Origin of the sequence: Pseudomonas bohemica (assembly GCF_002934685.1) — a bacterium.
GTDB lineage: Bacteria > Pseudomonadota > Gammaproteobacteria > Pseudomonadales > Pseudomonadaceae > Aquipseudomonas > Aquipseudomonas bohemica.
Map to the genome: position 1 here is coordinate 171666 of NZ_NKHL01000119.1, position 115343 is coordinate 287008.

Sequence of the window (115343 nt, forward strand, 5' to 3'; positions counted from 1 at the left end):
TTTCACCACGAGCAAATGCCCGAAGCCCTTGAGCGGCGGGTATTGGGCAGTGTCGAAATGGTCACGGTCTGTGCGGTCGATCATCCGCTGGCGAGCGAGCCGCTGATCACTCGTCAGCAACTGGCGCGGCATCGGCAGTTGCTCATCGCGCCGCAGCAAAGCGGCTATCCGGGCGGCGAGCAGTTGAGCCCCCGCGTTTGGCGTGCAGACAGCTTTTACGTCATGGCCGAGCTGCTGATGCGCGGGCTGGGCTGGGCCTGGCTGCCGCGCCACGTGGTGCAGTATCCGACCTATCAGAATCAGATGATCGAGTTGAGCAGTGAATGGACACCGCCCGCGCTGGTGGTGGAAATGGTCTGGCGTCGGGACGAACCGCTGGGGCCTGCCGCCCGCTGGCTCGCCGAATGCTTCACCCATCATCTGAAGGCCATTGGCTGATAAACTCCGCGCCCATGAATAGAACTCTCTACACCCTGCTGTTCCATCTTGGCTTGCCACTGATCGTCCTGCGCCTGTGGCTGCGTGCGCGCAAAGCCCCGGCTTACTCACAGCGGATCAGCGAGCGTTTCGCTCGCGGGTTGCTGCCCATGCAAAAGGGCGGCATCTGGGTTCACGCGGTGTCGGTGGGCGAAAGCATCGCCGCCGCACCGATGATTCGCGCCTTGCTTGCACGTTATCCCCTGCTGCCGATCACCATTACGTGCATGACGCCGACCGGCTCCGAGCGCATCCAGTCGATGTTCGCCAATGAGCCGCGGATTCAGCATTGCTATTTGCCCTACGACTTTCCGTGGGCGGCAGGGCGTTTTCTCGATTACATCCAGCCGAAGATCAGCGTGATCATGGAAACCGAGCTTTGGCCCAATCACATTCATCAGTGTGCGAAACGTGGCATCCCGACGGTCCTGGCGAACGCACGCTTGTCGGAACGCTCAGCGCGTGGCTACGGAAAGTTCGCCAAGCTCACCCGCCCGATGCTGGCCGAAATGAGCCTGATTGCCGTGCAGACCGAAACTGAAGCCCAGCGCTTTCGTGATCTCGGCGCACGGCCTGAGCGCGTGACGGTGACTGGTTCGATCAAATTCGACCTGACCATCGACCCGCAACTGCTGCAGCGCGCGGCGCAACAGCGTGAAGCTTGGCAGATCACAGCGCGCCCGGTGTGGATCGCCGCCAGTACCCATGCCGGTGAGGATGAAGTGGTGCTGGCAGCCCATCGCGACGTGCTGAAACACCATCCTGATGCGCTGCTGATTCTGGTGCCGCGTCATCCCGAGCGCTTCACCAGCGTCTTCGAATTGAGCCAGCAGCAAGGTTTCAACAGTGTGCGTCGTTCGACAGCCGAGCCGGTGACAGGCGGGACTTCGGTGCTGGTCGGCGACACCATGGGCGAGCTGCTGTTTCTCTACGCGCTGGCTGATATCGCCTTCGTCGGAGGCAGTCTGGTGCCCAATGGCGGTCACAACCTGCTGGAGCCTGCGGCGCTTGATAAACCCGTCCTGAGCGGCCCGCACCTGTTCAACTTTCTCGAAATCGCCGCGATGCTGCGCAATGCCGGAGCGCTGGAAGAGGTTAGTGATTCATCGGGATTGAAAGCGGTGGTGCAGCGATTGATCGAACAGCCTGAGCAAGCGAAGGCCATGGCCGATGCCGGCCTGGCCGTGATGAAGGCGAATCAAGGGGCGTTGCAGAGGCTGTTGGATGGGATCGCAGGCTTATTGCGCTAAGCCTGTGTAGGAGCGCGCTTGCTCGCGCTTGCGTTCGACCCGATACCTAAATGTTGCCTGACACAACGCGATCGCGGGCAAGCACGCTCCTATAGGATCTGCATCGTTGATTATCGCTCCGAAGGCCGCTCAAAATTCTTCGCCGCCTCTTTTGCCAGATCCGGCGGCAGGAAGTCTTTATCGGGGTTGTAATCGGGCTTGAGATAGCGCGACAGGTCCTGCAAATCCCCTGGACTCAACGTGCCCGCGGCCTGTTTCAGACGCAGGTTGTCGAGGATGTAGTCGTAGCGGGTGTTGTTGTAGTCGCGCACCGAGGCATACAGCTGGCGTTGCGCGTCGAGCACGTCGACGATGTTGCGCGTGCCCACCTGGTAGCCGATTTGCGTGGCTTCCAGGGCGCTCTGGTTGGAGATGATCGATTGTTTGCGCGCCTGCACCTGTTCCACATCGGTGTTCACCGCGCGATGCAGGTTGCGGGTGTTTTCCACCACTTGGCGGCGCATGCCTTCACGCTGTTGCTCGGACTGCCCAAGGCGGGCGTAGGCTTCGCGCACCTGCGAACTGGTCAGGCCGCCGCTGTAGATCGGGATATTCACTTGCAGGCCGATGCTGCGTTGCTCGACGCTGCCATGAAAGTCCTGCCCGGTATAGTTCGGGTTGGTGAAACCCAGCTGGTCGTTGTCACCTTTCTCGTACTGAGCGACGGCATCGACGGTCGGTGCGTGACCAGCCTTGCGTTGGCGCAGGGTCTCCTCGGCCGCGCTGACAGCATAGTTGCTGGCCAGCAGATTGAGGTTCTGTTGCGAGGCCGTGTCGACCCAGGATTTGGCGTCGTTCGGTGACGGCGCAAGCACTGGCAGGGTGTGCACGATACCTTCGATGGAGTTGTATTCGCGATTGGTCAAGGTCACCAACGCCTGAAACGCATCGTCCACCTGGCGCTTGGCGACGATACGCGCCGCCCGAGCGGTGTCGTAACTGGCTTGGGCCTGGAGCACGTCGGTCTTGTCCGACAGCCCCACATCGAAGCGCTCGTTGGCCTGATCCAGCTGGCGTTTGAATGCGGCCTCTTCGGCTTTGGTCGAGGCCAGGTTGTCCTGGGCGCGCAGCACCGAGAAATAGTCCTCGGCGCTTTGCAGGATAAGGTTTTGCTCGGTGGCCGAAAGTTGCAGCAGGGCCTGCTCGTTGACGTCCTTGGCCGCCTTGAGCTGGAACCAGCGGTCGGCGCGGAAGATCGGCTGACTCAAGGTGGCTCGATAGACCGTGCCGCTGCGATTGATCACGGCAGATGGCTCATCGATCTTGGTGCGCGTGCTGTTCACGTCGGCCCCGCCGGAAATGTTCGGCAGCAGGCCCGCGCGCGCCTGAGGCACGATTTCCTTCTGCGCTGCGTAGTCGGCGCGGGCGGCGGCCAGATCGGCGTTGTTGTTGACGGCTTCCTGATAGACGCTGACCAGACCGGTCCTGGTCGGCAGAGGCAAGTCCGCTGCCCCGGCCATTGCATTCGAAGCATATGACACGGCAATGGCCAGTGAAAGTTTGCGCAGCATAGACATTCCCTAGTAGTTGAAGCTGTGTAAAAACGCACATGGCAGTCGGGTCCAGATCGCTTTGGCGCCGCGTAGCGAGTGTAGTTCCGCACGATCACGACAACAATCGGGTAAAAGAGCCATTTAACAAGCGTTTGAATTGCGCGCTTGGCGTTTTCGGCATGTCGCGTCTAGACTGACGCCGTTCTTGTCGGGGTGCCTTGATATGAGGCTGAGATCGGATAATCCGGATCCCGTTGAACCTGATCAGGTTAGCGCCTGCGTAGGGAACAAGATTTCTCGTCTCCCGGCGAGTCCTCTTGAGTGTCGTCCGGGGTCGTCTTTGTTCAAATTCTGAACAGTCCTCGTTTTTCGATTCTCAGCATCCGCTGTCATTTCTGGGTGCCTCCGTCCGTTCGAATCAGGCTCACGCTCCGACAATTCATTCCGCTGCTGGATGATGTCTGGAGAGCCCGTGATGAGTACAACACTAAAAAACGCCAATCTGAGTGAATCAGCCCAGGTCGATTCGGGGTCGGTTCAGCCGTTCACCCGTTCGCAGAAAATCTACGTTCAGGGCTCGCGCCCCGACATCCGCGTGCCAATGCGCGAAATCAGCCTGGACGTCACCCCTACAGACTTCGGCGGCGAGATCAACGCGCCGGTCTGCGTGTACGACACTTCGGGTCCCTACACCGACCCCAACGTCATCATCGACGTGCGCAAAGGTCTGGCCGATGTGCGTTCGGCATGGATCGAATCCCGTGGCGACACCGAGCGCCTTGCAGGTTTGAGTTCCGACTTCGGCCAACAGCGCCTGGCCGATGCCGAACTGACCAAACTGCGCTTCGCTCACGTGCGCAACCCCCGTCGCGCCAAGGCCGGTGCCAACGTCAGCCAGATGCACTATGCGCGTCAGGGCATCATCACGGCCGAGATGGAATACGTCGCCATCCGCGAAAATATGAAGCTGCAAGAGGCTCGCGCCGCGGGCCTGTTGAAGCAGCAACACGCGGGGCACAGCTTCGGCGCGAGCATTGCGAAGGAGATCACGCCCGAGTTCGTGCGCGAAGAAATCGCCCGTGGCCGCGCAATCATTCCGGCTAACATCAACCACGTCGAGCTTGAGCCGATGATCATCGGCCGCAACTTCCTGGTGAAGATCAACGGCAATATCGGCAACAGCGCGCTGGGTTCGTCCATCGAAGAAGAAGTGGCGAAACTGACCTGGGGCATTCGCTGGGGTTCGGACACGGTGATGGACCTGTCCACCGGCAAACACATTCACGAAACCCGCGAGTGGATCATCCGCAACTCGCCGGTGCCAATCGGCACAGTGCCAATCTATCAGGCGCTGGAGAAAGTCGGCGGCGCTGCCGAGGATCTGACCTGGGAGTTGTTCCGCGACACGCTGATCGAGCAGGCGGAGCAGGGCGTCGACTACTTCACCATTCACGCAGGCGTGTTGCTGCGCTATGTGCCGCTGACCGCCAAACGCGTCACCGGGATCGTGTCCCGAGGCGGCTCGATCATGGCCAAGTGGTGTCTGGCGCATCACAAGGAAAACTTCCTCTACACCCACTTCGATGAAATCTGCGAAATCATGAAGGCCTACGACGTCAGCTTCTCGCTGGGCGATGGGCTGCGTCCGGGCTCGATTGCCGACGCCAACGACGAAGCGCAATTCGGCGAGTTGGAAACCCTCGGCGAGCTGACCAAGATCGCCTGGAAACATGACGTGCAATGCATGATCGAAGGCCCTGGCCACGTGCCAATGCAATTGATCAAGGAAAACATGGACAAGCAGCTGGAGTGCTGTGACGAAGCGCCGTTCTACACCCTCGGCCCGCTGACCACCGACATCGCGCCGGGTTACGACCACATCACTTCAGGCATAGGCGCAGCGATGATTGGCTGGTTCGGTTGCGCGATGCTCTGCTACGTCACGCCGAAGGAGCACTTGGGCCTGCCGAACAAGGACGACGTGAAGACCGGGATCATTACCTACAAGATCGCAGCCCACGCAGCGGATCTTGCCAAGGGCCACCCCGGCGCGCAGATTCGCGATAACGCCTTGAGCAAGGCGCGTTTCGAGTTCCGTTGGGAAGACCAGTTCAACCTCGGCCTGGACCCGGACACCGCACGCTCTTACCACGACGAAACCCTGCCGAAAGACTCAGCCAAGGTCGCGCATTTTTGCTCCATGTGCGGGCCGAAATTCTGCTCGATGAAAATCACCCAGGAAGTCCGCGAATACGCTGCCAATCAGAAGATCGAGGCGGTGGACCTGTCCGTGGCCGAGGGAATGCGCGAGCAGGCCGAGCGGTTCAAGCAGGAAGGTAGCCAGCTTTACAAAAAGGTCTAGTGCCACGGTGACCTGGAGAAGCGCGTTTGCCTGCGATGGCGTCCGTTCTGTGAACGATATGTTCGCTCAGACCCCGCGGTCGCGGGCAAGCGCGCTCCTACAGGGAGGCGTCGCCCCCAAATTCTTGCTCCTGCGAGACAACAACGTGAACACACCCAGCACTTACTCACCAGACGTTCCCGTCCCCGCCGCCAAACGGGTCTTCGGCGCGCGCGATCTGTTTTCCCTCTGGTTCTCCCTCGGCATCGGGCTGATGGTCCTGCAAACCGGCGCATTGCTCGCGCCGGGTCTGGGCATGTCCGGCTCCATGCTGGCGATCTTCCTTGGCACGCTGGTCGGGGTTCTGCTGCTCGCCGCTGTCGGCGTGATCGGCAGCGACACCGGATTGTCTTCCATGGCCGCGCTCAAGCTCAGCCTCGGCACCAGGGGCGCGGGTGTGCCGGCGATTCTCAATCTGCTGCAACTGGTCGGTTGGGGCTCGTTCGAGATCATCGTCATGCGCGACGCCGCCAGTTTGCTGGGCGCCGGCGCGTTTTCCGACTCCAGCCTCTGGGCCAACCCGATGCTCTGGACCCTGGTGTTCGGCGCGCTCGCGACCCTGCTGGCGATCAGCGGTCCCCTGACCTTCGTGCGGCAGATCCTGCGCAAGTGGGGCATCTGGCTGCTGCTCGCTGCCTGCGCGTGGCTGACCTGGAATCTGTTCGCGAAAGCCGACCTCGCAGCGCTTTGGTCACGCGCCGGAGACGGATCGCTGCCATTTGCCGTGGGTTTCGACATCGCTATCGCCATGCCGCTGTCCTGGCTGCCGCTGATCGCCGACTACTCGCGTTTCGGCAAGCGCGCGACCGGCGTGTTCGGCGGCACAGTGCTGGGCTTCTTCATCGGCAACTTCTGGCTGATGACTCTGGGCGTCGCTTACACCCTGGCGTTCGCGCCGAGTGGTGAGGCCAACGCATTGCTGCTGGCGCTGGCCGGGGCGGGGATGGGGATTCCGTTGCTACTGATTCTGCTCGACGAATCCGAGAATGCCTTTGCCGACATTCACTCGGCGGCGGTTTCCAGCGGGATTTTGCTGAAGGCCAAGGTCGAACACCTGGCACTGGCCATCGGCATTATCTGCACGCTGATCGCCTGCTTCGCGCCGTTGGCTCAGTATCAGAATTTCCTGCTGCTGATCGGTTCGGTGTTTGCACCGCTGTTCGGCGTGGTGCTGGTGGATCACTTCATCCTGCGTCGCCGCACTCATGGCGCCGCGACAATGGGGTTACGCTGGATGACGTTGCTGGCGTGGCTGGGCGGGATTTGCACCTATCACCTGCTGGCCAACTTCTATCCGAACGTCGGTGCAACACTGCCAGCCTTGATTGTGGCTGGCGTGTTGCAGCTGATTCTGAGTAAGACGATCAGCTCCGGCCGGGGAACAGTTCCGGCTTGATGATGCCGTTGAGCTGGGGATAAGGAATCTTCAGCTCGATATGGCCCATGGCGTAGGGGGCGATGGTGGTGACCGGATATTTCAGGATCACTGCACCGTACGTCAGGGCGACGTTGGAAGTTCGCTTGAACGGCCACATCTTCTGGAACTCGGTGTCCTTGTCCAGGTGGGTGCTGATCTGCCAGGCCTGATGCGCCAGTTCGGCTTTTTCCCAGAACGCAGCTTCCTGGCCCGGCACCAGCATGTCGGCCAGCGTCAGGACCCGTTGCTGCTGCCGAGAGTAGTTGATGAACGCGCGGCCAGGGTCGCCATGAGCGCCGCCGGTGTCCAGGTAGCTCGACAGCTCGACGACGACTATCCCGTCGTGCTGCTCGCGTACTTTGGCCTGCAAATAACTGCTGTTGCGTGCTGGGGCACGGGCCAGGAACTGCTCCTGATAGGCTTTCAACGTCGGCGGCACAGGGCCGTCGGTGTCGCTGCGGGTCAGTTGCAGCAAGGTGCGCTGGACGATGGCGTCGAGCTTGGGTTCGTCCGCAAAGTGCACGGTATCGATGTTTACCAGCGGGCAATCGTCCGTGGTGCAGCCGGGCTTGATCAGCTCGGAGGCGTCGCGCTGAACGGTCAGCGGACTGCGCAGATTGGGTTGAAACAAGCTTTGGCAGGCGCCCAGTATCAGGGCCAGGCAGGCCATTGAAATGATCTTCAAAAACGACATGTTGATCCTTGGCGTTGGCAAAAAGGGCCATCACAGGGGGTAACGGCAACAGGCTTCGACTGCGTCTGGCGCAATCAGTTCGCCATTGGGCGGATTAGAGTGCCTTTCCTTCGCCGTCGTCTACCCTGAGTGCCGGATTTGCCTGTTTCAGGGGGCTGCATCCAGCGCGACAGCACGTTAGGATGGCGCGAAGTCACGAGTGCTTTGAGTGAGAAATTTATGACCGATACCACCAAATCGACACCCACGAAGCACGAGATTGTCCATCGCGAAACCTGCTTCAAGGGTTTCTACCAACTGGACCGTCTGCACCTGCGCCATGAGCTGTTCGACGGCGGCATGAGCCCGGAAATCAAACGCGAGCTGTTCGTGCGGCACGATGCCGTGTGCGTACTGCCATATGACGCCAAACGTGACGAAGTGGTCCTGCTCGAGCAGTTTCGGGTGGGCGTGATCGGCAAGCATCCCAACCCCTGGTTGATCGAAATGGTCGCTGGCCTGATCGATAAAAAAGAGGAACCCGAAGAGGTTGCTCACCGCGAAGGAGAGGAGGAAGCTGGGCTGGTCTTCAGCGCGTTGTGGCCTATCACCAAATACTTTCCGTCGCCCGGTGGCAGTAACGAATTCGTGCACCTGTACCTGGGCAAATGCGAGAGCGAGGGGGCAGGTGGGGTTCATGGGCTGGAGGAAGAGGCCGAAGACATCCGTGTGTCGGTCTGGTCGTTCGATGACGCGATGCAAGCCGTAAAAGACGGACGCATCGTCAACGCGGCAACTATCATCGCAATACAGTGGCTGGCGCTCAATCGCGCCGAAATCCGGGGGCTGTGGTCGTGAATCTTCTGCGCGAGCGCTACCGTGTCGACCTCGCCGGGCTGCAGGCAGCCTGTGAGGCGAACTACGCGCGCTTGATGCGTTTGTTACCTGACATGCGCAATGCACAACGTTCTCGCCGGGTGGCCGTCACCCAAGGCGATCAAATGCTGGGTGTGCTGGCGGTCGAGGTGATTCTCGACTGCCCTTACACCACCACTTTGCAGGTTCGCCAGGAACACAGCCTGCCGTGGCTGCCGGTGCCGGTCCTGGAAGTGCAGGTCTATCACGACGCGCGCATGGCTGAAGTCATCGGTGCCGAACACGCGCGGCGCTTTCAGGGGATCTACCCATACCCTAATGCGGACATGCACCAGCCTGACGAAAAGACCCAGTTGAATCTTTTCCTTGGTGAGTGGCTCAGTCATTGTCTGGCGTGCGGACATGAGTATGAGGCGGTTCGCTGATTTCGGTGGGACGCAATCACCCTGTGTGAGTGAACTTGCTCACGAAAAACGGATTTTCAGCCGATAGAGATGTCATGACTGCACAGGCCCTTTCGTGAGCCAACTCACTCCCGCAGTTCGTGGATTCCCCAGTCTCTGGCACAAATTAAGAACCGCCACCCTCTTTCCGGTTTGCCGTCGTAACGATCTGACACCATAATCCGGCCATATCTGCTCAAGGAGATGGCCATTGCCGAGCGCATCCTCAACCCCATCCTCCGTGTTGGTGGTTCAACTGTCCGACAGCCACCTGTTCGCTGAAGCGGATGGCACGCTGCTGGGCATGAAAACCCGTGACAGCCTTCATGCCGTGGTGAATTTGGTGCTGGCCGAACAAGGGCAGATCGATCTAGTGCTGGCCACCGGCGATCTGTCCCAGGACGGCACGGTCGAGTCCTATCAGGCGTTTCGCCAGGCGAGCGACCGGCTCAAGGCCCCGAAACGCTGGCTTGCGGGCAATCACGATGAGTTACATGAAATGGCCATTGCCGCGCGGCACAGCGATTTCCTCGACCCTGTCGTGGATATCGGTAACTGGCGCATCACGTTGCTCGATTCGGCGGTGCCGGGATCGGTCCCTGGCTATCTGGAAGACAAGCAACTGCAATTGCTCGCCCAGGCGTTAAGCGAAGCGCCGGAGCGTCATCACCTGGTTTGTCTTCATCATCACCCGGTGCCCATTGGTGCAGCGTGGATGGAGCCCATCGGTCTGCGTAATCCTGATGCCCTGTTTTCGTTGCTGGAGCGTTTTCCGCAGACGCGAGCGCTGCTCTGGGGCCATGTGCATCAAGAGTTCGACCAACTCCGTAACGGCTTGCGGCTGATCGCTTCGCCCTCCACCTGTATTCAGTTCGCGCCCGGTAGCCTGGATTTCGGCCTGGATTCGCTGGCGCCGGGCTATCGCTGGCTGCGCCTGCAGGACGATGGGCAGATTGAAACCGGTGTCTCGCGCGTCGCGCCGGACCTGTTCGAGGTCGATCTCAACGGCGCCGGCTATTGAAAGGAATTCGCGGCATACCATCAACTAACGAGTCTTCACGCGGTTGTCTCTGTAAACTGCGTGGCTTTGCCGCTTGCGGGGCGAATCGACTCGCAGCTTCTGGAGGCACGTTGTGAACCACGATCACTCGACTCTTCTTTATATACATGGGCTCAACAGCTCGGCGATGTCGAATAAGGCCACGCAGCTGGCCGGTTTGATGAAGCGTCTTGGGCTTGGAGAGCAACTGCGCGTGCCAGAGCTGCATCATCACCCGCGTCAGGCGCTGGTTCAGCTGGAAACGGCGATCGACGAGCTGGGTGGGCGGCCATTACTGGTCGGCAGCTCACTCGGCGGCTACTATGCGACTCACTTGGCTGAGCGTCATGGCCTGAAGGCTGTGCTGATCAACCCGGCGGTCAATCCGCACCAGCTGTTCGATGGTTTTCTGGGCACCCAAAAAAACCTCTATACCGGCGAAAGCTGGGAGCTGACGCACGACCATGTGGATGCGCTGGCAGAGCTGGAAGTCCCCGCTCCGCAGGACCCGCAGCGCATACAAGTGTGGTTGCAAACTGGCGACGAGACGCTGGATTATCGGCGCGCGCAGGCGTTTTATCGGGCCTGCGCGCTACGAATCGAAGCGGGCGGCGATCACGGCTTCCAGGGTTTTGCCGAAAAAATGCCGACCCTGTTGAGTTTTGCCGGATTCGCTCCCGAACTGCTGCAGGCGATCGATCTGTCGGCGCTGTGAAGCCAGCGCGCAAATCGAAGCATTTGCTGAAACAAACAGGTAGAACAGTGTCACTTCGAAATTTCATGAACGACTTGATGACGAGACCCCATGGCCAATCCCAGCGCTAGCTCTTATAACGCAGACGCCATCGAAGTCCTCTCGGGCCTCGACCCGGTCCGCAAGCGGCCGGGCATGTACACCGACACCACGCGGCCGAACCACCTCGCCCAGGAAGTCATCGACAACAGCGTCGACGAAGCCCTGGCCGGTCATGCCAGATCGGTGCAGGTCATCCTCCACGCCGACAACTCCCTGGAAGTGGCCGATGACGGTCGCGGCATGCCCGTGGACATTCACCCTGAAGAAGGCGTGTCGGGCGTCGAGCTGATCCTCACCAAGCTGCACGCGGGCGGCAAGTTCTCCAACAAGAATTACCAATTCTCCGGCGGTTTGCACGGCGTGGGCATTTCCGTGGTCAACGCGCTCTCCACCCAGGTGCGGGTGCGGGTCAAGCGTGACGGCAACGAATACGAAATGACCTTCGCCGACGGCTTCAAAGCCACCGAACTGGCCGTTATCGGCACCGTCGGCAAGCGCAATACTGGCACCAGCGTGTACTTCGCGCCGGACCCCAAATATTTCGACAGCCCGAAATTCTCGGTCAGCCGCCTCAAGCACGTGCTCAAGGCCAAGGCCGTTCTGTGCCCTGGGCTGCTGGTCAGCTTCGAAGACAAAAGCAGCGGCGAGAAGGTCGAGTGGCATTACGAGGATGGCCTGCGCTCCTATCTGCAGGATTCGGTCAATGACTTCCTGCGTCTGCCGGAAGAACCGTTCTGCGGCGCCTTTGCCGGTAACAAGGAAGCCGTCGACTGGGCGCTGTTGTGGTTGCCCGAAGGCGGCGACAGCGTTCAGGAAAGCTACGTCAACCTGATTCCCACCGCGCAGGGCGGCACCCACGTCAACGGTCTGCGTCAGGGCTTGCTGGATGCGATGCGCGAATTCTGTGAATTCCGCAATCTTCTGCCGCGCGGGGTGAAGCTGGCGCCGGAAGACGTCTGGGAGCGCATTGCCTTCGTCCTTTCGATGAAAATGCAGGAGCCGCAATTCTCCGGGCAGACCAAAGAGCGCCTGTCATCCCGCGAGGCCGCGGCGTTCGTGTCTGGCGTGGTCAAGGACGCCTTCAGCCTCTGGCTCAACGCGCACCCGGAAATGGGCATGCAGCTGGCCGAGCTGGCCATTAATAACGCCGGTCGGCGCCTCAAAGCGAGCAAAAAGGTCGAGCGCAAACGCATCACCCAGGGCCCCGCGCTGCCGGGCAAATTGGCCGACTGCGCGGGACAGGACCCGATGCGCGCCGAGCTGTTTCTGGTCGAGGGCGACTCCGCTGGTGGTTCAGCCAAGCAGGCACGGGACAAAGAATTCCAGGCCATCCTGCCGTTGCGCGGCAAGATCCTGAACACCTGGGAAGTCGATGGCGGCGAAGTGCTCGCCAGTCAGGAAGTGCACAACATCGCGGTCGCCATCGGTGTCGATCCAGGCGCAGCGGACATGAGCCAGCTGCGTTACGGCAAGATCTGCATCCTCGCCGACGCCGACTCCGATGGGCTGCACATCGCCACCTTGCTCTGCGCCTTGTTCGTCCAGCATTTCCGCCCGCTGGTGGACGCCGGTCATGTTTACGTCGCGATGCCGCCGCTGTACCGCATCGATTTGGGCAAGGATATTTATTACGCCCTGGACGAGGCCGAGCGCGATGGGATTCTCGACCGTCTGGTGGCTGAGAAGAAACGCGGCAAGCCGCAGGTCACCCGATTCAAAGGCCTGGGTGAAATGAACCCGCCGCAACTGCGCGAAACCACCATGGACCCGAACACCCGTCGCTTGGTGCAACTTACCCTGGACGATTTCGAGGCCACATCAGAGATCATGGACATGCTGCTGGCCAAGAAACGCGCGGGCGACCGCAAAACGTGGCTCGAATCCAAGGGCAACCTGGCCGAGGTGCTGGTTTGATGCGAGGTTGGCTGGCAGCCCTGTTGCTGACCGCCACGCCCGCCTTCGCTGCGCAGCCGCCCTCACAAAAGCCGCTGCTTGAACTCAAGTTGCTGTCCGAGCATGCTGTCGACGACATGGTCGGCGGCAATTTGTCGGGCCTTGCGTCGTGCAATGGTGTGCTGTGGACGGTCTCCGACCGCGACGACACGCTGCTGTACAGCCTTGATACCGCAGCGACCGTCTGGAAAGCCCATGCGCTGAAGCTTGAGATTCCGCCGATTCCCGACAGCGGCCTGTCGGCGACCTTGCGCGGCATGGCCAAGGCGGCCTCGCTGATCCGCGGCGGCGACCTGGATTTCGAGGGCGTGACCTGTGATGCCGCAGGCAATCGCTATCTGGTCAGCGAAGGCTTCGCTACGGTGCTGAAAGTTCCGGTTGATGGTGCGCCGAGCTGGTTGCCATTGCCGCAGGAACTGGTCCAGGAAGCTCAGTCGGCCGGCATGCTGCAGCACTTCAACGCGATTTTCGAAGGCATTGCCATTAGTCCGGCAGGCGATCAGTTGTGGCTGGCGGCCGAGCGCGAAAAACGTGGCTTGCTGACCGCCAGGTTGGGTAAGGACGGCTGGACCTGTGGCGCCAGCTGTATTTTGCAGGTCGAGTCCGGCAATGACATTCTGCCGCCGCAACTGGGTGGCAAATCGATGGCCAAGGATTTCGCCGATGTCTCGCTGCACAAGGGCAAGCTGTACACCCTCGAGCGCGCGGCGTATCGCATCTGCCGGCGGACGCTGGAATCCGGGCAACTGGAGGCCTGCTGGTCTTTCGCCAAAGAGGCTTTGCTGCCGAACCGGCTCTACGATCAGAAGTACGGACTGACCGAAGCGTTGATCGTGGATGACACTGGAGCGTGGGTCGGCATCGACAATAACTTCGGTGCGCGCGCCGACGGTGAAACACGCCCCATCGTCTGGCGATTTGCCGCGCCTGAAGGTGGCTGGGGCGGCAAGCGTTGACGCAGACACCCCCCGGCAAACGCGCCGGGCGTCTGATGCTGATCATTGCCTGGGCCGCGGCGCTGTTTCTGGCGACGCGGTTTTTCGGTGAATGGGAACAGCGTCAGCAAAACCCGAACAGTAACGTCACCTCGGAACAGGGTGATGGCTATGTCGAAGTGCGATTGGCGAGCAATCGTCAGGGGCATTTCGTCATGACGGGGCAAATCAACACGCGCCCTGTGCAGTTCATGCTCGACACGGGGGCGACCGATGTTGCGATCCCCGAAGATGTAGCGGACAGGTTGCATCTGCAGCGCAGCGATCCGGTTCAGGTGAGCACGGCCAATGGCCGCACCGAGGCGTTTCGGACCACGCTGCGGCGGTTGAAAATCGGCGATATCGTCCTGAACGACGTGCGCGCCCTGGTGGTGCCCGGTCTGGATGGTGATCAGGTGCTGCTGGGTATGAGCGCCATCAAACAACTCGAATTCACACAGCGTGGCGGCACATTGCTGCTGCGTCAGACGACAAAATGATGAGGCCCGCATGAGCGACTCCCTTGACCTCAGCCTGGACGGTGTAGAACGCCGGTCACTGGCTGACTTCACCGAACAGGCCTATCTCAACTACTCCATGTACGTGATCATGGACCGTGCCTTGCCGCATATCGGCGACGGCTTGAAGCCCGTGCAGCGGCGCATTATCTACGCCATGAGCGAGTTGGGTCTGGACGCCGACGCCAAGCACAAGAAATCGGCGCGTACCGTGGGTGATGTGCTCGGTAAATTCCACCCCCACGGCGACTCGGCCTGCTACGAAGCCATGGTGCTGATGGCACAGTCCTTCAGCTACCGCTACACGCTGGTAGACGGCCAGGGTAACTGGGGGGCGCCGGATGATCCCAAGTCGTTCGCCGCCATGCGTTACACCGAAGCGCGGCTGTCGCGTTACTCCGAAGTGCTGCTCACCGAACTGGGCCAGGGCACCGCGGACTGGGTGCCGAACTTCGACGGCACGCTGGACGAGCCCGCTGTTTTGCCCGCGCGTTTACCGAATATTCTGCTCAATGGCACCACCGGTATCGCCGTGGGCATGGCCACCGACGTGCCACCGCACAACCTGCGCGAAGTCGCGGCTGCCTGCGTGCGTCTGCTCGATGAGCCCAAAGCGACCATTGAGCAGCTGTGCGAGCACGTACAGGGCCCGGATTACCCGACCGAAGCGGAGATCATCACCCCGCGCGCCGACCTGCTGAAAATCTACGAAACCGGCCGCGGTTCGGTGCGCATGCGCGCTGTGTATCGCGTCGAAGATGGCGATATCGTCGTCACCGCGCTGCCGCATCAGGTGTCCGGCGCTAAGGTGCTGGAGCAGATCGCCGCGCAGATGCAGGCCAAGAAGCTGCCGATGGTCGCCGACCTGCGTGACGAGTCGGACCACGAGCATCCTTGCCGCATCGTGATCATCCCGCGCTCCAACCGCGTCGATCCCGAAGAGCTGATGCAGCATCTGTTCGCGACCACCGAGCTTGAATCCAGCTACCGGGTGAACATCAACATCATCGGGCTGGACGGCAAGCCGCAGCTGAAAAACCTCAAGGCGCTGCTGTCGGAATGGCTGACGTTCCGTATCAACACCGTGCGCCGGCGTCTGCAATTCCGTCTGGACAAGGTCGAGCGTCGGCTGCATCTGTTGGACGGTTTGCTCACGGCGTACCTGAACCTGGACGAAGTGATCCACATCATTCGTACCGCCGAGCACCCCAAGGCTGAGCTGATCGCGCGTTTCGAGCTGTCCGAGACCCAGGCTGACTACATCCTCGACACCCGTCTGCGTCAGTTGGCACGTCTGGAAGAGATGAAGCTGCGCAGCGAGCAGGACGAACTGCTCAAAGAACAAGCCAAGCTTCAGGCCTTGCTGGGCAGCGAAACCAAACTGCGCAAGCTGGTGCGTACCGAATTGATTGCCGATGCACAAACCTATGGCGATGATCGCCGCTCGCCTATCGTCGAGCGCGCCGAAGCCAAAGCACTGTCCGAAAACGAACTGATGCCGACCGAGCCTGTGACCGTCGTGCTCTCGGAAAAAGGCTGGGTGCGTTGTGCCAAAGGTCATGACATCGATGCGACGGGTCTTTCATACAAGGCCGGCGACGGCTTCAAGGCGGCAGCGGCGGGGCGCTCGAACCAGTTTGCTGTGTTCATTGACTCCACCGGGCGCAGTTACTCGCTCGCGGCACATACGCTGCCATCGGCGCGTGGCCAGGGCGATCCGCTGACCGGTCGCCTGACCCCACCGCCTGCCGCGACGTTCGAATGCGTGCTGCTGCCCGATGACGACGCGCTGTATGTCATCGCCTCCGATGCCGGTTATGGTTTCGTGGTCAAGGGTGAGGACTTGCAAGCCAAGAACAAGGCTGGCAAGGCCTTGCTGAGTCTGCCGTCCGGCGCGAAGGTCATTGTGCCGCGTCCGGTGGCTGATCGTGAGCAGAACTGGCTGGCCGCGGTTACCACCGAAGGGCGCTTGCTGGTCTTCAAGATCAGCGATCTGCCACAGCTGGGCAAAGGCAAAGGCAACAAGATCATCGGCATCCCGGGCGAGCGTGTGGCCAGTCGTGAAGAGTTTGTGACCGACTTGGCAGTCATTCCCGAGGGCGCCACCTTGGTGCTTCAGGCGGGTAAGCGTACGCTGTCGCTCAAGCCCGATGATCTTGAACACTACAAAGGTGAGCGTGGACGTCGTGGCAATAAGCTGCCTCGTGGCTTCCAGCGCGTGGATGCGTTATTGGTGGAAAACGTCGCTTAAGCGGTTAATCAGGCTGTCAATCTTCATTTTGTCACGAAGATCGACGCAGAATCGCTGGAGTCATTGCGCATATTCACGGATGATATGTCGTCTTGAGGTGCGGGCGTGGCTGTGTGCCTTCATGTTTACTTGAGTCTTTGACATCGTGGTCGCCGTGGGTGGCCACTTGGACGGAATGATGAATTTTCTACGCGTTCCTTGTGTTCTGTTGTTGACCGGCGTTCTGGGTTTGGCCGGGTGCAGCGTTCATCAGCCCCAATCGCTCTATCAGCTTGACAGTGGCGAGCCGGGGCAACCGAAACAAAGCGCCGGAGTCGCTGTTTTGCTGGGTCCGGTTTCCGTTGCCGACTATTTGCAACGGGAGACATTTCTGCAGCGTCAGCCTGACGGTAGCTTGACAGCTTCGACCGATGGTCGCTGGGCGGGCAGCCTGTCGTCTGACATCGATCAACTGCTGTTGCGCCAAATGGCGTGGAAGCTGGACAGCCAGCGTGTGGTCATGGCACCCGCGGCGGCCAATTTCAGCCCGGATGTGCAGGTGGTGTTGTCGATCACTCGCCTGGATTCTGGCGTGAACCAGCCGGCTGTGCTCGATGCGCAGTGGCGTCTGCTGGACCGTCGCGGCACCGTGCGTGACAGCAAGCTGGTGCACCTCGAAGAGCGTCATGCGGGTACCGCGGCTGCACAGGTCAAGGCTCAAGGCGTTCTGTTGCAGCGTCTGGCCGATCAACTGAGTGCTGCGGTCAAGCCTGTGGCCAGCCAGCCATTGGTCGCCGAGGAGCCGAAAAAAGTCGCTCAACCCGCCAAAACCCGGACCGATCAGGACAAGCCGAAGATCCCAATGGCCTCCCCGATTCGTACCGATCTGGAAGTGTTCCGCTTCTGAATCCAGCGCAAACAAAAAGCCCGCAGCGATGCGGGCTTTTTTGTGGGTGACCGGTCGCGTTTGATTCTGGCGAGGCCGTAGGAGCAAGCTTGCTCACGATCTGCCGGGAACCGGCAGTAAACCCTGTGAACTCGATACATCTGACAGGGCCGGGTCGTCCGATTCTATTGCCGCTTCGGTCGGCCACGACCCCCGAGCAGATCGCCTGCAAGTAAGGCTCCTACGGCCCCCAGCCAGAATCAAGAGCCAGACTGGGGCAATCTCATGTCCCGCAGAGCATCATCAGGCCTTACGCGCCTCATGCATGCGCGCCAACTGACGCTCAAGCATCGACGGATACGGTTCCATCAGCCGTTCCACGCAGCTTGCGCCCTCGGGGCTGGCGATCGGGCGGATGCGGGCGCGTTGGCGGATGGTGTGGTCTTCGCTGATCTTGCGCTCTACCAGCAGCAGGTTGCGGCTGTGTTGCGACAGGGCCAGAGCGTCCTGCGCGGTTTCCGTCAGCAGCAGGTCGATCTGGTTCATGCCATGCAAGCCTTCGCCCAGCGTCAGGCCCAGCTGCAATTGCAAGGTGATGCCACTGTCAGCGACTTCGATCTGCAACGCGTGACTGAGGGCGCGCAGTAGCTCGCCGCAGCAGATCGCGTTGGTCAGGTAGTCGTCGCCGCTGTCCTGGGTGCTGAACACCATCAGCGAGCTGCCATCGTTCAAGGTATGCAGCTCGCTGTCGTAGAGCGACGCGGCCTGATCGATACAGTCACGGTAGCGCTCAAGCAACTCGGTCAGACGGTTGCGAGGCAAGCGGCGCAGTTGTTCCTGGGAGCCCAACTGCACGGCCAACACGGCGCTGTATTGCGGCTGCGATGGTGCCACCGGCAATACAGGGCGCGGCGCGGGCTTTTGCGCCACCGGGGTAGTGTCGCGAAGATCGGCGAACGGATCTTCTTCGTCGTCTTCATCTTCCGCGGCGACGATGCGCCGGGCCGGAATCGCCGTCGCACGGGGTTTCGGCGCGTCATCGAGCTCAGGGTCGCTTAAGTCGCTGGCATCGAACTCTGGCGAGGCCTCCTCTTCGTCTTCGATCTGCTCAGGCTCGGGAACAGGCTCCGGCTCAGGCTCGGGTGGCGCATAGGATGTCTTGAGCTGGCGGGCCAGATCGCCGATTTCGTCCTGACGATCGGTCGCTGGTGTGTAAGGGTCGATATAACGTAGCCACATGCGCAGTTGCAGCATGGGCGTGGAAATATGCCGCCCCAGACGCAAGCTCAAGGCCAGTGCCAGGGCCAAAAGGATACCCGCCAGAATGCCCATGCTTTGTAGACTGATGGTCAGCGGCTGCTGGAACTGGGTCATGTCCAGGCTGATGCGTAGCGTGCCTGCGACAACGTCCTGAAAGGTCACCTTGATCTCATAGAGGCCTTCGGCTTCGCCCAGCAGGCCGTTTTTCGGACGCTGACCCGCTTCGGCAAGGATGCGATTGTCCACGCTGTAGATCGCGGCATGGGCTACGAGCGGGTTCTTCACCAGATTGCCCAGCAACACGTTGAGGCTGAGGATGTCGTTGGACACCAGCAGCTCCGTGGCGGAGGTCGCGGTTTGCGTGGTCAGGGCCTGCCCCAGTGCGTCCGCCTGTTCGTGCATGGCTTGCTTGAACTGCAAGCCCATCACGCAGGCGTAGATCACCAGCGCCAGCGCGACGAGGATCACGTTATGGCTGGCGATGCGCAAAGCAATCGGAACGCGTCGATGACGCAGCGCCCGGAAGATCAGCAAGAAGAAATTATCGGTTTTTACTGGCGTGGGCCGGTTCACTGAGCACGGCTCTCTTGGAGAAGTTGGGGCGCAGTATAGCGAGCGACCCAGATACGGCAAAGCGCTCACTGTGCCCGGCGGTCACTGAAAGTGCGTAGAATGCGGTTTTTTTCTACTGCGGGGGTGCGCCTTGCGCGAAATTGTCCTGATAAACATCACAGGCCTTGACCGTCCGGGCCTCACTGCGGCCATTACTGGCGTTCTGGCTCAAGGTGGCGTGAATATCCTGGATATTGGTCAGGCGGTGATCCACGACGCGCTGTCGTTCGGCATTCTGGTCGAGATTCCTGACACCGAACCAGGTGCTGCGGTGCTCAAGAATGTCCAATCCAGGGCTGACGAACTGGACCAGCAAGTCCGCTTCACTCAAGTTTCCGAAGCCGATTACCAGCATTGGGTCGACGGTCAGGGCAAGGCGCGGCATATCGTGACGTTGCTGACCCGCAAAGTGACGGCCGAGCAACTGCAGGCGGTCAGTTCGATCACCGCCAGATACGGCTTGAACATCGACCGCATCGATCGTCTGTCCGGGCGCATGCCGCTGGATACGCCGACTGATAAGGGCAAGGGCTGCATCGAGTTTTCCGTGCGCGGCGAACCTGCCGATCAGCAGCAGATGCGGGCTGAGTTTCTGCATGTGGCGCAGGAGCTGAACGTCGATATCGCGTTTCAGCAGGATTCGCTGTTCCGTCGTAATCGCCGCCTGGCGGTATTCGACATGGACTCGACGCTGATCGAGGCCGAAGTCATCGACGAACTGGCGAAAGCCCACGGCGTCGGTGAGCGTGTCTCGGAGATTACCGAGCGGGCGATGCGGGGCGAATTGGATTTTCGCGCCAGCTTCAAGGAGCGCCTGGCGCTGCTCAAGGGACTGGACATCAAGGTGCTGGACGAAATCGGCGCGTCGTTGCGTCTGACCGAAGGCGCTGAAACTTTGTTCGCCGAACTCAAGCGTCTGGGTTACAAGACAGCGATTCTCTCCGGCGGCTTCACCTATTTCGCTCGTCAACTGCAAGCCAGGCTGGGCATCGACTACATCTTCGCCAACGAGCTGGAAGTGGTCGACGGTAAATGCACCGGCAACGCCATCGAACCGATCGTCGATGCTCAGCGCAAGGCCGATTTGCTGCGTGAACTGGCGATCAAGGAAGGCTTGAGCCTGGAGCAGACCATCGCGGTCGGCGACGGCGCCAATGACCTGCCGATGCTGGCAATTGCGGGACTGGGTGTTGCGTTCCGCGCCAAGCCGCTGGTCAAGCAGTCTGCGAAACAGGCGATCTCGACGCTGGGGCTGGACGGCGTGCTGTATCTGCTGGGATTCCGGGACCGGGAAGGGCGTAGCGCCTAGCGCGCCCTTGAGGCCCAACTCCAACCAATTGTGGGAGTGGGCTTGCTCACCAAGGGGCAGCACATCCGCTATGTTTTGGCGGCTGAATGTCAGCATTCGTGAGCGAGCTCACTCGCGCAGAGGTCGGGGGCAGGTACGGATACGGACCACTGCCTACAACACCGTCCACAACGAATCGAATTCCTGTTCCGGGCCCGCCTCTGGAGTGGTCTTCTGCAGTCCTTCGAGAATCTCGTACTCGAACTGGTTGTAGCTGCCGGTGGTCGCTTTACGATTGCTTAGCGTGGCGCGGCGCTCTTCGCCGCTGCTGTTGATCATCACCTTGCTGCCATCCTCGAATGGCAGACGCGGCACAACCACGGTGGCGGGAACGTCGATAGCCCGCACCTCCGGCAGCAACAGCACCCGCAGATACTGACTGCTCTGCTCGTCACGCAGCAATTGCATGCCACATGCCTGAGCGAACGGAGCGATCAGCTCGGCACCCATCTGCGTGCCACCGCTGCGCACCTGACGCACCCAGCGCACCACGGCAATACTCCAGCCATGGCCATGGTCCTGAATGCCGATCAGCTCCCCGGCCTGCAGTTGATCCGGGACGTCTTTGGGCCACGCCAGGCAATAACCTCCGGGACTGTGGTTGACGATGTTCAGGCTATACGTCGGGAAGCTCTTCTGCCCGTCCATTTGCGACGCGCCGCTTTCGGATTCCTCGCGCTGATACTCAATCTCTTCGAACGGCAGCATGGTGCTCGACGAGCCGGAGCGCTGAACATCCATTGCCTGCGACCAAGGATCGTGACAGGCCTGCTCAAGAGGTTGCAGGGTATATTCGGCGACCCTGCTCACGGTCGCGGCAGGCACCTGCAGCAGATCACTGAAGCATTTCTGGCCACCCACGAAGTAATGAAGCGCGCTCATGCCGACGCAGACCGTCAGCGTGCCTTGGCCTGCGGTGCGTTGAAACACGCGCTCCGACACGTCGCCCCACGCCGCCGCCAGGTGCTGCAGCACATCGATCGACAGGCCCGGTGGCACGTGCAGGTAGGACTGCGAACGCTGCTCGACCGGCATCTCGATGTAGCGCTGCAGGGCCGCCGATAACGCGCGCGGGTTGATGCCCAGCAGATTGCTGCGTTGGTCTTCGGCATACAGCGAGGTGTAGCGCGGCGCGGTGTCGATGCCATAGGCCACCGAGTAGAGGCTGGCGTCGTCGATGGGCTGCTGCAGCGTGACCATCGAGCTCCAGGCGTCCAGCGCATCGGCCAGTTTGCCGATGTTGTGCTGACGCATCTGGTTGCAACGTGAACAGCCCATCAGCAACGCCACGATGTAGGTTTGTTCGACGGTCAGGGTACGCGTGTGGTGCGCCTGACTATCGGCCACCGGGATGTTGTGCAGCTCGCTCTGGCGGGCGATTTGATAGATCTGATGCAGCTCCAGCCATAGGCCGTCCTGCACAGGGCAATAAAGCTGGTTGGCACGGATCAACGGACCATTGAGGCAGTGCATGGCGCGTTGGAGTGCCGTGGTCAGTAGCGTGGTGCGGTCCCGGGTGAGCCGAGGTGCCACCCTGGCGATAATCTGCTTGTAGCCGATCGCCAGATGGTTCTGTAGTGCCTGGCACAGGTTCGCGACCTTGCGCGGGCGTTCTTCCAGCACCACCGATTGATTGAGGAAGTGGCGTTCCAGGTGCTTGCACACGAAAAACACTTCCGGGCGCAGCAGCTCCAGCAGTTGCAGGCGGTTGTCGCTGGGGGTCAGCAACTGGTTGAGTTCGCCCAGGCCCTGATAAAGCTGGCGGGCCATTTCGCCTAAATTCGCTTTGGGAAGGGTGGAGATCCAGCGCTTCAAGTCTTTCGGCGTCCCATCACAGAACGACAGGCTCGACTGCGTCGGCACAGGGGCGCGCAACAACAGTGGGAGACTTAAATTACTCATGTGACAGGTAAACTCCAACAACTACTGGCCCAAATGGCTCCGACAGGCTGCAAATGCAGTCACGGGTGACCGAGCGAAACGAGCAAGCTAACGTCAATTGAAAGCGAAGTTTCCTACAGGACTGACGAAAGACTTTAGCAGCATTGTATCCAGTGAACAGCCCTTGGTATCAAAATGACACTGTGCAGTGATGATACGGAGGTGCGCACTGGACCAATGGCGGGTTGCATCGGTCGTTGCAGGCCCGCGCCAAAAAAACGTTTCAAAACTCACTCAGGCAAGAATCAGGCCTGCATCGGGGTCGCCAGCAGTTGGCCCATCCGCGTCGGTGAACCGGCGGCCAGTTGCTCGGCCCATTGCACCTGATTCGGGCCGAACAACACGATGGCAGTCGACCCCAGTTTGAAACGACCCAGCTCGGCGCCTTTTTCCAGATGAATCGGCGCGCGGGCCGCTTCGTCATAGCTGAAGGTTTTCAGCTCGCGCTTGGGCGGCGTCACCAGCCCGGCCCAGACAGTTTCAATGGACGCCACGATCATCGCACCCACCAGCACCACAGCCATCGGGCCGCGTTCGGTGTCGAACAGGCAGACAACGCGTTCGTTGCGGGCGAACAGCTCGGGCACGTTCTCGGCCGTGGTCTGGTTAACCGAGAACAGACGGCCCGGCACATAGACCATCTCGCGCAAGGTGCCGGCCAGCGGCATGTGAACGCGATGGTAGTCCTTTGGCGACAGGTAAATGGTGGCGAACTCCCCTCCCATGAAAGGCGCGGACAGACGTGCGTCGCCGCCGAGAAGTTCAAGTGCACTGTAGCTGTGGCCCTTGGCCTGGAAAATACGACCGTGCTCGATCGGCCCCAGTTGGCTTACTGCGCCGTCGGCAGGGCAGAGAATCGCACCCGGAGTTTCGTCCAGAGGGCGAGCGCCTGGTTTCAAGGCTCGGGTGAAGAAGTCGTTGAAGTGCGGGTACGCGGTCTCATCCTCGACCAGCGCTTGAGACATGTCCACCTGATAGCGGCGCACAAACCACTGCGTGAAAGCATTCTTGAACCAGCGCACGCGGCATTCGGCGACGCAGCCGGCCAGACGCGACAGCAGGTGGTGGGGAAGCAGGTATTGGAAAAGAATAAACAGACGCTGTTTCATCAAGGTTCCTAAAGCGTTTCAAAAGGGCTTTTCAATAAGTGAAGGCAGATCAGGGCAGCCCGGTTATTTTTCGACCGGCGTATCCGGATGATTGCCCCATTCGCCCCACGAGCCGGCGTAGCCTTTGACTCGCGGATAACCCAGCGCTTTGGCGACCAGGTAAGTAAAGCCGGAGCGGTGGTGGGTCTGGCAGTGGGTGATGACCTCTTTATCCGGCGTGATCCCCAGACTTTCCAGGATTTGCGGCATGTCGCGGCGAATGCGCAGGTTGCGCGCCTGATCCATGCCCGCCGTCCATTCGAAGTTCACCGCGCCAGGGATGTGACCACCTTTGGCTGCCACGACTTTCTCGCCCGAATATTCGGTTGGCCCGCGTGCGTCCCAGATCGCCAGATCGGCGGCGCCCAGCCGGCTTTGCAGGTACTCGCGAGTGGCGGTGGGTTCGTCGTGCACGGTCACGCAAACCGGGCCGTCAGCAGGGGCTGGCACTTCGGTGGACAGTGGCAAACCCTCGGCCTGCCAGGCCAGCAGGCCGCCGTCCAGGTAGTGATATTTCGAGTGACCGATTACGTCCAGCAGCCAGATGAAACGACCGGCCCAGCCGCCGCCTTCGTCGTCATAGACGACGTACACCGCATCCGGGTTATGGCCCAGCTCACCAAACAACGCTTCGAGTTGCGCTTGGGTCGGCAGCAGGCCGGGAGCCGGTGGCTGGCCCAGTTGCGTGCGCTTCGGGTCGACGAAGCGAGCACCGGGAATATGGCCGGCCTCATAGCGGGCGGCGCTGGTCAGGTCAACCAGAATCAGCTCTGAAGCGCCAAGGCGTGCCTGCAGATCTGCGGGCTCGATCACCAGCGGCAAGCTTGAGAAAGCAGACATGTAAGGTCTCCAGATCATGAGAAGAGGCGAATTGTAGCTCAGCCGTCAGCCATTGCGATGGCTAAAGGTGGTCAGTGCCTTCTCGATACATTGCCCGGTTTTCCCGAATGCCTGCACCGCGACTTCCGAGAACTGTCCGCCCCCCTGATCCGCCACGATCACCATCACCACCCGGCCATTACTGGCCAGCGAGCGGATCAGCAGGTTTTCCCCGGAAAACAGGTTGCGCAGCTGCGGCGGCAGTAACGCGGAAAACTGCGCATTGTTGCTGGCGGTCAGGCGCAGTTGCGTGGCCTGGGCCAGCAGTCGCTGGAGCACCGTGCTTTCCTTGTAGGGAATCAGCAGCGAGGCGGCAGACTTATCCACACCGGCAATCTGATGCACCCGAAGACTCTCGGCCTTGCGATCGATCATCAGCAACACGACCCGCTGCATGCCTGAAGCCAGCAGGGCGTCCCGTGCGCAGGTGGTCAGGTGCATCGCGTTGGTGAACATGCTGGGCTCTTTGAGCAAATCGCCGCAGTGCTTACGCCAGGTTTGCAGCGCTTCGGCAGAAGGCGGCGCCGCGGGCAGCATGCCTTTGTGCACGCGTCGGGTGCCCCAGGGCCAGAGCAGTGCTTCGGCCGGGTGCCAGACGCCGGGAGCCGCATGCTGACGGGCGCTGGCGGCGGCGTTCTGGTGGACCTGCTGCTGTAAATCCATCAGCGGTTGCTGCAAATAAAGGCTGGTCAGCAGTTGCCAGCGCAAATTGTGCGGCGTGTCCCACGCCTGTTGCGCCGACAGCGCCAGACCGTTGGCCAGCAGAATCGTGTTGGCAGGCTGATTGAGCCAGCGACGCAGCGGCAGATCGGCATCCAGTTGCTGTTGCTGCTTGAGCGGGTCGTCGCTCTCATGAGCGATGCGCAGCACTTTCACTAGATTGCGCTGCTGGCCGATCAGCAGGCCGTAGCCCTGGGTAACCCAGATCGGCAATTGCCAATGCAGCGCCATCGCCTGACACAACTGCACCAGTCGCACGCCGAACAGCGCTTTTTCGACGGCCTTTGCCGACTCGCCCTTGTGGACAACGCGCAGCTCCCACTCTTCCAGCAGCTCGGGATGGGCCAGCGCCATTGGCCAGAGCGGTGCGAGAAACAGCAGGCTGCCCAGATGAATATCCTGCCACAGGCGTGCCAACTGGTTGGCGAACAGGCCGTAAGCCTGTTGCGCGGCGTGCTGGCTGATCATTTGCAACTGCCGCAGCGCCACCGGGATCTTCTGCAATTCGACGCTGGGCAAGCGCCCCAGCAGCGTGCTGGTGCGCGCCAGCCCCAAGCGGTTCAGCGCAACTTCCAGACTCTCCGCAGGCTCGGCGAGCCCGCCACTGCGCAGGTTGGCCTCGCGCAGCACGCTGAGCACCAGCGCAGGGCTGTCCTGCATCAGGTCGGCGATTTCACGCAGGGATCGCCGACTGTCGTTGAGTGCGGCATGGACCTTTGCATGGGCGAGTGCGGGGACAGGCAGGGCCAGGCTGTCCAGCTGTTTGATCCAGGCATCGAGCGTCTGCGGAACGGGGAGCGACGTGGCTTTAGCTGATTGCATACACAAGACCCATACGGCTGGGAAGTTTTGATCAGGATCGAATGGTGGCATCATGCTGGCCTTTGCCCTGATGTGCCCGAGCCAGACGCCAGACAGGTTTTTCGCCTGATTTGACTATAGTCTGGCGTACTGGTGCCGATAAGGAGAACAAGAGTTTTGAATGCTTCTCGCACAATGACCATGAACCCGACTCAGTAAGTATTTTTTATCTATGGCAAAAATTATCGGCATCATCGTCGTTTTCGCGAGCGTCCTCGGCGGCTACGTACTTTCCCATGGTCAAATCGCCGCGTTGATCCAGCCTTTCGAGGTGCTGATCATCGGCGGTGCCGCGTTCGGTGCATTCCTCCAGGCGAACCCCGGCTACATGACCATGCACGTCATCAAGAAATCCTTGAAGATGTTCAGTTCGCGCTTCACCCACGCCTTCTATCTGGAGGTGCTCGGCCTGATCTACGAGATCCTCAACAAGAGCCGCCGTGAAGGCATGATGGCCATTGAAGGTGATATCGAAGAACCGGAAAACAGCCCGATCTTCGCCAAATACCCAGGCATTCTGAAAGACACTCGGATGATCGCTTTCATCTGTGACTACTTGCGCATCATGTCGTCCGGCAACATGGCCCCCCATGAGCTGGAAGGCCTGTTCGACATGGAGCTGCTGAGCATGAAGGAAGAGCTGGAGCATCCGTCTCACGCGGTGACCGGCATCGCCGACGGTATGCCCGGCTTCGGTATCGTCGCGGCGGTACTGGGCATCGTGGTGACCATGGCGTCCCTCGGCTCCGGCGACAAGGCAGCGATCGGCCAGCACGTCGGCGCGGCGCTGGTCGGCACCTTCTTCGGTATCCTCGCGGCCTACGGCTTCTTCGGTCCGCTCTCGCAGAGCCTGGCCCACGACGCCAAAGAAGAAATGAATGTGTTCGAAGCGATCAAGGCTTCTCTTGTGGCCTCGGCCTCGGGCGTACCGCCGTCGCTGGCTGTCGAGTTCGGTCGCAAGGTTCTCTACCCGGCCCACCGGCCCAGCTTCAGTGAGCTGGAACAAGCTGTTCGCGGTCGCTGATCCATGGAAAATAATCAGCCAATCATCGTCAAGCGCGTAAAGCGCTACGGCGGAGGGCACCACGGCGGCGCCTGGAAAATCGCCTTCGCCGACTTCGCGACGGCCATGATGGCGTTCTTCCTCGTGCTGTGGCTGATGTCTTCGGCCACGCCCGAGCAGTTGATTGCCATTGCCGGTTACTTCAAGGATCCGGTCGGTTTCTCCGACAGCGGCTCGCCCTACGTCATCGACCTGGGCGGCTCGCCGGAGATGTCGCCGGACCAGACGCTCAACCCCGAAGTGAAGACCACGCCTGCCCCGGACAAGGTCCCCGTGGATGCCGACAAAGAGGACGCGGCGGCCGAGCAGGTCGAGCAGGAGCGTCTGGAGATGCTGCTGCAGGAGTTGCAGAACAAGGTCAACGAGAACCCGCAACTGGCGAAGTTCAAGGACCAGATCCTGTTCGAGATCACCCAGGACGGCCTGCGTATTCAGATCATGGATGCAGAAAACCGGCCTATGTTCGACATTGGCAGCGCGCGTCTGAAACCGTATTTCGAAGACATTCTGCTGGCGATGGCCGACACCATCAAAGCGGTGCCGAACAAGGTCAGCATCAGTGGTCATACCGACGCGACGCCTTATGTGGGCAACAACGGTTTCGGGAACTGGGAGCTGTCAGCCAACCGTGCCAACGCGGCACGCCGGTTGCTGATCGCCGGTGGTTATCCGGATCCCCAGGTCGCGCGAGTGGTGGGTTATGCCTCGTCTTCTCTATATGACCGGGAAAACCCGAATAACCCGATCAACCGCCGCATCGACATCGTGGTCCTGACTAAGAAAGCCCAGGCGCGTATCGAAGGTGATCAAAACGCCGGTGAAGCGCCGAAATCGGATGCCGCGCCGGCCCCGGCCTCACCGACCGCTCCGGCAGCCAAGCCAGGCGCATCGGCCGCAATCCCGGCCGTCGATCCCCAGGCTTACGCCCAGCCCCATGAGATCCGGCAGAAGCTGAACATCTTCGATCAAGGGCAGCTGAAGATCGAAGAGATCAAGAATTGATATTGGGTTCTGACAAAAAACGCCGCGATGATCGCGGCGTTTTTGTGTGAGCGATTGGGTGTCCCGTCAGTAACTGCTCTCCGGCAAACTCGCGATGATCGAGCGATAGCTGTTCATCCGTTGCTGTTGCACGCGGCCGTCTTCCAGGGCCTTGAGCAGCGCGCAGCCGGGCTCGCGGTCATGTTTGCAATCGCGGAAACGGCAGCGGCCGAGCAGGTCATTGAATTCGATGAAGCCTGCTTCGACGTCGGCGCGGCTCACGTGGCCCAAGCCGAATTCGCGAATCCCCGGGGAGTCGATCAGGTCGCCACCACGGGGGAAGTGGAACAGGCGGGCGGTGGTTGTGGTGTGAGTACCTTGCCCGGAATATTCCGACAGCGGCCCGACCCGCGTGCCGACTTCCGGCAGCAGACTGTTGACCAGCGATGACTTGCCCACCCCCGACTGCCCAACGAATACGCTGATGTGGCTGTCGAGCAAATCCTGCAATTGCTGCATGCCGTCGCCGTGATGCGCGGAAACCTCCAGCACCGGATAACCCAAGGTCCGATACACCGCCAGCAGCGCATTGAGTGCCGGGGCATTGTGCTCGTCGATGAGGTCGAACTTGTTCAGCAGCAATAACGGGCGGATGCCCGCGTGCTCGGCCGCCACCAAGTAGCGATCGATCAAGTTGGCATGAGGCTCGGGCGCCGGGGCGAAGACGATGACGATCATGTCGACGTTGGCCGCCACGGGTTTGAGCTGCCCGCGGGTGTCCGGTCGGCACAGCTCGGTATCGCGCGGCAGCTGCGCGACGATCACGCCGATGCCCTGATTACCGGCTCGCCAGACTACTTTGTCGCCTGTTACCAGCGCTGGCAGGTTGGCGCGCAAGTGGCATCGAAACACCTGTCCGCTCAGCTCGCCTTCCTGCGCCTCGACCTCCACTTGAACGCCGAAATGCGCGATCACCAGCCCGGTCTGTTCAGGGCCAAGGTCGCCGCCTTCCAGCGTTTCCAGGGCTTGCGATTCACGTTTGGCGGCACGGGCAGCGCGCTCGCCTTGAATCTTTTCGATGCGCCAGTTCTGGCGGCGATTGAGTTGGCGTTTGGCCATGGGTGTTCAGTGTCTCGTTTGATGAAGCGTAAAGCCGCTTAAGTTTGAAACGCGGGGGAGTCTAGCACGACGGCCTACGCTAAACTGCGCGCCTAAGCTGAGGAGCCAACATATGCAGAACAAGCAGAATCTGATCTGGATCGACCTGGAAATGACCGGTCTGGATCCCGATAACGACGTCATCATCGAAATGGCGACCATCATCACCGACAGCGAGCTGAACACGCTGGCTGAAGGCCCGGTCATCGCGGTGCACCAGAGCGACGAGTTGCTCAGCGGCATGGATGAATGGAACACGCGTCAGCACGGCGGTTCGGGCCTGACTCAGCGCGTGCGCGAGAGCAAGATTTCCACTGCTGAAGCCGAGGCTCTGACCCTGGAATTCATCAAGCAGTGGGTGCCGGAACGCAGTTCGCCGATCTGTGGCAACAGCATCTGCCAGGACCGCCGCTTCCTTTATAAGCGCATGCCGACGTTGGAAAACTATTTCCACTATCGCAACCTCGACGTGTCCACGCTCAAGGAGCTGGCCGCGCGCTGGGCGCCCGAACTGAAGTTCAAGAAGGGCAGCACCCACCTGGCGCTGGACGACATCCGCGAGTCCATTGCCGAGCTGCGTTTCTATCGCGAGCACTTCATCAAGGTCTAGGGCCGAAGCGAAAGGGGGCTGTTGGCTCGCGCCCTCTTTTGGTGCTCTGGCCGAGTGGTTAGACTGCGCCCCTTTTTCGCAGGGACTGCCACCATGCTGTTGATGCTTTATCTGATCGCCATTACCGCTGAAGCCATGACCGGCGCGCTGTCTGCCGGGCGGCGTGGCATGGACTGGTTCGGCGTGGTGCTGATCGCTTGCATCACCGCGCTCGGTGGCGGATCGGTGCGTGACGTACTGCTGGGACACTACCCGCTGACGTGGGTCAAACACCCGGAATACCTGATTCTCACCAGCGCTGCGGCGTTGGTGACGATCCTCATTGCGCCGCTGATGCGCCATTTGCGCTCGCTGTTTCTGGTGCTAGACGCCTTGGGGCTGGTCGCTTTCACCGTGATCGGCTGCACCACAGCGCTGGACATGGGGTTGAGCATGATGGTCGCGGCCGTGAGCGGCGTGATCACCGGCACGTTCGGCGGCATTTTGCGCGACATCTTTTGCGATGACATCCCGCTGATCTTCCGCCGCGAGCTGTACGCCAGCGTTTCATTCGCCGCAGCATGGTGCTTTCTGCTGTGCCAGTACGCGGGGCTGCCGATCGAGCAGGGCACGCTGATTACCTTGTTTGGCGGGTTACTGCTGAGGTTGCTGGCAATCAAGTTTCACTGGGAAATGCCCAAGTTCGTTTACAAGGATGGGCATTGAAATAGTCCTTACATCGAGAGGTCAGGGGCAGCGCAGGGCAGGCTTGCGCCAAGAGTGTCCTCTGTGGGAGTGAGCGTGCTCACGAAGGCGGATCCTCAGCCACGCAAGATGCCTGATGTAACGGCCCTTTCGTGAGCAAACTCACTCCCACAGATCGGCGCATGGCCTCAGCAGCAGCTTTTTGTCTCATGCTGCCGCAACGCCCATTCCACATGCTCGCGCACCATCTCCGACGGATGCTCCCGCCGCGTCTTCAACGCCTCGAACACGGGGATGCTCGAAGGCGCATTGCCTAGCCCCACCGCCAGATTGCGCAACCACCGCTCATAGCCCGCCCGACGCAGCGGCGAGCCTTCGGTGTTGCTGAGAAAGGTCGCCTCGTCCCACAGAAACAAGGTCGTCAGCTCGGCGTTATCCAGGCCGTGGCGCGGTTTGAAGTCATTCTGGTCGGTGGGGCGGGCGAAGCGGTTCCAGGGGCAGACGATCTGGCAGTCATCGCAGCCGAACACGCGATTGCCAATCAGCGGGCGCAGTTCTTCGGGGATCGACGTCTTCAACTCGATGGTCAGGTACGAAATACAGCGCCGCGCATCCAGCACGTAAGGCCCGACGAAAGCGTTGGTCGGGCATACATCCAGGCACGCGCTGCAACGCCCGCAGTGTTCGCTGGCGTGGGGCGGATCCACCGGCAGCGGCAGATCGACGAACAGCTCGCTCAGGAAAAAGTAACTGCCGGCCTTGCGATTGAGCACCAGTGTGTTCTTACCGATCCAGCCCAGCCCGGCCTTCTCGGCGATGGCCTTTTCCAGCACGGGCGCACTGTCGACGAAGGCGCGAAAACCGAATGGCCCGATGGCCTGCTGGATTCGCTCGGCCAGTTGCTGCACCCGCTTGCGAATCAGCTTGTGGTAGTCGCGGCCCAGCGCATAGCGCGAAACGTAGGCTTTTTCCGGCTGGGCCAGCAACTGCGCCATCTGCGTGTCCCCCGGCAGATAGTCCATGCGCAGTGACACGACTCGCATCGTGCCCGGCACCAATTCGTCGGGATGCGAACGTTTGCTGCCATGCGCTGCCATATAGTCCATCTCGCCGTGGTACCCGGCTTCGAGCCAGCGCTGAAGATGCTGCTCATGTTCCGCCAGATCCAGCCCCGAGATACCGACCTGCTGAAAGCCAAGCTCGCGCCCCCAGTCCTTGATCGACAGGGCAAGCTCGGTCAACCCGGCAGCCGTCAGGGGTGCTGAATTTGTGGATGCATTGACAGTAATAGCGGACATGCAAGGAGGACACCGGGGCGCAGGTGCGTATAATTCTGCCAGACATCGGAGCCTAAAAACGCATGTTGCACACCAAACCTCCATTTCCCGACGCGCTGTATAGCGCTGCGCAGGTGCGCGACCTCGATGCACGCCTGATCGCTGCAGGCACGCCAGGCTTCGAACTGATGCAGCGAGCAGCCCACGCTGCCTGGCGGGCGATCCGTCGTCACTGGCCTGACGGGCAGCGGCTGACGGTCCTGGCCGGACACGGCAACAATGCCGGTGATGGCTATCTGATCGCAGCCTTGGCCCAGCGTGCCGGTTGGCAGGTCACTGTGCTGGCCGTGGGCGACTGCTCTGCGCTGACCGGTGACGCCGAGACCGCCTATAAGGAAGCGCTCGACGATAAGGTCGACATCCAGCCATGGAATCAGCAGCCGCTGAGCGGCATCGTGGTCGACGCGTTTTTGGGCACCGGGCTCAAAGGGGACGTCCGCGACCCTTACGCGTCGGTGATCAACATCGTCAACGACAGCAGCTTGCCAGTCATCGCCGTCGACATTCCATCCGGGCTTTGTGCCGACACCGGGCGTACCTTGGGCGTGGCGATTCGTGCCGACCTGACGGTGACCTTCATTGGCCTGAAGATCGGACTGTTCACTGGCGATGCGGCGGATCTGGTCGGCGAACTGGTGTTCGACGATCTGCAAGCTGATCCGGCGATCGTGGAACAGACGCCGATCAGCGTTACCCGTCTGGATACATTTAACCTGCCGAAGCTTGAACCGCGCCCGCGCACGGCCCATAAAGGCATGTTTGGCCGGGTTCTGGTCATTGGCGGCGATCTGGGTTTCGGTGGCGCTGCGTTGCTATCCACCGAAAGCACCTTGCGCACTGGCGCGGGCATGGTCACGCTGGCGACCCGTCCCGAGCATATCGCCGCGGCGCTGACTCGCTTCCCGGAAGTCATGAGTGCCGGTATCAGTTCGTCCAATCAGTTGATGGCACTGATCGAACCCGCCACCGTTCTTGTCGTGGGGCCGGGGATGGGGCAGCACAGTTGGGGGCGCAGCTTGTTGTCAGCGGCCGCCAATGCCGAGCGCCCGCAAGTGTGGGACGCCGATGCACTGAATCAGCTGGCAGCCGGTCTCGTGCAGTTGCCCAAGGATTGCGTGATCACCCCGCATCCCGGCGAAGCCGCGCGGCTGCTGGGCATCAGCACCAAAGAAGTACAGGCCGACCGCCCTGCGGCTGCTCGGGCGCTGGCGAAAAAATTTGATGCCGTTTGCGTGCTCAAAGGCAGCGGCAGCCTGATCGCCACTCCCGCAGGCGAACTGGCGCTGGCCAATCACGGCCATCCGGCTATGGCGACCGGCGGTTTGGGCGACGTGTTGTCCGGAGTCATTGGCGCATTGCTGGCGCAAAAGATGCCTGCCTTCGATGCAGCCTGCCTGGCGGTCTGGTTGCATGCGCTGGCCGGTGAAAAATGCGGCGCCAGCGGCCGAGGGATGGCTGCCGCTGATCTGATTCCTGTCATTCGTACGCTTCTGGAGGAGCAACAACCGTGTCTGAGTTAACCCTGCATCTGACGGGTGAAGAAGCGATGACCGACTTTGGTGCACGGATATCCCAAGTTACTGAAAGTAATGGGATTATTTTCCTGGAGGGGGATTTGGGCGCTGGCAAGACCACGCTTTCGCGAGGAATCATCCGCGGCCTGGGCCATGTAGGCGCGGTAAAAAGCCCGACTTTTACCCTCGTAGAACCTTACGAAATTGGGAGAAGTCGCGTGTATCACTTTGATCTTTACCGACTTGTTGATCCAGAAGAGCTAGAATTCCTCGGCATACGCGACTATTTCGAGGGCGAAGCGCTTTGCCTGATCGAGTGGCCCGATCTCGGTGCAGGCTTTTTGCCAAAGCCCGACCTGATCATTACCATTAGGCCGCACGCGGAAGGTAGAGCGCTGACTCTGAGCCCGAAAAGCTCGCGCGGTGAGAAGTGGTGTGCCGCTTTGGCTTTGGAATTCAAATAGATATGGGGTTAGGTATGCGCATGCGCGCGCTGGTTACTGTGATTGGACTGCTGCTGACGACTCTGGCCGTCGACGCGTTGGCCGCTTCACAGGTACGAAGTGTCCGCTTATGGCGTGCTCCGGATAACACCCGACTGGTTTTCGACCTGTCCGGTCCGGTTCAGCACAGCGTCTTCACCCTTCAGTCCCCGGACCGCCTGGTGATCGACATCAATGGTGCGACGCTGGGTGGCTCACTCAACATTCCGACGGCCAACACTCCCATTACCAGCATGCGTTCGGCGCAACGTACGCCGGACGACCTGCGCGTGGTCATCGACCTGAAAAAGGCCGTGACCCCGAAAAGCTTCGTCCTGGCGCCGAATCAGCAGTACGGCAACAGGCTGGTGGTCGACCTTTATGACAACCCCGCGGACGCCAACCCGCCGCCGACCGTTGCCGACACGCCTGCAACCGTGGCGCCAGCGACGCCCGCGGTGCCGGTCAGTCCCTCGAAACCTGAAATCAAGCTGCCGCCTGTGCCCAACGGCAAGCGCGACATCGTGGTGGTGGTCGACGCCGGGCATGGCGGCGAAGACCCAGGCGCCTCAGGTGGCCAGGGTCAGAAAGAGAAAAACGTGGTGTTGTCGATCGCCAAGGAGTTGCAGCGTCAGATCAACGCCGAGAAAGGTTATCGCGCCGAACTGACCCGCACTGGCGACTACTTCATCCCGTTGCGCAAGCGCACCGAGATCGCTCGCGCCAAGGGGGCCGACCTGTTCGTCTCCATTCACGCCGACGCTGCGCCCTCTTCAGCCGCTTTCGGTGCCTCGGTGTTCGCCCTGTCCGAGCGTGGCGCGACGTCCGAAACCGCGCGCTGGCTGGCGGACAGTGAAAACCGTTCCGACTTGATCGGCGGGGCAGGTGCCGTGAGCCTGGACGACAAGGACCGCATGCTGGCGGGCGTACTGCTCGACCTGTCGATGACCGCCTCCCTGACATCGAGCCTCAACGTCGGCCAGAAAGTTTTGACCAACATTGGCCGCGTTACTTCGCTGCACAAGGCACGGGTCGAGCAAGCGGGCTTCATGGTGCTCAAGTCGCCGGACATCCCGTCGATCCTGGTCGAAACCGGCTTTATCTCCAACGCAGCCGAGGCGAACAAACTACAAGGTGCGAGTCATCAGCAGGCGTTGGCGCGCTCGATCACTGCAGGCGTGAAGCAGTTCTTCCAGCAGAATCCGCCTCAGGGCACTTATATCGCCTGGCTGCGGGATAACGGCAAGCTGGCGATGGGCGCCCGTGAGCACGTCGTGCGTCCTGGCGAATCGCTGAGCATGATTTCCGCGCGTTACGACATGAGCATGGCCACGCTTCGTTCGGCCAACAACCTGCGTTCCGATGAGTTGAAAGCCGGGCAGCAGTTGAAGATTCCGAGCGCGGAACTGGCGGGTGAGCCATGACCGATCTGTTGCTCGATGAACCGGGTTTCGATGCTGGTGTAGGCGATAGCCCAGCGGCCCAGGCGGCACGCATTCAACTGCTCAGCCCGCGACTGGCGAACCAGATCGCTGCGGGCGAGGTGGTCGAGCGCCCTGCGTCGGTAATCAAGGAATTGCTGGAGAACAGCCTGGACTCCGGCGCCCGACGCATCGATGTCGACGTCGAGCAAGCAGGCATCAAACTTTTGCGCGTGCGCGATGACGGCGGTGGTATTTCTTCTGAGGATCTGCCGCTGGCTCTGGCGCGGCACGCCACCAGCAAGATTCGCGAGCTCGAAGACCTCGAGCGGGTCATGAGCCTCGGTTTTCGTGGCGAGGCGCTGGCATCGATCAGCTCCGTCGCGCGCCTGACGCTGACTTCTCGTACGCGGGGCGCCGATCAGGCGTGGCAGGTGGAAACCGAGGGCCGCGACATGGCCTCGCGTGTTCAACCCGCTGCGCATCCGGTGGGCACGTCAGTGGAAGTGCGCGACCTGTTCTTCAATACCCCGGCGCGACGTAAATTCCTCAAGGCCGAGAAGACCGAGTTCGATCATTTGCAAGAAGTGATCAAACGCATGGCGCTGGCACGCTTCGACGTTGCCTTCCATTTGCGCCATAACGGCAAAACTGTTCTGAGTCTGCACGAAGCCGGCGACGATGTTGCCCGCGCGCGACGTGTTTCGGCCGTCTGCGGGCCAGGTTTTCTGGAACAGGCGCTACCTATCGAAGTCGAGCGCAACGGCCTGAAACTCTGGGGTTGGGTTGGCTTACCGACGTTCTCGCGCAGTCAGGCTGACTTGCAGTATTTCTTCGTCAATGGCCGTGCGGTGCGCGACAAGCTGGTCGCCCATGCGGTGCGTCAGGCCTACCGCGACGTGCTGTTCAACGGGCGTCACCCGACGTTCGTGCTGTTTTTCGAGGTCGACCCGGCCGTGGTCGACGTCAACGTGCACCCGACCAAGCATGAAGTGCGTTTCCGCGACGGGCGCATGGTGCATGACTTCCTTTATGGCACCTTGCATCGCGCGCTCGGCGATGTGCGCCCGGAAGATCAACTGGCTGGCACGACGTCGGTGACAGCGCTGGTGCGTCCAGCCGGACCGGAAGCCGGAGAGTTCGGGCCGCAGGGCGAAATGCGCTTGGCCAATAATGTACTGGAAACCCCGCAAGGGCCTGCCTGGAATGCTTCGACCAGCCCGGCGCCGGGCTCGGGCAGTGGCGCGGGCTATCAGTATCAGTACACGCCGCGTCCTTCGTCGGTGTTGCCTGCTGAAGAAGCGCAGGCTGCCTATCGCGAATTCTTCGCCCCGCTGCCGGGCACTCCAGTAGGTGCTACGGCAAATGGTGCCGTCTCACTGCCTGAATCCCAGGGCGATGTGCCGCCGCTTGGCTACGCACTGGCGCAACTCAAGGGCATTTATATCCTCGCCGAGAACGCCCATGGCCTGGTGCTGGTGGATATGCACGCGGCCCACGAACGCATCATGTACGAGCGCCTGAAGATCGCCATGGCCAGCGAAGGTCTGAGCGGTCAGCCGCTGTTGGTGCCTGAATCGATTGCGGTCAGTCAGCGCGAGGCAGATTGCGCCGAAGAGCACATGACGACCTTCCAGCAACTGGGTTTCGAGTTGCAGCGTTTGGGGCCAGAGAGCCTGGCGATCCGGCAGATCCCGGCCTTGCTCAAGCAGGCCGAGGCCAATCGCCTGGTGCACGACGTGCTGGCCGATCTCATGGAGTACGGCACCAGCGATCGGGTTCAGGCACACATGAACGAGTTGCTCGGCACCATGGCCTGCCACGGTGCCATACGTGCCAACCGACGCCTGGCGATTCCGGAAATGAACGGCCTGCTGCGCGACATGGAAAACACAGAGCGCAGCGGTCAGTGCAACCACGGCCGGCCGACCTGGACCCAACTGGGCCTGGACGATCTCGACAAACTGTTCCTGCGCGGTCGCTGATGAGTGCTCTTCCTCCGGCCATCTTCCTGATGGGGCCGACCGCCGCCGGCAAGACCGACCTGGCCATCGAATTGACCAAGGTGCTGCCCTGCGAGCTGATCAGCGTCGATTCGGCGCTGGTCTATCGCGGCATGGACATTGGCACGGCGAAGCCATCAAAGGCGCTTTTGGACAAATATCCACACCGGCTGATCGATATTCTCGACCCGTCGCAGAGCTATTCCGCTGCGGATTTTCGCACTGACGCGTTGCGGGCCATGGCTGAAATCACTGGCAAAGGAAAAATTCCCCTGCTGGTCGGTGGCACCATGTTGTATTTCAAAGCTCTATTGGATGGCCTGGCCGACATGCCGGCTGCCGATGCAGAAGTTCGCGCGCAACTGGAAGCAGAAGCGGCGAGCCGTGGCTGGCAGGCGTTGCACGACGAGTTGGCAAGTGTCGATCCTGTGTCGGCGGCCAGAATTCATCCCAATGATCCGCAGCGACTGGTTCGTGCGCTTGAGGTGTATCGGGTCAGCGGGACGAGCATGACCGCACACCGTGAGCAACAAAGTGCGCAAAGTGCTCAAGCTGGCGGTTCGGAGCGGCATCAATTGCCCTATACTGTCGCAAATCTCGCGATCGCTCCGATGGATCGCAAGGTACTGCACGACCGGATCGCACTGCGTTTCAGGCAAATGCTTGACGAAGGATTCGTTGAAGAAGTCGTAGCGTTACGTTCGAGGGGTGACCTGCAGTCGAATTTACCGTCTATAAGAGCTGTAGGGTATCGCCAGGTCTGGGACCATCTGGACGGCAAGCTGACACGGGACGAGATGCAGGAACGCGGCATCATCGCCACGCGCCAGTTGGCCAAGAGACAGTTCACCTGGTTACGAAGCTGGGAAGATTTACACTGGTTGGACAGCCTGGCTTGCGACAATCTGCCACGCACCTTGAAATACCTGGGATCGGCCTCCATATTGAGCTGAGTCCTTGCAATAGCCGTCTATCCTTGGGGGGTAACGGCCCAAGCCAATGTTTTCGAATTTATTCTATTGATCCTTAAAGGAGTGCGGCACATGTCAAAAGGGCATTCGCTACAAGACCCTTACCTGAACACTTTGCGAAAAGAAAAAGTGGGGGTTTCGATCTATCTGGTAAACGGTATCAAGCTGCAAGGCACGATCGAGTCCTTCGACCAGTTCGTAATTTTGCTGAAAAACACTGTCAGCCAAATGGTTTACAAGCACGCTATCTCTACCGTCGTTCCGGTTCGTCCAATTCGTCTGCCTAGCGCGACCGAATCCGAACAGGGTGACGCTGAGCCAGGTAACGCCTGATAGGAGTCTGCCTTGTTCTTTGAGCGCCACGGTGGTGGTGAGCGGGCAATCCTCGTTCATTTGGATGGTCAGGACCCTGAGGCGCGCGAAGATCCGCAGGAGTTCCGGGAGCTGGCTCTTTCGGCAGGTGCCGATATCGTTGCGTTCATCAACGTGCCACGGCATCGGCCAACGGCCAAGTATCTGGTAGGCAGCGGCAAGGTCGAGGAATTACGCGACCTGGTCCACGCCGAAAAAACCGATCTGGTCATTTTCAATCACGTCCTTACACCCAGTCAGGAACGCAACCTCGAACGTGTTTTCGAGTGTCGCGTGCTTGATCGTACGGGCCTGATTCTCGATATCTTCGCCCAGCGCGCGCGGACTCATGAAGGCAAGTTGCAGGTCGAGCTGGCACAGCTCGAGCACATGAGCACGCGTCTGGTTCGCGGCTGGACTCACCTTGAGCGTCAGGGCGGTGGTATCGGCCTGCGTGGCCCGGGTGAAACCCAGCTCGAGACCGACCGACGTCTGCTGCGGGTGCGCCTGCGTCAGATCAAGGGCCGTCTGGAAAAAGTCCGCAGCCAGCGTGACCAGGCCCGTCGCGGCCGTTCCCGTGCCGACATCCCAACCGTCTCCATCGTGGGCTATACCAACGCCGGTAAATCAACGCTGTTCAACGCAGTGACTGATTCCGACGTATACGCTGCCGACCAGCTGTTCGCGACCCTTGACCCGACTCTGCGCCGTCTGGAACTCAACGACCTGGGGCCGATCGTGCTGGCTGACACGGTGGGATTCATCCGCCATTTGCCGCACAAACTGGTCGAGGCCTTTCGGGCGACGCTCGAAGAATCGAGCAACTCGGACCTTCTGCTGCACGTCATCGACGCTCACGAGCCCGACCGCATGGAGCAGATCGAGCAGGTGATGGCGGTACTGGGTGAGATCGGTGCCCAGGACTTGCCGATGCTGGAGGTCTATAACAAACTCGATTTGCTCGAGGGGGTCGAGCCTCAGATTCAACGCGATGCCGATGGCAAGCCGCAGCGGGTCTGGGTTTCTGCTCGTGATGGTCGTGGTCTGGACCTGCTCAAGCAAGCCATTGCAGAGCTGTTGGGCAACGATCTGTTCGTTGGCACCCTGTGTCTGTCGCAACGTTTCGCAAGGCTGCGTGCCCAGTTCTTTCAGCTGGGTGCGGTGCAAAGTGAAGAGCATGACGACGAAGGTCAGAGCTTGTTGGCTGTACGTTTACCCCGAGTTGAATTCAATCGCCTGGTGAGTCGCGAAGGACTGCAGCCGCTGGAATTCATCGAGCAACACACTTTGCAATAAAAGCCTGAAGAAGCGGTTGTGCTGCTTCGACGGGCATTCTGTAGCATTGGTCGGCGCGCCGCGGGCGCGTCTTTGCTTTATCAGATGGAGAGCGCTATGGCTTGGAATGAGCCGGGTGGCAACTCGAATAATCAGGATCCTTGGGGTGGTAAGCGCAAGGGCGGCGACCGCAAGGGGCCACCAGATCTCGACGAGGCCTTCCGAAAGCTGCAGGAAAGCCTGAATGGGTTGTTCGGTGGTGGCAAGAAACGCAGTGGTGATGGCGGCGGCAATGGTGGCGGTTCGAGCAAGGGCGGCGGTTTTGGCCTGCTCGGCATCGGCCTTGTCGTGCTGCTCGCAATCTGGCTGTACAACGCCATCTACGTGGTCGACGAGCAGGAGCAGGCTGTCGTTCTGCGTTTCGGCAAGTACTACGAAACGGTCGGGTCGGGTCTGAACATCTATTTCCCGCCATTCGATCGCAAATACCTCGAAAACGTCACGCGCGAACGTGCGTACAGCAAGCAGGGCCAGATGCTCACCGAAGACGAGAACATCGTCGAAGTGCCGTTGACCGTGCAGTACAAGATCACAAACCTGCAGGATTTCGTGCTGAACGTCGATCAGCCTGAAGTCAGCCTGCAGCATGCAACCGAAAGTGCGCTGCGCCATGTGGTCGGCTCGACCGCCATGGATCAGGTGCTGACCGAGGGTCGCGAATTGATGGCCAGCGAGATCAAGGACCGCCTGCAGCGTTTCCTCGACACCTATCGCACCGGCATCACCGTGACTCAGGTGAACGTACAGAGCGCTGCGGCGCCGCGTGAAGTTCAGGAAGCCTTCGACGACGTGATCCGTGCCCGTGAAGATGAGCAGCGTTCGCGCAACCAGGCTGAAACCTACGCCAACGGTGTGATTCCGGAAGCCCGTGGTCAGGCCCAGCGCATTGTCGAAGACGCCAACGGTTACCGCGATGAAGTGGTTTCGCGCGCCAAGGGTGAGGCTGATCGCTTCACCAAGCTGGTCGCCGAATACCGCAAGGCGCCGGAGGTCACTCGCGAGCGTTTGTACCTGGACACCATGCAAGAAGTCTTCAGCAACACCAGCAAGGTGCTCGTGACCGGCGACAAGGGTCAAAACAACCTGCTTTATCTGCCGTTGGACAAAATGATCGAAAGCAGTCGTAACGGTTCGACACCATCGTCGAACGGGGCTTCGGCCACCGTCGTCGACCCGGGCTCTCGGGCTGCGGACATGCAACAGCAACGCGACACGCGCACTAGGGAGACTCGCTGATGAGCAATAAATCTCTGGTCGCCCTGATTGTCTGTGTCGTACTGGCCGTTGTGGCGTGGAATAGCTTCTATATCGTCGCTCAGACCGAGCGCGCGGTGCTGCTGCAATTCGGTCGTGTGGTTCAGTCTGATGTTCCGCCGGGCCTGCATGTGAAGGTTCCTTACGTGAACCAGGTGCGCAAGTTCGACGGTCGTCTGCTGACACTCGATGCGCCGACTCAGCGCTTCCTGACGCTGGAAAAGAAAGCCGTGATGGTCGATGCCTACGCCAAATGGCGCGTGAAGGACGCTGAGCGTTTCTACACTGCGACATCGGGTCTGAAGCAGATCGCCGACGAGCGTCTCTCTCGTCGTCTTGAATCGGGCCTGCGTGACCAATTCGGTAAACGGACCTTGCACGAAGCCGTGTCGGGTGAGCGTGACGCACTGATGGCCGACATTACCGCTTCGCTGAACAAGATGGCCGAGAAAGAACTGGGCATCGAAGTCATCGACGTCCGGGTCAAGGCCATTGACTTGCCGAAGGAAGTGAACCGCAGCGTGTTCGAACGCATGAGCACCGAGCGTGAGCGAGAAGCCCGTGAGCATCGCGCCAAGGGTAACGAGCTGGCAGAAGGCATTCGTGCCGACGCCGATCGTCAACGCCGCGTGCTGCTGGCCGAAGCCTATCGTGAATCCGAGGAAGCACGTGGTGATGGCGATGCGCAAGCCGCAGCCATCTACTCCAAAGCTTACGGTCAGGATCAGGAGTTTTATGCGTTCTATCGCAGCCTGCGGGCCTACCGTGAAAGCTTCGCCAACAAGAGCGATGTGATGGTCCTCGATCCGGGCAGCGAGTTCTTCCGCTACCTGGAGAAAGCCAAACCGTAATCGCACACCGTGATCGGTGACCCCGCCGGGCGGCAAAACTGCCTGGCGGGGTGATCGCGCGGCAAAACGTGTGTATGATGCGGCAGCCGGGAAATTCCCGGCTTTTTTGCGTCTGCACGATTGATTGGCCGTGGCGTATTTCGTGCGCGGCAGTTTTTTCGAGGACAGTGTTCGCAAAGCTGCAGCGCATTTTGTCCGGGGATTAACCGTTCCCGGCACGTTCGCTGGGTTGAATGCTGTCTGCTTCACTCAAGGCTTGCCCAAGGGTTGGCCGCCCGGATCATAGGGGAAAGGCGTAATGGCAACGGTTGACCGCTGGCTGCTGCCGGATGGCATCGAAGAAGTACTGCCACCGGAAGCTGCGCGCATTGAAGTGGCGCGTCGTCAGGTGTTGGATCTGTTTCAGAGCTGGGGCTATGAGTTCGTCGTCACCCCGCACATCGAATACCTTGAATCACTGCTCACAGGTGCTGGCCAGGATCTGGATCTGCGCACCTTCAAAGTGGTCGACCCGCAGTCGGGTCGGCAGATGGGCTTTCGCGCGGACATCACTCCGCAGGTCGCCCGCATCGACGCGCATACCCTCCGCCGTGAAGGCCCGAGCCGTCTGTGTTATGCAGGCAGCGTGCTGCATGCACAGCCACGTGCACTTTCGTCCTCGCGCAGTCCGATTCAACTGGGCGCCGAGTTGTACGGCGATGCCAGCCCGAGCAGCGACGTTGAAGTCATCAGCCTGATGCTGGCTATGCTGCAACTGGCGGATGTGCCGGACGTTCACATGGACCTGGGCCATGTCGGCATCTACCGCGGCCTGGCCCGTGCGGCTGGTTTGTCCGGTGAAGTCGAGCAGCAGCTGTTCGATGCCTTGCAGCGCAAAGCGATTGACGAAGTCATCGCGCTGACTGAAAACCTGCCGGCAGATCTGGCGGCCATGTTGCGTGCGCTGGTCGATCTGTGTGGCGGCCGTGAAGTGCTGGCCGCTGCTCGTGATCGTCTGGCCAGGGCTCCGGCCCCGGTGACCGAGGCGCTGGACGATCTGCTGGAGATCGCGGAACGTCTGTCGGCTCGCTTCCCGGATTTGCCGTTGTACTTCGACCTCGGCGAGCTTCGCGGCTATCACTACCATACGGGTGTGGTGTTCGCGGTGTTCGTGCCGGGCGTCGGCCAATCGATCGCCCAGGGCGGTCGCTACGATGACATCGGTGCCGATTTCGGTCGCGCGCGTCCGGCAACGGGCTTTTCTACCGATTTGAAAACCCTGGTCACGCTGGGGCAGGCACAGATCGAGCTACCGTCTGGCGGTATCTGGATGCCTGACAGCACCGATGCGGCCCTTTGGCAGAAAGTCTGCCAGTTGCGTAGCGAAGGTCAGCGCGTGGTTCAGGCATTGCCCGGCCAACCGGCTTCGGCAGCGAAAGAAGCCGACTGCGATCGGCAATTGATTCAGCATGGCGAGCTTTGGCAGGTAATGCCGCTGGCCTCTTGAGTTTTCCAGTCGGCGGCAGCCGGCACCAAGTTTGCGTGAATGAGGACAAGTGTTATGGGTAAGAATGTCGTAGTCCTGGGCACCCAATGGGGTGATGAGGGCAAAGGCAAGATCGTTGATCTGCTGACCGAACATGCTACCGCGGTAGTTCGCTATCAAGGCGGCCACAACGCCGGTCACACCCTGGTGATCGATGGCGAGAAAACCGTTCTGCACCTGATTCCGTCCGGTGTGCTGCGCGAAGGCGTGCAGTGCCTGATCGGTAACGGTGTGGTCGTGGCACCTGACGCCCTGATGCGCGAAATCACCAAGCTGGAAGAGAAGGGCATTCCGGTGCGTGAGCGTCTGCGCATCAGCCCGTCCTGCCCGCTGATCCTGTCCTATCACGTGGCGCTGGACCAGGCCCGTGAGAAGGCCCGTGGCGAGCACAAGATCGGTACCACCGGTCGTGGCATCGGCCCGGCTTACGAAGACAAGGTCGCGCGTCGCGGCCTGCGTATCGGCGATCTGTTCCACCGTGAGCGTTTCGCTGCCAAGTTGGGCGAGCTGCTGGATTACCACAACTTCGTACTGGTCAATTACTACAAAGAGCCTGCGGTCGACTTCCAGAAGACACTCGATGAGTGCATGGAATACGCCGAGTTGCTCAAGCCGATGATGCTCGACGTCACAGCGGAACTGCACGCTCTGCGTCGCGCTGGTAAAGACATCATGTTCGAAGGCGCACAAGGTTCGCTGCTGGACATCGACCACGGTACCTACCCCTACGTCACCAGCTCCAATACCACCGCTGGTGGTATCGCGACCGGTTCGGGTGTCGGCCCGATGTTCCTGGATTACATCCTCGGCATCACCAAGGCATACACCACTCGCGTAGGTTCCGGCCCGTTCCCGACCGAGCTGTTCGATGATGTCGGCGCGTTCCTGGCCAAGCGCGGCCATGAGTTCGGCGCCACTACCGGTCGTGCTCGTCGTTGCGGCTGGTTCGACGCGGTTATCCTGCGTCGCGCCATCGACGTCAACAGCATCTCGGGTATCTGCCTGACCAAGCTGGACGTTCTGGACGGTCTTGAAACCATCAACATCTGCGTGGGCTACAAGAACGAACACGGCGCTGTGATTGATGCGCCGACCGATGCCGACAGCTACATCGGCCTGGAGCCGGTGTACGAGCAGGTGCCGGGCTGGACTGAATCGACCCTGGGCGCCAAGACCCTGGAAGAGCTACCAGCCAACGCCCGCGCTTACATTAAGCGTCTGGAAGAGTTGGTCGGCGCACCGATCGACATTATTTCGACGGGCCCGGATCGCAACGAAACCATCGTTCTGCGTCACCCCTTCGACTGATAAGTCATTGAAATAAAAGAAAAGGGTCGCTCATGCGGCCCTTTCTTTTGCCTGCTTGATCCTGATCACAATAACGGCACGGCCCTTGCTGTAAATACCGTCATAAAAGATGCCATCATTTTAATGGCGTTTGTTGTGGGGGAGTCTCCAGTGTCAGCCGTCCTTTCGCTTCTTCGCAGCCGCTTGCTGCGGCCCGTATTCATTGCCCTCGGCATTGCCCTTTTGGTGCAAGTCCTGGTGGCAGTCGCCCTGACCCGGAGCACGGTGACTGCGCTCGAGGCGGACCTTGCTACGCGCCTGGGTGTAGATTCGCAACACTTGTCGGGCGAGCTGGAGCAGGCAAACCGTGACGTAACGTCCAGCCTGGACAGCCTTTCGCAAAATACCCGTCAGCGTTTGAGCGCAGGGCTTTCGACGCGTCTGAAGGATGAACAGAAGCAACTGCGTACCACGCTGGAAACGGACCTGAAGAATTCCGCCACCGACATGGCGGAGCTTCTTGCCGCTGTGGCTCCACGTGCCATGTGGGATGGCGACACCCCGACCCTCTCCGAATTCGCACGCCGCGCCCAGCGTAATCCCAACGTATTGTTCGTGGTGTATGACGATGCGCAAGGCGAGCACCTGACCCGTTACCTCAACCGCGAGAACGAATCGATCAAGGCGTTGCTGGCCAAGGGCGAGGGTGAACGGGCGATGGACAAGGTGTTGAACGCCGCGCAGAAAGATCCATCGCTGTATTACGTCGAAGCCTCCATCAGCCCCAACGGAGTGGAAATCGGCAAGGTGCGCATGGGCGTGTCGACCGCTGAAGTCGAAACCAATCTGGCCGCCCTTGATAAACGCTTCACAGCCCTGATCGGCAATGGCGAGCAGTTGGTGTCCGACAGCCTGGGTGGTGCGGCGGCGGAAAGCTCTACCGCCCTGCGTTCCCGGCTGCAAACTGCTCAGACGGCCGCGTCAGCCATGGCAACCAATACCAACTCCACGGTTCAAGAGGCGGCTGAAAAGCTGCGCTGGAGAATCGGTGTCGGCCTTGCGTTGGTTGGCCTGGGTGTATTGCTGGTACTGGCTGTAGTGCTGGGGCGTCGCGTCGTATTGCGCCTGCAATTGCTCATCCGCGCGCTCGACGATCTGGCGGCAGGCGAGGGCGATCTGACCAAGCGGGTCAAGCTCAACAGCAATGATGAAATCGGCGATATGGCCTCGGCGGTCAACCGTTTCGTCGACAAGTTGCAGCCCATCGTGCGCGAGGCGGGCGATGTTGCGCAGCAGACAGGTGTCGAAATCGGTGCCATGAGCAAGCGCAATGCGGGCGCCGATGCGGCGGCCGAGTTGCAGCGTGATGAAGTGGCCGCGAGCCTTCAGGCGTTGGCGCAGATGGCTGACGAGGCCCAGGCCGAAAGTCAGGCGATGCAGGCCGCATTGCAGCAAGTGGTGGATATCCGCCAGGCCACCGACGAGAACACTCGCACCTCGAATCAGGTGGGTAATCTGATCGAGGCGTTGGCAGGTCAGGTTGAGGCTGGTGCCCAGGTTATCGAGCGTCTGGCACAGCAGAGCGAACAGATCGAGGTCGTGCTTGAAGTGATTCATGGCATCGCCGAGCAGACCAACCTGCTGGCGCTCAACGCGGCCATCGAAGCGGCGCGCGCAGGTGAGACAGGACGCGGCTTTGCGGTGGTCGCCGATGAGGTTCGCGCGCTGGCCAGCAAAACGCAGAGTTCCACTGGCGATATTCAGGAGCACATCACCAAGCTGCAATCCGGCGCGAAGGAGGCTGTGGCCACCATCGGGCTAGCCGGGCGTCAGGCGAAAGAGGGCCTGGAAGTGCTGCGTGACAGCGCGCGCCTGCAGAAAACCGTACAGGCTTCGGTCGAGCAGGTGCATGCGGCTATTGGATTGGCGACACGCGCAGCTGAGCAACAGGCGCAGGGTGCCCAGGCGGTGAGAGGGCGCGTTGAAGTGATTCATGCCCAGGCGGAGAAGGCGGCACAGGCTGTCGTGGAAACAACCGCCAGCGGCAAGACCCTGGACAAATTGGCGGCGCAACTGAAGGCAAGTCTGGGGCAGTTCCGGGCTTGAGTCGCCCTGATTGATGTACATCCCTGTAGCAGCATGGCTGGCGGACGGCGGCGATCTCACGAGCGCAACCGCCAGCAAACCGGACGGACAGGGGCGATGCGAGATGAGATTTACAAACCCCAGAAAGCACAAAACCGAGCACTTGGCTCGGTTCTGTTTCGTTTGGTGCCCAGGAGAAGACTCGAACTTCCACGACCGTAAGGTCACCAGCACCTGAAGCTGGCGTGTCTACCAATTTCACCACCTGGGCATGGCGCTGATTTAATTAGATTTTTCGCCCCAATGCAACAAGATTTTGAGAATTTTTGGTGTAGGGCGAAATTTAGATAAGGTCAACCTCGGGACGCGGGTGCGGCAAGACGGCGACGATGAACTGATCTATGCTCAAAGCTGTTTTGCAGGGCAGAGTTTTCAAACTCCAGAAAGCACAAAACCGAGCACTTGGCTCGGTTTCGTTTAAATTGGTGCCCAGAAGAAGACTCGAACTTCCACGACCGTAAGGTCACCAGCACCTGAAGCTGGCGTGTCTACCAATTTCACCATCTGGGCAATGCATTGATTTCATTCGATATTTCGTTTGATTTCAACTACAACTTGGCAGTGCCTTCGTTGTGGGGCGCATCTTACGGATGAGAGTCGGGGCTGTAAACCCCTCGAATGAAATTTTTTTGAAATAGCGAAAAGTCCCAGCAAATGCTGTCTTAGCGTTTCAATCTGGTATATGCCAAACTAATTGCATACAGATAAGGTGAACTCATTCTAATGGCCGATTGGCAGTCCCTCGATCCCGAGGCCGCTCGTGAAGCGGAAAAATACGAAAACCCCATCCCTAGCCGTGAGCTGATTCTGGCGCACCTGTCCGAGCGCGGATCGCCCGCAGCGCGTGAACAACTGGTGGAAGAATTTGGCCTGACGACTGAAGATCAGATCGAGGCCCTGCGCCGCCGTCTCCGTGCAATGGAGCGCGATGCGCAATTGATCTACACCCGCCGAGGCACCTACGCGCCAGTGGACAAGCTGGATCTGATCCTGGGTCGGATCAGCGGCCACCGCGACGGTTTCGGTTTTCTGGTCCCCGACGACGGTTCCGATGACCTGTTCATGAGCCCGGCGCAAATGCGCTTGGTATTCGACGGAGACCGTGCGCTGGCGCGGGTTTCCGGGCTTGATCGCCGCGGCCGCCGCGAAGGCGTGATCGTCGAAGTCATTTCCCGTGCGCACGAAACCGTGGTCGGTCGCTATTTCGAAGAGAGCGGCATTGGCTTCGTCGTGCCGGACAACCCGAAGATCCAGCAAGAAGTGCTGGTCACCCCGGGCCGCAACGCCGACGCCAGAGTCGGTCAGTTCGTCGAAGTGAAGATCACCCACTGGCCTACGCCGCGCTTCCAGCCGCAAGGCGACGTGGTCGAAGTCGTGGGCAACTACATGGCGCCGGGCATGGAAATCGATGTCGCGTTGCGTACCTATGATATCCCGCATGTCTGGCCTGAAGCCGTGCTCAAGGAGGCGGCCAAGCTCAAGCCGGAAGTCGAGGAGAAAGACAAGGAGCATCGCGTCGACCTGCGTCACCTGCCGTTCGTCACCATCGACGGCGAAGACGCCCGCGACTTCGACGACGCGGTCTATTGCGAGGCCAAACCGGGCAAACTGCGGCTTTTCTCCGGCGGCTGGAAGCTTTATGTGGCCATTGCCGACGTTTCCAGCTACGTCAAGATCGGTTCGGCGCTGGACGCCGAATCGCAAGTGCGCGGCAACTCGGTGTACTTCCCCGAGCGCGTGGTTCCGATGCTGCCTGAGCAGCTGTCCAACGGCCTGTGTTCACTGAACCCACTGGTTGACCGCCTGGCGATGGTTTGCGAGATGACCATCTCCAAATCCGGCGAGATGACCGACTACGTGTTCTACGAGGCGGTGATCCACTCCCATGCGCGCCTGACCTACGACAAGGTCAGCTCGATCCTCGAACACCCGAAAACCACCGAAGCCAGACAGCTTCGTGGCGAGTACAGCGAAGTCGTGCCGGATCTCAAGCAGCTATATGCGCTGTACAAAGTATTGCTGGCCGCACGCCATACTCGCGGGGCGATCGATTTCGAAACCCAGGAAACCCGGATCATCTTCGGCTCCGAGCGCAAGATCGCGGAAATTCGTCCGACCACGCGCAACGATGCTCACAAGCTGATCGAGGAATGCATGCTGGCGGCCAACGTGGCCACTGCGGAATTCCTCAAGAAGCACGAAATTCCGGCGCTGTATCGCGTCCACGATGGCCCGCCGCCTGAGCGCCTGGAAAAACTGCGCGCTTTCCTTGGTGAACTGGGTCTGTCCCTTCACAAAGGTAAAGACGGCCCGACGCCGAAGGATTATCAGGCGCTGCTGGAGACCATCAAGGATCGGCCGGATTACCACCTGATTCAGACCGTCATGCTGCGCTCGTTAAGTCAGGCGGTTTACAGCTCCGACAACAACGGCCACTTCGGCCTGAATTACGAGGCGTATACGCACTTTACCTCGCCAATTCGTCGTTACCCCGACCTGCTGACGCATCGCGCGATTCGCAGCGTCATCCGTTCCAAGCAGGAAACCCCGCACGTTCGCCGTGCAGGTGCTCCGACGATTCCGAAAGCGCGCATCTATCCGTATGACGAAGCCGGGCTGGAGCAATTGGGCGAACAGTGCTCGATGAGCGAACGCCGGGCCGATGAAGCGACCCGCGACGTAGTGAACTGGCTCAAGTGCGAGTTCATGAAGGATCGCGTGGGTGAGTCGTTTCCTGGCGTTATCACGGCGGTGACCGGTTTTGGCCTGTTTGTCGAACTGACCGACATCTACGTCGAGGGTCTGGTCCACGTCACGGCGCTGCCGGGCGATTACTACCATTTCGACCCGGTTCACCACCGCCTGGCGGGTGAGCGCACCGGTCGTAGCTTCCGCTTGGGCGACACCGTTGAGGTTCGCGTCATGCGTGTCGACCTTGACGAGCGCAAGATCGACTTCGAAATGTCGGAAAAAACCACCAGCGCGCCGATCGGTCGCAAGCGCAGGGCTGCGGAGCCTGCTCCGGTGGAGAAAGAGAAAGAGAAAGAAAAAGCCAGTGCGTCCCGGCCAAGTCGTCGTAGCGCCAGCAAGGAGCCGGTCGTTGAGGCCTATCGTCCAAGCGACGCCGCTGCAAAAAACGCCGAAGTGCGCAAAAGTCGCGAGATGAAAAAGGCGCTGTTGGCAGAAGCGAAGGGTGGTAGCAAGGCGTCGTCGGGAAAGCCGCCACGGAGTGATTCCGCTCCGGCAGCCAAAACTGGAAAACCGAGTAAACACCGTAAGGGTCCGTCAAAAACGGGCTCGGCCCCGGCTGCCAAGAGCGGCGGGGTGCGTAAACCTAAGGCGAAGTCATGAGTCAGCTGGAAAAAATCTACGGTGTGCATGCCGTGGAAGCGTTGTTGCGCCACCATCCGAAGCGGGTCAAGCAAATCTGGCTGGCTGAGGGGCGCAGTGACCCGCGTGTGCAGGTATTGATTGATCTGGCAGCGCAAAATCGCGTTTCGGTCGGTCAGGCCGAACGCCGCGAGATGGACGCCTGGGTTGAGGGTGTTCACCAGGGCGTGGTGGCGGATGTGAGTCCGAGCCAGGTCTGGGGCGAGGCGATGCTCGACGAGTTGCTGGACCGCACCGAAGGCGCGCCGCTGATTCTGGTACTCGATGGCGTGACCGATCCGCATAACCTCGGCGCTTGCCTGCGTACAGCTGACGCAGCAGGTGCGTTGGCTGTGATCGTGCCGAAAGACAAGTCCGCCACGCTGACCCCGACTGTACGAAAAGTAGCGTGTGGCGCGGCAGAAGTGATTCCGCTGGTGGCAGTGACCAATCTGGCTCGCACGCTTGAGAAGCTTCAGCAGCGCGGGTTGTGGGTCGTGGGTACCGCAGGGGAAGCTGAGCAGGAGTTGTATCAGCAGGACCTGACCGGCCCGACGATCCTGATCATGGGTGCAGAAGGCAAGGGTATGCGCCGTCTGACCCGCGAACATTGCGATTATCTGGTTCGCCTGCCGATGGCGGGCAGCGTCAGTAGCCTGAACGTGTCAGTGGCCACTGGCGTCTGCCTGTTCGAAGCGATGCGTCAGCGCGGCGTGAAGGCGGCAGCCAGGAAATAACGCCCTGTAGGAGCACGCTTGCGCGCGGTAACGCCGCCAATGCGGCGTGTCAGGCACGCGTCATGGCCTTTGCGGCCAGCGCGCTCCTACAAATTAAGTGGCTCTGGGCTCTGTTCGAATATTCACCAATCTCCTTGCGCCGTCTCCGGCCCTTCTCTACAATTGCGCCCCTTGCTGTCACGGCAGGCGCTCATGTGCCTGTCCCTGTGCAAGATAAACCAGTGTTATTCACTCCTTGTCTGACCGCTTTGGCGGCAGGCTACAACCCGTAAGGAGCATTCATGCGTCATTACGAAATCATCTTTCTGGTTCACCCGGACCAGAGCGAGCAAGTCGGCGGCATGGTTGAGCGTTACACCAAGCTGATCGAAGAAGACGGCGGCAAGATCCACCGTCTGGAAGATTGGGGCCGTCGTCAACTGGCCTACGCAATCAACAATGTTCACAAGGCTCACTACGTGATGCTGAACGTTGAGTGCACTGGCAAGGCCCTGGCCGAGCTGGAAGACAACTTCCGTTACAACGATGCCGTGATCCGTAACCTTGTCATCCGTCGCGACGAAGCCGTTACCGGCCAGTCCGAGATGCTCAAGGCTGAAGAAAACCGCAGTGAGCGCCGTGAGCGTCGCGACCGTCCTGAGCACTCCGACGCTGAAGGCGTTGACAGTGATGACAGCGACAACAGCGATAACGCTGACGAGTAATCCACGGACCTTTTGAGGAGCCTATTACATGGCACGTTTCTTCCGTCGTCGTAAATTCTGCCGCTTCACAGCTGAAAATGTGAAGGAGATCGATTACAAGGATCTCAACACCCTGAAAGCCTACGTATCCGAAACCGGCAAGATCGTTCCTAGCCGCATTACCGGTACCAAAGCTCGTTATCAGCGTCAGCTGGCTACCGCTATCAAGCGCGCCCGCTTCCTGGCCCTGCTGGCCTACACCGACAGCCACGGCCGCTGAAACCAGGTTCAGTCGACAAAAACGCAGTAAGGGAAAAATCGCATGCGCGCCATGGCTGACTTCATCATGCGCGGCCGCGTGCAGGCCACTCTCGTAGTGGTTGGATGTGCGGCGTTGCCGCTGTTGTTCTGGTTGAGCGCTGCCGCAGGTTGCCTTGTGCTCCTGCGACGCGGATTGAGTGGCGCGATGAGCGTACTCGTCTGGGCTCTGCTGCCGGCCTTGGTCTGGTGGTATTTCGGTGAACCTCGCACCCTGATGGTGTTGCTCGGTTCATGGGGGTTGGCGGCCGTGTTGCGCGCCAGCGAGTCCTGGGTTCGTGTGCTGCTGGTCAGCGTAGGGCTTGGATTGTTGTACGCAGTGATTCTGGGAGCGGTTTTCCGCGAGCCCATCGAAGCCATGGCGGGGGAGTTGCAGAAACTCCTGCCCCACGTCTTCGGTGATGTCTACCAGCAGATGTCGGTAGAAGAGCGAGCGCGTCTGGGAGCACTGATTACACCGGTCCTTAACGGCCTGATAGCAGCGTTGCTGCAGATCGTCAGCGTGGTATGCCTGATTCTTGGGCGTTACTGGCAGGCGTTGTTGTATAACCCTGGCGGCTTCGGGCGCGAATTTCGTAGCTTGAAGCTCCCGCGGGCACCGATGCTGGTGCTGCTGGTGTGCATGTTGGTGGGACCGAATTTCGGTCCTCAGCTGGCGATGTTGACACCGTTGTGCAGTGTGCCGCTCATGTTCGCGGGGCTGGCCCTGATCCACGGTTTGGTGGCTGCAAAGCGCCTGACACGGTTCTGGCTGGTGGGGTTATATGTCACGTTGGTGCTGTTCATGCAGCTGATTTATCCGTTGCTGGTGGTGTTTGCCATTGTCGACAGCCTGATTGATTTTCGCGGCCGTCTGGCGTCGAAGGACGCCGATAACGGTTCTGCGAACGGTGAAGGTTAAAGTTAAGAGGTTATTACCAAATGGAACTCATCCTGCTGGAAAAAATCGCCAACCTGGGCAACCTGGGCGACAAAGTAAACGTTAAGGCTGGTTACGGCCGTAACTACCTGCTGCCTTTCGGCAAAGCCACCGCTGCAACCGCTGCCAACCTGGCCGCGTTTGAAGAGCGTCGCGCTGAGCTGGAAAAAGCCGCAGCAGATCGTAAATCATCGGCTGAAAGCCGCGCTGCCCAACTGGCCGAGCTGGAAGTGACCATCACTGCCACCGCTGGCGATGAAGGCAAGCTGTTCGGTTCGATCGGCACCCACGACATCGCTGACGCACTGACCGCCTCTGGCGTTGAAGTTGCCAAAGCTGAAGTTCGTCTGCCGAACGGCACCATCCGTAACGTTGGCGAATACGACGTAGCCGTGCACCTGCACAGCGATGTTGAAGCTACCGTTCGCGTTGTTGTGGTGGCTGCTTAAGCAGTTTGATTCCTGCGCCTTGGTGCGGGAGTCTGGCCGGTTGGCGACTTGCTCGTCAGCCGGTTAGCATTGGGCACGGTCCTGTTCTCAGGTCGTGCCCTTTGTCATTTCTGAGTATCCTGATTCAAATCCCTGATTCCGTGTGGCCATGAACGATATTTCCGCTCCCGAGCAATACGATCTGCAAACCGCTGCCCTGAAAGTGCCTCCGCATTCCATCGAGGCCGAACAGGCTGTGCTTGGTGGTCTGATGCTGGACAACAACGCCTGGGAACGCGTGCTGGATCAAGTCTCGGACGGTGATTTCTATCGCCATGACCACCGCCTGATTTTCCGCGCCATCGCCAAACTGGCCGATCAGAACCTACCCATCGATGTGGTGACCCTGTCCGAGCAACTGGACAAGGAAGGGCAGACTTCACAGGTCGGTGGCCTCGGTTATCTGTCGGAACTGGCGAAGAACATCCCGTCGGTCGCCAACATCAAGGCTTACGCCCAGATCGTGCGTCAACGCGCGACGCTGCGGCAGCTGATCGGCATCAGCAACGAGATCGCCGACAGCGCGTTCAACCCGGAAGGGCGCACCGCTGAGGAAATCCTCGACGAAGCCGAGCGGCAGATCTTCCAGATCGCCGAAGCGCGGCCCAAGACCGGTGGGCCGGTAGGCGTCAACGACCTGCTGACCAAGGCAATCGACCGCATCGACACCTTGTTCAACCTCGGTGAGGGGATTACTGGCTTGTCCACCGGTTACACCGACCTTGACGAGAAAACCAGCGGTCTGCAGCCTTCCGACCTGATCATCGTCGCGGGTCGTCCGTCGATGGGTAAAACCACCTTCGCCATGAACCTGGTGGAGAATGCCGTGCTGCGCAGTGAAAAGGCCGTATTGGTCTTCTCGCTGGAGATGCCAGGCGAATCGCTGATCATGCGTATGCTGTCATCGCTCGGTCGAATCGATCAGACCAAAGTCCGTTCCGGCCAACTGGACGACGATGACTGGCCACGCCTGACCTCGGCGGTGAACCTGCTCAATGATCGCAAGTTGTTCATCGATGACACGGCTGGTATTAGCCCATCGGAAATGCGCGCGCGAACGCGTCGTCTGGTTCGTGAGCACGGCGAGATCGGCCTGATCATGATCGACTACCTGCAGCTAATGCAGATTCCGGGCTCCAGCGGTGACAACCGGACCAACGAAATCTCCGAGATTTCCCGGTCCCTGAAAGCACTGGCCAAGGAATTCAACTGCCCTGTAGTGGCCCTGTCCCAGCTCAACCGCTCGCTGGAACAACGCCCGAACAAACGCCCGGTCAACTCCGACTTGCGCGAATCCGGAGCGATCGAGCAGGACGCCGACGTCATCATGTTCGTGTACCGGGACGAGGTGTATCACCCGGAAACCGAGCACAAGGGCATCGCTGAAATCATCATCGGTAAACAGCGTAACGGTCCGATCGGCTTTGTGCGGCTGGCGTTCATCGGTAAATACACCCGCTTCGAAAACCTCGCGCCGGGTAGTTATAACTTTGATGATGATGAATAGTTTGGGCTTGGGCTTGGGCTTGGGCTTGGGCTTGGGAGCTGGGCGTGGGATTGCTACTTTGATGCCCTTTGGGCCATTCGCGAGCAAGCTCGCTCCCACATTTTTTGCAACGTATCTCAGTCTGAAGCACCCCGTTGCCCGCCTTGTGTTAGGCCAACTCGATCTTTAGGTTGGCCCCAAAAGCTGGCGACTAGATCTATTAGGCCATGGCACGTTTAAGCAAATGTGGGAGCGAGCTTGCTCGCGAATGGCCCAAAGGGCACCAAAGTAGCAATCTCAAGCCAACCACAAATCCGACCTACGCCGTCGGACTTGATCAAAATTTGTGCTATTCTCCGCGCCCGCGAATTTCCACGAGAAACTCGCCTCCCTGATTACGAACACTGGTCATCGACATGCAAGCAGCCAAGCCGTTATTTGACTATCCGAAGTACTGGGCCGAGTGTTTCGGCCCAGCACCTTTCCTGCCGATGAGCCGGGAAGAAATGGATCAGCTCGGCTGGGATTCCTGCGACATCATCATCGTCACCGGTGATGCCTACGTCGATCACCCATCGTTTGGCATGGCGATTATTGGCCGGCTGCTGGAGTCGCAAGGCTTTCGCGTCGGGATCATTGCCCAGCCGGACTGGAAGTCCAAAGACGACTTCATGAAGCTGGGTGAGCCGAATCTGTTCTTCGGCGTCGCGGCTGGCAACATGGATTCGATGATCAACCGCTACACCGCTGACAAGAAAATCCGCTCCGACGACGCTTACACGCCCGGCGGTATGGCGGGCAAGCGTCCGGATCGCGCGAGCCTGGTCTACAGCCAGCGTTGTAAGGAGGCCTACAAGAACGTGCCGATCGTGCTCGGCGGGATCGAGGCTTCGTTGCGCCGCATCGCGCACTACGACTACTGGCAGGACAAGGTTCGCAACTCGATCCTGATCGACGCCTGCGCCGATATCCTGCTGTACGGCAACGCCGAGCGGGCGATCGTCGAGGTCGCCAACCGTCTGTCCTACGGCGAAACCATCGAAAGCATCACCGATGTGCGCGGCACCGCGTTCATTCGTCGCGACACGCCTGAAGGTTGGTACGAAGTCGATTCCACGCGCATCGACCGGCCGGGCAAGGTCGACAAGATCATCAATCCGTACGTCAACACTCAAGACACCGAAGCCTGCGCCATCGAGCAAGACAAGGGGCCGGTTGAGGATCCGAACGAAGCCAAGGTCGTGCAAATCCTGGCGAGCCCGCGCATGACTCGCGACAAGACCGTCATTCGCCTGCCGTCCATGGAAAAAGTGCGCAACGACCCGGTTCTATATGCCCATGCCAACCGCGTGCTGCACCTGGAAACCAACCCCGGCAACGCCCGAGCATTGGTCCAGAAGCATGGCGAAGTCGATGTCTGGTTCAATCCGCCACCGATTCCGATGACCACCGAGGAAATGGACTACGTGTTCGGCATGCCTTACGCACGTATTCCTCATCCTGCGTACGGCAAGGACAAGATTCCGGCTTACGACATGATCCGCTTCTCGGTGAACATCATGCGTGGTTGCTTCGGCGGCTGTACCTTCTGCTCGATCACCGAGCACGAAGGCCGCATCATCCAGAACCGCTCCCACGACTCGATCATTCGTGAGATCGAAGAGATCCGCGACAAGGTGCCAGGCTTCACCGGCGTCATTTCCGACCTCGGCGGCCCCACCGCGAACATGTATCGCATCGCCTGCAAGAGCCCGGAAATCGAATCCGCATGTCGCAAGCCGTCCTGCGTGTTCCCGGGCATCTGCCCGAATCTGAACACCGATCATTCGGCGCTGATTCAGCTGTATCGCAGTGCGCGTGAGCTGCCGGGCGTGAAGAAGATTCTGATCGCTTCCGGCCTGCGTTATGACCTGGCTGTCGAATCGCCGGAGTACGTAAAAGAGCTGGTGACACACCACGTCGGTGGCTACCTGAAGATCGCCCCGGAGCACACCGAGGAAGGTCCGCTCAACCAGATGATGAAACCGGGCATTGGCAGCTATGACAAATTCAAGCGCATGTTCGAGAAGTATTCGAAAGAGGCGGGCAAGGAGCAGTATCTGATCCCGTACTTCATTGCGGCCCACCCGGGCACCACCGATGAAGACATGATGAATCTGGCGCTGTGGCTCAAGGGCAACGGTTTCCGGGCTGATCAGGTGCAGGCGTTCTACCCGTCGCCGATGGCCAGTGCGACCGCCATGTATCACTCGGGCAAGAACCCGCTGCGCAAGGTCACGTACAAGAGCGACTCGGTCACCATCGTCAAGAGCGAAGAACAGCGCCGTCTGCACAAGGCGTTCCTGCGCTACCACGACCCAAAAGGCTGGCCGATGCTGCGTGAAGCGCTGGAACGAATGGGGCGTTCCGACCTCATCGGGCCGGGCAAGAATCAGCTGATTCCGTCGCATCAGCCAGAGACCGACAGCTACCAGAGCGCCCGTCGCAAGAACTCGACGCCCGCTGGCAGCCACAAGGTCGCCAAGACCACCAAGATCCTCACGCAACACATCGGCCTGCCGCAGCGTGGCAGCGACGGCAGCAAGCCGTGGGACAAACGTGAAGAAGCCAAGGCCGCGGCAGCCGCGCGCAACAAGCAGGCAGCCAAGGAACGTGCCGATGCAGCCAAAGGCGGGAAGGGCGGCAAGAGCAAGAAGCCGTCGCGCCAGCCCGTGTTTCCACGCTGACCGGCCTCGTTGAGTAGTCGTGAAGAAAAAAACGCCAGCTTTCAAGCTGGCGTTTTGCGTTTTACATCTTCACGTTTTCGCGGATGTTCCAGCCGTACTTGACCGGCCCGCCATCCTTGCTGCCATCGGCCTTCTGCGGCTGGTAGCTGATTTCGACCTTGCCGAAGTTCAGCGCGATGGTTTCGCGCAATGTTTCGTCGCTACTGCCAGCATCCGTCTGATAGGACGCGACCATCACTTCCTTGAGCGTGATGATCATGTATTCCACCGGGCTGGTGCCGCCGGCCTTGCGCACGGTCAGCGTCGCTTCCGGATAATGCTTGCCGCTGGAGCACGCCATCATCAGATTGGGCGAGGCCTTGTCCAGCGCCTTGTTCAGATTCAGGTTCTGCATGCTGACCTTCCCCGCTCCGCCGCCGCCGCCCTGATGCATCGAGCCCGATTGCATCATGCCCCACTGCATCGTATGGATGTCGATCTCTTCGGCGTGGACACTGTCCTTGGACTCGCCCTTGATATCGCCCAGCTTCAAAAACATATCGATTGCCATTACCGCTCCCTGAAAAACAGTGGTCGACGAATTGTCGACGCGCACCTTTTCTCACTAGCGACATGGCCGCAATACGTTCAAAGCAGTTTGGGACCGTTCATACAACAGAATGAAAACCTTCCTACATCGACTCCGCCATTGACTGCCTATCCTCCCTCGCTTCGCGCACACGCCAGAGTGAAAGGATTCGTTCATGAAAGGGTATTTTTCGATCTTCATCAGCGGCGTATTCGCGACGCTTGGGTCTGTGGTGATGGCAGGCGTGCTGGTGGCCGACGCGTTTTACAAAGATGTACCGCAAGAGGTCAGCATCCTCTGGGTTGAGCGAGCCTTGGCGGTGGTCATCGTCATCGCCTGTTTTTGCCATCTCTTCATCATCCTGGGGCGACCCCAATGGACATGGGGCGTCGTTCTGGTGCTGCTCGCGTGCTTGCTTGCGGCACTGCCAACCATCGAACACCGCCCACAAAAGGTCATCTATTTCCTGGGGGTGTTTTGCCCACTGCTTGGGCTGCTGGTTATGAATTCAGCTCGACACCGTGAGCTGCGCCGGATCAGCGTCGAGGTGCGTTATCAGCGCCAACGCTTCATGGCAATCCGCCAGGCCAGAATTCGCCGTCAAAAGGCCGAACGCCGCAAATAACCCCACCCGCCTCATTTCCGTGCGACCCTTGCACCATCCGCCGAAGCTGGCGCGATTATGGTGCTATGCCTGGCTGAGCGAGCACCATCAGCGCCGAAGGCGCCAGACTTGCCTGGCTGGCATAAGTCTTGCGCGGTTTCGCTACCGTCCAGGCTCGCAGGAGGCACGCCGTGTCGATTCACTTTGCCTTGCACCACGTCACGCATTACCGCTATGAACGCGCGGTAGAACTGGGTCCGCAGATCGTGCGCTTGCGCCCGGCGGCGCATAGCCGTACGCGTGTGTTGTCCTATTCGCTCAAAGTCCTGCCTGAAAACCACTTCATCAACTGGCAACAGGACCCGCAGGGCAATTATCTGGCGCGGCTCGTGTTTCCGGAGAAGACCGACCAATTGCGCATCGAAGTGGATCTGGTCGCCGAGATGGCGGTGTTCAACCCGTTCGACTTTTTCCTCGAGCCCTACGCCGAAAAGATTCCGTTCACTTACGCCAGGGAAGAGCATCACGAACTGCTGCCGTATCTGGAAAAGCTGCCGCTGACGCCGAAGTTTCAGGCGTATCTGGACGGCATCGATCGCACGCCCGTGCCGGCCATCGATTTTCTGGTGAACCTCAATCAGCGCCTGGCCAACGACATCGGTTACCTGATTCGCATGGAGCCAGGCATACAGACGCCGGAATTTACCCTCGAAAACGCGTCCGGCTCCTGCCGCGATTCCGCCTGGCTGCTGGTGCAATTGCTGCGTCACCTGGGCATGGCTGCGCGGTTCGTGTCCGGTTATCTGGTGCAGCTCAAGGCTGACGTCGAGGCGTTGGACGGACCTTCCGGCACCGACGTCGATTTCACCGACTTGCACGCCTGGTGTGAGGTGTATCTGCCGGGTGCAGGCTGGGTCGGGCTGGATGCGACGTCCGGGCTGTTTGCCGGTGAGGGCCACATTCCGCTGGCGTGCAGCCCCGAGCCATCTTCGGCTGCGCCGATCAGTGGTCTGGTCGAGCCCTGTGAAACCGAATTCAGCCACGAAATGTCGGTGGAACGCATCTGGGAGGCGCCGCGCGTCACCAAGCCTTACACCGAGGAACAATGGCTGGAGATTCAGGCGCTGGGTCGACAGATCGACAGCGACCTGATCGCCAGCGACGTGCGCTTGACCATGGGCGGCGAGCCGACGTTCGTCTCCATCGACGACCGAGACGGCGACGAGTGGAACACGGCCGCGCTGGGGCCGAAAAAACGCGTGCTTGCCGCCGAGTTGTATCAGCGTATGCGCAAGCATTATGCCCCTCAGGGCATCGTGCATTTCGGCCAGGGCAAGTGGTACCCGGGCGAGCAATTGCCGCGCTGGTCGCTGAACTGCTTCTGGCGTCGCGATGGCCAGCCGGTATGGCGCAACGATGCACTGATCGCCGACGAAAATCAGGATCACGGCGCTGACGGCGAGTTGGCCGGACGTTTCCTGCGCAGCGTCGCCGAACGGCTGAAACTGCCGGCGCGTTACGTTTTTCCGGCCTATGAAGACCATTTCTATTACCTGTGGCGCGAAGGCGCGTTGCCGAAGAATGTCACCGCCGAAGACTCGCGATTGAGCGATGACCTGGAACGCGCTCGGCTGACCAAAGTCTTCGCCCAGGGCTTGGACAAGGTCATCGGTCATGTCCTGCCGCTTGCCCGCACCGCCGCTGATGATCGCTGGCAAAGCGGGCGCTGGTTCCTGCGTGACGAGCACTGCCGTCTGGTGCCGGGGGATTCGCCACTGGGTTATCGCTTGCCACTGGCCTCACAGCCTTGGGTCAAGGCCGCGGAATATCCGTACATTCATCCCACCGACCACAACCAGGACTTCCCTGACCTGCCGGATCGCGATGATGTCGAGAGCAGCCTCAACAGCCTGACCGAGCAAAAAGACACCCACGCCGAACGCACACCGGTCGTCGACGAATCCGCCGACTGGCTGACCCGCACGGCGTTGAGTGCCGAAGCGCGTGATGGACGTCTATATCTGTTCATGCCGCCGCTGCAATCCCTCGAGGCTTATCTGGAACTGGTGGCTGCGATCGAGGCGACTGCCGAAGAACTGCATTGCCCGGTGTTGCTGGAAGGTTACGAGCCGCCGAGTGATCCACGTCTGGCTAACTTCCGTATCACGCCGGACCCAGGCGTGATCGAAGTCAACGTGCAGCCTTCATCCAGTTGGGATGAGCTGGTCGAACGCACCGAGTTCCTCTACGAACAGGCGCGCCTGACCCGCCTGACCACCGAAAAATTCATGATCGACGGGCGCCACACCGGCACCGGGGGCGGAAACCACTTCGTGCTGGGCGGTGCGACGCCAGGGGATTCGCCGTTCCTGCGTCGGCCCGATCTGCTGCGCAGCCTGCTCAGCTACTGGCATAACCACCCGTCGTTGTCTTACCTGTTCTCCGGGCTGTTCATTGGCCCGACCTCGCAGGCCCCGCGTGTCGACGAAGCGCGCAACGACTCGCTGTACGAACTGGAAATCGCCTTCTCCCAGATGCCGGCGCCGGGTGAAGAATGTGCGCCATGGCTGGTCGACCGCCTGCTGCGTAACCTGTTGATCGACGTCACCGGCAATACCCACCGGGCTGAGTTCTGCATCGACAAGCTGTACTCACCCGATGGCGCGACGGGCCGCTTGGGGCTGCTGGAACTGCGTGCGTTCGAGATGCCGCCCCACGCGCGTATGAGTCTGGCGCAGCAACTGCTGCTGCGGGCGCTGGTCGCACGATTCTGGCGCGAGCCGTATGCGCCGGCCAAGCTGGCGCGCTGGGGTACCGAGCTGCACGACCGCTTCATGCTGCCGCATTTCATCGAGCAGGATTTCGCCGACGTCATCGTCGAGCTCAATGCCGCCGGTTATCCCGTGCGCGCCGAATGGTTCGCGGCGCATCTGGAGTTTCGTTTCCCGAAGGTCGGCGATTATGCGGTCAGCGGTATCGAGCTGGAGCTGCGCCAGGCCCTGGAGCCGTGGCATGTGCTCGGTGAAGAGGGCGCGGCCGGTGGTGCGGTGCGTTACGTGGACTCGTCGCTGGAGCGCCTGCAGTTGAAAGTCACGGGACTGCCGCCGCAGCGCTACATGCTCACATGCAACGGCGTCCCTGTGCCGCTGCAACCGACCGGGCGCGTCGGCGAGTTCGTAGCGGGGGTGCGTTTTCGCGCCTGGCAGCCGTTCAACGCCTTGCAACCGACCATTGCCGTTCACGCGCCGCTGGTTTTCGACATTCTCGATACCTGGATGCATCGCTCGCTGGGCGGCTGCGAGTATCATGTCGCCCATCCTGGTGGTCGCAACTACGAGACCCTGCCGGTGAATGCCAACGAAGCGGAAAGTCGGCGTCTGTCGCGGTTTTTCCGCGTCGGCCACAGCCCCGGCAAACTGGCGATACCTGCGCTGACCATCAACGATGAATTGCCCATGACGCTGGATATGCGTCTGCATCGATAAAAGCACGGCCCGGACAGTCAGCCTGATCGCACACATCAGGCTGACTCAGAGAGCGGCCGCAGGGAAGCGAGCCACTACGTGTCACTTTGTCTGCGCTAACCTGTCTCCTTTAGTAGTCTGCCGAGCCTTCCATGCCCGACCTGCTTGACCGATATCCGCTCTCAGCGGGTACATACCACGAGATGCTCGACGCCAGCGGCGCTGTCCGGCCGCATTGGCAGCGCTTCTATGAGCATCTGCAACGCAGCACCCCTTCGCAATTGATCCAGCGTCAGGCATTGCTCGCCAGGCAGATTCAGGAAAACGGCGTCACCTACAACGTCTATGCCGACCCCAAAGGCGCAGACCGGCCGTGGGAGCTGGACCTGCTACCGCATTTGATTCCGGTCGATGAGTGGCAACAGGTCGCCGCTGGCATCGCGCAGCGAGCGCGCTTGCTCAATGCCGTGCTGGCTGACCTTTATGGCCCGCAAACCCTGATCGCTGAAGGGTTGCTGCCTGCCGAATTGGTTTTTGGGCACAACAATTTTCTCTGGCCGTGCCAAGGCGTTACGCCGCCGGAAGGCACGTTCCTGCATGTTTACGCCGTCGATCTGGCGCGCACGCCCGATGGCCGCTGGTGGGTCACGGCAGACCGGACTCAGGCGCCGTCGGGTGCCGGTTACGCCCTGGAAAACCGCCTGATCGTATCTCGGGCATTTCCCGAGCTGTATCGCGACCTGGAAGTGCAGCATCTGTCCGGCTTCTTCCGTTCGTTGCAGGAAACCCTCGCGCGTCAGGCGCCGAGTAACAATGACGTCCCGCTGGTGGTGTTACTGACGCCAGGGCGTTTCAACGAAAGCTATTTCGAACATTTGTACCTCGCGGGCCAGTTGGGCTATCCGCTGGTAGAGGGCAGTGACCTGACCGTACGCGATGCCACGGTGTATCTGAAAACCCTCAGCGGTCTGCGGCGCGTTCACGCCATCATGCGGCGTCTGGACGATGACTTCTGCGATCCGCTGGAGCTGCGAACCGACTCGGCGCTCGGCGTTCCAGGCTTGCTGGAGGCCGTGCGGCAAGGGCGGGTGCTGGTCGCCAACGCCTTGGGCAGCGGCGTGCTGGAATCGCCTGGGTTGCTGGGCTTTCTGCCAAAGATCAACGAGCACTTGTTCGGTGAAGAACTGATCCTGCCGTCGATCGCGACCTGGTGGTGCGGCGAGCCGCCAGTGCTGGCACAGGCGTTGGAAAAGATGCCTGAGCTGGTGATCAAACCAGCGTTCCCTTCACAAAGCTTCGCCCCGGTGTTCGGCCGTGATTTGAACGACGAGCAGCGCCACGCCCTGGCCGCACGCATGCAGGCCCGGCCTTACGCCTATGTCGCGCAGGAACTGGCGCAGCTGTCCCACGCGCCGGTTTGGCAGGGCGCGCAAATGCAACTGCAGCCCCGCGCCATCGGCATGCGGGTCTACGCGGTGGCGGCGGCTGACGGCTATCGCGTGCTGCCGGGCGGGCTGACGCGGGTGGCCGCCGATGCCGACGCCGATGTGGTGTCGATGCAGCGCGGGGGCGCCAGTAAGGACACCTGGATTCTCGGCGAGCGCACCTTGGGCAGCGAACAGTGGAAGGGCCGCCATTCATTGGGCGTGCACGACTTGATTCGCCGCGACCCGTATCTGCCTTCGCGGGTAGTGGAAAACCTGTTCTGGTTCGGCCGCTACTGTGAGCGTTGCGACGACAGCGCGCGTCTGCTGCGAATCATGCTGGCGCGTTACGTCGATGGTGATGACCCGCTGGCGCTGCAAGCTGCGGTGGAATTGGGCGAGCGTCTGAATCTGGTTCCGAGAGAGGACGAAGAGAAGCCCAGCGAGTTGGATGATCGGCTTCTCGCCGCCTTGTTGGGCGATGAATGGCCGTTCAGCCTGCGCTCCAACCTCCAGCGCTTGCAGTGGGCTGCTTCCCAAGTGCGCGGTAAGTTGTCTCGGGAAAATTGGCAGGCACTGGTGGAGTTGCAACACGAGGCTACCCACCTGGATACCGAAACCCCGAACTTTGGCGAACTGCTGGATTTCCTCAACCGCCTGGTGATGTCCCTCGCGGCGCTGTCCGGCTTTGCGCTGGATGACATGACCCGTGACGAAGGATGGCGCTTTTTGATGATCGGTCGGCGCATCGAGCGTCTGCAGTTTCTCAGCACCAGTCTGGCAGCATTTCTGCGCAGCGATGCGGTGTCCGACCAGGACGCGCTGGACTGGCTGCTGGAACTGGGCAACAGCAGCATCACCTATCGCTCTCGGTATCTGGCGTTGCCGCAGTTGATCCCAGTGCTGGATTTGCTCCTGCTCGATGAACAGAACCCTCATGCCGTGCTGTTCCAGCTCAAGCTGGTGACGCGCTCGGTGAAACGCTTGAACGATGACTTCGGTGTACCTCAGGACAGCAGTCTGGCGATGTTGACGCAGCGGCTGGCGGCTTTCGATCTGGGTTGTCTGGAGAACGGCCTGTTCGGTGAGAGCAGCGTCAAAGCCGCATTGCACGGGCTTGGGGATCTGCTGCAAAGCATCGGCGATACCAGTGGCCAGGCCTCCGACCGCCTGGCGCTGCGCCATTTTGCCCACGTCGATGATGTCAGCCAGCGCACGGTGTCCGTCTGATGAACAGCGCCCATTACCAGATTCTTCACGATACCCATTACAAGTACGACACACCGGTGTCGCTGGCTCAGCAATTGGCGCACCTGTGGCCACGGCGTAGCCCTTGGCAGCGTTGCCTGGAACAGCAGTTGGTGATCAGCCCGGCACCGACCACGCGGCGGGACGAGTTGGATGTGTTCGGCAATCCGCTGACGCGGCTGGCCTTCGAGCGGCCCCATGACCAATTGCAGGTCAATGCGCGCCTGCGCATCGAAGTGCTGGAGCGTCCGGCGCTGGATTTCCAGCAGTCGGTGCCGTGGGACCTGGCTCGCAGCACGTTGACCTACAGCGCCTCGAAGATGTCCCCTGATCTGCTCGATGCCTGCCGTTATCGCTTTGAATCGCCTTATGTGCATTTAAAGCAGTCGTTCGTTGAATTTTCGGCCAGTTGCTTTCCGACAGGGCGGCCATTGCTGCTCTGCGCGCAGGCGCTGATGGAAAAGATCTTCGACGAATTCACCTTCGATGGCGAAGCCACCCAGGTAGCGACGCCGCTGGTGGAAGTGCTGGAGAGCCGTCGTGGCGTCTGTCAGGACTTTGCCCATCTGATGCTCGCCTGCCTGCGATCACGCGGGCTGGCGGCACGATACGTCAGTGGTTATCTGCTGACCCAGCCACCTCCCGGCCAGCCGCGGCTGATCGGCGCCGATGCCTCGCACGCTTGGGTTTCGGTGTTCTGTCCGATGCTGGGCTGGGTGGATTTCGACCCGACCAACAATATTCAGCCTGCGCTGGAGCACATTAGCCTGGCGTGGGGGAGGGATTTTTCAGACGTTTCGCCGCTGCGAGGGGTGATTCTGGGCGGCGGCAATCACGACCCGGAAGTGCGGGTGACAGTGATGCCGATTGCGGGGTAAGGCGGGTTCGGTACGCCTGTGGGAGCGCTTGCCCCGCGCTAGTGAGGTATGGCGACATGGGATGTATCAGCTTGACTTGAGGCATCGCGGGCAAGCGCGCTCCTACAGGAGCTGCGTCTGCCCATGCTGAAATCGGCTGTCTCAGAGATCCGCGATTCCGTTCATTCAGCCGGTTTGTCGTCTTCCTGCCGTTCAACTGCCTCACCTTCTTCAGCCACAGGCTCTGCCTTCTCGGCCTGCTTGCGTTGCAGCTTTTCCTCTTTCTTCTGCTCCTTGGCCAGATCGCGTTGACGTTTGGCGAAAGAATAGTTGGGTTTGGCCATGGGCAATCCTCGAAGCGGGCAATAAGTCCGTTCATTCTGCCTGAGAACGACGCTCAGCCGGACCTGTATTTTTCGCTGACCGTTACGTTTCAGTAACACCACTGTGGATTCTGCCGATCACACCCCGGGAACGGAGGGGCGGTATTGGCTGTAATCCTGACGGGCACTGTCGTAATCACCGCTGGCGCCGCAGGCGTAGGCGGCAAGCAAACTGCGGAAGAGGCTATTGAGCTGCATGAGGATCGACCTGATTGATGAGTGACATGCCCATCTTAGGAAGACGCTGTATCGTGTGCAGCTTGATTGTCTTGATGGGCCTGATAGCGGCCACCCAGACATGTTTCACAATATGTAGTTGTTAAATTGTTTAGAGTTAGGGCACTCTTTGTATACAAAAACACAAGAGCAACCCCATCCCGGAGACTCACCATGATTCGCAAGCTTGTTGCTGTATCCCTGCTGACCCTGGCCAGCGGCCATTTGCTCGCTGCCGAGTGTAAGGTGGAGGTCGACTCCACCGACCAGATGTCCTTCACTACCAAGGCCATCGAAATCGACAAGAGCTGCAAGGAATTCACCGTCAATCTGAAGCACTCCGGCAGCCTGCCGAAGAACGTCATGGGCCATAACCTCGTCATCAGCAAAGAAGCCGACATGCAGCCGATCGCCACCGACGGTCTGAGCGCCGGGATCGACAAGGATTATCTGAAAGAGGGTGATGCGCGCGTCATCGCTCACACCAAGATCATTGGTGCAGGCGAGACCGATTCGCTGACGATCGACGTGTCGAAACTCGATCCAGCGGAAAAATACGGCTTCTTCTGCTCGTTCCCAGGCCACATCAGCATGATGAAAGGCACTGTTACTCTGAAGTGATGCAGGCCTTGTGATGATCAATCGCCTGTAGGAGCGCACGGGCCCGCGATGCGATTTTCTGCACCCGATTCGTTGCCTGACACAACGCTATCGCGGCCAAGCGCGCTCCTACAGCAATTGCGGCAGTACGGGTCTTTACGATGCAGTCATCTTGAAGATCCCCTGCGCATTGCTGCTGTCGAAATTCAGGTCGATCCTGCCGTTCTCGGGATCGATCTTGCGCTGAATGAATTCGACGAATGACCCCGGCACCTGATGCGCCTTGAGCACCCCCTCGGTATCGAGCAGATAGCGGCTCACGCTGCAGGCCTTGTACGCCGTCTGCATCACGCGACCCGACCCTGACACCTCGATGCTGTCCTTCATCGGCCGCTCGCGACGAAGCTGCTCTTCAACCGTCGCTTCCAGATTTTCCACCCGATCAGTCAGGTGGTTGAAGCTGTTGCCCTCGGTGGAAATCCACGCCATTTCCGCGCTCTCACCGAGCAATTGGAGGTAGTCGGCTTCCTGCACGACGCCATGCTGGCGCCCGAACGCGCGATACAGGCTCGGCAACAGACGTTTAGCTTCTTCAAGGCTGCAATGACGGGTCGCTTGCAGTCGCTTGAGCGTGCTCAGGTCTTCGCTGCTCAGCGGATCGCGACTGGAGCTGACCACGCGGCTCACGGCATCCTGGAACGCCTGGCTCAGACGGCCCGGATGCAGTTCGGAGACGAAAAACTGCGCGAGATCCTCGGGCAGATCCATTTGCCGATAGCCCCAGCCGGTCATATTCAGTTTGGTCAGCGGATAGGTGCGCACGTCCGTGAAACCCAACGGCTCCAGCAAGCGCGAGAAGGCTTGACGACCCCGCGGCAGCTCGCCGTTGTGCGGCCAATCCACGGTGCGGATGGCGCCGTGATCAAACACCACCTTGCGACCGCTTTCGAACTGCTCATCGACATACCGCAGGCCATCCGGCACCGCTTCCACCAGTTTGTGGAACAGACACAGGTTCAGCGCTTCGGCCAGCCACACACGATGAATCCCATCGTCGGACCAGGAGAAATTCTGCAGCGTGTGCGGAACTTCGACACGGCGTTCGAGCCAGTCTGCGGCAGGCTGGCCGACGGTTGAAGCAACGAGCGAGAAGAGGCCTGGGAAAGCGGTCATGGATAGCCCTCTGAGCGGGAAAGTCAGGACGCTATGTAAGCCCCGATGGCAGGCGCCATCAAGCGAAAAAAAACGAAGGGTTCATTCCGTTTTCGATTGAACGACGCAAAAGCAGGCCTTGTAGGCGCGCGCTTGCCTGTGATGTCAGTGTGTCAGCTTGAGATGATGTGTCTGACAGATTGCCATCGCGGGCAAGCGCGCTCCTGCTCGAGTCGTTTTCAAGGGGCGTAGGGAAGATCGCGCTTGTGCTGAGTCTTGCGGTAAGTATTGACGATGATGTCGAACGCTTCCTGACGCAGCGGTTGGCCGTGGAGGAAGGCGTCGATCTCGGCGTACGTCACGCCGTGGGACGCTTCATCCGGTTTACCCGGTACCAGGTCTTCGAGGTCAGCAGTCGGAATTTTCTCGACCAGGTTCTCCGGCGCACCGAGACTGCGTGCGATGGCTCGCACCTGATTTTTCACCAGACCACTCAACGGCGCGAGGTCGCAGGCGCCGTCGCCGAACTTGGTAAAGAAGCCCATCACCGCTTCCGCTGCGTGGTCGGTGCCGATCACCAGACCGCCGCGTACACCGGCGATGGTGTACTGCGCGACCATGCGTGTGCGCGCCTTGACGTTGCCTTTGACGAAGTCGACGGCCGCATCGGACTGACCTTCGAACGCCTTGACCTGCTCGACCAGCGCTTTGACCGATGGCGCGATGTCCACGGTGTGACGCTCGTCCGGATTGATGAAATCCATCGAGGCCGTGGCTTCGTGTTCGTCGTGCTGGATGTGATACGGCAGGCGTACGGCGATGAACTGGTAGGCGTTGTCACCGGTGCTTTCGCGCAGTTCTCTCACGGCGCGTTGCGCCAGCAGGCCCGCGGTCAGCGAATCGATGCCGCCGCTGATACCCAGCACCAGTACCTTCAGGCGAGCGTTCTGCAGGCAGTCCTTGATGAACTGGATTCGACGTGCGACCTCGGTTTCAAGCTCGCCCTGATTGGCGAAGGGCGCCTGAACCTTGAGCTCTTTGGCGATCTCGAGCTGTACGGCTTGCATGATTGACTCCTTTTTAAGAAGAAGAAAAATAGGCATTCAATAAAGGTGGAAACGGTGCTCGAGTCAGGCTGGCACCTTGAATACGTGACGCAGGTAGGACACGAATTCCGGGTCCTTGCATTGCGTCTTGCCGGGTTCGTCGGAAATCTTCGCGACAGGCTGACCGGCACAGGCGGTCATTTTAAGCACGATGCTCATGGGCTCGACGCCCGGCACGTCGGCGGTCAAGTTGGTGCCGATCCCGAAGCTGACGTTGATCCGACCGCGCAGCGCACGAAATATTTTCAGCGCCTTGGGCAGGTTCAGCCCGTCGGAGAACACCAGCGTCTTGCTCATCGGATCGATGCCGAGCTTCTGGTAATGAGTGATGCATTTTTCGGCCCACTGCACCGGATCGCCCGAATCATGGCGCAGGCCATCGAACAGTTTGGCGAAGAACAGATCGAAATCGGTCAGGAAGGCGTCGGTGGTGATGCAGTCGGTCAGGGCAATCCCCAGCAGGCCGCGGTATTCGCGAACCCAGCAATCGAGCGCGGCGATCTGGCTGTCGATCAGTCGCGGTCCTAGTTGTTGGTGCGCCATGATCCATTCGTGAGCCATGGTGCCGAGCGGTTTGAGGTCGAGTTTGCGTGCCAGATACACGTTGCTGGTGCCGACGAACTGGCCCGGGAAATCCTTTTTCAGCACCGAAACCACGTCTTCCTGCACCGCGAACGAGAAACGTCGGCGGGTACCGAAATCAGCGACTTTCAGTTCTGCCAGCTCATCAGGCGTGGCGGTGGCGGTCAGCCAGTCGAACTTGCGATACAGCTGATCGCGGGCCTGGCTCAGCAGCGTGTTGGGGTTGCGATAACGATTTCGCACCTCGCTGACGATGGCCAGAATCGGCACTTCGAACAGGATCACATGTAGCCAGGGGCCCGAGAGACGGATACACAGCTCGTCGTTTTCGATGGTGGTCTGCACGTAGCGCAGGTTGAAGCGGAACAGGCCGAGGAAGCGCAGGAAATCCGGCTTCATGAAGTTGATGCGCTCCAGAAACCGGGTTTCTTCGGCGCTCAGGGACAGATCGCACAGCTGTTCGATCTGGTGGCGAATCTCCATCAGATAAGGCCGCAGGTCTTCCCCGTTGCGGCAGCGAAACTCCCACTCGACGTCGACGTTGGGGTAGTTGTGCAGCACAGCCTGCATCATGCTCAGCTTGTAGAGGTCGGTATCGAGCAGGTTCTGAACGATGCGATCTGCGAAAGCGCTCTCACTCATTGTGTCGCTCCAGCCAGCAGGGGCCGCAAATGTGCGGCTCATGAAAATCGAGTCGGTGTCGCATACAGCCTTGTGGCGGCGGCGGATATTGGCTTCATGCCACTACGTCCGGCTTGTTATTGACGATGACGGACATAATGCCAGTCGTCGCCGGATTGGGGCAGATTTGTTTCCGCCAAGTACCGATCTCGTGTAGGAGCGAGCTTGTCCGCGATGGCGGTGTGTCACTTAACTTAAATATTTCTGACTCGGCCCTATCGCGGGCAAGCGCGGTATTACAGGCTTAATGTGGACTCGGTTCCTCAAGCTGTTCCAACATCCATTCCACGAACACCCGAATCTTCGGCACTTCGGCCGCGTGTTCCGCGTAGGCCAGGTAATACGCATCGCGGCTCGGCAGTGCGTGGTGCCAGGGAATGATCAGCTTGCCGTCCGCCAGTTCTTCTTCCACCAGGAATCTGGGCAGCAGCGCCACGCCGCAACCCACTTGGGCGGCGCGGATGCACATATAGAACGTCTCGAAACGCGGCCCGTGGTAGCTGTGTTCGGTCTGGTAGCCCTGACTTTCGAACCAGTCATGCCAACCCTGCGGGCGATGAGCGTTTTGCAGCAGCACCAGATCGGCAAGCTGGGTCGGATCGGTAAAGGGTTTCTCGGGAAGGCTGCCAGGAGAGCAGACCGGGACCAGTTCCTCCCCGAACAGCCTCACGCTTTCCGCGCCGGGGCGGGCGCCCTGACCGAAATAGAACGACATGTCGCAGCGACTCTGGGCCAGGTCGTCGCTTTCCTGCTCGTTGACCAGATCCAGATGAATATGCGGGTGACGCAGACGCCAACCCTTCAGCCGTGGGACCAGCCAGCGCGCGCCAAACGTCGAAGGCGTTGAGACGCGCAGGACTTCGGTCTCGCCGCCGTAGGAGCGCAGAAAGTGCGTCGACATCTCCATCTGCGTGAGGACTTTTCGCACCTCCGCCAGATACAGCGCGCCGGCAGGCGTCAATTGCAGGCGCCGACGCACGCGCCTGAACAGCAAGTGCTGGACCATTTCCTCAAGCTGTGCGACCTGCTTGCTGACTGCACTTTGCGTCAGGTTCAGCTCTTCGGCGGCGCGGGTAAAACTCAGGTGCCGGGTGACCGCTTCGAAACATTGCAGCGCCGTGACGGAAGGGAGATGACGTTTGTTCAGCATATTCAGGCGTGCTCGGCGTCAGCATGAAAAAACGGAATGATATCTCGCTTAATGGTCGTTTGTTGACCTGCTCAAGGCCGGCTATTACTAGAGGCTGACGAAACCACCGTATCCCAGCATTCCGCATTCGCGTTAACGCTTACCAGAATCCAGGAGAAATCATGCCCAACGCTCTACTCAGCGACTTACTTAAAGGCCTCGGTGTCGACCCTGCTCTTTATCAGAAGGGTGACAAGCCTGTTCATACGCCGATCGATGGCAGTCAGGTCGCTTCGGTGAGCTGGGAAGGTGCCGCCGAGGTCGAGCAACGCATTACACGCGCCGAGCACGCCTTCGAAGCCTGGCGCAAAGTGCCTGCCCCGCGCCGCGGCGAGTTGGTTCGTCTGTTTGGCGAAGCCCTGCGCAAGCATAAGGCCGAGCTGGGCGAGCTGGTGTCGTGGGAAGCCGGCAAGATCACTCAGGAAGGCTTGGGCGAAGTGCAGGAAATGATCGACATCTGCGACTTCGCGGTGGGTCTGTCGCGCCAGATCTACGGCCTGACGATCGCGTCCGAGCGCCCGGGTCACCACATGCGTGAAACCTGGCATCCACTGGGCGTGGTCGGCGTGATCAGTGCGTTCAACTTCCCGGTCGCGGTCTGGTCGTGGAACACCGCGCTGGCGCTGGTCTGCGGCAACTCGGTGATCTGGAAACCGTCGGAAAAGACCCCGCTGACCGCACTGGCCTGTCAGGCGCTGTTTGATCGTGTCGCGGCTCAATTCGCCGATGCGCCGCAGTTCCTCGCTCAATGTGTCATCGGCGGTCGTGAAGCCGGCGAAACGCTGGTGGACGATGCCCGCGTCGCGCTGATCAGTGCCACCGGCAGTACCCGCATGGGCCGCGAAGTGGCGCCGAAGATCGCCGCACGTTTCGCCCGCAGCATTCTGGAACTGGGCGGCAACAACGCCATGATCCTGACCCCGAGCGCCGACCTGGACCTGGCCGTACGCGCCGTGCTGTTCAGCGCCGTAGGCACTGCCGGCCAGCGCTGCACCACGCTGCGCCGTCTGATTGCGCATTCGTCGGTCAAGGCTGAGTTCGTCGAGCGATTGAAAGCGGCCTACGCCAAAGTGCGCATCGGTCATCCGCTGGAAGGCAACCTGGTCGGCCCCCTGATCGACAGGCAAAGCTTCGAAAACATGCAGGAAGCCCTGGAACAGGCCTTGAGCGAAGGTGGCAAGGTGTTCGGCGGCAAGCGTGAGTTGGCCGACAAATTCCCCAACGCCTATTACGTCTCGCCTGCCATCGTCGAGATGCCGGAGCAGAGCGATGTGGTGCGTAGCGAAACCTTCGCGCCGATTCTGTACGTGGTCGGCTACGACGAGTTCAGCGAAGCGGTGCGTCTGAACAATGACGTGCCGCAAGGCCTGTCCTCGTGCATCTTCACCACCGACGTGCGTGAGGCCGAGCAATTCATTTCGTCTCTGGGCAGCGACTGCGGTATCGCTAACGTCAACATTGGCCCGAGTGGTGCAGAGATCGGCGGCGCGTTCGGTGGCGAGAAGGAGACCGGCGGCGGCCGTGAGTCGGGTTCCGATTCGTGGAAAGGCTACATGCGCCGCCAGACCGCGACCGTGAACTACTCCCGCGAACTGCCGTTGGCGCAGGGCATTACGTTCGATTGATGTCGTAATGTAAGCGCCGTTCCCTTATGGGAGCGAGCGTGCTCGCGGGGGCGGGGTGTCGGACGAGCATGCGTGACTGATACGCCACAATCGGGGCAAGCGCGCGCCTACAGGGATGCGGTGTAGCACAGGTTTGATCGCAACCGTTCTGTGGGAGCGAGCTTGCTCGCGAAGGGGGCAGAACAAACGCCATTGATGATCGTGCCTGCGCTCGGCGTGGGCACGCTTTGATGGACGCTCTGCGTGCGTTTTTGTGTGACACAGGGCGTCACCGGATGCGTTCCAACGCGGAGCGTCGGAACGGTCGGCCAGCATAAGTTGAATCATTGTCTCCTCCGAGGTTTTGCGATGCCGCTACGCGAAGAATGTCTGTGGGAAACGCTGACGCCGCACAGGCCTGAGGCGCCAGCGTTGAAGGGTGAGGTCAGCGTTGACGTGTGCGTCATCGGCGCAGGTATCACGGGATTGTCGGCAGCGATTTATCTGCTTGAACAAGGCAAGAAGGTCGCCATCGTCGAGGCTCATCGTACCGGCCAGGGCGGCTCGGGGCGCAATGTGGGTCTGGTCAACGCCGGGCTGTGGATTCCACCCGACGAGATCGAGGCCGGTTTCGGCGAGAACATCGGCAGCCAGCTCAATACCATGCTGGGCAATGCACCGTCGCTGGTCTTCAACCTGATTGAAAAATACGCGATCGACTGCCAGGCCACGCGCAAGGGCACGCTGCACATGGCGCACAACGCCAAGGGCGAAGTCGATCTGCGCAACCGCGAGGAACAATGGCGGCGGCGCGGAGCGCCCATCGAGCTGCTGACGGGCAAAGCCTGCCAGGAAGCCACCGGCACCCGCGAAATCACTTCCGCCTTGCTCGACCATCGTGCCGGCACCATCAACCCGATGGCCTACACCAGCGGTTTGGCTGCTGCAGTCACCCAGCTTGGCGGCGAGCGTTACGATCACTCGCCGGTCAGGCGGCTGGAGCGTCAAAACCAGCGCTGGTGCGTGATCACTGAGCAGGGGTCGGTCATCGCCGATCAAGTGGTCATCGCCTCGAATGCTTACACCGAAGGCCAATGGACCGAACTGCGTCGAAGTTTCTTCCCCGGTTACTACTATCAGGTCGCCTCCGCGCCGCTCACCGAAGACGCGGCCCGGCAGATTCTGCCCGGTGGACAAGGCTCCTGGGATACGCGCCAGGTCCTGAGCAGCATTCGTCGCGACGCCGATGGACGCCTGTTGCTGGGCAGTCTGGGCAACGGCAATCAGAAGCCGATCTGGTTTCTCAAGGCATGGGCCGATCGTGTTCAGCAGCATTACTTCCCGTACCTGAAGAGGGTCGAGTGGGAATGCACCTGGACTGGCTGCATCGACTTCACGCCCGATCATTTACTGCGCATGTATGAGCCTGCACCAGGACTGGTCGCTATGACTGGCTACAACGGTCGCGGCAATACCACCGGCACCGTCGTGGGCAAGGCGTTCGCCGATTATCTGTGCAGCGGTCGCGCGGATGTTTTGCCGATTCCGTTCACCCCCATGCAGCCGCTCTCCGCCATTGGTTTGCGCAGCTCGTTATATGAGGCTGGCTTTTCGCTATACCATGCCGGGCAGTGCCTGAGAATTGTGATCTGAGACCAATTTCCTGACATAAAACAACGCTTTTGCGTATATCCACTAACCTCAAATGGTGCGTCCCGTAGCGGTTGCGCACTGATGGTGTGCACTTCGGTGACGCATGCCGTAACAACAGGGTTGTACAGGCCAGTTTGGCCGGGTTGCGAAATTTATCAGGGAGGGTTGCTCTTTTTAAGTCGCAGGGTTGCACCTTGCGCGGTTTAGACGGTTGCACGCCCAGCGAAAAAGGGCTCGAACAGTCGAATAACAACAAAACAACGACTTTTTGCAGAATAAAAAACCGATGGCACGCCACTTGCTCACGGGTTATGCGTGGTCGCAGTGCTAATTAAAAACCTAGGAGCACCAACTCATGTCGCAGACGTTTTACAGGAAAGGCTTTCTGGCACTCGCAGTCGCTACTGCAATGGGTGCGGCTACTTTTGCCCAGGCTGACGTCAAGATCGGCGTCGCAGGTCCAATGACAGGCGCCAACGCCTCATTCGGTGAGCAGTACATGAAAGGCGCTCAAGCGGCAGCCGATGCGATCAACAAAGCGGGGGGAGTCAACGGTGAGAACATCGTTCTGATTGCGTACGACGATGCTTGCGAGCCAAAACAGGCAGTGACCGTGGCCAATAAAGCGGCGTCGGACAAAGTGGCAGGTGTGGTCGGTCACTTCTGCTCGTCTTCGACCATTCCCGCTTCGGAGGTCTATGACGAAGCTGGCATCATCGCGATTACCCCAGGTTCCACCAACCCGACCGTTACCGAACGCGGCCTGAGCGCCATGTTCCGTATGTGCGGCCGTGATGACCAGCAAGGCGTGGTCGCTGGCGATTACATCGTCGATGTCCTCAAAGGCAAGAAAATCGCTGTCATCAACGACAAAGACACGTACGGCAAGGGCCTGGCAGACGCCACCGCCAAACGGCTGACCGCTCGCGGCGTCAAGCCAGTGCTGGAAGAAGGTCTGACCCGCGGCGAGAAAGATTTCAGCGCCCTGGTCACCAAGATCCGCAGCGTGGGGGCCGATGTCGTGTACTTCGGCGGCCTGCACCCGGAAGCCGGTCCACTGGTTCGCCAACTGCGTGAACAAGGCCTCAAAGACGTGAAATTTATGTCCGACGACGGCGTTGTAACCGACGAATTGGTCACCACCGCTGGCGGCGCACAATACGTCGACGGCGTGTACATGACCTTCGGCGCCGACCCGCGCATGCTGCCAGACAGCAAGGCTGTGGTAGAGCAGTTCCGCAAGTCCGGTTACGAGCCTGAAGGCTACACCCTGTACGCCTACGCTTCGGTTCAGGCCCTGGCCGCTGGCTTCAACGGCGCCAAGTCGAACGAAGGCGAAAAAGCTGCCGAGTTCCTGAAATCCCACCCGGTCAAAACCGTCATGGGCGAGAAAGCCTGGGATACCAAAGGTGACCTGAAAGTCTCCGACTACGTGGTCTACCAGTGGGACAAGGACGGCAAATACCACCAGCTCGAAAAGCAGAAGTAAGTTGAGCGCCTAGTCGGATGGGTCGTTTCGCGGGCTTGGAACCTCGATTCGACCCCTTCGGTAATCGATGCTGTCCCGCGCAGCATCGGATCTTCTGTTGCCTTCGCGCACGTGCCGCTGTCTCTCACGAGGAGACATCCGCCACGCGCCAGGTTGGCCTTTCCAGTTCGTGAGCGTGCGTGATGGATGGTATTTTCCTGCAGCAAATGGTCAACGGCCTGACCCTGGGTTCGGTCTACGGCCTGATCGCCATCGGTTACACGATGGTCTACGGCATCATTGGCATGATCAACTTCGCCCACGGCGACGTATACATGATCTCCGCCTATCTCGCAGCCATCGGCCTGGCCGTGCTGTCATTCTTCGGCGTCGAATCTTTCCCCTTCCTGATTCTCGGCACGCTGATCTTCACCATCGTGGTGACCGGTGTGTACGGCTTCGTCATCGAGCGCGTGGCCTACAGGCCGCTGCGTAACTCGACGCGGCTGGCGCCGCTGATCAGCGCCATCGGTATTTCCCTGATCCTGCAGAACTACGCGCAGATCGCCCAGGGCCCACGTCAACAAGGCGTTCCGACGCTGCTCGAAGGCGCCATGCGCTTTGACGTTGGTAGTGGGTTCGTGCAGATCACCTACACCAAGATCTTCATCCTGATTGCCGCCTTCATCGGCATGGGCGTGCTGACCTACATCATCAAGTACACCAAGCTGGGCCGGATGTGCCGCGCTACGCAGCAAGATCGCAAAATGGCCTCCATCCTGGGCATCAACACTGATCGGATCATTTCTTACGTATTCGTCATCGGCGCAGCCATGGCTGCCCTGGCGGGCGTGCTGATCACCATGAACTACGGCACCTTCGACTTTTTCGCCGGGTTCGTCATCGGTATCAAGGCCTTCACCGCAGCGGTACTCGGCGGTATTGGTTCGTTGCCGGGCGCGATGCTCGGCGGGTTGATCCTGGGGGTTGCCGAGTCGCAATTCTCCGGTCTGATCAACTCCGACTATAAAGACGTGTTCAGTTTCGGCCTGCTGGTAGTGATTCTGATCTTCCGTCCTCAAGGCCTGCTGGGTCGCCCACTCGTGGCGAAGGTGTAACCATGTCTGCTCCTGTCAAACCCATCGATATCAAACAAAGCCTGATCGACGCGGTGGTTGCCGGTCTGTTGGCGCTGATCGTGTTCGGCCCGATCGTCGGCATCGTGCTGGACGGTTACGGCTTCAACACGCAACCGGGGCGCGTTGCCGCGCTGGTCGGCGTGGTGATGGTCGGTCGTTTCCTGATGAGCCTGTTCCTGCAAACGCCAAAGGGCGTGGCCATTGCCCAGAGCTTCGAAAGCACGGGTTCCGGCGTGCACGTGCTGCCTCCGGGCTACAAGACCCGCCTGCGTTTCATCATTCCGTTGATGATCGTAATCGCCGTGATCTTCCCTGTGTTCGCCGACAAATACCTGCTGACCGTCGTCATCCTCGGGCTGATCTACGTGCTGCTGGGCCTTGGCCTGAACATCGTGGTGGGGCTGGCCGGTCTGCTCGACCTGGGTTACGTGGCGTTCTACGCCATCGGCGCCTACGGTTTGGCGCTGGGTTACCAGTACCTGGGCCTTGGTTTCTGGTCGGCATTGCCATTGGCAGCCATCGCTGCGGCATTCGCCGGGTGCATTCTGGGTTTTCCGGTGCTGCGCATGCACGGCGACTATCTGGCCATCGTGACCCTGGGCTTTGGTGAAATCATTCGTCTGGTGCTCAACAACTGGCTGTCGTTCACTGGCGGTCCGAACGGTGTGGCAGTGCCGTCGCCGACGTTCTTCGGCCTGGAATTCGGGCGTCGCGCCAAAGATGGCGGGATTCCGATTCACGAATACTTCGGCTTCGAATACAACCCGGACCTGAAATTCATCTTCATCTACGCCGTTCTGTTTCTGGTCGTGCTGGCGGTGCTGTACATCAAGCACCGTCTGACCCGCATGCCGGTCGGTCGCGCCTGGGAAGCCCTGCGTGAAGACGAGATCGCCTGCCGCTCGATGGGGCTGAACCACGTACTGGTCAAGCTCTCGGCGTTCACCATCGGTGCCTCGACCGCAGGTCTTGCCGGTGTGTTCTTCGCCAGCTACCAAGGCTTCGTCAACCCGACCTCGTTCACCTTCTTCGAATCGGCCCTGATCCTTGCCATCGTCGTACTCGGCGGGATGGGCTCGACCGTCGGCGTGGTCATCGCGGCCTTCGTGCTGACCGTTGCCCCGGAAATGCTGCGCAGCTTCGCCGAATACCGCGTGCTGCTGTTCGGCATCCTGATGGTGCTGATGATGATCTGGCGCCCACGCGGCCTGATCCGTATCAGCCGCACCGGCGTCCAACCACGCAAAGGCGTGCTGGCAAAAGTGGAGGGCGCGTCATGAGCGACGAAATCGTTCTCAGCGTCGAGAACCTGATGATGCACTTCGGCGGCATCAAGGCCCTCAGCGACGTCAGCCTGGAGGTGCGTCGCAACTCGATCTTTGCCCTGATCGGCCCTAACGGCGCGGGCAAGACCACGGTGTTCAACTGCCTGACCGGCTTTTATAAAGCCACGGGCGGGCGCATCGAATTGAATGCGCGGGGCAAGAAAACCAACGTGATCCAGCTGCTCGGCGAGGAATTTCGCGCCAGCGACTTCGCCTCGCCCAAGCGCTTCGGCAGCCGTCTGTTCTACAAGATGTTCGGCGGCACGCACCTGGTAAATCGCGCGGGGCTGGCGCGCACGTTCCAGAACATTCGTCTGTTCAAGGAAATGTCCGTCGTCGAGAACCTGCTGGTCGCCCAGCACATGTGGGTCAACCGCAACATGATCGCCGGCATCCTCAATACCAAGGGCTACCGCAAGGCCGAAGACGATGCCATGAACACCGCCTTCTACTGGCTGGAAGTGGTCGATCTGGTGGACTGCGCCAATCGTCTGGCCGGTGAGCTTTCCTACGGTCAGCAGCGCCGTCTGGAAATCGCCCGCGCCATGTGCACCCGTCCACAGGTGATCTGCCTGGACGAACCGGCCGCAGGTCTGAATCCACAGGAAACCGAAGCGCTGAGCGGCATGATTCGTCACCTGCGCGACGACCACGACATGACCATCGTGTTGATCGAGCACGACATGGGCATGGTCATGGGGATTTCCGACGATATCGTGGTGCTCGACCACGGCAACGTGATTGCCAGGGGTAAGCCGGAGCAGATCCGCAACGACCCTAAAGTGATCGCCGCGTATCTGGGTGCTGATGAAGAGGAGCTGGTATGAGTAAGCCGATCCTCGAACTGAAAGAGATCGATGTGTATTACGGGCCGATCCAGGCCCTGAAGAAAGTCTCGATGCATATCGACGAGGGCGAAACCGTCAGCCTGATCGGCTCCAACGGCGCGGGTAAATCCACGTTGCTGATGTCGATCTTCGGCCAGCCTCGCGCGGCCAGCGGTCAGATCATCTACCAAGGCACCGACATCACGCAGAAGTCCTCACACTACATTGCGTCCAACGGCATTGCGCAGTCGCCGGAAGGTCGTCGTGTGTTCCCCGATATGTCGGTGGAAGAGAACCTGATGATGGGCACCATCCCGATTGGCGACAAGTACGCCAGCGAGGACATGCAGCGGATGTTCGAGCTGTTTCCACGCCTCAAGGAACGTCGCAATCAGAGGGCCATGACCATGTCCGGGGGGGAGCAGCAGATGCTGGCGATCGCCCGTGCCTTGATGAGCCGGCCGAAGCTGTTGCTGCTGGATGAGCCGAGCCTGGGTTTGGCGCCGATCATCGTTAAGCAGATCTTCTCTACGCTGCGTGAGCTGGCCAAAACGGGTATGACGATCTTTCTGGTCGAGCAGAACGCCAACCACGCCCTGAAGCTGTCGGACCGCGCCTACGTGATGGTCAACGGCGAAATTCGACTGACAGGCACGGGGCGGGAGTTGTTAACTAACGAAGAGGTCAGAAACGCTTATCTCGGCGGGCATTGAATTTCTTTGCAGCGCCGAACAAATAAACGCCTCGGGTGGATAACACCTGAGGCGTTTTTTTTGCAGGGTAGCCAATTGTGGAAAACAATTTTGAACAGCTCCCAAAGCGCGACATATAGCCGCTGCAAATGGTTGTTTTGTCACGATTTTGACTTGTTCAGTTTTACTGTGGAACTGGCTGTGAATAAGTTGGTGGCAGTTGGCTACAGGCCTTGTTATACGGGGCGTTCAGAGGTTTGTATAATATTTGATCAACGAATTCGGCCGGTATCTTCAGTCTGTTTGTCAACGCTTTTCAGGCTGGTTTTTTATACAGTTTAGACAGCGGTCCAGCTTGTGGATAACTCTGTGTGCAACCCTTGGAAAGACGGCCGCAGATAGCGCAATCTCTGGCTTATCGGCTGGCTCGTGTCCGAGTGCGCAAGTCCAACGCGCATTTGTTTGCAGATACTCCTCCTGAGGTCAAGCAAATTCAGCCGCCGACTTGCCCACAGGCCCCGTATGGCGTGGCTTGCGCCTTTATGAGTTGCCCCCGGTTTTTGTGCGCCTGACTGTGGATAAGGTGGGCAAAACTGTCGCCAGCCCTGATGGCATAAGGCTTTGCGACTATTGTATGTTTTTTGATCAGATCAAGCAGAGCATGTCGTCGTACGACGATTGTTACGCCTGGACTTGATCCTGAGCCGCCTGCGCGGGCATTCTCCAGAACTTTCCTACACGCAACACTGCGCAACATGTTTGCGTTAACCCCACGCTTATCCATAAGCCCATACCCCAGTCAGGAGAACCACATGACTTCTACCGTGTTCATTACCGGTGCCACTTCCGGGTTTGGCAAGGCCTGCGCGCGGCGCTTCGCAGAAGCAGGCTGGTCGCTGGTGCTGACCGGGCGCCGTGAAGATCGTCTACAGGCGCTGAGCGCCGAACTGTCGAAGCAGACCCAGGTTCACACCCTGACCCTGGACGTACGTGACCGTGCGGCCGTGGAGAAGGCCGTCGAAGGTCTGCCAGCGGAGTTCGCCAAGATTCGTGGCCTGATCAACAACGCGGGTCTCGCCTTGGGTATCGATCCTGCGCCCAAGTGCGATCTGGATGATTGGGACACCATGATCGACACCAACGTCAAAGGGCTGGTCTACACCACCCGTACGCTGCTGTCGCGTTTGATCGCCTATGGTCGTGGCGCGAGCATCGTCAACCTGGGTTCGGTGGCGGGCAATTATCCGTACCCTGGCGGTAACGTGTACGGCGGCACCAAGGCATTCGTCGGACAGTTCTCGCTGAACCTGCGTAACGATCTGGTCGGCACTGGCGTACGCGTGACCAACCTTGAGCCGGGCCTGTGTGAGAGCGAGTTCTCGCTGGTGCGCTTCGGTGGCGATCAGGCCAAGTACGACGCGACCTATGCCGGCGCCGAACCGATCCAGCCGCAAGACATCGCCGAGACCATCTTCTGGGTCATGAACACCCCGGCCCACGTCAACGTGAACAGTCTGGAGCTGATGCCCGTGAGCCAGACTTGGGCGGGCTTCTCGATTGATCGTTCGCGTGGCGAGACCCAGTAACAGCCTGGACTTTCCGCGCAACGCATAACTGTAGGCGCGCGCTTGCCCCGCGAATGCGGCGTGTCAGTCGATGACCTCGGCACAGACATGACGCGTTCGCGGGCAAGCGCGCTCCTACAGTTAACCCGCTCAGGCCTTGAAGTATGCCGCCAGCCCGATATAGCAGGTCGCCAGGTGATAAGGCGTGGTCGACGGCATGTCGCTGCGGCTGATCCGGCCTTGGTTGTCCAGGCATTCATTCCAGCCACCTGCATGAAGAAAACGCTGCTGCAACGCATCCAGTTGACGGCCCAACAATGGCAGGCTGTCAGGACGCAAGGTCAGCGCGCGCAGGTATTCCGCCTGAGCCCAGATGCGCTGGGTCCCGTCTTTTACCGAGCTATCGACTTCCAGCATCGCGACCACTGCGCCCGTGGCCTGATCGACCCCTTGAGCCTGCGCATGGGCGAAAGCGGTGGTCAGCGAACGATGCAGCGGCGTGCCGCGCAAATGCGCTGAAGAATCCAGCAGATAGAACCATTCGAACTGATGCCCCGGCTCGGACCAGTTATCGACAGCGTCGAGCGGCTTCTCCAGCATCACGCCATGTTCGACGTCGACGAAACGCCGCTGCATGGCTTCAGCCAGCGCATCCAGCGCGGCTAAGGTATTGGCGTCTTCGCGTACCTCCAGCGTCGCCAGAAACGCCTCGGCCAGGTGCATGAGCGGGTTCTGCAGCGGCCCGGCGTCCAGCGAAGACCACTCTTCGTCCAATACGGCGTCATACAGGCCATCGCCATCGGCAAACCGCTCGGCCACGACGTTCAGGGCGGCATTGAGCACCGATTCCACCAAGGGCTCGCGCACTTTCGCCCAGTAGTGCGCGCAGGCGAAGATGATGAAGGCGTGGGTGTAGAGGTCCTTGCGCCGGTCGAGCGGGGCGCCGTGTGGATCGATGCTATAGAACCAGCCGCCGTGCTCGGCGTCGTGGAAATGCCGTTGCAGCGAGCGGAATAACGCGGCGGCGCGAACCTCGGCATTGGGCACTTGGGGGTTGCCGATAAAGCTGGAAAACAGGAACAACTGCCGCGCACAGGCCATGGCCCGATAGCGCTGCGGGGGCAGCGGTTGATGCCGAGCGTCCAGCGCCTCGTAAGGCAGTGCCATCTCGGCATTCCAGCCCGGCCCCTGCCAGAGCGGCACGATCACTTCCATGAAGTGTTGCTGCACCGTGGAAAACACGGCGGACAGTTCGGACTTGGCGGCGGTGAGGGAAGCGTCAGGCATCGGATGGCGTCGCGGCAGAGGGCAAATGGCGCGACATGGTAGCAGGAGGCGGGGATTTTGAGTCAGAAGCGGATCATGGGTAGGAGCGCGCTTGTCCGCGATTGCCATCTGTCTGGGCAAAAATCTTGCTTGACACACGACATCACGGGCAAGCGCGCTGCTACATGGAGCTGCGATTTAACCTGCAAATAACCATACGCCGGTCGCAGCCGACAACGCCCCGGCAATCCGCACCACCGGCGCAGCCGCTGCTGGCAGGAAGCGCACCACTGCGTAACCGGCGGCATGCAGCGCTGCGGTGGCGCCGACGAAGCCCAGTGCATAACCCCAGGGGCTGGACATCTCGGGCAGTTCAAGCCCATGAGCCACACCATGAAACATCGCGAACAGAGCCGTCGCTGCGACTGCTACGAACAGCGGCGGACGGACGGCCAGCGCCACGGCCAGGCCCAGCGCGAACACCGAAGCTGCGATGCCGCTTTCCAGTGCGGGCAGTTGCAGACCTTCAAAACCCAGCAAACCGCCGATCAGCATGATGCCGACGAAGGTGCACGGCAGCGCCCAGCGCGCGGCGCCTTTCTGCTGCGCCGCCCACAGACCCACGGCCACCATCGCCAGCAGGTGATCGATACCCCCCAACGGGTGGCTGATACCGGCTACCAGGCCGCTTTCGTCGTGACCGGGATGAGCGAACGCCAGGGCCGGAACCAACAACAGCGCCAGTGCGCCGAAGATTTTTTTGCAATTCATCAATGATCCTCCTTAGTGAATGAAATCAGGCAGCGGTCAGCAGACCCTGGCGTTCGACGAAGGCGATGATGTCCTCAAGGCCATGGCCGGTCTTCTGGTTGCTGAACACGAATGGCTTGTCGCCGCGCATCTTCCTGGTGTCGCGGTCCATCATCTCCAGCGACGCGCCGACCATTGGCGCCAGGTCGATCTTGTTGATCACCAGCAGATCGGATTTGCAGATGCCCGGCCCGCCCTTGCGCGGCAGCTTGTCGCCCGCCGAAACGTCGATTACGTAAATCGTCAGGTCCGATAATTCTGGGCTGAAGGTCGCGGAAAGATTGTCACCGCCCGACTCGACAATGATCAGGTCAAGCCCTTCAAAACGGCGGTTAAGCTGGTCCACGGCTTCCAGGTTGATCGAGGCGTCTTCGCGAATCGCCGTGTGCGGGCAGCCGCCAGTTTCCACGCCGATGATGCGCTCGGGCGCCAGGGCCTCGTTGCGCACCAGAAAATCGGCGTCTTCGCGGGTATAGATGTCATTAGTGACCACCGCGAGGTTGTAGCGATCGCGCAGCGCCAGGCACAGGGCGAGGGTCAGGGCGGTCTTGCCGGACCCGACCGGACCGCCGATGCCGACGCGCAAAGGTTGGCTGTTCATGAAATGCTCTCCGTTAATCTTTCTGTGCGGTTCGTAGTGGTGCCCCTGCCGGGGTAAAGCAGTCAGGATCGAAACAGGCGGCTGTACTGGCGTTCATGAGCCATGCTCGCCAAGGCCAAGCCAAATGGGGCGCTGCCGATGTATTCAGGGTCAAGCTCAGTGGCGTGCTGTTGCGCGCGTTGCAGCAGCGGGGTCAGCTCGCTGGTCAGCCGTTGTGCGGCCTGTTGGCCCAGCGGCAGGGTTTTCATCAGTACCGCCAACTGGTTTTCCAGCCAGCTCCAGAGCCAGGCAGCCAGCGCATCCTGGGGGTTGATCTGCCAGGCACGTGCGGCCAACGCCCAACCCAAAGCCAGATGCGGTTCGCCGATCTGCTCAAGAAAGCCTCGCGCAGGCAGATCCAGCTCCGGCAGACCGTTGAGCAGTTGCTGCAGCGAATAGCCCATTTGCCGACTTTCCAGATGCAGTTCGCGGGTTTCCCGGCTGGCGCGATGTTCTTCGCTCAAGCGATGCAAGCCCGCCCAGTCGTCTTCGGCCGCTGCAGTGCAGTGAGCCAGCAGCAGCGGCGCTTCGTAGCGCGCGAGGTTGAGCAACAGTTGATCGCCGATCCAGCGAGCGGCGCTGGGTGGATCGGTGACGATGGATTGCTCGACGGCCATTTCCAGCCCTTGCGAGTAGCTGTAGCCACCAATCGGTAATTGCGGGCTGGCCAGACGCAGCAGCGCCCAGGCCTTGTTCATTTGCGTACGCCGAATTGGTGGATGCGCGGCGCGTAGTTGAAGTCTTCTTCCCCGGCGCGCGAGTGATGATGGCCGCCGCCGTAGGCGCCGTGTTCCGGCTGGAACGGCGCTTCGATGGATTCGGTGGTCGCGCCCAGTTGGTCGAGCATCGCCTTGAGCACATAGTCGTCGAGCAGGCGCAGCCAGCCATCGCCGACTTGCAGTGCGACATGACGGTTGCCCAAGTGATAGGCCGCGCGGGTCAATTCGAAGGCGTTGCTGCAGGTGACGTGCATCAGTTGTTCGGGGCGGGCGCAGACGCGCACGATCCGCCCGTCTTCAGCCTTGAGAAAATCCCCGTCGCGCAGCGGCGGCTGTCCGCGTTCGAGAAACAGGCCCACGTCTTCGCCTTCGGCACTGAAACAGCGCAGACGACTTTTGCTCCGCGCTTCGAAATTCAAATGCAGCTCGGCGGCCCATGTAGCCTGGGGTTCGATTCTTTGATGAATCACCAGCATCGGAAAACTTCCAGCAATGTGCGATGCATAAGCCAGAGCAAGTGGCTTGCCAACTGACAGATTAGTCAGGAATTGCTTGCTGAGATTACGCGGGTGATTGATGGCAGGGCATCGCAGTGTGCTTTATTGGTGCGTCGAGAACCTATGAGCACCAAAATGGACCTCGTCGTTGCGACGATCTTCGCGGGCAAGCGCGCTGCTACAGATAATCGCGCATGGCCTTGTGGCAGTCCGGCTTGCCGGGGCAGCGATTTAACGAACGCCACCGCCGGCAAGCCGACGGCTACAGAGGATGTCGTAAAGCTGTTACTCCGTACTCCCCAACCCCTGCCAGCGCTTGGCGCCGATGAAGATAAAGCGCAGTTGCTGAGTGATCTTGGCTCGCGGCGTCAGGTGCTCGGCCAACGTCAGGGGCGGCGGGTCAATGAGCTCGGGGAGCATGGCGAACACGCTCTTGACCACCAGATCCGCCATTACCGAGAGGTCGTCGGTATTCAGGTGATGAAATTTGGACATCGACGCCAGATCCGTCGCCAGGTCGGCGATGATCGCCTCGCGTAGTGCGCCCAGTGCCTGGCGCACCTTCAACGAGCCGCCGTATTGCTCGCGAGCCAAAAACAGAAACTGCGAACGATTGGCCGCCACCACATCCAGAAAGATACGCACCGACGCATCGATGATCCCGCTGTTGATGTTCTCGTTGTGCCGCACCAGGCGGATGGTTTCACGGAAGGTCTGGCCGACTTCGCTGACCAGCGCCAGGCCAAGGTGATCCATGTCGTCGAAGTGGCGATAGAAGCCGGTCGGCACGATACCGGCGGTCTTGGCCACTTCCCGCAGACTCAGGCTGCCAAAGCCGCGGCCGCTCTCCATCAACCCCCGGGCTGCATCGAGCAGGGCGTGGCGAGTCTGCTGTTTCTGTTCGGCGCGGGGGAGCATGGGGTGAGCGGTATCTGAAGAAAGAATGGGCAGCACTCTAACAAATGCGTTTGCGCTGCGTCGAACCGGCTTTGCCGCCAGCATGAAAAAGCCCGGCATCAGGACCGGGCTTATTCGGGATCATCTGCTCGCCAACGAGGTTCAGGACGCGCGCTGATACTGCTGCACCAGTCGATCCGGACCGTTATCGGCGACGCGTTGGTACTGATTGATCAGCCGGTCGGGGCCGTCTTGCGCCAGCGTCGGCAGGCCAACTTGCCGCGCCGCTTTCACCTCGCCGAGCATAGGTTGTTCGCTGGCAGGCATCGCGAACGCGCTCGAGGCGAGGAGGGAAAGAGTCAGTGCGATCAGTTGGCGTTTCATACGATGTTGCTCTTGAAATGGGCGTGTTGTGAACGTGAGGCCAATTTTACCGGCCGGATGCATATAAAGAAGTTCAAAGGACTGATGGTAACCATCGACGGAAATGATTTAGGGCGCCAGCCCTTGAAATACAAGGCTTTCAGTCGTGTGGGCAAGGCGGCTCAAGCTGATTTTCAGGCGCTGCGAACTGGGCATATGGAACTTTTCACGCGCTAAGTCCCTGATTTCATCAAACCCACAGGACTTTTGTCAGTCGAAGGCCTATGACGTGTGAGACGCGCCCAGGACGGGCGGTCTTTATAAGGGGAGAAAACGCAATGACGCGAGGCCGCAAGATATTCGCCTGGACAGTCGGCATTCTGCTGCTGTTGCTGGCCATACTGATCATCGTGATCGCAACGTTCGACTGGAACCGGCTCAAGCCAACCATCAATGAAAAGGTCTCTGCCGAACTGCACCGACCGTTTGCCATCAACGGCAATCTGGCGGTGAATTGGCGTCGTGAGCCGGATGAAGGCGGTTGGCGCGCTTGGGTACCCTGGCCGCACATGTCGGCTGAAGACATCTCGCTCGGTAACCCCGAATGGTCGAAAACCCCTCAAATGGTTACCCTCAAGCGCGTAGAAATGCGCCTGTCTCCGCTACCATTATTGGCGCAGCGCGTGGTCATCCCGCGTATCGACCTGACCGAACCCAACGCCAAAATCGAGCGCCTGGCCGATGGGCGCGCCAACTGGGTCTTCGACTTGCCCAAGAGCGATCCCAATGCCAAGCCTTCGAGCTGGGTCGTGGACATCGGCTCGATCGGTTTCGACAAAGGTTTCGTCAGTTATAACGACCAGAAGATCAACACTTCTGTCGAGGTGGTGATCGACCCGCTGGGCAAGCCGATTCCGTTCAGCGATATCGTCGGCAGCGGCGAAGCCAAAAAGGTTCAGGACAAGGGAGCCTCTGCTCAGGACTACGCGTTCGGTTTCACCGCCAAAGGTCAGTACCACGGCCAGAAACTCAGCGGTACTGGCAAGGTCGGCGGCTTGCTCGCACTGAAAGATGCGGCGCTGCCGTTTCCGGTACAAGCTGATGTCAGCGCAGGTAATACGCGGGTTGCGGTGGCCGGGACTGTCACCGATCCGCAAAATCTGGGCGAGCTGGACCTGAGCCTGAAGCTCTCGGGCGACAGCCTCGGCAATCTGTACCCCCTGACTGGCGTGACTTTGCCAGACTCGCCGCCGTATTCAACCGACGGCCGTCTGATCGCCAAGTTGCACGACCCGGCCGGGGCGTCGTTCCAGTACAAGGGCTTTAACGGCAAGGTCGGCAACAGCGACATTCATGGCGATCTGGGCTTCGTGGCGGGACAGCCACGTCCCAAGTTGACCGGTGCGCTGGTCTCCAACCAGTTGCTGATGGCTGATCTCAAGCCATTGATCGGCGCCGACTCCAACGCCGAACAGAAGACCCGTGGCGGCGAGAGTAAACAGCCCGCCGACAAGGTGCTGCCGGTCGAGGAGTTCAAGACCGATCGCTGGAGCGCGATGGATGCGGACGTCGAATTCACCGGCAAAAAGATCGTGCAGAGCGCGGAATTGCCGTTCACCGATCTCTACACCCATGTGGTGCTCAACAACGGTCAGCTAAACCTTGAACCTCTGCGCTTTGGTGTTGCGGGCGGTAAGCTGGACGCCGATATCAAGCTCGATGGCCATTCCCATCCGCTCGAAGGGCGAGCCAGACTGAGTGCACGCAACTTCAAACTCAAGCAGCTGTTCCCAACCTTTGAACCGATGAAAACCAGTTTCGGCGAGCTCAATGGCGATGCCGACATCAGCGGCAAGGGCAACTCGGTTGCTGCGCTGCTGGGCACGGCCAATGGCGAGATGAAGATGCTGGTCAACGATGGCGCGATCAGCCGCGACCTGATGGAAATCGCCGGGCTGAACGTGGGTAACTACATCGTGGGTACGTTGTTTGGCGACAAGAACGTCAAGATCAACTGCGCAGCCTCAGACTTCGACATCAAGGATGGATTGGCGACGACCAAACTGTTCGTGTTTGATACTGAAAACGCGATCATCTACATCGATGGCACGGCGAACATGAAGACCGAGCAGACGGATCTGAAGATCACGCCCAAATCCAAGGGGTTTCGCGTGATCTCCCTGCGCTCGCCGTTGTATGTGCGCGGGCCGTTCGTCAAGCCGAGCGCGGGCGTGCAGGCCGGTCCGTTGCTGTTGCGTGGCGCGGGTATGGTGGTGCTGGGCGCGGCGGCGGGGCCAGCTGCGGGCTTGTTGGCGCTGGTCGCTCCAAGCGGCGGCGAACCCAACCAATGCGCACCGCTGCTGGAGCAGATGCGTTCGGGCAAGGCGCCGAAAGCGACGCAATAACCGTCGCGCATCCTGTAGCCGCACGGCTTGCCAACGGTAGCGACCACAAAGCCACCGCTGCCGGCAAACCTGCCGCTATAGATCCGTTGTGGTTATGTCTGGCGCGTGTCCGGCGCCTGCAGTGTTTGCAACGTCGGGGACATGGGCGGTATGTATGGCGCGTTGCTGCACCCACAAAAAAGCCAGAGCACCTGCTCTGGCTTTTTGCATTCCGTTCAAGGCATCACAGCCCGTCGAGGATGTCCGCCATGTCGTCAGCGTGTTCTTCTTCCTGGGCCAGGATTTCTTCGAAGATCCGGCGCGTGGTTGGGTCTTTGTCGCCGATGTACTGAATGATTTCGCGATAGCTATCGATAGCGATGCGTTCGGCGATCAGGTCTTCGGTCACCATCTCCTTCAGCGTATTGCCTGCCACATACTGCGCGTGGGAGTTCTTGGACAGCAGGTCGGGGTTCAGTTCCGGCTCGCCACCCAGCTGCACGATACGTTCGGCCAGTTTGTCAGCGTGCTCGGCCTCCTGCTCTGCGTGTTCAAGAAACTCCGCCGCAGCGACTTGGGCTTTTACGCCTTTAGCCATGTAGTAGTGACGTTTGTAACGGAGCACACAGACCCATTCGGTTGCCAGCGATGCATTAAGCAGGCGAATAATCTCTTCGCGGTCGCCGTCATAGCCTTCGGTCACTGCACCGTTTTCAACGTTGTGGCGCGCACGTTCGCGCAGGGTGCTGACATCGGTTAGTTGCTGCACATCGCTCATCATTCATCTCCAGGGCTAATCCGGTTTTTTGCCGTCTCGCTCTTGATGCGTCGGTCGTGTACTGCCTGACCGGCGCCCGGTGAGATCGGGTCTTATGTTGTGAGTGTTCGGCGCGGGGAAAAGTTTTATTTGTTTTGCAACGCAAGCGCGCAAGCTGTGGACGACCGCGCTTGCCCGCGATTGCGTTCGGTCTGGTACATCAGTGGCGTCTGGCACACCGATGTCGCGGGCAAGCACTGCAAAGGCGCGATCAGTTCGCCTTTTCATTCGCCTCACGCTGTTCGCAGGTCATGAAACCCTTGCTGTCCACACGGTCGTTGGCGCCGAAGGTCACGTAATAGGCTTGCTGATGGCCATCCTTGTTGAGGATGTAGTTGTTGCAGGTGCCCTGATGAACCTTGCGATGCACGCGGGTAGAAGGCTCGCCGCCGATGGTTAGCACCTGCTGCTCAGTCATGCCGTCGTCGATTTGCTTGACCAGCGGCTCGTTGCGGTAAGTCGCGTAGTCCACCGGGTTTTGCAGGGTTGTCGATGTACAGCCAGCCAGCGCGGCCAATGCGAACACTACTGCCAGGGATTGCTTGTACATAACCGATCACTCCAGAGAAAGGCCATTGGTGGCCCGTTGCAGTTATGAGCGTTGGCCGATTGAAAGAGTTCGATCGAAAGATGGCGATGGGGCATTACCCGGTTTGCTCATGATTGATGAATGGTTTGCGGCTACTGTGTGCAGGAGCACGCTTTCCCGCGAAGCTCGGGTGCCTCCAATGCATCTCGATCCCCAGCTGAATTTTCGCAGGCGAGTGCGCTCCTACCGGGGATGAACACACAGGGATTTAGCGGCTCATGACGCAAGAACAAGCCACGCGTTACCCGATCGTGCTGGTGCCGGGGTTGTTGGGGTTCGTCAAGCTGGTGGTCTATCCCTACTGGTACGGCATCGTTCCAGCCCTGCGTAGCGGCGGGGCGACGGTGATTCCGGTGATGGTGTCGGCGGTGAACTCCTCTGAGATTCGCGGCGAGCAATTGCTGGCGCGGGTTCAGGAGATCCTCAAGGAAACCGGCGCGGCCAAGGTCAATCTGATCGGCCACAGCCAAGGCGCCCTGACCATCCGCTACGTCGCTGGCGTGCGCCCGGACCTGGTGGCGTCCGTCACCTCGGTGGCCGGTCCCAATCATGGTTCGGAATTGGCCGACCATCTCGAAGAGCATTTTGCGCAGAGCACGGTACGCGGTCGCCTGGTCAATGCCGCGATTCGCCTGACCACGCTGATCCTTGCGGCACTCGACACCGGCTATCGCGGCACCCGCCTGCCAACCGACGTCGACGCCGCGCACCACTCGCTGACCACTAGCGGCGTCGCCCGATTCAACAGGCTTTTCCCACAAGGCCTGCCGGAAACCTGGGGTGGGCAGGGGGCGGAACTGGTCAATGGCGTGCGCTATTACTCTTGGTCCGGCACCTTGCAACCGGGGCGCACGGACCGCGGAATGAACCGCTTCGATACCACTAATCTCACTTGCCGAATATTTGCTCGCACGTTCACGAAAGAGCGAGGTCAATCTGATGGCATGGTCGGGCGATACAGTTCGCATCTGGGCACGGTCATCGGTGACGACTACCCGCTCGACCATTTCGATATCGTCAACCAGCACCTGGGTCTGGTGGGCAAGGGGGCCAATCCCGTGGGGTTGTTTCTCGAGCACGCCGCGCGCCTCAAAGCCGCCGGCCTTTGATTTTATGAGCCGTATTTCGTGATCAGTCGACCCACGCGGGTCATTAAGGAAACAGTGCGATGAACGATAAAGAGCTGTATGAAATCGAGTACACCCTTGCCGGTGAACATCATGTCGATGTGATCGAAGATCTGGATGTACCGATCATCGAAGTGGTCCACGAGTTGGCGCTCAAGCATCACGTCGCGGTGGATGACGATCCGCTCGATGCCGGCAATCCACACGTCGATCTGCCCCATGTGGCGGGGATCACCGACGTGTCGATCCATAGCGCCGAAGACCGCGAGGCCTGAAGTTTTACTGGATCGCGGCCTTGTGCAGCGGGGTGGTCCAGCGTTCCGCCAGGATCACGCCGCCTAGTGTGAGCGCGCCGCCGATGAAATGGTAAGCCGCCAGTTGTTCGCCCAATGCCAGGGCTGCGACCAGCGCCGTGAGAATCGGCACCAGATTGAAAAACAGCGTCGTGCGGCTCGGGCCGAGAATGCCGATAGCTTTCATCCAGAGCAGCGGCGCGATCATCGACGTCGGGATGCAGGCATAGAGCACCAGCGGAATGTTGCCGGTATTGAGCCCGGTTTTGGGTGACAGCAGGAACAACGGGAACAGCGCGATGATCGCCACCAGCACCTGCAGATACAGCAATTGCAGCGGCGGCATGCGCAGCTGCCATTTCTTCAGCAGCGTGGTATAGGTCGCATAGGCCAGCGTCGCCACCAACATCATCAGATCACCCAGATTGACCCCATGGGCCACGAGCACCGCCCAACTGCCTTGCGACACCACCAACAGCACTCCTGCGAATGACACCAGCGCGCCCACCAGTGCGCCGGCGGTGAGCGCCGTACCGAGACTCGCGATCGACATGCCCAGGGTCATGACTGGCACCAATGACAGGATGATGCCCATGTTGGTCGCCGTGGTGATGTTTGCCGCGTAATACGCAAGGCTCTGATAGATCGCCATGCCGAGCACGCCCAATACCGCGATTTTGCCGATGATGGGTTTGATCGCCGCGCGATTGCGTATTACCGGACCCAGCAGAAACGGCGTGAACAGCAGCCCCGCCAGCAACCAGCGATAGAAACCGATCTCGGCCGGGAAGATGCGTCCAGCGGCGGCTTTGGTGATGACGTTGTTGCCCGCCCAGATCATCACGGTGAGCAGGGGATAGAGGTATTGCATGGCAGAACCGGCAGTAGAGTGAGGCGCCATTATCGGCCTGTCAGATTCGGCGTCTACCTTGTCTGGAATTTTCTCGGAAATATGTCGCAACATTCTTTGACTACACTGCCTTCAATGCTGCGCGAATCGCGGCGTCCCTGGAGAAAGTCGATGAAGATGCTGCGTGTTCCCCTATTGGTCATGGGCTTGTTGATGTGCGCTCAAGGTTTCGCCGCCACGGCACAACAGAACAAGATGACCACTTGCAACGCCGATGCGTCGGCCAAATCACTCAAGGGCGATGATCGCAAAGCGTTCATGAGCACCTGCCTGAAAGCCGCGCCAGCGCCTGCCGCCACCCAGCAGGAAAAGATGAAAACCTGCAATGCGACCGCCAGTTCTCAGTCGCTCAAAGGCGATGCGCGCAAGACGTTCATGAGCGATTGCCTGAAGAAAAAATGAAGCCTCAATAACTGCCCCCCAAACCTGTAGCAGCACGGCCTGGCAGCGGTGGCGATCCTGACGACGCCACCGCCGCCAGGCCGTGCTGCTACAGATGGGGGCTGCGCGCTGCGATAAGCGACTAACGACACTTTTCGACGCTGGTTCTCATCAGGGAACGCTGGCAGACTGCCCATCTTTTCAAGCCGCTCGTTTTGAGGCTGTATGCCAACGTTTTCGCCGCGTCATGTGTACCTGGCCAGCTGCATTCTTGTGTTCGGTGGTCTGTTGCTGGTGTTACCGCTCAATCTGCTGCCCAGTCTGCTCGCTGGCCTGTTGGTCTATGAACTGGTGGACATGCTTACTCCGCAACTGCAACGGCTGATTGCCGGCGAGCGCGCGCGCTGGCTGGCGGTGGCGTTGCTCGGCACGCTGGTGGTCAGCGTGCTCGCGTTGTTGTTTGCCGGCGCGATCAGTTTCCTATTGCATGAGGCCGAGAATCCCGGCGCATCGCTGGATAAATTCATGATCCTGGTGGACCGCGCACGAGGGCAGCTGCCGCCGTTCATCGACGGTTATCTGCCGGCCAGTGCCACTGAATTTCAGGTGTCACTCAGCGCCTGGCTGACCAAACACATCGGCGAGCTGCAATTGCTGGGCAAGGGCGCGGCGCATATGTTCGTGACCCTGCTGATCGGCATGGTGCTCGGGGCGATCATCGCGCTGCAACGCATTCCCGATGTCACCAAACGCAAACCGCTGGCTGCAGCGTTGTTCGAGCGTCTGCATCTGCTGAGTCAGGCGTTTCGCAATATCGTTTTCGCGCAGATCAAGATTTCCCTGCTGAACACGGCGTTCACCTCGATCTTCCTCGCCGTGATCCTGCCGTTGTGCGGCGTGCACCTGCCGCTGACCAAGACCCTGATCGTTTTGACCTTCCTCTTGGGCTTGCTGCCGGTGGTGGGCAACCTGATGTCCAACACGCTGATCTTCATCGTCGGTATGTCGCTGTCGATCTGGGTAGCCATGGCGGCACTGGGTTATCTGATCGTGATCCACAAAGTCGAGTATTTCCTCAACGCGCGCATCGTTGGCGGGCAGATCAGTGCCAAGTCGTGGGAATTGCTGCTGGCGATGCTGATATTCGAAGCCGCATTCGGTTTGCCCGGCGTGGTGGCGGGGCCGATTTATTACGCGTATCTGAAGAGCGAGCTGCGCAGGGTTGAGTTGGTGTGATGTGACGCCCTTGTAGCCGTCTGGCTTGCCGGCGGCGAGTTCAAGGGCTCCACCGCACGCAAGCCGGACGCTACAGGGTTTGTGCTGGGCTGTGAAAGCCGAGTCAGTCGGCCCTCAGCCGTAGCGCTTCTTCGCCTCGATCGCCAAGCCACTGCCGATGCTGCCGAAGATGTTTCCTTCCACATGCCGCGCCTTGGGCAGCATGGCCGCAACACTGTTGCGCAGGGCGGGGATGCCGCTGGAACCGCCAGTGAAGAACACCGTGTCCACGTCCGTCACGCCCAGCCCTGCGTCATCCAGCAGGCGAGTCACGCTCTCACGCACACGCTCCAGCAACGCGTCGATCGACGATTCGAACAGTTCGCGAGTCAGGTCGACGCTCAGTCCCGCTTCGACGCGATCCATCGGCACCACGCGGTTTTTGGCGTGAGTCAGCTGAATCTTGGTCTCTTCCACTTCCATCGCCAGCCAGTGCCCGGCGCGCTGTTCGATCAGCTTGAACAGGCGGTCGATGCCCAATGTGTCTTCGATGTCGTAGCGCATGCTGCCCAGCGCCAGTTGCGACTTCTGTGAATACACCGAGTTGATGGTGTGCCAGGTCGCCAGGTTCATGTGCGTGCTGGTGGGCATGTAGGCGCCGCTTTTCATGCGGCTGCCATAGCCGAACAGCGGCATCACGCCTTGCAGGCTGAGCTGTTTGTCGAAATCGGTACCGCCGATGTGCACGCCGCCGGTGGCGAGAATGTCGCTTTGGCGGCCATCGACCAAACGCCGTTGCGGCGACAGGCGCACCAGCGAGAAGTCCGACGTACCGCCGCCGATGTCGACGATCAGCACCAGTTCTTCACGCTCCAGCGTGGACTCGTAATCGAAGGCCGCGGCAATCGGCTCGAACTGGAACGAGACCTCCTTGAAGCCAATCTTGCGCGCGACTTCGGCCAGAGTGTCTTCGGCTTCCTGATCGGCGGCAGCGTCGTCATCGACGAAATGCACCGGACGGCCCAGCACCACCTGCTCGAACGACTGCCCGGCCGCGGCTTCGGCGCGTTTTTTCAGCTCGCCGATGAACAGCCCCAACAGGTCCTTGAAGGGCATGGCCGTGCCCAGCACGCTGGTGTCGTGCTTGATCAGCTTGGAGCCCAGCAAACTCTTGAGCGAGCGCATCAGCCGGCCTTCATAGCCTTCCAGATACTCGTGCAGCGCCAGACGGCCGTAGACCGGGCGACGCTCTTCCATATTGAAGAAGACCACCGAGGGCAGGGTGATCTTGTCGTCCTCCAGCTTGATCAGCGTTTCCGTTCCGGGGCGCAGCCAGCCGACCGTGGAGTTGGAGGTGCCGAAATCGATGCCCACGGCACGGGCTGGAGATGGAGTGCTCATGTTTTACGTTCCGGTCAAAAAAACGGCCGCGCAGTGTATGCGACTGCGCCGGGAATTCGTAGCGCGTCGCGTCGTTTTTCTGCCGATAGGCGTCTATTTCACGGCTGTACCTTGAATCAAGGCGTAACACACCCAATCTTGCAGGAAACTCTCATTGCATACGGCCGGTTTGGACCCTGTTTCAAGCGCGTGAAGCTGTGTGCCGATAACCTTGCAACATTCAGCGCAGTCGACGTTCTCATCTGATAACGCGGTACGCAACTGAGCTGGATAATCCGGAATGGGTGACCGTTAGATGGACTTCAAAGACTATTACAAGATCCTTGGCGTAGAGCCGACGGCGGACGATAAGACGATCAAGACCGCCTATCGCAAGCTCGCGCGCAAGTATCACCCCGATGTCAGCAAAGAGCCTGACGCGGAAGACAAATTCAAAGAGGCGTCCGAGGCCTATGAAGCGCTGAGCGACCCGGAAAAGCGCGCCGAGTACGACGACCTCCGCAAATATGGCCAGCAGGGCCGTTTCCAGCCGCCTCCGGGTTGGCAGGGGCGTGGTGGCGCGGGCGCGGGGCCGGGTTTCGGTGGTGGCGGCGGCTTCGAGGGCGGGGATTTTTCTGATTTCTTCAGTTCGATTTTCGGCAATCGTGGTGGTCAACAGGGCGGACGTGCGCATAGCACGGGTCGTCGAGGGCAGGATGTGGAAATGGAACTGGCGATTTTCCTCGAGGAAACCCTTTCTACCGAATCGAAGAAGATCAGCTTCAAGGTGCCGCAGCACAGCGCCAACGGCCAGCGCATGGCCGACGTCACCAAGACCCTGAACGTGAAGATCCCGGCTGGTGTCACCGACGGCGAGCGCATTCGCCTCAAGGGGCAAGGCGCGCCGGGCATTGCCGGGGGCGAAAACGGCGACCTGTACCTGATCGTTCGTCTGGCGCCGCATCCCAAGTTCGATGTCGAAGGCCATGACCTGATCATTACCGTTCCGTTGGCCCCTTGGGAGGCCGCGTTGGGTGCCAAGGTCGCGGTGCCGACGCTGACCGGCAAGATTAACCTGACCATTCGTCCGGACAGTCAGAGCGGGCAGCGATTGCGGGTCAAGGGAAATGGTCTGTTGAACAAGCAGGGCCAGCGTGGCGATCTATTCGCGCAGTTGAAGATCGTCATGCCCCAGTCCACCGATGAGGCCACCAAAGCGCTGTGGGAAAAACTGGCCGAGAAGGCCGCTTTCGATCCGAGGGCTCAATGGAGTAACTGATCATGAGCAACACCCTGATCGTAGACATGCAGGAATTCTGTCAGGTGGTCGATATGCCGGTCGCCTATGTCATCGAGATCGTCGAGCACGGCATTGTCGAACCCCAAGGGGTGACGCCGGATGAGTGGTTGTTCGACACCTATTCACTCTCGGTCGCCAAGCGTGCGGCCAAGTTGCATCGCGATCTGGCGATGGAGTGGGACGGCGTGGCGCTGGCGCTGAACCTGTTGGACGAGCTTGAGCAGGTGCGAGCCGAGAACCGCATGCTCAAGCAGCGGTTGAGGCGGTTTGTGGAGGACTGAGGACGCCGCATGCTTGCGTCGGCCCCGAGGGCGTGGGGTTGGCGGCTTGCCCGCGAGCTGCCGGTAACCGGCAGTAAAATCTTCGCATGCACGGGGTCAGGTTGACGGTGCTGGCTGGATTTGCTGCCGCCGCGCGCCAGATCGCAGGCAAGCCATTTCCTACGGCCTTCGGCCAGAATCAAAGCGATATCGGCGTTGAGCTTCAACCCTTCTTCGGCAACACGACCGTAAACGTGGTCCCATCCCCAAAATTCGATGTCACGGTAACGCTCCCACTATGGGCATGGACCACTTCCTTGACGATGAACAACCCTAACCCCAGGCTGGTCGATGGATTATGGGTGCCGGCTTTTTCGTTGAGCGAGCGTACCAGTGGATCGAAAATGCTACCGATCGCTTCCTGTGCGATTGGCTCGCCATCGTTGTGCACCGACAGGCTGACGTGATTTTCGCCTCCGGTCAGCGTCACGCTGATCTTGTGAGTCGAAGCGCCGTGTTGCAGGGCATTGCCGATCAGGTTTTGTAGCAGTTGATCGATGCGCGCGCGGTCCCATTCGCCCTGGGTATCGCCCGTGGTGGTGAACACTGGGTCGCAATCAGGGTTGCCGGCGCTCGCGGCATCGATGGCGTCGCGGCAGGCGGTGGTCATTTCCATGGGCTTGCGTTCAATGGGCAAGGCGGCACCCAGACGACTGCGGACGAACTCCAAAAGGTCACTGACCATGGTCGCCATGTGCCGACCGCTGCTCTTGATGCGTTTGACGTAAGCCATGTCAGCCTCGCTGAGGCTGGGCTTGCGCATCAGAATCTCGGACGACATGCCGATCACCTGCAGCGGTGCGCGCAGGTCGTGACCCAAAATCGCCAGGAAGATATCCCGCGAGCGGTTCACCCGGTCGGCGTAAGCGGCGGTGGACTCTGCCAGGGCTTCATCGATGGCCTCGTTGAAACGAATCATGTCGGTGAAATAGCCGATCTCCGGGGAAGTCAGACTATCTACCCAGAAGCGGATCACCGTCGCGCGCAGATGACGAAATTCGGACGTCATCTGTACCAGATCGAACCCGACGTTATGTCGCAGCTCACCATGACTGGCGGCAGCTCGATCCAGCATCGGCGTCTTGCCCAGCTCCTCGCCCTGCGCCTTGGCGATCTGTTCGGCCTTGGTCTGCGCGGTGTTCATGTCCCGCGCGGCAGCCAGGAGGATGGCCTTGGCGTGATCGCGCAAATCCACACTGTTCATCGAATCCGCAGCAGGGGTCAGTGTGGCGGCGAACTTTTCCCACTCGTCGACGATACGGTCCACGTTCTGAACGATGAAGTCGGAAAGACGCATGAGGAACAACCTTGCTGGCGGGGCGCTGAGTGAAATGTGGCCATCTTAACGCCATGTTGTGGCAAGAAGAACAACGGATTTGCAGTTGTCTACTGTCATTTCTGACAGTAGACAGCAAACGGACACCTCGCCTAACGTTGCCTTTCATCACTCTTGCTCAAGGAGAGCAATCATGTCGAAAAAGGAGTTGACCAAAGATGACGTCACCGAATATGTCGATCAACAGATCGAACTGCTCACCGAAAAAATCAATGACGACAAGCATGCTCCCGGCGATCTGAATGACGATGTGTCCAGAGGCAAGCTGGTGGTCTACTCGGCGCTGGCCAAAGGCGTGAAGAAGGAGAAACTCTCCAACCAGGAGTTGGGCGTTGTAGGGGCGGTTAATGACGTGCTGCAGAACTTGCGGCTGGTTGGAGACAGGACCACGTTGCTTTCACTGATCGATAATCTGCCTGCGCGAGACAGATAGCGTTTACGCTTGTCGGCAACCTCAGCCGCCGACAAGCGCTCCAATCCTCAGAACAAAAAATACCGCTGCGCCATCGGCAACACGTCCGCTGGTTCGCACCACAACAACACGCCGTCGGCCTTGACCTGGTAGGTCTGCGGATCGACATCGATGTTGGGCAGGTAGTCGTTGTGGATCAGGTCGGCCTTGGTCACGCTGCGGCAGCCCTTGACCACGCCGATCTGTTTCTTCAGGCCCAATTGTTCGGGTACGCCTGCGTCGAACGCCGCCTGACTGATGAAGGTCAGGCTGCTTGCGTGTAGCGAGCTGCCATAGCTGGCGAACATTGGGCGGTAGTGCACCGGCTGCGGAGTCGGGATCGAGGCGTTGGCGTCGCCCATCAGGCTGGCCGCGATGGAGCCACCCTTGAGGATCAGCGTCGGTTTGACCCCGAAGAACGCCGGACGCCAGAGCACCAGATCCGCCCATTTGCCCACTTCGATCGAACCCACTTCATGGCTGATGCCGTGGGTGATGGCCGGGTTGATGGTGTATTTGGCGATATAGCGTTTGGCGCGGAAGTTATCGTTGCCTTCGCCGTCACCCGGCAGCGGGCCGCGTTGGCGCTTCATTTTGTCGGCGGTCTGCCAGGTGCGCATGATCACTTCGCCGACGCGGCCCATGGCTTGGCTGTCGGAGCTGAGCATCGAGAACGCACCGAGGTCATGCAGGATGTCTTCGGCAGCGATGGTTTCGCGGCGGATGCGGCTTTCGGCGAAGGCCACGTCCTCGGCGATGCTCGGGTCCAGGTGATGGCAGACCATCAGCATGTCCAGATGCTCGTCGATGGTGTTGCGGGTGAACGGCCGGGTCGGGTTGGTCGAACTCGGCAGCACGTTGGGAAAGCCGCACGCCTTGATGATGTCCGGCGCGTGGCCGCCGCCGGCGCCCTCGGTGTGATAGGTGTGAATGGTGCGGTTTTTGAAGGCGCCCAGGGTAGTTTCGACGAAACCGGATTCGTTCAGCGTGTCGGTGTGGATCGCCACCTGCACGTCGTACTGATCGGCGACGCTCAGGCAATTGTCAATGGCCGCAGGCGTGGTGCCCCAGTCTTCGTGCAACTTGAGGCCGATGGCCCCAGCCTTGACCTGCTCAATCAAGGGTTCGGGCACGCTGACGTTGCCTTTGCCGGTAAAGCCGATATTCATCGGAAACGCTTCGGCAGCCTGCAGCATGCGCATCATGTGCCATTTGCCGGGCGTGACGGTGGTCGCGTTGGTGCCGGTCGCGGGGCCTGTGCCGCCACCGATCATGGTGGTAACGCCGCTCATTAGCGCTTCTTCGATCTGCTGCGGGCAGATGAAGTGGATATGCGTGTCGACGCCGCCTGCCGTGAGGATCATGCCTTCCCCGGCGATGATTTCGGTAGCGGCGCCTATGGCGATGGTTACGTCTGGCTGGATGTCCGGGTTGCCTGCCTTGCCGATGGCGGCGATGCGACCGTCCTTGAGGCCGACGTCGGCTTTGACGATGCCCCAGTGATCGAGGATCAGCGCGTTGGTGATCAGCGTGTCGACCACTTCGGCAGCCGGCAACTGGCCCTGGCCCATGCCGTCACGAATGACCTTGCCGCCGCCGAATTTCACTTCCTCGCCGTAGGTGGTGAAGTCCTTTTCGACCTCGACCCACAACTCGGTGTCGGCCAGACGCACGCGGTCGCCGACGGTAGGGCCGAACATGTCGGCGTAGGCTTGTCTGGAAATTTTCATGGCGCGGTACCTTGATTCTGAATTTGTAGTGCCTGTGCCGACGTCTTCGCGAGCAAGCTCGCTTCCACACCGATCTGCGCTGGACCTGTGGGAGCGAGCTTGCTCGCGAAGGGTCGCCCCGGTTGAGCTGGCTGACCCGAGATCAGAGATTCCCCATCACCCGCCCGGCAAACCCGAACACCCGCCGCAATCCGGCCAGGTCTACCAACTCGACCTCCCGCGCCTGTCCAGGCTCGAAGCGCACTGCGGTTCCCGCCGGGATGTTCAAGCGCATGCCACGGCTGGCGGCGCGGTCGAAGGTAAGGGCGTCGTTGGTTTCGAAAAAATGGAAATGCGAGCCGACCTGAATCGGTCGGTCACCGCTGTTGGCGACGCTGAGGGTGATCGTCCGGCGCCCGGCATTAAGCTCGATCTCGCCAGGCTGGATCTGGTATTCACCAGGAATCATGCGTTCTTCCTCGACAGTAACTTGTAGTAAATGGCAGTAGCGTGATATTCGCCGTCCGGGTTGCAGGCGTAGTCCGGAAGCTTGCCGCACAGCTCGTAACCCAACGCGCGATAAAAGGTTTCGGCGGGCGATCCGGCCAGGGTATCCAGATACAGCAGCCCGCGTTTGTGCTGAACGGCGGCCTGTTCAACCGCTTGCATAAGTTGTGTGGCCAGGCCGCGACGCCGAGCGTGTTCCAGCACCAGCAGCTTTTGCACTTCGGCGCGGTTCAGGCCGTTGGGCTTTTGGCACAACGCCAGTTGCACAGTGGCCAGCACCTGTTCGTCCTGTACCACGACCCACAACAACACCTTGCCCTGCTCGACCTCGGTCCGGATGCCATCCCACCAGCTGTAAGCCTCGTCCGCCCCCAGATCGGCCATGAAACCCACCGATGCGCCTCGATGCACCGCATCCAGTAATACCGCCACCAAGCCGTGGCGGTAATGCGCGAAGCTTTCGCTGGTAACACGTCGCAACTGAGCAGCATTCATTGGGGCTTTCCTTCAAAGAGAGCAATCAGGGCAAACGGGTGGCTACAGGGTTATTTGGCGGGCGCCTGAGACGACGGAGCGCAAGCGCCCGGCGACAGGTCCAGCTGCATGAAGGTCAGGTCCAGCCAGCGACCGAACTTGGTGCCGACTTGTGGCATCTGCCCGGTGGTGATGAAGCCCTGACGCTCATGCAGATGAATCGAGGCCGCGTTCCCGCTTTCGATGGCCGCGACCATCATGTGTTTGTCGCAGGCCCTGGCGCGTTCGATCAGCGCCTTCATCAGCAGCGGCCCCAATCCGTTGCCGCGCTGATCGGCGCGCACGTAGACCGAATGCTCGACGGTGTGACGAAAGCCTTCGAAGGGGCGCCAGTCGCCGAACGACGAATAGCCCAGCACCAGATCGTCGCTATCGACGGCCACCAGAATTGGATAGCCCTGAGTCTGACGCGCGGCGAACCAGGCTTCGCGGTTGGCCAGGTCCACCGGTTGTTCGTTCCAGATCGCCGTGGTGTTGAGGACGGCGTCGTTGTAGATGTCCAGCACGGCAGGCATGTCAGTCAGCAGCGCGTCACGAATCGTATAGGTCATGTCCGTTTTCACTTGTTCAAAGGCGTTTCAGGCAATCGGTTGGTGCACGGTGACCAGCTTGGTGCCGTCGGGGAAGGTGGCCTCGACCTGTATTTCGGGGATCATTTCCGGGATGCCTTCCATCACTTGTTCGCGGGTCAGCAGCGTGGTGCCGTAGTGCATCAGCTCCGCGACCGTCTGCCCATCACGCGCGCCTTCGAGCAGGGCGGCGGAAATGAACGCCATCGCTTCCGGGTAATTGAGCTTCAAACCGCGTGCCAGCCGCCGCTCGGCGACCAGGCCAGCGGTGAAGATCAGCATCTTGTCTTTTTCGCGGGGAGTCAGGTCCATGGTTTTTTCCGTTTCAAATATTTATATAAGTCAGGAGCGCGAGAAGCCTCGTAGGAGCACGCTTGCCCGCGATACCGATGACGCCTGGCACACCGATATCGCGGGCAAGCGCTCCTACAGAGATCGGTGTCGTCTACGTACTCCAAATTCTTGGAGCCACCGCCTCTCTACCCAACAGCGCAGGGCGCAGCAACTTCCACAGTCCGATCAACCAAGCCCGTGCATGCAGGGCTTCTTCAGCCAGACAACGCGCCACGACCAGCCCCGGCAACTGACTCAAATCACCGTGCACCGGCGAATGTTCAGCCAGTTCGCGACAACGCTCCATCAATTCTGCGTCTATCTCTCCGGTCACGATCAGCGTCGCGAACACCGGTTTGCCGCCCAGGCCCACCGGCGAATCCAGCAGCCCGTCATCGCCCTGAATGCGTTGACGCTCATGCCACAGCAGCTTGCCGTCGCGACGAATATCCAGATGCGTCTGAAAATGCCCCTGATCGAAACGCTCGCCACTGGCCGGACGCCCCAGCGCCACCACGTCCCAGTAGAACAGTCGGGCATCGCCTTCGAGATCAACACGGGTCGTCAGCTCCGCTTTAGCCTCGCTGAAGACGATGGTCTCCTGCGGCAGCCATTCCAGCGTAGCGCCCGCGGCGACTTTCAGAGCGAGTTGCTGATAAGCAGGCCCCGCCGCGCGATACCACTTGGCCGCGCCGGGGCTGGTCAACTGCGCCCAGGCATCAGGACCAACGCTGACGCTGATGTCCAGCCGATCGCCTCCGGCAATCCCACCCGGCGGATGAACGATGATGTGCTGACAAACCTGCGGGCCTTCGGCGTAGAGGTGTTTCTGCACCCGCAGCGGGCCTTTATGCCGGCGCTGGATCGGTCGCGTGGTGTCGGCGAAACGCCCATAGCCCAGCTCCAGCTCGGCATGCCAGCTGGGCGTGAACAGGGCGGTGTGGGCAGGAAGATTCATAATTTCTTTACGTTTTTCGAAGGCGTCTACCTTAGCCGATCGGTGCATTAAATAGTGACCAGACCGCGTACACCTTCGGTTTCCATGTTCTCGCCGCGACCTTGCTGAATGATCTCGCCGCGAGACATGACGATGTACTGGTCTGCCAGTTCGGCAGCAAAGTCATAGAACTGCTCGACCAATAGAATCGCCATGTCGCCACGGGCCGCGAGCTTTTTGATCACCGCGCCGATTTCCTTGATCACCGACGGCTGAATGCCTTCAGTCGGCTCGTCGAGAATCAACAGGCGAGGGCGACTGGCCAGGGCGCGACCGATCGCCAGCTGTTGTTGTTGACCACCGGACAGGTCGCCGCCCCGACGCTGCTTCATCTGCAACAGCACAGGGAACAGCTCGTAGATAAAGGCAGGCACTTCCCTGGCTTCGGAGCCGGGGAAGCGTGACAGGCCCATCAGCAGGTTTTCTTCCACCGTCAGCCGCCCGAAAATCTCCCGGCCCTGGGGTACGTAAGCGATGCCGGAATGCACGCGCTGGTGGGGTTTGAACCCGGTGATCGGCTTGCCCTCCCACCGCACCGCGCCTTCTTTTGCGGGTAGAAGGCCCATCAGCACCTTGAGCAACGTGGTTTTGCCCACGCCGTTACGGCCCAACAGGCAGGTCACTTCGCCGATTTTCACGTCGAAAGAAAGGCCCCGCAGAATATGGCTGCCGCCGTAGTATTGATGAAGCTTTTCGACTTGCAACATGTTCGAACTCTCCCAGTGATCGTTCCCCCGCGGAGCGCGGGAACGACCGAAAAACACCGTCCTGCCGTGGGAGTGAGTTTGCTCACGAAGACTTGATGTCAGTCGATACTGAGCAGGCTGACCTGACGCATTCGTGAGCAAGCTCACTCCCACAGAGACCATCGGTAAATCATGATCTGTCATCATTTCCGAGGACAGAGAGCGCGTTACCTTCCGAGATAAACCTCGATCACTCGCTCATCGGCCTGCACGTCTTCCAGCGAACCTTCCGCCAGCACGCTGCCCTGGTGCAGCACGGTGACGTGGTCGGCGATGGTGCCGACGAAGCCCATGTCGTGCTCGACCACCATCAGCGAGTGCTTGCCAGCGAGAGTTTTGAACAGTTCGGCGGTGAATTCGGTTTCGGCGTCGGTCATGCCCGCCACCGGCTCGTCCAGGAGCAGCAATTGCGGGTCCTGAACCAACAACATGCCAATCTCCAGAAACTGCTTCTGACCGTGGGACAGCAAGCCCGCCTGGCGCGACATCGAGGCCGTCAGGCGAATGGTCTCCAGCACCTCGTCGATACGCCCGCGCTGTTCGCCACTGAGCTTGGCCCGCAGGCTGGCCCACACCGATTTGTCGGTCTTCTGCGCCAGTTCCAGATTCTCGAACACGCTCAGCGCCTCGAACACCGTCGGCTTCTGAAACTTGCGACCGATTCCTGCCTGGGCGATCTGTACTTCGCTCATCTTGGTCAGGTCCAGGGTTTCGCCGAACCAGGCGGTGCCGTGGCTGGGGCGGGTCTTGCCGGTGATCACGTCCATCAGCGTGGTCTTGCCCGCGCCGTTGGGGCCGATGATGCAGCGCAGCTCGCCCACGCCGATGTACAGGTTCAGGTCGTTGAGGGCCTTGAAACCGTCAAAGCTGACGCTGATGTTTTCCAGGGTCAGGATCGTGCCGTGCCGGGTGTTCAGACCCTCGCCCGCGACCTGACCCAGGCCGATGGCGTCGCGACTGGTGCCAGCGTCGCTGTTTGGATGAAGAGTCGGATCCAGCGCCGGATCGAATGCGGGAGTTGGAGTGCTTTTCATTGCTCGCCCCTTTTCTTGATCAGGCCAATCACGCCTTTGGGCAGGTACAACGTCACCACAATGAACAGCGCACCGAGGAAGAACAGCCAGTATTCCGGGAAGGCCACGGTGAACCAGCTCTTCATGCCGTTGACCAGACCGGCGCCGAGCAGCGGGCCGATCAGCGTGCCGCGACCGCCCAGAGCGACCCAGACGGCGGCTTCGATAGAGTTGGTCGGCGACATTTCGCTTGGGTTGATGATGCCCACTTGCGGCACATACAGCGCACCCGCCAGGCCGCACAGCACCGCGCTCAACACCCAGACGAACAGCTTGAAGCCGCGCGGATCGTAGCCACAGAACATAAGGCGGTTTTCCGCATCACGCACCGCGGTCAACACGCGACCGAATTTGCTGCGCGCCAGGCGCCAGCCCATGAACAGGCTACCGACCAGTAACAGCACCGTCAGCAGGAACAACACCGCGCGGGTGCCCTGAGAGGTGATGCTGAAGCCCAGAATGCTGCGGAAGTTGGTGAAGCCGTTGTTGCCGCCGAAACCGGTCTCGTTGCGGAAAAACAGCAGCATGCCGGCGAAGGTCAGGGCCTGGGTCATGATCGAGAAATAAACGCCCTTGATCCGCGAGCGGAAGGCGAAGAAACCGAACACCAGCGCCAGCAGTCCCGGCGCCAGCACCACAAGGCACATGGCCCAGAGGAAGTGCTCGGTGCCAATCCAGTACCACGGCAGCTCGGTCCACGACAGAAAGGTCATGAACGCCGGCAGGCTGTCGCCCGAAGCTTCACGCATCAGGTACATGCCCATCGCGTAACCGCCCAGAGCGAAGAACAGGCCATGGCCCAGCGACAGCAGCCCGGCGTAGCCCCACACCAGATCCAGCGCCAGAGCGACGATGGCGTAACACAGAATCTTGCCCACCAGCGTCAGGGTGTAGGCCGACACTTGCAGGCCGTTGCTTTCGGGCAACAGCGACAGCAGTGGCAGGGCGATCAGCAGGGCGAGGACGACCGAGCCCACCGAAATCGTGACTTTGGTGCCAGCGCGTTGCGCGGCGGTAACCATCAGTGGCTGGTTCATCAGTCGATCACCCGTCCTTTGAGCGCGAACAGACCTTGCGGACGTTTCTGGATAAACAGAATGATCAGCGCCAGGATCAGGATCTTGCCCAGCACTGCGCCGATTTGTGGTTCGAGAATCTTGTTGGCGATGCCCAGCCCGAAGGCTGCCATCACGCTTCCGGCCAACTGACCGACACCGCCGAGCACCACCACCAGGAACGAGTCGATGATGTAGCTCTGGCCCAGATCAGGGCCGACGTTGCCGATCTGACTCAAGGCTACGCCGCCCAGCCCGGCAATGCCTGAGCCGAGCCCGAAAGCCATCATGTCGATGCGCCCGGTGGGCACGCCGCAGCAGGCGGCCATGTTGCGGTTCTGAGTGACGGCGCGCACGTTCAGGCCCAGCCGCGTTTTGTTCAACAGCAGCCAGGTCAGCACCACCACGAACAGCGCGAAGGCAATGATGATGATCCGGTTGTACGGCAGCACCAGATTGGGCAGCACCTGAATCCCGCCGGACAGCCATTCGGGGTTGGCCACTTCGACGTTCTGCGCGCCGAACACCACACGAATCAGCTGGATCAGCATCAGGCTGATGCCCCAGGTCGCGAGCAGGGTTTCCAGCGGGCGGCCGTACAAGTGACGAATCACCGTGCGCTCCAGCGCCATGCCGATACAGGCCGTGACGAAGAATGCCACCGGCAGCGCCACCAGCGGATAAAACTCGATCGCGCCGGGGGCATAGCGCTGGAACATGATCTGTACGACGTAAGTGGCGTAGGCGCCGAGCATCAGCATTTCGCCGTGGGCCATGTTGATAACGCCCAGCAGCCCGAAGGTGATTGCCAGGCCCAGCGCTGCCAGCAACAGGATCGAGCCCAGCGAAATGCCGCTGAACACCTGCCCGATCACTTCGCCGATCATCAGCTTGCGCTTGACCTGAGCGAGGCTGGTTTCAGCAGCCAGGCGCACGCTCGGGTCGGTTTCGACGTTGGGTTCGAGCAAGTTTTCCAGACGCGTGCGCGCCAACGGGTCGCCGGTTTCACCGAGCAGGCGCACGGCGGCCAGGCGTACGGTGGGGCTGCTGTCGACCAACTGCAGATTGGCCAACGCAAGGGTCAATGCCGAGTGCACGGAGTCGTCTTTTTCGCTTGCCGCTTGCTGCATGAGCAGTTGCAACTGAGCGGGGCGGGCGCTTTTTTGCAGGGTCAGCGCGGCAGCCAGGCGCAGCTTGGCATCGGCGGCGAGCAACTGGTGACTGGCCAGGGCAGTTTCCACCAGGCCGCGCAGACGGTTGTTCAGGCTGATCGACTGCGGCTCGTCGGGGTTGGGCGCGTCGGCCAGGGCCGGTGCATTCGGGTCGACGGCGGTGAAGCTGTCGCCATTCTGGATGAAGGCGCGATTGCTGCTGTCGGCGGCCACGCGGCCTTCCTGCAGAGCAATCAGCAATTCAACGCGCGCCGGGTCAGGCTTGGCGGCCCAGGCTTCCAGCAATTCAGCGCGTTCGGAGGATTCGGCCGCGACAAAGTCGCCGGCATCGCTGGCATGGGCTGCGAAGGGCAGCAACAGGCTCAGGGCGAGAATGAGGCGGTAGAAAAATCTAGGCATATCGGTGTCCTGAAAGCACCCGCACGACGTGGTGTCTTGCGAGGAACTCGTAGGAGTGCGCTTGCCCGCGATTGCGGTACATCTGTGGTATCGATGTCGCTGACACACCGCAATCGCGGGCAAGCGCGCTCCTACAAGGGAGTTGTGTCGGGCTGAGGATCAGTTCCGGCCCGACAGCGTGCTGCTTAGTTACTCTTCACCGCATAGTCAGGCTTCTTGTCGTTGCCTGGAATGAACGGACTCCATGGCTGCGCGCGGATTGGCTCTTTAGTCTTCCACACCACGTTGAACTGACCGTCAGACTTGATCTCGCCGATCATCACCGGCTTGTGCAGGTGGTGGTTGGTCTTGTCCATTTCCAGGGTAAAGCCCGACGGCGCGGCGAAGGTCTGGCCGGCCATGGCTTCGCGGACTTTATCCACGTCGGTGGACTTGGCTTTCTCGGCCGCTTGCGCCCACATATGGATGCCGACGTAGGTGGCTTCCATCGGGTCGTTGGTCACGGCCTTGTCGGCGTTCGGCAGATTGTGCGCCTTGGCGTAGGCTTTCCAGTCGGCGACGAATTTGGTGTTGACCGGGTTTTTCACCGATTCGAAGTAGTTCCACGCAGCCAGGTTGCCCACCAGCGGTTTGGTGTCGACACCCCGCAGCTCTTCTTCGCCCACCGAGAATGCAACCACCGGAACGTCGGTGGCCTTCAGGCCCTGGTTACCCAGTTCCTTGTAGAACGGCACGTTGGAGTCGCCGTTCACGGTGGAGATCACAGCTGTCTTGCCGCCTGCCGAGAACTTCTTGATGTTGGCCACGATGGTCTGGTAATCGGCGTGGCCAAACGGGGTATAAACCTCTTCGATGTCGCTGTCCTTCACGCCTTTGGAGTGCAGGAACGAACGCAAAATCTTGTTGGTGGTGCGGGGATAAACATAGTCGGTGCCCAGCAGGAAGAAGCGCTTGGCCGCGCCACCGTCTTCGCTCATCAGGTACTCGACCGCAGGAATCGCCTGCTGGTTAGGCGCCGCGCCGGTGTAGAACACGTTTGGCGACATCTCTTCACCTTCGTACTGCACCGGGTAGAACAGCAGGCCGTTCAGCTCCTCGAACACCGGCAGTACCGATTTACGCGAAACCGAGGTCCAGCAACCGAAGACTACCGCAACCTTGTCCTGAGTAATCAATTGACGGGCTTTTTCAGCGAACAGGGGCCAGTTGGACGCCGGGTCGACGACTACAGCCTCCAGTTTCTTACCGTTGACGCCGCCCTTGGCATTGATTTCGTCGATGGTCATCAGGGCCATGTCTTTGAGCGAAGTCTCGGAGATGGCCATCGTGCCGGACAAAGAATGAAGAATGCCGACCTTGATGGTGTCGGCGGCCTGCGCGGTCCAGGTCAAACCCATAGCGGCGATTGATGCAGACAAGGTGAACGCTTTAAGCAAACTACGACGCTTCATTGGCTAGCTCCATTCTTTGATTTTTTTGGTATGACTGCTGTTGGCGGTCCAGGATCAAGTCTGCTTAGGCTTTAGCAAAGGCTGGGCCAAGGCTGAAAAGGTCGCAAAATCGAATGAAAGCGTCGCCCAAGGCTGGCGGCACGCACCAAATTGGGGTGAGGAATAGTGCGTGGTGCGTCAAGTGCGCCGGACTGGTGCGGGAGTTGTCTGGGTCGACAGGTTTGCTGTTGCTTCGGTCGGACACGACCTCCGACAAATCGTCGGCTATCCTGACTTCCATGCCGTTCGGACGGAGGCGGGGGCCGGCGGCGAGTGATTCTGGCCGCAGGCCGTAGGAGCGTCGCCTGCGCGATGTGGCGCGCAGCGGCAGTGAAACCAGAAGCCTTCGTAGTTATCAGGACAGGTTCTGCTGCCGGTTCCGGCAGATCGTCAGCGAGGTGGCGCACCCCGGGCAGGTCTTATGATCTTCAGCCAGAAGCACGCTCGGAAAGAGGGAAAAGACGGGCCCTGAAAACGGAAATGAGCAGTTCATCGCTAAACCAACCCCGAAAGGCTCCAGGCCCCGCGGGACGCAATCTAAGCTGTCGCCGCCGATTTGGCAGCGCGCGAAAGGGCTATCCGATCGAGCAACCATACCGCCACCATGGAAATCCCGACGAGCGGAAAGGCAACGCCCAGTGCAATCATCATTACCGTCGCGATTTTCCAACGTGGCAGGTCGTGGCGCAGCGGCGGAACCCCCAAGCCATTCTGCGGCCGACGTTTCCACCAGATCACGATCCCGCTCACCGAACTGAGCAACACCATCAGGCAGATGAACAGGATCGCCAACTGATTCAGCCAGCCGAACATCTTCCCTTCGTGCAGCATCACCCCCAGCTCGGTCGCTTTGGAAACTGCGCTGTAATCGGTGTAACGCACATCGGCCAACACCTTGCCGCTGTACTGATCAATGTGCAGCGTGGCGTCGTTGTGCGGGTCGTCCGCGAACACCGATACCGTAAACACACCGTCAGCGGTTTTCGGTTGGGTGATGCTGTAGCCGGGTTCGATCTTGCGCTCTTTGGCGATATCGACCACCCGCTGCAAAGTGATGGTGGGCGACGCAGGCGCGCTGGACATGCCAGCGTGATTCATGTGCTCGGCATGATCCCCAGAAGACACCGGCATGGGCGTGTTTTCCATTGCCCACGGCACGGTCTGCACGCTGGCCGTGTTCAACTCGCCTGCCTGTTTTTCCGACTTGGGCACGTCGTTCCACATTGCGGCCGGAAAGGTGTTCCATACATCGGCGTAAACCTTGCCCCACATGCCGGTCCAGGTCATGCCACTGAGCAGCATGAACAGCAGCGCCACCGAGCCCCAGAAGCCAGCCACCGCGTGCAAATCACGCCACAGCACGCGACCCCGGGCGGTCAATCGTGGCCAGAGCACACCCGCTGATGAACGCCCGCGCGGCCACCAGAGGTACAGGCCGGACACCACCAACACGATGCCCCAACCGGCGGCAAGCTCCACCAGGCGATCGCCGACCGTGCCGATCATCAACTCGCCGTGAAGCTCGCGAGCCATGGCTTGCAGGTTGTTCCTGGCATCCTGAGTGCCGAGGATCCTGCCGTTGTAGGGGTCGATGAACAGGTTCACGTCTCGACCGTCCTGTTTCACCACGAACTGCGCACTGCTTTGCGCATTCACCGGTGGCAGGTATTTGCTGATTGGCGCGTTGGGGTAGGCCCCGAGCACACGTTGTTGCTGCACGTCGGCACTGAGCATGTGATGGGTAGGTTTTACCGTCAGCAGGTCGCTGTACATCAGCGAATCGAGCTGCGGCTTGAACAGGTAGACGATCCCCGTCAGCGACAGGACGATCATAAAAGGCGCGACGAACAACCCGGCATAAAAATGCCAGCGCCACGCAAGGTTGTAGAACGACACGTTTGGTTTGGACATGGTGAAACGCTCCCGTCAGGGATAAGCACGGCGCAGCACGCAGACAGCGCAAGGGCGGTCAGCGGGTACGAATCTTTTCAAGGTTCAGGCGACGGAAGAAGACGGCGGGGCGCGGCTGCGAGCGTTGGGAAAGACATTACTCCGGGCGTGGCCCTGTTGCGGGCCTGCGTTGTAGTAATCGGCGGGATTGGGCGGGACGGGCGCCGTGACGGCCAGAGTCTGAGTCAGCGCCGGGCAGCTGAACAGCAGGGTGCAATAGCCGCACTTGGCCCACAGCACGTGATCGACGCCCGCTGTTTCAGCTGTGGCTGCGTGATGCCCGCTGTGGGCGTCGGCCGACATGTTCATCGGCGTAGAGATGCCCATGTCCGGGGCCATCGACGCAGGCGTCTGCAGCCCTGTGTGATGTTCCATCGGCATTGACTGCGAGATCAGCGGGCCGATGAAGATCATCAGCATGGCGAACAGGCTCAGCCACGCACCCGATTGCTTGCGGGGTTCGGTGGCGTTACGGCTGCGTATCGCGGACATGCGGCTCAAGGGCGTTCAGCGTCGGAGATCAAAAGACTATCAATGGGCGTGGGCCGGTGTGTCGTCAGGTGCCTGTTTCTGCACCATCACCTGAACGGTCACGTCGCCGGCTTTTTCGAAATGAAGGGTCAGCGGGAAAGTCTGGCCGTTCGTCAGCTTCGAGCGATCTTTCAGATCCAGCAGCATGACGTGGTAGGCCATGGGCGCAAACGTCACGGTGCCGCCCGCTGACACGTCCACGGTCTCGACCTGCTGCATCTTCATCAGGCCGTCTTTGGTCACGTGCTCATGTAATTGAGCGGTGCCGGCGATGGGGCTGTCGACACTGAGCAGACGATCGGAATCGGGGCCTTTATTGCTGATTACGAAATACGCCGCGACCGTAGGCGCGTTCGGTGGCAACTCCATTGACCAGGGATGGGCAATGGACAGCTGGCCTTTTGCATATTCATGAGCTTGAGCAAAGCAGGCGGGCAGCAGCAATGCCGCCAGCAACAGAATCTTTTTCAACATCGGCAGGAGTCTCCAATTCATTCAGGTACGCAAGGTGCAGCGTGAACGAACGATCAGACTCGCGGGGAGGCGCGGGGGTTGAGATTGGGCCACAGCACCCGAGGCGGCGCATGGAACACCAATATGGCATCCGGCAGGCGTAGCGGCTGAACGAACACGATAAAGCCCAACTGATTACCTGCCGGCACCGCCACCATCGACAACGCCCCGGAACAGCAAGGGCAATGCTGCATCAGCACATGGTCGCTACGATCGGGAATGCGCTGATCCACCGGCCCGATAGACGTCGCCACCAGACGCGTCCCGCTGCCGCTGCAGAAACTTCCCCACACCAGTTGTTCACCTTGCGTGCGCGGCATAGTCGGCGTGATGGGCATCGCCAGCATGCCGAACAGCAACGCAAAACACGCCACCCAGGCGAAGGCGGCGCCGTTCAAGGCTGATGATCTTCTTTTGTTGTTGGTTCATGTCGGCCATTTAGCCTGAATGGCCGGGAGATGTAAAAAGCTCCGCTGCGGCGTTATGTCGCAGCGTTGGGTCAGTGGACGGGAATTGCGTGCACTTCGATATTTACGTTCAGCCAGGAACGCATTGCCGCGAATATCGCCGCCAGGTTGTCCATACTTGGATTGCCAGTTGCTGAAAGCATGCGATGCAGGCTTTTACTCGGCTTGTCCGTCTCTTTCGCCAGTGCTTCGAAACCAAGCGTAGCGTTGACCAGGTCACGAAGAATGATCCGGGCCACCTCCGGTTCTCCATTAAGAAAAAGTGTTCCTGCTTCGTCGAGCAGACCTTGGGCGAATTCTGGATCGCGCAGGATTCTCTCATTGACTGAGTATTTGTAGCTGCGGGTTAGAGCCATCAGGCACCTCACTCATGTCTTTCGCTTTTTTTCAGACTTGTAATCGGCAATCAATGTTCTGGCCCGTTTGATATCTGCAGTCTGTCCCGATTTGGTACCGCCACCGAACAGGAGGATCAGTCGCTTACCTTCCTGGATCAGGTAGACCCGATAGCCCGGCCCCCAGTTAATTCGATATTCGCCCAAGCCGTCGAACCACTTGATATTGGATGTGTTGCCGGACTCCAATCTTGCCAGTGCAGTGCTGACTTTCAGCGCTGCGGCTACCGGTAGAGTGGAGAACCAGTCGTGAAACGGGCTCTTCTGATCCTTGGATAGATATGCTTGAACAATGATCATTTGGGATGCATGGTAACTCTTACGTTACCTTTTGGGCCATCAGCTCTTTGGGAAACCGATTTTCTCGCTGATCAGATCAAGTAATGCGCTACATATTTATGCGTTTGCCTGAAATGTTTCTAGTCCGTGCAAAACGTCTCCCACACTCCAAAACTCCCGATCCACCTCCACCAACACCGGTCTCTGCAAAACCACCACCGGCACCCTACGCTCCCGCGCCACTTCCAACTTTGGTTCGGTCGCGGTGCTGCCACTGTTCTTGCTGATCAGCACATCGATGCTGCGGCGCTCGAACAGTGCGCGCTCACCTTCAAGGTCGAAAGGGCCGCGAGCACCGATGACTTCGCAGCGTTCGTTGCCGGGGTAGACATCAAGGGCACGAAGGGTCCAGAACTGGTGCTCGGGTATTTCATGCAAATGCTCGAGCGGCTCGCGGCCAAGGGTAAACAGCGGGCGTTTGAAGGGGGCCAGTGCAGCGATGAGTTCGGCCCAGTCCGCCACCTCGCGCCAGTCATCGTTAGGCCCGGCTTGCCACGCTGGACGACGCAAGGCCCAGCAAGGGATACCCGCGAGTTTTGCAGCAGCTGCGGCGTTCTGGCTGATCTGCGCGGCGTAGGGATGGGTCGCAT

The 115343-nt window shown here is 60.1% G+C and carries 103 protein-coding genes, 2 tRNA genes, 4 pseudogenes and 1 riboswitch (2 of these 110 cut by a window edge); of the genes and pseudogenes, 61 read left to right on the forward strand and 48 right to left on the reverse strand.

Annotation, left to right across the window (positions count from 1 at the left end):
* Both CE491_RS24965 and waaA read left to right on the forward strand, forming a co-directional pair.
* Positions 1-438, forward strand: partial view of a LysR family transcriptional regulator gene (locus tag CE491_RS24965; protein ID WP_110951003.1) — the 3' portion only. It extends 447 nt beyond the left edge of the window; 438 of the gene's 885 nt are visible here — the last part of the coding sequence; its start codon lies off the left edge, out of view; the stop codon is at positions 436-438.
* A gap of 14 nt (positions 439-452) precedes the next feature.
* Positions 453-1727: a lipid IV(A) 3-deoxy-D-manno-octulosonic acid transferase gene (gene waaA, locus CE491_RS24970; protein ID WP_110951004.1), complete on the forward strand. Its 1275-nt coding sequence runs from the start codon at positions 453-455 to the stop codon at positions 1725-1727.
* A 110-nt stretch (positions 1728-1837) separates the two neighbouring features.
* Here waaA and CE491_RS24975 read toward each other — a convergent pair whose 3' ends face one another.
* Positions 1838-3277: a TolC family outer membrane protein gene (locus CE491_RS24975; RefSeq protein WP_110951005.1), complete on the reverse strand. Its 1440-nt coding sequence runs from the start codon at positions 3275-3277 to the stop codon at positions 1838-1840.
* 181 nt (positions 3278-3458) lie between these two features.
* Positions 3459-3563: riboswitch (TPP riboswitch) on the forward strand.
* Between the two features lie 171 nt (positions 3564-3734).
* Here CE491_RS24975 and thiC point away from each other — a divergent pair.
* Together thiC and cytX are read left to right on the forward strand one after the other, a co-directional pair.
* Positions 3735-5621, forward strand: a complete 1887-nt coding sequence (gene thiC / locus CE491_RS24980; protein ID WP_110951006.1) for a phosphomethylpyrimidine synthase ThiC — start codon at positions 3735-3737, stop codon at positions 5619-5621.
* 145 nt (positions 5622-5766) lie between these two features.
* Positions 5767-7056, forward strand: coding sequence for a putative hydroxymethylpyrimidine transporter CytX (gene cytX / locus CE491_RS24985; protein ID WP_110951126.1), 1290 nt, complete (start codon positions 5767-5769; stop codon positions 7054-7056).
* Here cytX and CE491_RS24990 read toward each other — a convergent pair.
* Entirely contained in the window at positions 7025-7771 is a 747-nt protein-coding gene (locus tag CE491_RS24990; RefSeq protein ID WP_110951007.1) for an RsiV family protein, read from the reverse strand. The two genes, cytX and CE491_RS24990, sit on opposite strands and share 32 nt — an antisense overlap.
* A 219-nt stretch (positions 7772-7990) precedes the next feature.
* On the opposite strand from CE491_RS24990, the gene CE491_RS24995 reads away from it, so the two are divergent.
* From CE491_RS24995 to CE491_RS25035, 9 genes are all read left to right on the forward strand, one after another.
* Complete coding sequence (locus CE491_RS24995; RefSeq protein WP_110951008.1) at positions 7991-8608, forward strand: NUDIX domain-containing protein; 618 nt, start codon at positions 7991-7993, stop codon at positions 8606-8608.
* Positions 8599-9051: a DUF1249 domain-containing protein gene (locus tag CE491_RS25000; RefSeq protein WP_110951009.1), complete on the forward strand. Its 453-nt coding sequence runs from the start codon at positions 8599-8601 to the stop codon at positions 9049-9051. Before CE491_RS24995 ends, CE491_RS25000 begins: the two co-directional genes overlap by 10 nt.
* Before the next feature lie 229 nt (positions 9052-9280).
* Positions 9281-10090, forward strand: a complete 810-nt coding sequence (gene cpdA, locus CE491_RS25005; RefSeq protein ID WP_110951010.1) for a 3',5'-cyclic-AMP phosphodiesterase — start codon at positions 9281-9283, stop codon at positions 10088-10090.
* Between the two features lie 166 nt (positions 10091-10256).
* Complete coding sequence (locus tag CE491_RS25010; RefSeq protein ID WP_234407677.1) at positions 10257-10823, forward strand: YqiA/YcfP family alpha/beta fold hydrolase; 567 nt, start codon at positions 10257-10259, stop codon at positions 10821-10823.
* A 90-nt stretch (positions 10824-10913) separates the two neighbouring features.
* A complete protein-coding gene (gene parE / locus CE491_RS25015; protein WP_110951012.1) occupies positions 10914-12818 on the forward strand; it encodes a DNA topoisomerase IV subunit B in 1905 nt (634 codons plus the stop codon).
* Positions 12818-13813 carry an esterase-like activity of phytase family protein gene (locus CE491_RS25020; protein ID WP_110951013.1) on the forward strand — a complete coding sequence of 332 codons (996 nt, stop codon included), beginning with the start codon at positions 12818-12820 and terminating at the stop codon, positions 13811-13813. The genes parE and CE491_RS25020 overlap by 1 nt, the downstream gene beginning before the upstream one ends.
* Positions 13814-13848: 35 nt before the next feature.
* Positions 13849-14331 carry a retropepsin-like aspartic protease family protein gene (locus CE491_RS25025; protein WP_199885251.1) on the forward strand — a complete coding sequence of 161 codons (483 nt, stop codon included), beginning with the start codon at positions 13849-13851 and terminating at the stop codon, positions 14329-14331.
* 10 nt (positions 14332-14341) lie between these two features.
* On the forward strand, positions 14342-16600 hold the full coding sequence (gene parC, locus CE491_RS25030) for a DNA topoisomerase IV subunit A (RefSeq protein ID WP_110951015.1): 2259 nt from the start codon (positions 14342-14344) through the stop codon (positions 16598-16600).
* 178 nt (positions 16601-16778) lie between these two features.
* Complete coding sequence (locus CE491_RS25035) at positions 16779-17486, forward strand: PqiC family protein (RefSeq protein WP_110951016.1); 708 nt, start codon at positions 16779-16781, stop codon at positions 17484-17486.
* A 282-nt stretch (positions 17487-17768) separates the two neighbouring features.
* On the opposite strand, the pseudogene CE491_RS31365 reads toward CE491_RS25035, so the two are convergent.
* A pseudogene (locus tag CE491_RS31365) lies at positions 17769-18497 on the reverse strand (histidine kinase); the annotation flags it as partial.
* Positions 18498-18568: 71 nt separating this feature from the next.
* A pseudogene (locus tag CE491_RS31370) lies at positions 18569-19298 on the reverse strand (histidine kinase); the annotation flags it as partial.
* Between the two features lie 130 nt (positions 19299-19428).
* Here CE491_RS31370 and serB point away from each other — a divergent pair.
* Entirely contained in the window at positions 19429-20646 is a 1218-nt protein-coding gene (gene serB, locus CE491_RS25045; protein WP_110951018.1) for a phosphoserine phosphatase SerB, read from the forward strand.
* 153 nt (positions 20647-20799) lie between these two features.
* Here serB and CE491_RS25050 read toward each other — a convergent pair whose 3' ends face one another.
* The 4 genes from CE491_RS25050 to CE491_RS25060 form a co-directional block, all read right to left on the reverse strand.
* Positions 20800-22587: a molecular chaperone gene (locus tag CE491_RS25050; RefSeq protein WP_110951019.1), complete on the reverse strand. Its 1788-nt coding sequence runs from the start codon at positions 22585-22587 to the stop codon at positions 20800-20802.
* A gap of 284 nt (positions 22588-22871) precedes the next feature.
* The gene (gene asd / locus CE491_RS30435) at positions 22872-23735 is read right to left on the reverse strand and encodes an archaetidylserine decarboxylase (protein WP_199885245.1); all 864 of its coding nucleotides are present in this window, start codon (positions 23733-23735) and stop codon (positions 22872-22874) included.
* Positions 23736-23798: 63 nt separating this feature from the next.
* Positions 23799-24614, reverse strand: a complete 816-nt coding sequence (gene rhdA, locus CE491_RS30440) for a thiosulfate sulfurtransferase (protein WP_199885246.1) — start codon at positions 24612-24614, stop codon at positions 23799-23801.
* 45 nt (positions 24615-24659) lie between these two features.
* Entirely contained in the window at positions 24660-26195 is a 1536-nt protein-coding gene (locus tag CE491_RS25060; RefSeq protein WP_110951020.1) for an HDOD domain-containing protein, read from the reverse strand.
* Between the two features lie 211 nt (positions 26196-26406).
* On the opposite strand from CE491_RS25060, the gene motA reads away from it, so the two are divergent.
* Positions 26407-27258 carry a flagellar motor stator protein MotA gene (gene motA, locus CE491_RS25065; RefSeq protein WP_110951021.1) on the forward strand — a complete coding sequence of 284 codons (852 nt, stop codon included), beginning with the start codon at positions 26407-26409 and terminating at the stop codon, positions 27256-27258.
* Between the two features lie 3 nt (positions 27259-27261).
* Positions 27262-28299, forward strand: coding sequence for a flagellar motor protein MotB (gene motB / locus CE491_RS25070; protein WP_110951022.1), 1038 nt, complete (start codon positions 27262-27264; stop codon positions 28297-28299).
* Positions 28300-28365: 66 nt separating this feature from the next.
* On the opposite strand, the gene rsgA is transcribed toward motB, so the two are convergent.
* Complete coding sequence (rsgA, locus tag CE491_RS25075; protein ID WP_110951023.1) at positions 28366-29397, reverse strand: small ribosomal subunit biogenesis GTPase RsgA; 1032 nt, start codon at positions 29395-29397, stop codon at positions 28366-28368.
* A gap of 112 nt (positions 29398-29509) precedes the next feature.
* Here rsgA and orn point away from each other — a divergent pair, with 112 nt between their 5' ends.
* Positions 29510-30046, forward strand: a complete 537-nt coding sequence (orn, locus tag CE491_RS25080; protein ID WP_110951024.1) for an oligoribonuclease — start codon at positions 29510-29512, stop codon at positions 30044-30046.
* A gap of 93 nt (positions 30047-30139) precedes the next feature.
* A complete protein-coding gene (locus CE491_RS25085; RefSeq protein WP_110951025.1) occupies positions 30140-30751 on the forward strand; it encodes a trimeric intracellular cation channel family protein in 612 nt (203 codons plus the stop codon).
* A gap of 167 nt (positions 30752-30918) precedes the next feature.
* Here the strand turns inward: CE491_RS25085 and queG are convergent, their stop codons facing one another.
* Positions 30919-32028 carry a tRNA epoxyqueuosine(34) reductase QueG gene (gene queG / locus CE491_RS25090; RefSeq protein WP_234407673.1) on the reverse strand — a complete coding sequence of 370 codons (1110 nt, stop codon included), beginning with the start codon at positions 32026-32028 and terminating at the stop codon, positions 30919-30921.
* 62 nt (positions 32029-32090) lie between these two features.
* On the opposite strand from queG, the gene CE491_RS25095 reads away from it, so the two are divergent.
* The 13 genes and pseudogenes from CE491_RS25095 to CE491_RS31380 all read left to right on the forward strand — a co-directional run.
* The gene (locus tag CE491_RS25095; protein ID WP_110951026.1) at positions 32091-33587 is read left to right on the forward strand and encodes an NAD(P)H-hydrate dehydratase; all 1497 of its coding nucleotides are present in this window, start codon (positions 32091-32093) and stop codon (positions 33585-33587) included.
* Complete coding sequence (tsaE, locus tag CE491_RS25100) at positions 33575-34045, forward strand: tRNA (adenosine(37)-N6)-threonylcarbamoyltransferase complex ATPase subunit type 1 TsaE (protein ID WP_110951027.1); 471 nt, start codon at positions 33575-33577, stop codon at positions 34043-34045. Before CE491_RS25095 ends, tsaE begins: the two co-directional genes overlap by 13 nt.
* Before the next feature lie 2 nt (positions 34046-34047).
* A complete protein-coding gene (locus CE491_RS25105) occupies positions 34048-35487 on the forward strand; it encodes an N-acetylmuramoyl-L-alanine amidase (protein WP_199885247.1) in 1440 nt (479 codons plus the stop codon).
* Entirely contained in the window at positions 35484-37469 is a 1986-nt protein-coding gene (gene mutL / locus CE491_RS25110) for a DNA mismatch repair endonuclease MutL (RefSeq protein ID WP_110951029.1), read from the forward strand. The genes CE491_RS25105 and mutL overlap by 4 nt, the downstream gene beginning before the upstream one ends.
* Complete coding sequence (gene miaA / locus CE491_RS25115; protein ID WP_110951030.1) at positions 37469-38440, forward strand: tRNA (adenosine(37)-N6)-dimethylallyltransferase MiaA; 972 nt, start codon at positions 37469-37471, stop codon at positions 38438-38440. The genes mutL and miaA overlap by 1 nt, the downstream gene beginning before the upstream one ends.
* Before the next feature lie 90 nt (positions 38441-38530).
* Positions 38531-38791, forward strand: a complete 261-nt coding sequence (gene hfq / locus CE491_RS25120) for an RNA chaperone Hfq (RefSeq protein ID WP_010221594.1) — start codon at positions 38531-38533, stop codon at positions 38789-38791.
* A gap of 12 nt (positions 38792-38803) precedes the next feature.
* Entirely contained in the window at positions 38804-40105 is a 1302-nt protein-coding gene (gene hflX, locus CE491_RS25125) for a ribosome rescue GTPase HflX (protein WP_110951031.1), read from the forward strand.
* 96 nt (positions 40106-40201) lie between these two features.
* Positions 40202-41380 carry an FtsH protease activity modulator HflK gene (hflK, locus tag CE491_RS25130; RefSeq protein WP_110951032.1) on the forward strand — a complete coding sequence of 393 codons (1179 nt, stop codon included), beginning with the start codon at positions 40202-40204 and terminating at the stop codon, positions 41378-41380.
* Positions 41380-42249, forward strand: coding sequence for a protease modulator HflC (gene hflC, locus CE491_RS25135; protein ID WP_110951033.1), 870 nt, complete (start codon positions 41380-41382; stop codon positions 42247-42249). Before hflK ends, hflC begins: the two co-directional genes overlap by 1 nt.
* Before the next feature lie 298 nt (positions 42250-42547).
* On the forward strand, positions 42548-43735 hold the full coding sequence (locus tag CE491_RS25140; protein WP_110951034.1) for an ATP phosphoribosyltransferase regulatory subunit: 1188 nt from the start codon (positions 42548-42550) through the stop codon (positions 43733-43735).
* A gap of 54 nt (positions 43736-43789) precedes the next feature.
* Positions 43790-45082: an adenylosuccinate synthase gene (locus CE491_RS25145; protein WP_110951035.1), complete on the forward strand. Its 1293-nt coding sequence runs from the start codon at positions 43790-43792 to the stop codon at positions 45080-45082.
* A 966-nt stretch (positions 45083-46048) separates the two neighbouring features.
* Positions 46049-46261: pseudogene (locus CE491_RS31375) on the forward strand (methyl-accepting chemotaxis protein); the annotation flags it as partial.
* Positions 46262-46660: 399 nt separating this feature from the next.
* Positions 46661-47167: pseudogene (locus CE491_RS31380) on the forward strand (methyl-accepting chemotaxis protein); the annotation flags it as partial.
* Positions 47168-47330: 163 nt separating this feature from the next.
* On the opposite strand, the gene CE491_RS25155 reads toward CE491_RS31380, so the two are convergent.
* Positions 47331-47417: transfer RNA gene (locus tag CE491_RS25155), tRNA-Leu, on the reverse strand.
* A gap of 212 nt (positions 47418-47629) precedes the next feature.
* Positions 47630-47716 (reverse strand) — tRNA-Leu (locus CE491_RS25160).
* Between the two features lie 213 nt (positions 47717-47929).
* Here CE491_RS25160 and rnr point away from each other — a divergent pair.
* From rnr to CE491_RS25200, 8 genes are all read left to right on the forward strand, one after another.
* Positions 47930-50557: a ribonuclease R gene (gene rnr, locus CE491_RS25165; RefSeq protein WP_110951037.1), complete on the forward strand. Its 2628-nt coding sequence runs from the start codon at positions 47930-47932 to the stop codon at positions 50555-50557.
* Complete coding sequence (rlmB, locus tag CE491_RS25170; protein WP_110951038.1) at positions 50554-51312, forward strand: 23S rRNA (guanosine(2251)-2'-O)-methyltransferase RlmB; 759 nt, start codon at positions 50554-50556, stop codon at positions 51310-51312. Before rnr ends, rlmB begins: the two co-directional genes overlap by 4 nt.
* Positions 51313-51593: 281 nt before the next feature.
* The gene (gene rpsF / locus CE491_RS25175) at positions 51594-52016 is read left to right on the forward strand and encodes a 30S ribosomal protein S6 (protein ID WP_062379020.1); all 423 of its coding nucleotides are present in this window, start codon (positions 51594-51596) and stop codon (positions 52014-52016) included.
* A 28-nt stretch (positions 52017-52044) separates the two neighbouring features.
* Positions 52045-52275, forward strand: a complete 231-nt coding sequence (gene rpsR, locus CE491_RS25180; RefSeq protein ID WP_037015707.1) for a 30S ribosomal protein S18 — start codon at positions 52045-52047, stop codon at positions 52273-52275.
* 42 nt (positions 52276-52317) lie between these two features.
* A complete protein-coding gene (locus CE491_RS25185; RefSeq protein ID WP_110951039.1) occupies positions 52318-53214 on the forward strand; it encodes a YybS family protein in 897 nt (298 codons plus the stop codon).
* 20 nt (positions 53215-53234) lie between these two features.
* The gene (gene rplI / locus CE491_RS25190) at positions 53235-53681 is read left to right on the forward strand and encodes a 50S ribosomal protein L9 (protein WP_110951040.1); all 447 of its coding nucleotides are present in this window, start codon (positions 53235-53237) and stop codon (positions 53679-53681) included.
* 148 nt (positions 53682-53829) lie between these two features.
* Complete coding sequence (gene dnaB / locus CE491_RS25195; protein ID WP_110951041.1) at positions 53830-55227, forward strand: replicative DNA helicase; 1398 nt, start codon at positions 53830-53832, stop codon at positions 55225-55227.
* Positions 55228-55622: 395 nt separating this feature from the next.
* Entirely contained in the window at positions 55623-57932 is a 2310-nt protein-coding gene (locus CE491_RS25200) for a YgiQ family radical SAM protein (RefSeq protein ID WP_110951042.1), read from the forward strand.
* Between the two features lie 61 nt (positions 57933-57993).
* Here CE491_RS25200 and CE491_RS25205 read toward each other — a convergent pair whose 3' ends face one another.
* Positions 57994-58482 carry an Hcp family type VI secretion system effector gene (locus tag CE491_RS25205; RefSeq protein ID WP_110951043.1) on the reverse strand — a complete coding sequence of 163 codons (489 nt, stop codon included), beginning with the start codon at positions 58480-58482 and terminating at the stop codon, positions 57994-57996.
* Positions 58483-58675: 193 nt separating this feature from the next.
* Here CE491_RS25205 and CE491_RS25210 point away from each other — a divergent pair, with 193 nt between their 5' ends.
* The 4 genes from CE491_RS25210 to CE491_RS25225 all read left to right on the forward strand — a co-directional run bounded on the left by CE491_RS25210 (position 58676) and on the right by CE491_RS25225 (position 66118).
* On the forward strand, positions 58676-59125 hold the full coding sequence (locus CE491_RS25210; protein ID WP_110951044.1) for a hypothetical protein: 450 nt from the start codon (positions 58676-58678) through the stop codon (positions 59123-59125).
* A 170-nt stretch (positions 59126-59295) separates the two neighbouring features.
* A complete protein-coding gene (locus CE491_RS25215; RefSeq protein WP_110951045.1) occupies positions 59296-62589 on the forward strand; it encodes a transglutaminase family protein in 3294 nt (1097 codons plus the stop codon).
* A 131-nt stretch (positions 62590-62720) separates the two neighbouring features.
* The gene (locus tag CE491_RS25220; protein ID WP_110951046.1) at positions 62721-65222 is read left to right on the forward strand and encodes a circularly permuted type 2 ATP-grasp protein; all 2502 of its coding nucleotides are present in this window, start codon (positions 62721-62723) and stop codon (positions 65220-65222) included.
* On the forward strand, positions 65222-66118 hold the full coding sequence (locus CE491_RS25225; protein ID WP_110951047.1) for a transglutaminase family protein: 897 nt from the start codon (positions 65222-65224) through the stop codon (positions 66116-66118). Before CE491_RS25220 ends, CE491_RS25225 begins: the two co-directional genes overlap by 1 nt.
* A 161-nt stretch (positions 66119-66279) precedes the next feature.
* Here CE491_RS25225 and CE491_RS30445 read toward each other — a convergent pair whose 3' ends face one another.
* Positions 66280-66441: a hypothetical protein gene (locus CE491_RS30445; RefSeq protein WP_199885248.1), complete on the reverse strand. Its 162-nt coding sequence runs from the start codon at positions 66439-66441 to the stop codon at positions 66280-66282.
* A 429-nt stretch (positions 66442-66870) separates the two neighbouring features.
* Between CE491_RS30445 and azu the strand changes: the two genes are divergently transcribed.
* Entirely contained in the window at positions 66871-67317 is a 447-nt protein-coding gene (gene azu / locus CE491_RS25230) for an azurin (protein ID WP_110951048.1), read from the forward strand.
* 135 nt (positions 67318-67452) lie between these two features.
* Here the strand turns inward: azu and CE491_RS25235 are convergent, their stop codons facing one another.
* The 4 genes from CE491_RS25235 to CE491_RS25250 form a co-directional block, all read right to left on the reverse strand.
* Positions 67453-68469, reverse strand: coding sequence for a DUF1338 domain-containing protein (locus tag CE491_RS25235; RefSeq protein WP_110951049.1), 1017 nt, complete (start codon positions 68467-68469; stop codon positions 67453-67455).
* Positions 68470-68687: 218 nt separating this feature from the next.
* On the reverse strand, positions 68688-69515 hold the full coding sequence (gene nadE, locus CE491_RS25240) for an ammonia-dependent NAD(+) synthetase (protein WP_110951050.1): 828 nt from the start codon (positions 69513-69515) through the stop codon (positions 68688-68690).
* A 63-nt stretch (positions 69516-69578) separates the two neighbouring features.
* Positions 69579-70778 carry a nicotinate phosphoribosyltransferase gene (gene pncB, locus CE491_RS25245; protein ID WP_110951051.1) on the reverse strand — a complete coding sequence of 400 codons (1200 nt, stop codon included), beginning with the start codon at positions 70776-70778 and terminating at the stop codon, positions 69579-69581.
* Between the two features lie 283 nt (positions 70779-71061).
* Positions 71062-71967, reverse strand: a complete 906-nt coding sequence (locus CE491_RS25250) for a LysR family transcriptional regulator (protein ID WP_110951052.1) — start codon at positions 71965-71967, stop codon at positions 71062-71064.
* Positions 71968-72128: 161 nt separating this feature from the next.
* Between CE491_RS25250 and amaB the strand changes: the two genes are divergently transcribed.
* The 8 genes from amaB (at position 72129) to CE491_RS25290 (ending at position 82300) form a co-directional block, all read left to right on the forward strand.
* A complete protein-coding gene (amaB, locus tag CE491_RS25255; RefSeq protein ID WP_110951053.1) occupies positions 72129-73631 on the forward strand; it encodes an L-piperidine-6-carboxylate dehydrogenase in 1503 nt (500 codons plus the stop codon).
* Positions 73632-73979: 348 nt separating this feature from the next.
* On the forward strand, positions 73980-75263 hold the full coding sequence (amaA, locus tag CE491_RS25260; RefSeq protein WP_110951054.1) for an L-pipecolate oxidase: 1284 nt from the start codon (positions 73980-73982) through the stop codon (positions 75261-75263).
* A gap of 355 nt (positions 75264-75618) precedes the next feature.
* Positions 75619-76752: a branched-chain amino acid ABC transporter substrate-binding protein gene (locus tag CE491_RS25265; RefSeq protein WP_110951055.1), complete on the forward strand. Its 1134-nt coding sequence runs from the start codon at positions 75619-75621 to the stop codon at positions 76750-76752.
* A 182-nt stretch (positions 76753-76934) separates the two neighbouring features.
* On the forward strand, positions 76935-77849 hold the full coding sequence (locus CE491_RS25270; protein ID WP_110951056.1) for an ABC transporter permease subunit: 915 nt from the start codon (positions 76935-76937) through the stop codon (positions 77847-77849).
* Positions 77850-77851: 2 nt separating this feature from the next.
* Positions 77852-79150 carry a high-affinity branched-chain amino acid ABC transporter permease LivM gene (gene livM, locus CE491_RS25275; protein ID WP_110951057.1) on the forward strand — a complete coding sequence of 433 codons (1299 nt, stop codon included), beginning with the start codon at positions 77852-77854 and terminating at the stop codon, positions 79148-79150.
* Positions 79147-80022, forward strand: coding sequence for an ABC transporter ATP-binding protein (locus CE491_RS25280; RefSeq protein ID WP_110951058.1), 876 nt, complete (start codon positions 79147-79149; stop codon positions 80020-80022). Before livM ends, CE491_RS25280 begins: the two co-directional genes overlap by 4 nt.
* Positions 80019-80735, forward strand: coding sequence for an ABC transporter ATP-binding protein (locus CE491_RS25285; protein WP_110951059.1), 717 nt, complete (start codon positions 80019-80021; stop codon positions 80733-80735). Before CE491_RS25280 ends, CE491_RS25285 begins: the two co-directional genes overlap by 4 nt.
* Before the next feature lie 791 nt (positions 80736-81526).
* Entirely contained in the window at positions 81527-82300 is a 774-nt protein-coding gene (locus tag CE491_RS25290) for an SDR family oxidoreductase (protein WP_110951060.1), read from the forward strand.
* Between the two features lie 129 nt (positions 82301-82429).
* Here the strand turns inward: CE491_RS25290 and CE491_RS25295 are convergent, their stop codons facing one another.
* From CE491_RS25295 to CE491_RS25325, 7 genes are all read right to left on the reverse strand, one after another.
* Positions 82430-83566: an AGE family epimerase/isomerase gene (locus CE491_RS25295; protein ID WP_110951061.1), complete on the reverse strand. Its 1137-nt coding sequence runs from the start codon at positions 83564-83566 to the stop codon at positions 82430-82432.
* 177 nt (positions 83567-83743) lie between these two features.
* The gene (locus CE491_RS25300; protein WP_110951062.1) at positions 83744-84316 is read right to left on the reverse strand and encodes a HupE/UreJ family protein; all 573 of its coding nucleotides are present in this window, start codon (positions 84314-84316) and stop codon (positions 83744-83746) included.
* A gap of 25 nt (positions 84317-84341) precedes the next feature.
* Positions 84342-84956, reverse strand: a complete 615-nt coding sequence (ureG, locus tag CE491_RS25305) for an urease accessory protein UreG (protein WP_110951063.1) — start codon at positions 84954-84956, stop codon at positions 84342-84344.
* A 62-nt stretch (positions 84957-85018) separates the two neighbouring features.
* Positions 85019-85693 carry an urease accessory protein UreF gene (locus CE491_RS25310; RefSeq protein WP_110951064.1) on the reverse strand — a complete coding sequence of 225 codons (675 nt, stop codon included), beginning with the start codon at positions 85691-85693 and terminating at the stop codon, positions 85019-85021.
* A complete protein-coding gene (ureE, locus tag CE491_RS25315; protein ID WP_110951065.1) occupies positions 85690-86190 on the reverse strand; it encodes an urease accessory protein UreE in 501 nt (166 codons plus the stop codon). The genes CE491_RS25310 and ureE overlap by 4 nt, the downstream gene beginning before the upstream one ends.
* Positions 86191-86496: 306 nt before the next feature.
* On the reverse strand, positions 86497-87129 hold the full coding sequence (locus CE491_RS25320; protein ID WP_110951066.1) for a TetR family transcriptional regulator: 633 nt from the start codon (positions 87127-87129) through the stop codon (positions 86497-86499).
* A 141-nt stretch (positions 87130-87270) separates the two neighbouring features.
* Positions 87271-87492: a hypothetical protein gene (locus CE491_RS25325; RefSeq protein WP_110951067.1), complete on the reverse strand. Its 222-nt coding sequence runs from the start codon at positions 87490-87492 to the stop codon at positions 87271-87273.
* A 3-nt stretch (positions 87493-87495) separates the two neighbouring features.
* Here CE491_RS25325 and CE491_RS25330 point away from each other — a divergent pair, with 3 nt between their 5' ends.
* Together CE491_RS25330 and CE491_RS25335 are read left to right on the forward strand one after the other, a co-directional pair.
* Positions 87496-87708 carry a hypothetical protein gene (locus CE491_RS25330; protein ID WP_110951068.1) on the forward strand — a complete coding sequence of 71 codons (213 nt, stop codon included), beginning with the start codon at positions 87496-87498 and terminating at the stop codon, positions 87706-87708.
* A gap of 101 nt (positions 87709-87809) precedes the next feature.
* Entirely contained in the window at positions 87810-89876 is a 2067-nt protein-coding gene (locus CE491_RS25335; protein WP_110951069.1) for an AsmA family protein, read from the forward strand.
* A 223-nt stretch (positions 89877-90099) separates the two neighbouring features.
* On the opposite strand, the gene CE491_RS25340 is transcribed toward CE491_RS25335, so the two are convergent.
* Complete coding sequence (locus CE491_RS25340) at positions 90100-90633, reverse strand: ferritin-like domain-containing protein (protein ID WP_166595978.1); 534 nt, start codon at positions 90631-90633, stop codon at positions 90100-90102.
* Between the two features lie 250 nt (positions 90634-90883).
* Entirely contained in the window at positions 90884-91222 is a 339-nt protein-coding gene (osmE, locus tag CE491_RS25345; RefSeq protein WP_110951071.1) for an osmotically-inducible lipoprotein OsmE, read from the reverse strand.
* 257 nt (positions 91223-91479) lie between these two features.
* On the opposite strand from osmE, the gene CE491_RS25350 reads away from it, so the two are divergent.
* On the forward strand, positions 91480-92370 hold the full coding sequence (locus CE491_RS25350) for an esterase/lipase family protein (protein ID WP_110951072.1): 891 nt from the start codon (positions 91480-91482) through the stop codon (positions 92368-92370).
* A gap of 59 nt (positions 92371-92429) precedes the next feature.
* Positions 92430-92663, forward strand: a complete 234-nt coding sequence (locus tag CE491_RS25355) for a hypothetical protein (protein WP_110951073.1) — start codon at positions 92430-92432, stop codon at positions 92661-92663.
* 4 nt (positions 92664-92667) lie between these two features.
* Here the strand turns inward: CE491_RS25355 and CE491_RS25360 are convergent, their stop codons facing one another.
* Positions 92668-93552: a DMT family transporter gene (locus tag CE491_RS25360; RefSeq protein WP_110951074.1), complete on the reverse strand. Its 885-nt coding sequence runs from the start codon at positions 93550-93552 to the stop codon at positions 92668-92670.
* Positions 93553-93702: 150 nt separating this feature from the next.
* On the opposite strand from CE491_RS25360, the gene CE491_RS25365 reads away from it, so the two are divergent.
* Positions 93703-93993, forward strand: coding sequence for a PsiF family protein (locus CE491_RS25365; RefSeq protein WP_110951075.1), 291 nt, complete (start codon positions 93703-93705; stop codon positions 93991-93993).
* A gap of 204 nt (positions 93994-94197) precedes the next feature.
* Positions 94198-95208, forward strand: a complete 1011-nt coding sequence (locus CE491_RS25370; RefSeq protein ID WP_110951076.1) for an AI-2E family transporter — start codon at positions 94198-94200, stop codon at positions 95206-95208.
* Positions 95209-95322: 114 nt separating this feature from the next.
* On the opposite strand, the gene CE491_RS25375 is transcribed toward CE491_RS25370, so the two are convergent.
* Positions 95323-96588, reverse strand: a complete 1266-nt coding sequence (locus CE491_RS25375; RefSeq protein ID WP_110951077.1) for an Hsp70 family protein — start codon at positions 96586-96588, stop codon at positions 95323-95325.
* 295 nt (positions 96589-96883) lie between these two features.
* On the opposite strand from CE491_RS25375, the gene cbpA reads away from it, so the two are divergent.
* Positions 96884-97846, forward strand: a complete 963-nt coding sequence (gene cbpA, locus CE491_RS25380; RefSeq protein ID WP_110951078.1) for a curved DNA-binding protein — start codon at positions 96884-96886, stop codon at positions 97844-97846.
* Positions 97847-97848: 2 nt separating this feature from the next.
* On the forward strand, positions 97849-98148 hold the full coding sequence (locus CE491_RS25385) for a chaperone modulator CbpM (protein ID WP_110951079.1): 300 nt from the start codon (positions 97849-97851) through the stop codon (positions 98146-98148).
* 202 nt (positions 98149-98350) lie between these two features.
* On the opposite strand, the gene CE491_RS25390 is transcribed toward CE491_RS25385, so the two are convergent.
* Complete coding sequence (locus tag CE491_RS25390; protein ID WP_110951080.1) at positions 98351-99484, reverse strand: sensor histidine kinase; 1134 nt, start codon at positions 99482-99484, stop codon at positions 98351-98353.
* A 172-nt stretch (positions 99485-99656) separates the two neighbouring features.
* Between CE491_RS25390 and CE491_RS25395 the strand changes: the two genes are divergently transcribed.
* Positions 99657-99956: a hypothetical protein gene (locus CE491_RS25395; RefSeq protein WP_110951081.1), complete on the forward strand. Its 300-nt coding sequence runs from the start codon at positions 99657-99659 to the stop codon at positions 99954-99956.
* Between the two features lie 47 nt (positions 99957-100003).
* Here the strand turns inward: CE491_RS25395 and ureC are convergent, their stop codons facing one another.
* From ureC to CE491_RS25485, 18 genes are all read right to left on the reverse strand, one after another.
* Entirely contained in the window at positions 100004-101704 is a 1701-nt protein-coding gene (gene ureC, locus CE491_RS25400; RefSeq protein WP_110951082.1) for an urease subunit alpha, read from the reverse strand.
* A gap of 142 nt (positions 101705-101846) precedes the next feature.
* A complete protein-coding gene (locus CE491_RS25405) occupies positions 101847-102152 on the reverse strand; it encodes an urease subunit beta (RefSeq protein WP_110951083.1) in 306 nt (101 codons plus the stop codon).
* Complete coding sequence (locus tag CE491_RS25410; RefSeq protein ID WP_110951084.1) at positions 102149-102685, reverse strand: GNAT family N-acetyltransferase; 537 nt, start codon at positions 102683-102685, stop codon at positions 102149-102151. The genes CE491_RS25405 and CE491_RS25410 overlap by 4 nt, the downstream gene beginning before the upstream one ends.
* Before the next feature lie 50 nt (positions 102686-102735).
* Positions 102736-103275 (reverse strand): GNAT family N-acetyltransferase, encoded by a 540-nt coding sequence (locus CE491_RS25415; RefSeq protein ID WP_110951085.1) that lies wholly within the window; start codon positions 103273-103275, stop codon positions 102736-102738.
* 27 nt (positions 103276-103302) lie between these two features.
* The gene (locus tag CE491_RS25420; protein WP_081563993.1) at positions 103303-103605 is read right to left on the reverse strand and encodes an urease subunit gamma; all 303 of its coding nucleotides are present in this window, start codon (positions 103603-103605) and stop codon (positions 103303-103305) included.
* A gap of 133 nt (positions 103606-103738) precedes the next feature.
* Positions 103739-104584, reverse strand: coding sequence for an urease accessory protein UreD (locus tag CE491_RS25425; RefSeq protein WP_110951128.1), 846 nt, complete (start codon positions 104582-104584; stop codon positions 103739-103741).
* A gap of 47 nt (positions 104585-104631) precedes the next feature.
* Positions 104632-105330 carry an urea ABC transporter ATP-binding subunit UrtE gene (gene urtE, locus CE491_RS25430; protein ID WP_110951086.1) on the reverse strand — a complete coding sequence of 233 codons (699 nt, stop codon included), beginning with the start codon at positions 105328-105330 and terminating at the stop codon, positions 104632-104634.
* A 206-nt stretch (positions 105331-105536) separates the two neighbouring features.
* Entirely contained in the window at positions 105537-106403 is an 867-nt protein-coding gene (urtD, locus tag CE491_RS25435) for an urea ABC transporter ATP-binding protein UrtD (RefSeq protein ID WP_110951087.1), read from the reverse strand.
* Positions 106400-107479, reverse strand: coding sequence for an urea ABC transporter permease subunit UrtC (gene urtC / locus CE491_RS25440; protein ID WP_110951088.1), 1080 nt, complete (start codon positions 107477-107479; stop codon positions 106400-106402). Before urtC ends, urtD begins: the two co-directional genes overlap by 4 nt.
* The gene (urtB, locus tag CE491_RS25445) at positions 107479-109068 is read right to left on the reverse strand and encodes an urea ABC transporter permease subunit UrtB (protein ID WP_110951089.1); all 1590 of its coding nucleotides are present in this window, start codon (positions 109066-109068) and stop codon (positions 107479-107481) included. The genes urtC and urtB overlap by 1 nt, the downstream gene beginning before the upstream one ends.
* Positions 109069-109253: 185 nt before the next feature.
* Complete coding sequence (urtA, locus tag CE491_RS25450; RefSeq protein WP_110951090.1) at positions 109254-110519, reverse strand: urea ABC transporter substrate-binding protein; 1266 nt, start codon at positions 110517-110519, stop codon at positions 109254-109256.
* A gap of 576 nt (positions 110520-111095) precedes the next feature.
* Positions 111096-112469 (reverse strand): PepSY-associated TM helix domain-containing protein, encoded by a 1374-nt coding sequence (locus tag CE491_RS25455; RefSeq protein WP_110951091.1) that lies wholly within the window; start codon positions 112467-112469, stop codon positions 111096-111098.
* Between the two features lie 84 nt (positions 112470-112553).
* Positions 112554-113000, reverse strand: coding sequence for a DUF2946 domain-containing protein (locus tag CE491_RS25460; protein WP_110951092.1), 447 nt, complete (start codon positions 112998-113000; stop codon positions 112554-112556).
* Between the two features lie 39 nt (positions 113001-113039).
* The gene (locus tag CE491_RS25465; RefSeq protein WP_110951093.1) at positions 113040-113513 is read right to left on the reverse strand and encodes a copper chaperone PCu(A)C; all 474 of its coding nucleotides are present in this window, start codon (positions 113511-113513) and stop codon (positions 113040-113042) included.
* Positions 113514-113566: 53 nt separating this feature from the next.
* The gene (locus CE491_RS25470; protein ID WP_267894496.1) at positions 113567-113950 is read right to left on the reverse strand and encodes a DUF2946 domain-containing protein; all 384 of its coding nucleotides are present in this window, start codon (positions 113948-113950) and stop codon (positions 113567-113569) included.
* A gap of 101 nt (positions 113951-114051) precedes the next feature.
* Positions 114052-114375: a helix-turn-helix domain-containing transcriptional regulator gene (locus CE491_RS25475; RefSeq protein ID WP_110951094.1), complete on the reverse strand. Its 324-nt coding sequence runs from the start codon at positions 114373-114375 to the stop codon at positions 114052-114054.
* Between the two features lie 12 nt (positions 114376-114387).
* Positions 114388-114714 carry a type II toxin-antitoxin system RelE/ParE family toxin gene (locus CE491_RS25480; RefSeq protein WP_110951095.1) on the reverse strand — a complete coding sequence of 109 codons (327 nt, stop codon included), beginning with the start codon at positions 114712-114714 and terminating at the stop codon, positions 114388-114390.
* Positions 114715-114810: 96 nt separating this feature from the next.
* On the reverse strand, positions 114811-115343 hold the 3' portion of the coding sequence (locus tag CE491_RS25485) for a cobalt-precorrin-6A reductase (protein ID WP_110951096.1). 199 nt of this gene lie beyond the right edge of the window; 533 of the gene's 732 nt are visible here — the last part of the coding sequence; its start codon lies beyond the right edge, outside the window; the stop codon is at positions 114811-114813.

Excerpts from the sequence above, each read along its gene's own strand:
- waaA (WP_110951004.1), top strand. The coding sequence starts at position 453 with ATGAATAGAACTCTCTACACCCTGCTGTTCCATCTTGGCTTGCCACTG.
- CE491_RS24975 (WP_110951005.1), bottom strand. The coding sequence starts at position 3,277 with ATGCTGCGCAAACTTTCACTGGCCATTGCCGTGTCATATGCTTCGAAT.
- thiC (WP_110951006.1), top strand. The coding sequence starts at position 3,735 with ATGAGTACAACACTAAAAAACGCCAATCTGAGTGAATCAGCCCAGGTC.
- CE491_RS24990 (WP_110951007.1), bottom strand. The coding sequence starts at position 7,771 with ATGTCGTTTTTGAAGATCATTTCAATGGCCTGCCTGGCCCTGATACTG.
- CE491_RS24995 (WP_110951008.1), top strand. The coding sequence starts at position 7,991 with ATGACCGATACCACCAAATCGACACCCACGAAGCACGAGATTGTCCAT.
- CE491_RS25010 (WP_234407677.1), top strand. The coding sequence starts at position 10,257 with ATGTCGAATAAGGCCACGCAGCTGGCCGGTTTGATGAAGCGTCTTGGG.
- parE (WP_110951012.1), top strand. The coding sequence starts at position 10,914 with ATGGCCAATCCCAGCGCTAGCTCTTATAACGCAGACGCCATCGAAGTC.
- CE491_RS25020 (WP_110951013.1), top strand. The coding sequence starts at position 12,818 with ATGCGAGGTTGGCTGGCAGCCCTGTTGCTGACCGCCACGCCCGCCTTC.
- CE491_RS25025 (WP_199885251.1), top strand. The coding sequence starts at position 13,849 with ATGCTGATCATTGCCTGGGCCGCGGCGCTGTTTCTGGCGACGCGGTTT.
- parC (WP_110951015.1), top strand. The coding sequence starts at position 14,342 with ATGAGCGACTCCCTTGACCTCAGCCTGGACGGTGTAGAACGCCGGTCA.
- CE491_RS25035 (WP_110951016.1), top strand. The coding sequence starts at position 16,779 with ATGAATTTTCTACGCGTTCCTTGTGTTCTGTTGTTGACCGGCGTTCTG.
- CE491_RS25050 (WP_110951019.1), bottom strand. The coding sequence starts at position 22,587 with ATGAGTAATTTAAGTCTCCCACTGTTGTTGCGCGCCCCTGTGCCGACG.
- asd (WP_199885245.1), bottom strand. The coding sequence starts at position 23,735 with ATGAAACAGCGTCTGTTTATTCTTTTCCAATACCTGCTTCCCCACCAC.
- rhdA (WP_199885246.1), bottom strand. The coding sequence starts at position 24,614 with ATGTCTGCTTTCTCAAGCTTGCCGCTGGTGATCGAGCCCGCAGATCTG.
- CE491_RS25060 (WP_110951020.1), bottom strand. The coding sequence starts at position 26,195 with ATGCAATCAGCTAAAGCCACGTCGCTCCCCGTTCCGCAGACGCTCGAT.
- motA (WP_110951021.1), top strand. The coding sequence starts at position 26,407 with ATGGCAAAAATTATCGGCATCATCGTCGTTTTCGCGAGCGTCCTCGGC.
- motB (WP_110951022.1), top strand. The coding sequence starts at position 27,262 with ATGGAAAATAATCAGCCAATCATCGTCAAGCGCGTAAAGCGCTACGGC.
- rsgA (WP_110951023.1), bottom strand. The coding sequence starts at position 29,397 with ATGGCCAAACGCCAACTCAATCGCCGCCAGAACTGGCGCATCGAAAAG.
- orn (WP_110951024.1), top strand. The coding sequence starts at position 29,510 with ATGCAGAACAAGCAGAATCTGATCTGGATCGACCTGGAAATGACCGGT.
- CE491_RS25085 (WP_110951025.1), top strand. The coding sequence starts at position 30,140 with ATGCTGTTGATGCTTTATCTGATCGCCATTACCGCTGAAGCCATGACC.
- queG (WP_234407673.1), bottom strand. The coding sequence starts at position 32,028 with ATGTCCGCTATTACTGTCAATGCATCCACAAATTCAGCACCCCTGACG.
- CE491_RS25095 (WP_110951026.1), top strand. The coding sequence starts at position 32,091 with ATGTTGCACACCAAACCTCCATTTCCCGACGCGCTGTATAGCGCTGCG.
- CE491_RS25105 (WP_199885247.1), top strand. The coding sequence starts at position 34,048 with ATGGGGTTAGGTATGCGCATGCGCGCGCTGGTTACTGTGATTGGACTG.
- mutL (WP_110951029.1), top strand. The coding sequence starts at position 35,484 with ATGACCGATCTGTTGCTCGATGAACCGGGTTTCGATGCTGGTGTAGGC.
- miaA (WP_110951030.1), top strand. The coding sequence starts at position 37,469 with ATGAGTGCTCTTCCTCCGGCCATCTTCCTGATGGGGCCGACCGCCGCC.
- hfq (WP_010221594.1), top strand. The coding sequence starts at position 38,531 with ATGTCAAAAGGGCATTCGCTACAAGACCCTTACCTGAACACTTTGCGA.
- hflK (WP_110951032.1), top strand. The coding sequence starts at position 40,202 with ATGGCTTGGAATGAGCCGGGTGGCAACTCGAATAATCAGGATCCTTGG.
- hflC (WP_110951033.1), top strand. The coding sequence starts at position 41,380 with ATGAGCAATAAATCTCTGGTCGCCCTGATTGTCTGTGTCGTACTGGCC.
- CE491_RS25140 (WP_110951034.1), top strand. The coding sequence starts at position 42,548 with ATGGCAACGGTTGACCGCTGGCTGCTGCCGGATGGCATCGAAGAAGTA.
- CE491_RS25145 (WP_110951035.1), top strand. The coding sequence starts at position 43,790 with ATGGGTAAGAATGTCGTAGTCCTGGGCACCCAATGGGGTGATGAGGGC.
- rnr (WP_110951037.1), top strand. The coding sequence starts at position 47,930 with ATGGCCGATTGGCAGTCCCTCGATCCCGAGGCCGCTCGTGAAGCGGAA.
- rlmB (WP_110951038.1), top strand. The coding sequence starts at position 50,554 with ATGAGTCAGCTGGAAAAAATCTACGGTGTGCATGCCGTGGAAGCGTTG.
- rpsF (WP_062379020.1), top strand. The coding sequence starts at position 51,594 with ATGCGTCATTACGAAATCATCTTTCTGGTTCACCCGGACCAGAGCGAG.
- rpsR (WP_037015707.1), top strand. The coding sequence starts at position 52,045 with ATGGCACGTTTCTTCCGTCGTCGTAAATTCTGCCGCTTCACAGCTGAA.
- CE491_RS25185 (WP_110951039.1), top strand. The coding sequence starts at position 52,318 with ATGCGCGCCATGGCTGACTTCATCATGCGCGGCCGCGTGCAGGCCACT.
- rplI (WP_110951040.1), top strand. The coding sequence starts at position 53,235 with ATGGAACTCATCCTGCTGGAAAAAATCGCCAACCTGGGCAACCTGGGC.
- dnaB (WP_110951041.1), top strand. The coding sequence starts at position 53,830 with ATGAACGATATTTCCGCTCCCGAGCAATACGATCTGCAAACCGCTGCC.
- CE491_RS25200 (WP_110951042.1), top strand. The coding sequence starts at position 55,623 with ATGCAAGCAGCCAAGCCGTTATTTGACTATCCGAAGTACTGGGCCGAG.
- CE491_RS25205 (WP_110951043.1), bottom strand. The coding sequence starts at position 58,482 with ATGGCAATCGATATGTTTTTGAAGCTGGGCGATATCAAGGGCGAGTCC.
- CE491_RS25210 (WP_110951044.1), top strand. The coding sequence starts at position 58,676 with ATGAAAGGGTATTTTTCGATCTTCATCAGCGGCGTATTCGCGACGCTT.
- CE491_RS25220 (WP_110951046.1), top strand. The coding sequence starts at position 62,721 with ATGCCCGACCTGCTTGACCGATATCCGCTCTCAGCGGGTACATACCAC.
- CE491_RS25225 (WP_110951047.1), top strand. The coding sequence starts at position 65,222 with ATGAACAGCGCCCATTACCAGATTCTTCACGATACCCATTACAAGTAC.
- CE491_RS30445 (WP_199885248.1), bottom strand. The coding sequence starts at position 66,441 with ATGGCCAAACCCAACTATTCTTTCGCCAAACGTCAACGCGATCTGGCC.
- azu (WP_110951048.1), top strand. The coding sequence starts at position 66,871 with ATGATTCGCAAGCTTGTTGCTGTATCCCTGCTGACCCTGGCCAGCGGC.
- CE491_RS25235 (WP_110951049.1), bottom strand. The coding sequence starts at position 68,469 with ATGACCGCTTTCCCAGGCCTCTTCTCGCTCGTTGCTTCAACCGTCGGC.
- nadE (WP_110951050.1), bottom strand. The coding sequence starts at position 69,515 with ATGCAAGCCGTACAGCTCGAGATCGCCAAAGAGCTCAAGGTTCAGGCG.
- pncB (WP_110951051.1), bottom strand. The coding sequence starts at position 70,778 with ATGAGTGAGAGCGCTTTCGCAGATCGCATCGTTCAGAACCTGCTCGAT.
- CE491_RS25250 (WP_110951052.1), bottom strand. The coding sequence starts at position 71,967 with ATGCTGAACAAACGTCATCTCCCTTCCGTCACGGCGCTGCAATGTTTC.
- amaB (WP_110951053.1), top strand. The coding sequence starts at position 72,129 with ATGCCCAACGCTCTACTCAGCGACTTACTTAAAGGCCTCGGTGTCGAC.
- amaA (WP_110951054.1), top strand. The coding sequence starts at position 73,980 with ATGCCGCTACGCGAAGAATGTCTGTGGGAAACGCTGACGCCGCACAGG.
- CE491_RS25265 (WP_110951055.1), top strand. The coding sequence starts at position 75,619 with ATGTCGCAGACGTTTTACAGGAAAGGCTTTCTGGCACTCGCAGTCGCT.
- CE491_RS25270 (WP_110951056.1), top strand. The coding sequence starts at position 76,935 with ATGGATGGTATTTTCCTGCAGCAAATGGTCAACGGCCTGACCCTGGGT.
- livM (WP_110951057.1), top strand. The coding sequence starts at position 77,852 with ATGTCTGCTCCTGTCAAACCCATCGATATCAAACAAAGCCTGATCGAC.
- CE491_RS25280 (WP_110951058.1), top strand. The coding sequence starts at position 79,147 with ATGAGCGACGAAATCGTTCTCAGCGTCGAGAACCTGATGATGCACTTC.
- CE491_RS25285 (WP_110951059.1), top strand. The coding sequence starts at position 80,019 with ATGAGTAAGCCGATCCTCGAACTGAAAGAGATCGATGTGTATTACGGG.
- CE491_RS25290 (WP_110951060.1), top strand. The coding sequence starts at position 81,527 with ATGACTTCTACCGTGTTCATTACCGGTGCCACTTCCGGGTTTGGCAAG.
- CE491_RS25295 (WP_110951061.1), bottom strand. The coding sequence starts at position 83,566 with ATGCCTGACGCTTCCCTCACCGCCGCCAAGTCCGAACTGTCCGCCGTG.
- CE491_RS25300 (WP_110951062.1), bottom strand. The coding sequence starts at position 84,316 with ATGAATTGCAAAAAAATCTTCGGCGCACTGGCGCTGTTGTTGGTTCCG.
- ureG (WP_110951063.1), bottom strand. The coding sequence starts at position 84,956 with ATGAACAGCCAACCTTTGCGCGTCGGCATCGGCGGTCCGGTCGGGTCC.
- CE491_RS25310 (WP_110951064.1), bottom strand. The coding sequence starts at position 85,693 with ATGAACAAGGCCTGGGCGCTGCTGCGTCTGGCCAGCCCGCAATTACCG.
- ureE (WP_110951065.1), bottom strand. The coding sequence starts at position 86,190 with ATGCTGGTGATTCATCAAAGAATCGAACCCCAGGCTACATGGGCCGCC.
- CE491_RS25320 (WP_110951066.1), bottom strand. The coding sequence starts at position 87,129 with ATGCTCCCCCGCGCCGAACAGAAACAGCAGACTCGCCACGCCCTGCTC.
- CE491_RS25325 (WP_110951067.1), bottom strand. The coding sequence starts at position 87,492 with ATGAAACGCCAACTGATCGCACTGACTCTTTCCCTCCTCGCCTCGAGC.
- CE491_RS25330 (WP_110951068.1), top strand. The coding sequence starts at position 87,496 with ATGTTGCTCTTGAAATGGGCGTGTTGTGAACGTGAGGCCAATTTTACC.
- CE491_RS25335 (WP_110951069.1), top strand. The coding sequence starts at position 87,810 with ATGACGCGAGGCCGCAAGATATTCGCCTGGACAGTCGGCATTCTGCTG.
- CE491_RS25340 (WP_166595978.1), bottom strand. The coding sequence starts at position 90,633 with ATGAGCGATGTGCAGCAACTAACCGATGTCAGCACCCTGCGCGAACGT.
- osmE (WP_110951071.1), bottom strand. The coding sequence starts at position 91,222 with ATGTACAAGCAATCCCTGGCAGTAGTGTTCGCATTGGCCGCGCTGGCT.
- CE491_RS25350 (WP_110951072.1), top strand. The coding sequence starts at position 91,480 with ATGACGCAAGAACAAGCCACGCGTTACCCGATCGTGCTGGTGCCGGGG.
- CE491_RS25355 (WP_110951073.1), top strand. The coding sequence starts at position 92,430 with ATGAACGATAAAGAGCTGTATGAAATCGAGTACACCCTTGCCGGTGAA.
- CE491_RS25360 (WP_110951074.1), bottom strand. The coding sequence starts at position 93,552 with ATGCAATACCTCTATCCCCTGCTCACCGTGATGATCTGGGCGGGCAAC.
- CE491_RS25365 (WP_110951075.1), top strand. The coding sequence starts at position 93,703 with ATGAAGATGCTGCGTGTTCCCCTATTGGTCATGGGCTTGTTGATGTGC.
- CE491_RS25370 (WP_110951076.1), top strand. The coding sequence starts at position 94,198 with ATGCCAACGTTTTCGCCGCGTCATGTGTACCTGGCCAGCTGCATTCTT.
- CE491_RS25375 (WP_110951077.1), bottom strand. The coding sequence starts at position 96,588 with ATGAGCACTCCATCTCCAGCCCGTGCCGTGGGCATCGATTTCGGCACC.
- cbpA (WP_110951078.1), top strand. The coding sequence starts at position 96,884 with ATGGACTTCAAAGACTATTACAAGATCCTTGGCGTAGAGCCGACGGCG.
- CE491_RS25385 (WP_110951079.1), top strand. The coding sequence starts at position 97,849 with ATGAGCAACACCCTGATCGTAGACATGCAGGAATTCTGTCAGGTGGTC.
- CE491_RS25390 (WP_110951080.1), bottom strand. The coding sequence starts at position 99,484 with ATGCGTCTTTCCGACTTCATCGTTCAGAACGTGGACCGTATCGTCGAC.
- CE491_RS25395 (WP_110951081.1), top strand. The coding sequence starts at position 99,657 with ATGTCGAAAAAGGAGTTGACCAAAGATGACGTCACCGAATATGTCGAT.
- ureC (WP_110951082.1), bottom strand. The coding sequence starts at position 101,704 with ATGAAAATTTCCAGACAAGCCTACGCCGACATGTTCGGCCCTACCGTC.
- CE491_RS25405 (WP_110951083.1), bottom strand. The coding sequence starts at position 102,152 with ATGATTCCTGGTGAATACCAGATCCAGCCTGGCGAGATCGAGCTTAAT.
- CE491_RS25410 (WP_110951084.1), bottom strand. The coding sequence starts at position 102,685 with ATGAATGCTGCTCAGTTGCGACGTGTTACCAGCGAAAGCTTCGCGCAT.
- CE491_RS25415 (WP_110951085.1), bottom strand. The coding sequence starts at position 103,275 with ATGACCTATACGATTCGTGACGCGCTGCTGACTGACATGCCTGCCGTG.
- CE491_RS25420 (WP_081563993.1), bottom strand. The coding sequence starts at position 103,605 with ATGGACCTGACTCCCCGCGAAAAAGACAAGATGCTGATCTTCACCGCT.
- CE491_RS25425 (WP_110951128.1), bottom strand. The coding sequence starts at position 104,584 with ATGAATCTTCCTGCCCACACCGCCCTGTTCACGCCCAGCTGGCATGCC.
- urtE (WP_110951086.1), bottom strand. The coding sequence starts at position 105,330 with ATGTTGCAAGTCGAAAAGCTTCATCAATACTACGGCGGCAGCCATATT.
- urtD (WP_110951087.1), bottom strand. The coding sequence starts at position 106,403 with ATGAAAAGCACTCCAACTCCCGCATTCGATCCGGCGCTGGATCCGACT.
- urtC (WP_110951088.1), bottom strand. The coding sequence starts at position 107,479 with ATGAACCAGCCACTGATGGTTACCGCCGCGCAACGCGCTGGCACCAAA.
- urtB (WP_110951089.1), bottom strand. The coding sequence starts at position 109,068 with ATGCCTAGATTTTTCTACCGCCTCATTCTCGCCCTGAGCCTGTTGCTG.
- urtA (WP_110951090.1), bottom strand. The coding sequence starts at position 110,519 with ATGAAGCGTCGTAGTTTGCTTAAAGCGTTCACCTTGTCTGCATCAATC.
- CE491_RS25455 (WP_110951091.1), bottom strand. The coding sequence starts at position 112,469 with ATGTCCAAACCAAACGTGTCGTTCTACAACCTTGCGTGGCGCTGGCAT.
- CE491_RS25460 (WP_110951092.1), bottom strand. The coding sequence starts at position 113,000 with ATGTCCGCGATACGCAGCCGTAACGCCACCGAACCCCGCAAGCAATCG.
- CE491_RS25465 (WP_110951093.1), bottom strand. The coding sequence starts at position 113,513 with ATGTTGAAAAAGATTCTGTTGCTGGCGGCATTGCTGCTGCCCGCCTGC.
- CE491_RS25475 (WP_110951094.1), bottom strand. The coding sequence starts at position 114,375 with ATGGCTCTAACCCGCAGCTACAAATACTCAGTCAATGAGAGAATCCTG.
- CE491_RS25480 (WP_110951095.1), bottom strand. The coding sequence starts at position 114,714 with ATGATCATTGTTCAAGCATATCTATCCAAGGATCAGAAGAGCCCGTTT.